General features: G+C 49.4%; 91 protein-coding genes and 1 pseudogene (1 of these 92 cut by a window edge). 41 read left to right on the top strand and 51 right to left on the bottom strand.

The genetic code is table 11. The features are described 5' to 3' along the window. A pseudogene (locus EHS89_RS21160) lies at window positions 1-806 on the top strand (MFS transporter); the annotation flags it as partial. A gap of 68 nt (window positions 807-874) precedes the next feature. On the opposite strand, the gene EHS89_RS16070 reads toward EHS89_RS21160, so the two are convergent. Further along, window positions 875-2,653, bottom strand: coding sequence for an SLC13 family permease (locus EHS89_RS16070; RefSeq protein WP_124927180.1), 1,779 nt, complete (start codon window positions 2,651-2,653; stop codon window positions 875-877). 170 nt (window positions 2,654-2,823) lie between these two features. On the opposite strand from EHS89_RS16070, the gene EHS89_RS16065 reads away from it, so the two are divergent. Then, the gene (locus EHS89_RS16065; RefSeq protein WP_124927179.1) at window positions 2,824-5,940 is read left to right on the top strand and encodes an EAL domain-containing protein; all 3,117 of its coding nucleotides are present in this window, start codon (window positions 2,824-2,826) and stop codon (window positions 5,938-5,940) included. On the opposite strand, the gene EHS89_RS16060 is transcribed toward EHS89_RS16065, so the two are convergent. Continuing rightward, on the bottom strand, window positions 5,933-7,081 hold the full coding sequence (locus EHS89_RS16060; protein ID WP_124927178.1) for an aminotransferase-like domain-containing protein: 1,149 nt from the start codon (window positions 7,079-7,081) through the stop codon (window positions 5,933-5,935). The two genes, EHS89_RS16065 and EHS89_RS16060, sit on opposite strands and share 8 nt — an antisense overlap. 126 nt (window positions 7,082-7,207) lie before the next feature. Here EHS89_RS16060 and EHS89_RS16055 point away from each other — a divergent pair, with 126 nt between their 5' ends. From EHS89_RS16055 to EHS89_RS21615, 5 genes are all read left to right on the top strand, one after another. Then, window positions 7,208-8,077, top strand: a complete 870-nt coding sequence (locus EHS89_RS16055) for an AraC family transcriptional regulator (RefSeq protein ID WP_124927177.1) — start codon at window positions 7,208-7,210, stop codon at window positions 8,075-8,077. A 261-nt stretch (window positions 8,078-8,338) separates the two neighbouring features. Beyond that, the gene (locus tag EHS89_RS16050; protein WP_124927176.1) at window positions 8,339-10,504 is read left to right on the top strand and encodes an adenosylcobalamin-dependent ribonucleoside-diphosphate reductase; all 2,166 of its coding nucleotides are present in this window, start codon (window positions 8,339-8,341) and stop codon (window positions 10,502-10,504) included. A 35-nt stretch (window positions 10,505-10,539) separates the two neighbouring features. Continuing rightward, on the top strand, window positions 10,540-11,283 hold the full coding sequence (locus tag EHS89_RS16045; protein WP_124927175.1) for a TSCPD domain-containing protein: 744 nt from the start codon (window positions 10,540-10,542) through the stop codon (window positions 11,281-11,283). Window positions 11,284-11,363: 80 nt separating this feature from the next. After that, window positions 11,364-11,771: a GNAT family N-acetyltransferase gene (locus EHS89_RS16040; RefSeq protein ID WP_124927174.1), complete on the top strand. Its 408-nt coding sequence runs from the start codon at window positions 11,364-11,366 to the stop codon at window positions 11,769-11,771. Window positions 11,772-11,857: 86 nt separating this feature from the next. Then, complete coding sequence (locus tag EHS89_RS21615) at window positions 11,858-12,022, top strand: hypothetical protein (RefSeq protein ID WP_124927173.1); 165 nt, start codon at window positions 11,858-11,860, stop codon at window positions 12,020-12,022. Between the two features lie 166 nt (window positions 12,023-12,188). Here the strand turns inward: EHS89_RS21615 and EHS89_RS16030 are convergent, their stop codons facing one another. After that, window positions 12,189-12,785 (bottom strand): short chain dehydrogenase, encoded by a 597-nt coding sequence (locus tag EHS89_RS16030; RefSeq protein WP_124927172.1) that lies wholly within the window; start codon window positions 12,783-12,785, stop codon window positions 12,189-12,191. Between the two features lie 158 nt (window positions 12,786-12,943). On the opposite strand from EHS89_RS16030, the gene EHS89_RS16025 reads away from it, so the two are divergent. The 4 genes from EHS89_RS16025 (at window position 12,944) to EHS89_RS16010 (ending at window position 17,766) form a co-directional block, all read left to right on the top strand. Further along, window positions 12,944-13,819, top strand: coding sequence for a LysR family transcriptional regulator (locus EHS89_RS16025; protein WP_124927171.1), 876 nt, complete (start codon window positions 12,944-12,946; stop codon window positions 13,817-13,819). Window positions 13,820-13,939: 120 nt separating this feature from the next. Next, the gene (locus EHS89_RS16020; protein ID WP_124927170.1) at window positions 13,940-14,821 is read left to right on the top strand and encodes a DMT family transporter; all 882 of its coding nucleotides are present in this window, start codon (window positions 13,940-13,942) and stop codon (window positions 14,819-14,821) included. 111 nt (window positions 14,822-14,932) lie between these two features. After that, window positions 14,933-16,771, top strand: coding sequence for an SLC13 family permease (locus EHS89_RS16015; protein WP_229753611.1), 1,839 nt, complete (start codon window positions 14,933-14,935; stop codon window positions 16,769-16,771). Between the two features lie 434 nt (window positions 16,772-17,205). Then, on the top strand, window positions 17,206-17,766 hold the full coding sequence (locus tag EHS89_RS16010) for an acyl-CoA thioesterase (protein WP_124927169.1): 561 nt from the start codon (window positions 17,206-17,208) through the stop codon (window positions 17,764-17,766). Between the two features lie 31 nt (window positions 17,767-17,797). Here EHS89_RS16010 and EHS89_RS16005 read toward each other — a convergent pair whose 3' ends face one another. After that, window positions 17,798-18,736 (bottom strand): LysR family transcriptional regulator, encoded by a 939-nt coding sequence (locus EHS89_RS16005; RefSeq protein WP_124927168.1) that lies wholly within the window; start codon window positions 18,734-18,736, stop codon window positions 17,798-17,800. Between the two features lie 110 nt (window positions 18,737-18,846). On the opposite strand from EHS89_RS16005, the gene ydiJ reads away from it, so the two are divergent. Beyond that, window positions 18,847-21,900, top strand: coding sequence for a D-2-hydroxyglutarate dehydrogenase YdiJ (ydiJ, locus tag EHS89_RS16000; protein WP_124927167.1), 3,054 nt, complete (start codon window positions 18,847-18,849; stop codon window positions 21,898-21,900). Between the two features lie 25 nt (window positions 21,901-21,925). Here ydiJ and EHS89_RS15995 read toward each other — a convergent pair whose 3' ends face one another. Then, window positions 21,926-22,162 carry a hypothetical protein gene (locus EHS89_RS15995; protein WP_124927166.1) on the bottom strand — a complete coding sequence of 79 codons (237 nt, stop codon included), beginning with the start codon at window positions 22,160-22,162 and terminating at the stop codon, window positions 21,926-21,928. A 176-nt stretch (window positions 22,163-22,338) separates the two neighbouring features. Here EHS89_RS15995 and EHS89_RS15990 point away from each other — a divergent pair, with 176 nt between their 5' ends. The 5 genes from EHS89_RS15990 (at window position 22,339) to EHS89_RS15970 (ending at window position 26,394) form a co-directional block, all read left to right on the top strand. Next, a complete protein-coding gene (locus tag EHS89_RS15990) occupies window positions 22,339-22,899 on the top strand; it encodes a class I SAM-dependent methyltransferase (RefSeq protein ID WP_124927165.1) in 561 nt (186 codons plus the stop codon). A gap of 81 nt (window positions 22,900-22,980) precedes the next feature. Next, entirely contained in the window at window positions 22,981-24,075 is a 1,095-nt protein-coding gene (locus EHS89_RS15985; RefSeq protein ID WP_124927164.1) for a GGDEF domain-containing protein, read from the top strand. Between the two features lie 132 nt (window positions 24,076-24,207). Continuing rightward, entirely contained in the window at window positions 24,208-24,693 is a 486-nt protein-coding gene (gene rraA / locus EHS89_RS15980; RefSeq protein ID WP_124927163.1) for a ribonuclease E activity regulator RraA, read from the top strand. A gap of 233 nt (window positions 24,694-24,926) precedes the next feature. After that, window positions 24,927-25,343, top strand: a complete 417-nt coding sequence (locus EHS89_RS15975) for a hemerythrin domain-containing protein (protein WP_124927162.1) — start codon at window positions 24,927-24,929, stop codon at window positions 25,341-25,343. Continuing rightward, a complete protein-coding gene (locus tag EHS89_RS15970; RefSeq protein ID WP_124927161.1) occupies window positions 25,330-26,394 on the top strand; it encodes an NAD(P)/FAD-dependent oxidoreductase in 1,065 nt (354 codons plus the stop codon). Before EHS89_RS15975 ends, EHS89_RS15970 begins: the two co-directional genes overlap by 14 nt. Here EHS89_RS15970 and EHS89_RS15965 read toward each other — a convergent pair. After that, entirely contained in the window at window positions 26,378-26,803 is a 426-nt protein-coding gene (locus EHS89_RS15965; protein ID WP_124927160.1) for an RrF2 family transcriptional regulator, read from the bottom strand. The genes EHS89_RS15970 and EHS89_RS15965 overlap by 17 nt on opposite strands. Before the next feature lie 270 nt (window positions 26,804-27,073). Here EHS89_RS15965 and EHS89_RS15960 point away from each other — a divergent pair, with 270 nt between their 5' ends. Then, the gene (locus EHS89_RS15960; protein WP_124927159.1) at window positions 27,074-28,615 is read left to right on the top strand and encodes a fatty acyl-CoA reductase; all 1,542 of its coding nucleotides are present in this window, start codon (window positions 27,074-27,076) and stop codon (window positions 28,613-28,615) included. 166 nt (window positions 28,616-28,781) lie between these two features. Here the strand turns inward: EHS89_RS15960 and EHS89_RS15955 are convergent, their stop codons facing one another. The 4 genes from EHS89_RS15955 to had form a co-directional block, all read right to left on the bottom strand. Beyond that, on the bottom strand, window positions 28,782-30,059 hold the full coding sequence (locus EHS89_RS15955; RefSeq protein WP_124927158.1) for a hypothetical protein: 1,278 nt from the start codon (window positions 30,057-30,059) through the stop codon (window positions 28,782-28,784). 47 nt (window positions 30,060-30,106) lie between these two features. Beyond that, a complete protein-coding gene (locus tag EHS89_RS15950) occupies window positions 30,107-30,385 on the bottom strand; it encodes a DUF2249 domain-containing protein (protein WP_124927157.1) in 279 nt (92 codons plus the stop codon). A 347-nt stretch (window positions 30,386-30,732) separates the two neighbouring features. Then, complete coding sequence (oah, locus tag EHS89_RS15945) at window positions 30,733-31,893, bottom strand: 6-oxocyclohex-1-ene-1-carbonyl-CoA hydratase (RefSeq protein WP_211340355.1); 1,161 nt, start codon at window positions 31,891-31,893, stop codon at window positions 30,733-30,735. Further along, a complete protein-coding gene (gene had, locus EHS89_RS15940; RefSeq protein WP_124927156.1) occupies window positions 31,874-32,938 on the bottom strand; it encodes a 6-hydroxycyclohex-1-ene-1-carbonyl-CoA dehydrogenase in 1,065 nt (354 codons plus the stop codon). Before had ends, oah begins: the two co-directional genes overlap by 20 nt. 436 nt (window positions 32,939-33,374) lie before the next feature. Here had and EHS89_RS15935 point away from each other — a divergent pair, with 436 nt between their 5' ends. The 4 genes from EHS89_RS15935 to EHS89_RS15920 all read left to right on the top strand — a co-directional run bounded on the left by EHS89_RS15935 (window position 33,375) and on the right by EHS89_RS15920 (window position 37,715). Continuing rightward, window positions 33,375-34,574: an acyl-CoA dehydrogenase gene (locus EHS89_RS15935; RefSeq protein ID WP_124927155.1), complete on the top strand. Its 1,200-nt coding sequence runs from the start codon at window positions 33,375-33,377 to the stop codon at window positions 34,572-34,574. Window positions 34,575-34,583: 9 nt separating this feature from the next. Then, window positions 34,584-35,402 (top strand): alpha/beta fold hydrolase, encoded by an 819-nt coding sequence (locus EHS89_RS15930; protein WP_124927154.1) that lies wholly within the window; start codon window positions 34,584-34,586, stop codon window positions 35,400-35,402. 38 nt (window positions 35,403-35,440) lie between these two features. After that, the gene (gene pcaF, locus EHS89_RS15925) at window positions 35,441-36,646 is read left to right on the top strand and encodes a 3-oxoadipyl-CoA thiolase (protein ID WP_124927153.1); all 1,206 of its coding nucleotides are present in this window, start codon (window positions 35,441-35,443) and stop codon (window positions 36,644-36,646) included. A gap of 136 nt (window positions 36,647-36,782) precedes the next feature. After that, window positions 36,783-37,715, top strand: a complete 933-nt coding sequence (locus tag EHS89_RS15920) for a helix-turn-helix transcriptional regulator (RefSeq protein WP_170167523.1) — start codon at window positions 36,783-36,785, stop codon at window positions 37,713-37,715. Window positions 37,716-38,222: 507 nt separating this feature from the next. On the opposite strand, the gene EHS89_RS15915 is transcribed toward EHS89_RS15920, so the two are convergent. Continuing rightward, a complete protein-coding gene (locus tag EHS89_RS15915; protein WP_124927151.1) occupies window positions 38,223-38,660 on the bottom strand; it encodes a hemerythrin domain-containing protein in 438 nt (145 codons plus the stop codon). 88 nt (window positions 38,661-38,748) lie between these two features. Continuing rightward, complete coding sequence (locus EHS89_RS15910) at window positions 38,749-41,073, bottom strand: aldehyde ferredoxin oxidoreductase C-terminal domain-containing protein (protein WP_124927150.1); 2,325 nt, start codon at window positions 41,071-41,073, stop codon at window positions 38,749-38,751. A 410-nt stretch (window positions 41,074-41,483) separates the two neighbouring features. On the opposite strand from EHS89_RS15910, the gene EHS89_RS15905 reads away from it, so the two are divergent. The 7 genes from EHS89_RS15905 (at window position 41,484) to EHS89_RS15875 (ending at window position 48,668) form a co-directional block, all read left to right on the top strand. Continuing rightward, window positions 41,484-43,577 carry a CoA-binding protein gene (locus tag EHS89_RS15905; RefSeq protein WP_124927149.1) on the top strand — a complete coding sequence of 698 codons (2,094 nt, stop codon included), beginning with the start codon at window positions 41,484-41,486 and terminating at the stop codon, window positions 43,575-43,577. A 136-nt stretch (window positions 43,578-43,713) separates the two neighbouring features. Next, entirely contained in the window at window positions 43,714-44,565 is an 852-nt protein-coding gene (locus EHS89_RS15900; protein ID WP_124927148.1) for a 3-hydroxybutyryl-CoA dehydrogenase, read from the top strand. A gap of 39 nt (window positions 44,566-44,604) precedes the next feature. Next, the gene (locus EHS89_RS15895; protein WP_229753610.1) at window positions 44,605-45,402 is read left to right on the top strand and encodes an enoyl-CoA hydratase-related protein; all 798 of its coding nucleotides are present in this window, start codon (window positions 44,605-44,607) and stop codon (window positions 45,400-45,402) included. A 255-nt stretch (window positions 45,403-45,657) separates the two neighbouring features. Further along, on the top strand, window positions 45,658-46,473 hold the full coding sequence (locus EHS89_RS15890) for a hypothetical protein (RefSeq protein WP_124927147.1): 816 nt from the start codon (window positions 45,658-45,660) through the stop codon (window positions 46,471-46,473). A gap of 103 nt (window positions 46,474-46,576) precedes the next feature. Beyond that, window positions 46,577-47,200, top strand: a complete 624-nt coding sequence (locus EHS89_RS15885; RefSeq protein ID WP_124927146.1) for a tyrosine-type recombinase/integrase — start codon at window positions 46,577-46,579, stop codon at window positions 47,198-47,200. Between the two features lie 165 nt (window positions 47,201-47,365). Then, window positions 47,366-47,623 (top strand): hypothetical protein, encoded by a 258-nt coding sequence (locus tag EHS89_RS15880; RefSeq protein ID WP_124927145.1) that lies wholly within the window; start codon window positions 47,366-47,368, stop codon window positions 47,621-47,623. 508 nt (window positions 47,624-48,131) lie between these two features. Next, window positions 48,132-48,668, top strand: a complete 537-nt coding sequence (locus tag EHS89_RS15875) for an ankyrin repeat domain-containing protein (protein WP_124927144.1) — start codon at window positions 48,132-48,134, stop codon at window positions 48,666-48,668. 439 nt (window positions 48,669-49,107) lie between these two features. Here the strand turns inward: EHS89_RS15875 and EHS89_RS15870 are convergent, their stop codons facing one another. The 7 genes from EHS89_RS15870 to EHS89_RS15840 form a co-directional block, all read right to left on the bottom strand. After that, entirely contained in the window at window positions 49,108-50,454 is a 1,347-nt protein-coding gene (locus EHS89_RS15870) for a phenylacetate--CoA ligase family protein (protein WP_124927143.1), read from the bottom strand. Between the two features lie 118 nt (window positions 50,455-50,572). Then, window positions 50,573-51,925 carry an NADH-dependent phenylglyoxylate dehydrogenase subunit beta gene (gene padI / locus EHS89_RS15865; RefSeq protein ID WP_124927142.1) on the bottom strand — a complete coding sequence of 451 codons (1,353 nt, stop codon included), beginning with the start codon at window positions 51,923-51,925 and terminating at the stop codon, window positions 50,573-50,575. A gap of 32 nt (window positions 51,926-51,957) precedes the next feature. Beyond that, complete coding sequence (gene padH, locus EHS89_RS15860; RefSeq protein ID WP_124927141.1) at window positions 51,958-53,226, bottom strand: NADH-dependent phenylglyoxylate dehydrogenase subunit epsilon; 1,269 nt, start codon at window positions 53,224-53,226, stop codon at window positions 51,958-51,960. Window positions 53,227-53,240: 14 nt separating this feature from the next. Further along, window positions 53,241-54,494, bottom strand: coding sequence for an NADH-dependent phenylglyoxylate dehydrogenase subunit alpha (padG, locus tag EHS89_RS15855; protein ID WP_124927140.1), 1,254 nt, complete (start codon window positions 54,492-54,494; stop codon window positions 53,241-53,243). 3 nt (window positions 54,495-54,497) lie between these two features. Further along, window positions 54,498-54,818 carry an NADH-dependent phenylglyoxylate dehydrogenase subunit delta gene (padF, locus tag EHS89_RS15850; protein ID WP_124927139.1) on the bottom strand — a complete coding sequence of 107 codons (321 nt, stop codon included), beginning with the start codon at window positions 54,816-54,818 and terminating at the stop codon, window positions 54,498-54,500. Further along, entirely contained in the window at window positions 54,818-55,396 is a 579-nt protein-coding gene (padE, locus tag EHS89_RS15845; RefSeq protein ID WP_124927138.1) for an NADH-dependent phenylglyoxylate dehydrogenase subunit gamma, read from the bottom strand. Before padE ends, padF begins: the two co-directional genes overlap by 1 nt. A gap of 130 nt (window positions 55,397-55,526) precedes the next feature. Next, window positions 55,527-55,940 carry a thioesterase family protein gene (locus tag EHS89_RS15840; protein WP_124927137.1) on the bottom strand — a complete coding sequence of 138 codons (414 nt, stop codon included), beginning with the start codon at window positions 55,938-55,940 and terminating at the stop codon, window positions 55,527-55,529. A 343-nt stretch (window positions 55,941-56,283) separates the two neighbouring features. Here EHS89_RS15840 and EHS89_RS15835 point away from each other — a divergent pair, with 343 nt between their 5' ends. The 8 genes from EHS89_RS15835 (at window position 56,284) to EHS89_RS15800 (ending at window position 63,548) form a co-directional block, all read left to right on the top strand. Continuing rightward, entirely contained in the window at window positions 56,284-57,072 is a 789-nt protein-coding gene (locus tag EHS89_RS15835; protein ID WP_170167522.1) for a helix-turn-helix domain-containing protein, read from the top strand. A 15-nt stretch (window positions 57,073-57,087) separates the two neighbouring features. Next, a complete protein-coding gene (locus EHS89_RS15830) occupies window positions 57,088-57,873 on the top strand; it encodes a helix-turn-helix domain-containing protein (RefSeq protein WP_124927135.1) in 786 nt (261 codons plus the stop codon). A gap of 311 nt (window positions 57,874-58,184) precedes the next feature. After that, window positions 58,185-59,339: an ABC transporter substrate-binding protein gene (locus EHS89_RS15825; protein ID WP_124927134.1), complete on the top strand. Its 1,155-nt coding sequence runs from the start codon at window positions 58,185-58,187 to the stop codon at window positions 59,337-59,339. A 104-nt stretch (window positions 59,340-59,443) separates the two neighbouring features. Continuing rightward, entirely contained in the window at window positions 59,444-60,319 is an 876-nt protein-coding gene (locus EHS89_RS15820) for a branched-chain amino acid ABC transporter permease (protein ID WP_124927133.1), read from the top strand. Beyond that, window positions 60,316-61,311, top strand: a complete 996-nt coding sequence (locus tag EHS89_RS15815) for a branched-chain amino acid ABC transporter permease (protein WP_124927132.1) — start codon at window positions 60,316-60,318, stop codon at window positions 61,309-61,311. Before EHS89_RS15820 ends, EHS89_RS15815 begins: the two co-directional genes overlap by 4 nt. Beyond that, the gene (locus EHS89_RS15810; RefSeq protein ID WP_124927131.1) at window positions 61,308-62,069 is read left to right on the top strand and encodes an ABC transporter ATP-binding protein; all 762 of its coding nucleotides are present in this window, start codon (window positions 61,308-61,310) and stop codon (window positions 62,067-62,069) included. Before EHS89_RS15815 ends, EHS89_RS15810 begins: the two co-directional genes overlap by 4 nt. A 1-nt stretch (window position 62,070) precedes the next feature. Then, the gene (locus EHS89_RS15805; RefSeq protein ID WP_124927130.1) at window positions 62,071-62,838 is read left to right on the top strand and encodes an ABC transporter ATP-binding protein; all 768 of its coding nucleotides are present in this window, start codon (window positions 62,071-62,073) and stop codon (window positions 62,836-62,838) included. Between the two features lie 47 nt (window positions 62,839-62,885). After that, a complete protein-coding gene (locus tag EHS89_RS15800; RefSeq protein ID WP_124927129.1) occupies window positions 62,886-63,548 on the top strand; it encodes a CBS and ACT domain-containing protein in 663 nt (220 codons plus the stop codon). 13 nt (window positions 63,549-63,561) lie between these two features. Here EHS89_RS15800 and EHS89_RS15795 read toward each other — a convergent pair whose 3' ends face one another. The 3 genes from EHS89_RS15795 to EHS89_RS15785 all read right to left on the bottom strand — a co-directional run bounded on the left by EHS89_RS15795 (window position 63,562) and on the right by EHS89_RS15785 (window position 65,165). Then, the gene (locus tag EHS89_RS15795; RefSeq protein WP_124927128.1) at window positions 63,562-64,053 is read right to left on the bottom strand and encodes an acyl-CoA thioesterase; all 492 of its coding nucleotides are present in this window, start codon (window positions 64,051-64,053) and stop codon (window positions 63,562-63,564) included. A gap of 35 nt (window positions 64,054-64,088) precedes the next feature. Next, window positions 64,089-64,616, bottom strand: a complete 528-nt coding sequence (tpx, locus tag EHS89_RS15790; protein WP_124927127.1) for a thiol peroxidase — start codon at window positions 64,614-64,616, stop codon at window positions 64,089-64,091. A 96-nt stretch (window positions 64,617-64,712) separates the two neighbouring features. Then, window positions 64,713-65,165, bottom strand: a complete 453-nt coding sequence (locus EHS89_RS15785; protein WP_124927126.1) for a MarR family winged helix-turn-helix transcriptional regulator — start codon at window positions 65,163-65,165, stop codon at window positions 64,713-64,715. 249 nt (window positions 65,166-65,414) lie between these two features. Between EHS89_RS15785 and EHS89_RS15780 the strand changes: the two genes are divergently transcribed. Beyond that, the gene (locus tag EHS89_RS15780) at window positions 65,415-66,824 is read left to right on the top strand and encodes an FAD-dependent oxidoreductase (RefSeq protein ID WP_124927125.1); all 1,410 of its coding nucleotides are present in this window, start codon (window positions 65,415-65,417) and stop codon (window positions 66,822-66,824) included. 30 nt (window positions 66,825-66,854) lie between these two features. Here the strand turns inward: EHS89_RS15780 and EHS89_RS15775 are convergent, their stop codons facing one another. The 14 genes from EHS89_RS15775 to EHS89_RS15710 all read right to left on the bottom strand — a co-directional run bounded on the left by EHS89_RS15775 (window position 66,855) and on the right by EHS89_RS15710 (window position 79,392). Continuing rightward, the gene (locus EHS89_RS15775; protein WP_124927124.1) at window positions 66,855-67,376 is read right to left on the bottom strand and encodes a ferritin-like domain-containing protein; all 522 of its coding nucleotides are present in this window, start codon (window positions 67,374-67,376) and stop codon (window positions 66,855-66,857) included. Window positions 67,377-67,529: 153 nt separating this feature from the next. Next, window positions 67,530-68,390, bottom strand: a complete 861-nt coding sequence (locus EHS89_RS15770; protein WP_124927123.1) for a DmsC/YnfH family molybdoenzyme membrane anchor subunit — start codon at window positions 68,388-68,390, stop codon at window positions 67,530-67,532. Next, entirely contained in the window at window positions 68,377-69,036 is a 660-nt protein-coding gene (locus tag EHS89_RS15765; RefSeq protein WP_124927122.1) for a 4Fe-4S dicluster domain-containing protein, read from the bottom strand. Before EHS89_RS15765 ends, EHS89_RS15770 begins: the two co-directional genes overlap by 14 nt. A gap of 133 nt (window positions 69,037-69,169) precedes the next feature. Continuing rightward, window positions 69,170-71,911 (bottom strand): molybdopterin-dependent oxidoreductase, encoded by a 2,742-nt coding sequence (locus tag EHS89_RS15760; protein WP_124927121.1) that lies wholly within the window; start codon window positions 71,909-71,911, stop codon window positions 69,170-69,172. A gap of 28 nt (window positions 71,912-71,939) precedes the next feature. Continuing rightward, window positions 71,940-72,800, bottom strand: coding sequence for a formate dehydrogenase accessory sulfurtransferase FdhD (fdhD, locus tag EHS89_RS15755; RefSeq protein WP_211340354.1), 861 nt, complete (start codon window positions 72,798-72,800; stop codon window positions 71,940-71,942). Between the two features lie 184 nt (window positions 72,801-72,984). Continuing rightward, window positions 72,985-73,248: an RnfH family protein gene (locus tag EHS89_RS15750; RefSeq protein WP_124927120.1), complete on the bottom strand. Its 264-nt coding sequence runs from the start codon at window positions 73,246-73,248 to the stop codon at window positions 72,985-72,987. Next, window positions 73,245-73,958, bottom strand: a complete 714-nt coding sequence (locus EHS89_RS15745; protein ID WP_124927119.1) for an electron transport complex subunit E — start codon at window positions 73,956-73,958, stop codon at window positions 73,245-73,247. The genes EHS89_RS15750 and EHS89_RS15745 overlap by 4 nt, the downstream gene beginning before the upstream one ends. Next, complete coding sequence (locus tag EHS89_RS15740) at window positions 73,955-74,173, bottom strand: Rnf-Nqr domain containing protein (RefSeq protein WP_124927118.1); 219 nt, start codon at window positions 74,171-74,173, stop codon at window positions 73,955-73,957. The genes EHS89_RS15745 and EHS89_RS15740 overlap by 4 nt, the downstream gene beginning before the upstream one ends. After that, window positions 74,170-74,964 (bottom strand): electron transport complex subunit RsxG, encoded by a 795-nt coding sequence (rsxG, locus tag EHS89_RS15735; RefSeq protein WP_229753609.1) that lies wholly within the window; start codon window positions 74,962-74,964, stop codon window positions 74,170-74,172. The genes EHS89_RS15740 and rsxG overlap by 4 nt, the downstream gene beginning before the upstream one ends. After that, window positions 74,961-76,055 (bottom strand): RnfABCDGE type electron transport complex subunit D, encoded by a 1,095-nt coding sequence (locus EHS89_RS15730; RefSeq protein WP_124927117.1) that lies wholly within the window; start codon window positions 76,053-76,055, stop codon window positions 74,961-74,963. Before EHS89_RS15730 ends, rsxG begins: the two co-directional genes overlap by 4 nt. After that, window positions 76,052-77,554: an electron transport complex subunit RsxC gene (gene rsxC, locus EHS89_RS15725; RefSeq protein WP_124927116.1), complete on the bottom strand. Its 1,503-nt coding sequence runs from the start codon at window positions 77,552-77,554 to the stop codon at window positions 76,052-76,054. Before rsxC ends, EHS89_RS15730 begins: the two co-directional genes overlap by 4 nt. After that, complete coding sequence (locus tag EHS89_RS15720; RefSeq protein ID WP_124927115.1) at window positions 77,551-78,123, bottom strand: RnfABCDGE type electron transport complex subunit B; 573 nt, start codon at window positions 78,121-78,123, stop codon at window positions 77,551-77,553. The genes rsxC and EHS89_RS15720 overlap by 4 nt, the downstream gene beginning before the upstream one ends. A gap of 74 nt (window positions 78,124-78,197) precedes the next feature. After that, window positions 78,198-78,779 (bottom strand): electron transport complex subunit RsxA, encoded by a 582-nt coding sequence (rsxA, locus tag EHS89_RS15715; RefSeq protein WP_124927114.1) that lies wholly within the window; start codon window positions 78,777-78,779, stop codon window positions 78,198-78,200. Window positions 78,780-78,804: 25 nt separating this feature from the next. Next, window positions 78,805-79,392 carry a hypothetical protein gene (locus tag EHS89_RS15710; protein ID WP_124927113.1) on the bottom strand — a complete coding sequence of 196 codons (588 nt, stop codon included), beginning with the start codon at window positions 79,390-79,392 and terminating at the stop codon, window positions 78,805-78,807. Between the two features lie 258 nt (window positions 79,393-79,650). Between EHS89_RS15710 and EHS89_RS15705 the strand changes: the two genes are divergently transcribed. Continuing rightward, window positions 79,651-81,375: a 2-oxoacid:acceptor oxidoreductase subunit alpha gene (locus tag EHS89_RS15705; RefSeq protein WP_124927112.1), complete on the top strand. Its 1,725-nt coding sequence runs from the start codon at window positions 79,651-79,653 to the stop codon at window positions 81,373-81,375. Window positions 81,376-81,377: 2 nt separating this feature from the next. Next, window positions 81,378-82,238 carry a 2-oxoacid:ferredoxin oxidoreductase subunit beta gene (locus tag EHS89_RS15700; RefSeq protein ID WP_211340353.1) on the top strand — a complete coding sequence of 287 codons (861 nt, stop codon included), beginning with the start codon at window positions 81,378-81,380 and terminating at the stop codon, window positions 82,236-82,238. A 670-nt stretch (window positions 82,239-82,908) separates the two neighbouring features. Here EHS89_RS15700 and EHS89_RS15695 read toward each other — a convergent pair. The 5 genes from EHS89_RS15695 to EHS89_RS15675 all read right to left on the bottom strand — a co-directional run bounded on the left by EHS89_RS15695 (window position 82,909) and on the right by EHS89_RS15675 (window position 86,467). Then, window positions 82,909-83,283: an SMI1/KNR4 family protein gene (locus EHS89_RS15695; protein WP_124927111.1), complete on the bottom strand. Its 375-nt coding sequence runs from the start codon at window positions 83,281-83,283 to the stop codon at window positions 82,909-82,911. Between the two features lie 82 nt (window positions 83,284-83,365). After that, window positions 83,366-83,938 (bottom strand): ankyrin repeat domain-containing protein, encoded by a 573-nt coding sequence (locus EHS89_RS15690; protein WP_124927110.1) that lies wholly within the window; start codon window positions 83,936-83,938, stop codon window positions 83,366-83,368. A gap of 456 nt (window positions 83,939-84,394) precedes the next feature. After that, window positions 84,395-84,679, bottom strand: a complete 285-nt coding sequence (locus tag EHS89_RS15685; RefSeq protein WP_124927109.1) for a hypothetical protein — start codon at window positions 84,677-84,679, stop codon at window positions 84,395-84,397. 84 nt (window positions 84,680-84,763) lie between these two features. After that, complete coding sequence (locus tag EHS89_RS15680; protein WP_124927108.1) at window positions 84,764-85,879, bottom strand: hypothetical protein; 1,116 nt, start codon at window positions 85,877-85,879, stop codon at window positions 84,764-84,766. 99 nt (window positions 85,880-85,978) lie between these two features. After that, window positions 85,979-86,467 (bottom strand): DUF695 domain-containing protein, encoded by a 489-nt coding sequence (locus tag EHS89_RS15675; protein WP_124927107.1) that lies wholly within the window; start codon window positions 86,465-86,467, stop codon window positions 85,979-85,981. 112 nt (window positions 86,468-86,579) lie between these two features. Here EHS89_RS15675 and EHS89_RS15670 point away from each other — a divergent pair, with 112 nt between their 5' ends. Then, entirely contained in the window at window positions 86,580-86,891 is a 312-nt protein-coding gene (locus EHS89_RS15670) for a hypothetical protein (RefSeq protein ID WP_124927106.1), read from the top strand. Between the two features lie 409 nt (window positions 86,892-87,300). On the opposite strand, the gene EHS89_RS15665 is transcribed toward EHS89_RS15670, so the two are convergent. From EHS89_RS15665 to EHS89_RS15620, 10 genes are all read right to left on the bottom strand, one after another. After that, window positions 87,301-87,807, bottom strand: coding sequence for a ferritin family protein (locus EHS89_RS15665; RefSeq protein ID WP_124927105.1), 507 nt, complete (start codon window positions 87,805-87,807; stop codon window positions 87,301-87,303). A 65-nt stretch (window positions 87,808-87,872) separates the two neighbouring features. Then, the gene (locus EHS89_RS15660) at window positions 87,873-88,373 is read right to left on the bottom strand and encodes a MerR family transcriptional regulator (RefSeq protein ID WP_124927104.1); all 501 of its coding nucleotides are present in this window, start codon (window positions 88,371-88,373) and stop codon (window positions 87,873-87,875) included. Between the two features lie 98 nt (window positions 88,374-88,471). Then, window positions 88,472-89,197, bottom strand: a complete 726-nt coding sequence (gene fabG / locus EHS89_RS15655; protein ID WP_124927103.1) for a 3-oxoacyl-ACP reductase FabG — start codon at window positions 89,195-89,197, stop codon at window positions 88,472-88,474. Window positions 89,198-89,310: 113 nt separating this feature from the next. Further along, a complete protein-coding gene (locus tag EHS89_RS15650) occupies window positions 89,311-90,261 on the bottom strand; it encodes a GNAT family N-acetyltransferase (protein WP_124927102.1) in 951 nt (316 codons plus the stop codon). 26 nt (window positions 90,262-90,287) lie between these two features. Beyond that, window positions 90,288-90,536, bottom strand: a complete 249-nt coding sequence (locus EHS89_RS15645; RefSeq protein WP_124927101.1) for a YfhL family 4Fe-4S dicluster ferredoxin — start codon at window positions 90,534-90,536, stop codon at window positions 90,288-90,290. Window positions 90,537-90,594: 58 nt separating this feature from the next. Continuing rightward, on the bottom strand, window positions 90,595-91,434 hold the full coding sequence (gene bcrD / locus EHS89_RS15640) for a benzoyl-CoA reductase subunit D (RefSeq protein WP_124927100.1): 840 nt from the start codon (window positions 91,432-91,434) through the stop codon (window positions 90,595-90,597). A 3-nt stretch (window positions 91,435-91,437) separates the two neighbouring features. Next, entirely contained in the window at window positions 91,438-92,751 is a 1,314-nt protein-coding gene (bcrA, locus tag EHS89_RS15635; RefSeq protein WP_124927099.1) for a benzoyl-CoA reductase subunit A, read from the bottom strand. Window positions 92,752-92,763: 12 nt separating this feature from the next. Further along, window positions 92,764-94,074, bottom strand: a complete 1,311-nt coding sequence (bcrB, locus tag EHS89_RS15630; RefSeq protein WP_124927098.1) for a benzoyl-CoA reductase subunit B — start codon at window positions 94,072-94,074, stop codon at window positions 92,764-92,766. 2 nt (window positions 94,075-94,076) lie between these two features. Continuing rightward, window positions 94,077-95,237 (bottom strand): benzoyl-CoA reductase subunit C, encoded by a 1,161-nt coding sequence (gene bcrC / locus EHS89_RS15625; RefSeq protein WP_124927097.1) that lies wholly within the window; start codon window positions 95,235-95,237, stop codon window positions 94,077-94,079. Between the two features lie 2 nt (window positions 95,238-95,239). Then, on the bottom strand, window positions 95,240-95,700 hold the 3' portion of the coding sequence (locus EHS89_RS15620; protein WP_211340352.1) for a cyclohexa-1,5-dienecarbonyl-CoA hydratase. 313 nt of this gene lie beyond the right edge of the window; only the last 461 of its 774 coding nucleotides appear in the window; its start codon lies beyond the right edge, outside the window; its stop codon occupies window positions 95,240-95,242.

The following is a 95,700-nucleotide window of genomic DNA, read 5'->3' as shown; positions in this document are numbered from 1 at the left end:
ATGAGGATGGAACTGAGAGCAGCGTCTGGGCAGGTGACAGTAGTGACAACGAAGCGGCGGTCGAACTGACGCAGCGGTTAAGTGAAGCGGCCCCGGATAATGTGCTGGATGTTGCTGCTGCCGTAGCCGAAGTGCTACCTGAAAGTGCGGGTGATATTGCGGCTGAAGTCGCTGGCAACATTTCTGACAATGAAGATGGTAGCGAAAGCAGCGTCTGGGCAGGTGACAGTAGTGATAATGAAGCAGCGGTCGAACTGACACAGCGGTTAAGTGAAGCGGCCCCTGATAATGTGTTGGATGTTGCTGCTGCCGTAGCTGAAGCATTACCTGAAAGCGCGGGTGAAATCGCAGCTGAAGTCGCTGGCAATATTACTGACAATGAAGATGGTAGCGAAAGCAGCGTCTGGGCAGGTGATAGTAGTGATAACGAAGCCGCAGTTGAACTGACGCAGCGGTTAAGTGAAGCGGCCCCGGATAATGTGCTGGATGTTGCTGCTGCCATCGCAGAAGCTCTGCCAGAAAGTGCCGGAGATGTTGCTGCGGAAGTCGCTGGCAATATTACTGAGAATGAGGATGGAACTGAGAGCAGTGTCTGGGCGGGTGATAGTAGTGATAGCGAAGCTGCAGTCGAGCTGACGCAGCGTTTAAGTGAAGCGGCCCCGGATAATGTAATGGATGTTGCTGTTGCTATTGTTGAAGCTGTACCTGAGGCCGCCTCAGATGTATTGGACGAGATCAGCTCTGGAAATCAGGCTTGTGACGGGGAATGGATGGACTCCGTTGACGATAAGCCAGAGACGAAATAGTCAAATTGTTTATTAAATAGATTGTGTCTTATACAGATCTGCCGGTACTGTTTTGACTAAAGTTTGAGTTAAAGCGGCCAGATAAATAGTATTAGGGGGACGCCTAGCAAGGTGATGATAACTTCCAGCGGCAACCCCATGCGCCAGTAATCACCAAACTCATAGCCGCCGGGACCCAGCACCAATGTATTTGACTGATGGCCTATCGGGGTCAGAAAGGCACAAGATGCACCAACGGCGACGGCCATGAAAAAAGGATCTGGGTTTACTCCCAAACCAGTAGCGATACCATAGGCGAGGGGGGCCATGACAACCGCTGTTGCTGCATTATTTATGATATCCGACAGAAACATAGTGACCACTAAGACCAGACCCAGAATAAGATAGATCGGCAGCCCTTCGGTCAGACCCAGTACCTGGGTTGCTATTACCTCGGTGAGTCCTGTGCTTTGCAATGTACTTCCGACGGGGATCATTGCTGCAAGCAGAATTATGATAGGCCAGTCGATAGCATCGTACAGGTTCCTGATGGGCAATATATCTAACAGCAGATAAACCATCACCGCCAGCAAAAACGCGATTGCCAGGGGTAATATCTTGGCGACACCAAGACCAATTGCCAGCGTAAATACCGCTAGCGCTATGGCGACTTTCTTGGGCTGTCCCAGTTTCAGATCGCGGGTGGCCAGAGGAATCATACCCAGATCACTCAGCTGTTCTTCAACATTATCGGCGCCTCCTTGTAGTAGCAGAATATCACCGGCTTGAAAGGTTTGGCGGCGCAGCCTGCGTCTTATCCGATGTCCCTGTCGGGCCAGACCGACCAGAGCAAGAGAGCTACCACTTTGTCGCCTGAGATAAGGCACATCACGCCCTTCAAGGGTTGAGCCCTTTTTTATTACCCCTTCAACCAGGACTAGATCATCCTTGGTTAGTTCTGCAAACTTCTTATCGGCACTGGTAACCAGTTCAAAGTCATTTTTATCCAGTAATAGCTCAATCTCTGAAGGGTCAGCCTGTAATAAAAGAATGTCTCCCGCTTGAAGAAAGCGGTTATTACTCAGGGATATTGTACGGCCGTGACGGTGAGCAAGGCCCACAACTTCGATATTACTGTCTTCCAGTCCTTCTACAGCATCGATGGTTTGTCCTGCCAGTTCCGAGCCTTCGGTAATGATAACCTCGGTCAGATAATCATCGATGGCGAATAGCTGCTCAGGTGCACTGCGTTTGAGCCGGTCGGCTGGAATAAGTCGCCAGCCTATCAGAGTTACAAACAGCAAGCCGGTTATCGCAATAGCAACACCAACCGGAGAGAAATCGAACATGCTAAAGGGTTCACCGCTGACTTCGGCTCGCATCATCGCAATGATTATATTGGGTGGCGTACCTATCGCTGTGGTCATACCTCCGAGGATACTACCAAACGCCAGCGGCATTAATATCATAGCTGGTGAGCGGTTATGCTTTGCGCAAGTTGCCAGAGCGACAGGAAGCATCAGCGCTAATGCGCCCACGTTATTCATAAATGCCGATGCCACTGTCACGACCAGTGTCAGTATCATGATGTGATTGAACGGGTGTTCGGTGTAGGGCATAAGTTTCTGGGCAACGATATCAACGACGCCTGAACGTCGGAGTGCGTCAGAAATGACTAATACAGCTGCAACGGTTATTACCGCAGGATGGGAAAAACCTGAAAAAGCTGACTCAGCTGTAACCAGGCCTGTTAGTACACAAAGACCCAGCGCAATTGACGCAACCAGGTCATGCCGGTAGCGGCCCCAGATAAATAGCACCAGAGTAAAAAACAGAATACCTGCAATAAGCCACTGTTCAAAAGACATAAAAAATCCCTTTTAACTGATGCTTCCGACTATAGCAGGTTCTTGAAAGGGGTACAGAACTGGGCTTTGGAAATATTTAATACCCATTTAGGGGAGGCAGGGCTGGTATAATTGCGCTTTGTTACTGAGTATAGAGTTATCTGATTAGTTGTCGTTTATAGGTAGCTCTATTGAAGTATGAGCAAAATAAACTGTTAATCAGGGACGATTCTGCAGTTAAGGAAAAAGCAGCATATCTCTACTCTATGCTGGCTATCGTACTGGCTTACTTTTTAGTGGCCAGAGTATCTCTGTTGCTTGCCGTTGATGGTTATGCCAGTCCTGTATGGCCGCCTACTGGTATCTCTCTGGCAATACTTTTTTTAGTTGGAAAAAAATTCTGGCCAGGTATTACGTTGGGTGCTTTTGCGACCAATATGCAGGTAGATGGTTCAGTTCAGTTAGCCGCACAGATCGCTATAGGTAATACCCTGGAAGCAGTGATCGGTGTCTGGTTGATTGACCGGATCATTCGCAGGCGCTATTTCCTCAACCATAGCCGTGCCGTGTTCATTTTTCTTTTTATTGTTCTCCTGGCCTGTTCGATCAGTGCATTAATAGGGGCTCTCACTATTCTACACTGGCCGATGGAATCAATTTCGTTTAAAGATTTCTTCCGGTTATATTCAACCTGGTGGATAGGTGATGTTGTTGGGGCAATTGTATTAATGCCGCTAGCACTGGCTTTTATCAATCGCACTAAAATATCCAGACAACCCTATACTGAGATTACTTTATTCAGTCTGTTAAGCCTGATTATTTTAGTCGGGATTTTTTCCGATTTGACAGGCTATGAGCTTCATTCGATGGCATATGCCTTCATCCCGGTACCACTGATGATAGCCGCAGGCTACCGCTATGGCCTGCGGGGGTTGATGCTGTTTATTGTTAGCTTATCGATGACGGCAATATTTGGTACCTATCAGGGCTGTGGCCCGTTTGCCGGGCAAGAGATGAGCGCATCGTTGGTCATGCTTCAGGCCTACATAGGTTTGGTTACCGGTTGTGGTTTATTAATCAATTCAATTATTGCTGAAAAAGAATTTGCCCGTAGCGCACTTGAAAGGTTGGGTGGGCAGCTTGAACGGAGGGTACAGTTAGCGACGGATCAAATCAGACAAAGTAATTTATTACTGGCGGAAGAAAAACGGCATCAGCAAGGCTTAATTGAGCAGTTAAGTAATAGTGAAAAACGTTACAGAGCGTTGTTTGATAATGCTCCAGAGGCCGTTGTTCTATTCGATATGGAACAAGCGGCACTGATTGACGTTAATGAGAATGCAGAAGCCTTATTCGGCTATTCAAGAACTGAATTACTGAGCATCGGTTTTGCAGATCTATCACCTGAAAAACAGCCCGATGGTAAGTTGTCCCTTGACGCTGCGTTCAGTTATCTGCAGCTCGCCGAACAAGGTGTTGAACAGGTGTTTCAATGGACACACCTTAATTCCAAAGGCCAGTTTTTGCCTTGTGAAGTTAGGTTAGTGAGGTTTCCTGATCCTGATAAAGTCATTATTCGCGGAAGTTTGACGGATATATCCGCGAGATTACAGGCATTTTCTAAGAAGTTATTGATCGCAAAGTTATTTGATAACACCTCTGAAGCGGTTGTTATTACCTCTGTAGCTGGTGATGTTCTTGAGGTTAACAATGCTTGCTGTGAAATGACAGGTTACTGTCAATCCGATCTGACCGGCCAGTATCCAGCCTGGTTATTTTATGGTTGCAGTCCATCACAAACAGAACTGATATGGCAGAGAGTTGTAACGATGGGTCATTGGCAGGGAGAGTTAACCGGTCAACACCATTCTGGTAGCCTGTTTATTCATAAAGCATCAATAAGCAGTGTTATTGATGATCAAAGCAAGGTGACTAATTATCTGATTCAGTTCAGCGATATAACGGAAACAAAAGTAAAAGAGGAGAGGTTGGCTTATCTTGCGAATTACGATCATCTAACCGGCATATATAACCGGGCTTGTTTTATAACCCAGATGGAACGAATGCTGATTGAAGCTAAACGTGAACATCACATTCTGTCACTTTATTTTATCGATATGGATGGCTTTAAAAGGGTTAATGATTCGCTGGGTCATGACGTTGGAGATCAGTTGCTGACTCAGGTTGCCGGACGTATTAAAGGGTTGTTACGAGACAGTGACCTGGTTGCCCGTCTGGGCGGCGATGAATTTACACTGCTGGCAAAACATAATGCTATTGGCGCACCCCAAAAGTTATTAGCCAGTAAACTGATTAACAGTCTCAGTGCACCTTTTATAGTGACAGGAAATGAGCTTTACCTAACGGTTAGCATCGGTATTACTAATGCTCCTCAGGATGGGACCGACAGCAAAACACTGTTTAAGAATGCCGATCTGGCGATGTATCAGGTCAAAGAGGATGGCCGGAATAATTATCAGTTTTTTACCCGACAGATGAATCATCTGGCTCAGCAAAAAATGGAAATTGAGACACAACTACGTAAGGCACTGGAACGAAACGAGTTTGAACTACATTATCAGCCTCAATATGCCTTAGATGATCATCGTTTAGTTGGGTATGAAGCGCTTATAAGATGGCAACATCCGGAAAAAGGCCTGTTAATGCCGGGCGCGTTTATCGAGGTTGCAGAGCAGAGTGGCCTGATTACCAGAATTGGACACTGGGTACTGGCAGAATCTTGTCGTCAAAGTAAGCAATGGCAGGATGGTGGATACCCTGCTGTCCCTGTTGCGGTCAATATTTCAGCAATACAGTTCCGGTTTCCTGAAGAATTGCTGTTGCAGGTTGGCGAAGTGCTGACAAATACCGGAATCGATCCAGCCATGCTGGAGCTTGAGTTGACCGAAAGTATGTTGGTTGAAAATGTTGCGGTGACAATTCAAACCCTTAAATCACTTAAAGACATGGGTATTAAGCTGGCAATTGATGATTTTGGAACCGGCTATTCATCGTTAGCTTATCTGAAGCGTTTTGCCGCAGATAAGCTTAAAATTGATCGTTCGTTCGTTAATGACATCGGTTTTGACGCTGAAGACTGCGCTATCGTTTCAGCGACGATTGCCCTGGGGCGTAGCCTTGGCCTTCAGGTGATAGCAGAAGGCGTCGAAACGGATGTTCAGCTCAACTTCCTTAAAGCGCAAGGCTGTGATGAAGCACAGGGCTATTATTTTAGTAAGCCTTTAGCTGTCGATGCGATGATCGATCTGCTTGAACAGCAGGCTGAACAGGTAGCAGATGCTAATTAACAGACTCAAAGCAGTGTTCCAATATGTTAACGGCCTGGATTAGCTGTTTATCAGTGCTATGACTGAAATTTAATCTGAGATATCGATCATCTTTGGCGGTTAACATAAAGTGTTGTCCTGGGACTACCGCCAGCCCATGACTCAAGGCGTGTTTGGTTAGCGGGGTTGCGATCTCAGATTTAAGTTTAAGCCAGAGAAACATTCCCCCGCACGCAGCTTGATACTGAACCCTGTTGCCCAGTTTATTGCTTATTTCAGTGCTCAACAGATTGTAGTTTGAGGCATACCTTTGCCGGAGTTTGCTCAGGTGGTGTTTATAAGCCTCAGAATCAAGTAACTCGGGCAATATCGCCTGAAACGGCAGCGCACTGTGAAGATCTGCCGCCTGTTTAAGTCTGCAGATTTGATCGATCCATAGTGCAGGACCATATAAACAAGCAAGACGGATTCCAGGGCTCAGTGTTTTTGAAAAGGACCGTAAGGTCAGTGTTAATTCAGGGCATAGCTCCGCCATCATAGGTAACTGCTTGCCAGCAAAGCGGAGCTCCCGATAAGGCGCATCTTCTATCAGCGTTACGCCATACTGGCGGCAAAGTTTCGCAATCTGATATCGACTCTCAGCAGACCAGCATAATCCCGTCGGGTTATGAAAATCGGGTACCGCATAAAAAAGTTTTATTCTACCGCCTCTGAACAGCCTCTCTAATTGCTCGATATCCGGTCCTTCAGCTAACTGTCGGATACCATGTATTTTGCAGCCGGTTAACTGAAATACTTGTAAAGCGCCCAGATAACAGGGGCTTTCCATCGCTATTTCACTGTTATGGTCGAGAAAAGTTCTGGCTATCAGGTCAAGGCCTTGTTGTGAGCCACTGGTTATCAGAATCTTTGCTTGTAGTGCCAGATTATATTGCTGATGCAGGTGCTGGCGTAGCAGGCTATAACCTTCACTCTCACCATATTGAAACAGTTCCGGTTGACCACATAGCCTGTTGAGATAGGGGGCAAACAACTCGGTTGGCAGCAGATCGGTAGCTGGCAGACCGCCGGCGAGGGAGATCAGCTGGTCAGCCTGTGTGCTACTGAGTATTTCCCTGATATAGGAGGGCTGAAGGTTATTCCAGCCATCTGAGGTATCCATTATTTTGCTCCTTCAACGTTGTTTTGTTTTTTAGCTTGAAGGAGTATTTTAATAACTGTGTTTTCTTAATAGTGTTCCTTTTATAATGCTTATTAGGTTCATTTATAAGATTATTTAGGTCTGAAAATGTCAAAGCAGCAGATGTTGCGCATTAATGATGTGCTATATGCGATACACCGGGATATCAGAGCTGACCTGAGTGGGGCAAAATTAGCTAAAATTGCGGCTTATACTGAACCCCACTTACATCGGGTATTTCGCCAGCAGATGGGTGAAACCCTGCATAACTATATTCGCCGCATCCGGCTTGAGCAGGCGGCAAACCTGTTAACGTTTGAAAAGTCCCGGCCGGTGGCTGATATCGCTGAACAGTGTGGCTATGATTCTTTGTCTTCTTTCAGTCGGGTTTTCAGGGGGCGATTTGGTTGTACCCCAGGACAGTGGCGAGCGACTGATATTCATAGTGGTATCCCGTTTTACATGTCTGACCCAGAGATAGCAGCAGGATATGAAGCGATAGATAATTTACCTTTACCAGAGGTTGAACTGACCGAAATTGAAGATCGTCATGTCGCTTATATTCGCCATAACGGCTATGGCAAAAATATCCGCCAGGCATGGCAGCTTCTACAAGCCTGGGCGGCACAAGAGCAACGTTCGTTTGAGCAACAGACCGGCCTGCATCACTCTAACCCTGCCTGGGTACCTTTAGATAAGTGTCGCTATGTGGCCTGCCTGGGTATCGATCGTCCTCTAAAACGACGGGGTGTTATCAACAGCATGACGATTCCAGGCGGCTTACATGCCGCTTTTCAATTCGAAGGTCGTTACGGTGAGTTATTACCCTGGATCAGTAAGGTGCAGGACCACTGGCTGCCAGCATCAGGCTTGAAAATGAAAACCAGCCCGGCTTTTGTCGATTATCATAAGAATCATTTTCTTAGTCAGGATCAGCGCTTTGAGCTGACTTTTTATCTGCCTGTTTCCTTCTATTAAGCTGATACCAAATCTGCTTCTGTGTTTTTTAATTGAAAAAGTTTGCTAAGTCCGGATAGCTTGTTTGATCCTGAAGGACAGCCCCTAATTCCTTAATTTCTTAAGCACCAAATTATTTTTATATAAAGTTGATAGCTATCAAGGATCAATATCTAGTGCTATATCTATTATAGACGCACTACATATGGTGTTGGTGTTGTTTTGCTAAAGCGAAGCGATAGTGATGCGTAAAAACTGGCTTTACAATACAGGTGCAGGAACATGGTTGCCACTGCGGTTAAGAAAACTCAGGCAGAATCATCAGTTGAAGCAATTGAAACGATCGCTCTCCAGGATGCTTCAGTAGATATTTGGGACAGTAAATATCGTCTGAAAAGTAAACAGGGCGAAAGTATTGATCAATCGGTTGAAGATTCTTTTATCCGGGTTGCCCGCGCGTTGTCCGATATTGAATCAAGTAAAAAACGTGAGTTCTGGTATGAACGTTTTCTTTGGGCATTAAACAACGGTGCTGTCCCTGCAGGACGCGTCATTTCAAATGCGGGGGCACTACAGCATAAGCCTGCAACTTCGACGATTAACTGTACCGTCTCTGGCACTATCCATGATTCGATGGATGATATTCTTAGCACCAATCATTCAGCAGGTTTAACACTGAAAGCCGGCTGTGGCATCGGCTATGAATTCTCGACACTACGCCCTAAAGACGGATTTGTTTCCGGAGCCGGTGCTTACACATCGGGTCCACTGTCATTCATGGATATATTCGATCGCATGTGCTTCACCGTTTCTTCGGCCGGTGGTCGCCGGGGAGCACAGATGGCTACCTTCGATATTGGCCATCCCGATGTACTGGATTTTATCCGGGCTAAGCGTGAGGATGGGCGCTTACGCCAGTTTAACCTTTCACTGCTTATTACTGATCAGTTTATGAAGGCCGTCAATAATGATGAAGACTGGCCTCTGGCATTTCCTCTGACTGAAAAAGAGGTGCAGCGAGATGCGATTGATATTGGTGATACGGAGTTAGTTCTGTGGCGTGAATGGCCTGTTCATGATGATTACATTGTCAATGATGAAGGACTGGTTGCCTGTCGAATCAGCAAACGAATAAGGGCGCAAAAGCTGTGGAACGCGATCATGAGTTCAACTTATGATTTTGCTGAACCGGGCTTCATTCTTATCGATAAAGTCAATGAACAGAACAATAACTGGTTTTGTGAAACGATCAGGGCGACAAATCCTTGCGGTGAGCAGCCTCTGCCGCCATACGGTAGCTGCCTGTTAGGCTCCATTAATCTGACTCGATTTGTCGATCACCCATTTACTAATCGGGCAAAGTTCGACTGGACAAAGTTCCGTGAAACAGTCAGCGTCTTCACACGGATGCTGGACAATGTAGTGGAAATCAATGGCCTGCCATTAGAGCAACAACGTCATGAGATCAATCATAAGCGTCGCCATGGTATGGGTTATCTGGGGCTGGGCTCTGCGATCACTATGTTAACTATGAAATACGGTGATGCAGAATCCACCGCATTTACTGAGCAGGTTACCCGTGAACTGGCACTGGAAGGCTGGCGTACAGGCCTGGCGCTGGCCAAAGAGAAAGGTGCCGCGCCGGTTATGGATGAGATATTTACAGTTACCGGTGAAATGCTGCGCAAACGGCCTGAAATGCTCGATGATGGCTACAAGTCAGGTGATAAAGTGCCTGGACGGGTGTTACATGCTAAGTACAGCCGTTACATGCAGAAGATTGCGGCAGCTGAACCGGAACTGATCGAACAGCTGGCGGAAACCGGCTGTCGTTTCACCCACCACAGCTCCATTGCGCCTACCGGTACCATCGCGTTGTCCGTGGGGAATAATGCCAGCAATGGTATAGAACCCAGTTTTGCCCACCATTACTCGCGCAATATCATCAGAGAAGGGCGCAAGACAAAGGAAAAAGTCGATGTTTTCTCTTATGAACTACTGGCATACCGCAGTCTGATCAATTCAGCTGCAATGCCGTACTCTGATGACCCACAACAACAGCTGCCTGACTATTTCATCAGTGCCGATGATATTCATCCGCAACAACATGTGGATATTCAGGCGGCAGCACAACGCTGGATTGATTCCTCAATTTCTAAAACTGCCAATGTACCTACTGATTACCCTTACGAGAAATTTAAAGATATTTATCAGTATGCCTACGAACAGGGCCTGAAAGGCTGTACTACCTTCCGTTACAACCCAGAAGCATTCCAGGGTGTGTTGGTTAAAGAACAGGACCTGGCCGCAACAACCTATCAGTTTACGCTGGCTGATGGTTCGGTAGTTGAGGCCCAGGGCAATGAAGAGATTGAGTATGATGGAGAGATGCATACAGCAGCCAACCTGTTTGATGCCTTGAAAGAAGGCTATTACGGAAAATTCTAACCGGTTGGTTGTTTAAATTTGCAGGAGATTAAGTGATGAACTCAGAACAACAAGATTCAGTAAAACGACTCTGTATTAGTCAGCCAATCATTGGTTACAAAGTGCTAACAGAGGAGGATAAGGCCGCAGAAAAGGTCGAAGTAGACACTACACCAGCCATTGAGCAGGTGCATGAAAACCTGACCCGTCCGGACTTTCTGATGGGATCAACTTACAAAATCAAAACACCGATGTCAGAGCACGCGCTGTACATCACCATTAACGATATTTTGCTTAACCAGGGTACAGAGCACGAGCAGCGTCACCCTTATGAGATTTTCATCAACTCGAAAAATATGGACCACTTTATGTGGGTTGTTGCCCTGACCCGGGTTATCTCAGCGGTATTTCGTAAAGGAGGGGACGTCACCTTTATGGCTGAGGAGCTTAAGGCGGTGTTTGATCCAAAGGGTGGCTACTTTAAAAAAGGTGGTAAATTTATGCCATCACTTGTTGCAGAGATTGGCGAGGCGATTGAAGGGCATCTGAAAATGATTGGCTTGCTTGAAGAACCGGGGCTGGATCAGCATCAACAGCAGATTCTGGATGAAAAGCGGGCTGAGTATGAAAAAAGGAGCAGTGCGGGTTCCGCTGGAACAGATTCCGCCGCTGCGGTGAATGATGATAATGGCGGCTTTCCCGCTGATGCCATCGTTTGCAATAAATGTAGTACTAAGGCAGCAATATTGATGGATGGCTGTTATACCTGTCTGAACTGTGGCGACAGTAAATGTGGTTAACCTGTTAAATAGGAGCTTGCTTTAATTATTCACTGTTTAACGTATCATCCGACAATTACTTAACTGCAATGGATAACCGGATGCAGACAGATATTAGCCTGACTGATGCGATTGACCAGGATGAGGTGATAGAAATTTATCGCCTCAATCAATGGTCTTCGGCTGAAAAGCCCGAGCAGTTGATGGCCGCTTTACGTAATTCTCATACATTGGTCACTGCCAGACAAAATGGAAAACTGGTCGGGCTGGGGAATGCCTTATCGGACGGTCATCTGGTGGTGTATTACCCCCATATGCTGGTTCATCCTGATTATCAGGGCCAGGGTATTGGACGACAACTGATGAGCGCGATGCTAGAGCGTTATACCGGGCTTCATCAACAGATGTTAACCGCCGATGGTGAAGCAATTCAGTTTTACCAGAAGCTGGGATTTGAGCGGGCGGGTAAAACCGAACCTATGTGGGTCTACAGTGGTAACGATCATTGAAAGTAAATATCTGCGTTTTGTTATCACTGTCTCTTGTGTTGACGGGTTGTTTAACTACTAAGCCTGACAGGACAGGTGATCAGGAAATGGTTGCCTGTCCAGATCTGAGTTCGCGGCCACAAATCTGTACCCGTGACTATCGTCCGGTATGTTCGCAAGGACAGCAACCAGCAATGACTTATGGTAACGCTTGTAGTGCTTGTGCTGATCCATCGGTAACAGGCTATACCCCAGGTGCTTGCTCCAGGTGATGAGTCAAAGCGGGTAGGTAAGAATTGAGTCAGGTGTTAATTGAGTTTGGTCTGCCATAATTTGTTAGATAACAATGGTATACACTGATTAATTAATCTTATTTATTGCACGGAGGTGGCTTGGCAGGTTTACTATTAAACCTGCACGGTAGCCATTATTAAGGCATCAGATAAAGTCAGTGGCATCTAGTGTTTCACCATGCATCTTGCCATTAATCGCTGCCAGATACGCTTTACTGGTGTCGGCCGCACTAATGCCGAAGCTGCTATCCATACCCATCATTTCCATTGTTTCTTTAACGAAAGCGGGCGCCACAATATTAAACCTGAATGTCGTTATTTCCAGAGCAGCAGTTTTAACAAAGCTTTCCAGTGCGCCATTCGCCATACTGATTACCGCAGAACCAGGCATAGGGTGGCGGGATAAAATGCCAGACGTTAGGGTTATTGAACCGCCGGCATTGATATGATCTTGTCCAAAGCGCATGAGGTTAACCTGACCCATCAGTTTATTTTGTAGCGCCAGCTGGAAATTAGCATCACTTAGTTCGGCTAAAGGTGCAAAATCAGCCACCCCTGCAGCGCTAATAACAGCATCAAGTTTGCCTGTTTTTTCAAACATTTGGCGAATTGAGTCGGGGTTTTGTAAATCAACCTGTATATCACCACTGTTGAAGTTTGCCGTGATGATTTCATGCTCTGACGTTGCCGCAACAATTGCTTTACCAATAGTACCCGATGCACCAATAATTAGAATTTTCATAGTTGTTCTCCTGTAGTTTCAGTAACAGATAAAAGTAATAGTCTGGCGTTTAAGGCCTGAATTTGAGATCTGTGTTTAAGTGATGTGTACAGGTTACATTTGTGCTTAAATATGAAAAAGATGCATTTATAGAAAACACTATTCATAAAATATGAAATATGGATCTACTCAAATCGATACGAATCTTCCAAACAGTTGTTAAGCGGAATAGCTTTAGTGCAGCTGCGCGGGATCTTAATATGGTTAATTCTGCTGTCAGTCGTTACATAAACGAACTGGAGCAGTATCTTGGCTGCAAGTTACTGCACCGTACCACCAGGACAATGAGTCTAACGCCTGAGGGAGAACATTATCTGCAGCGGTTAAGCAACATTACCGCCAGTATCGATGAACTGGATTCTGACATTACACAACGACGCTCCCATATATCCGGAAACCTGAAGATTACGGCACCGGAGCATGTGACCCGTTTATTTGATCTGCAGTCCAGATTAAGTCATTTTCTGCGGGATTATCCTGATGTTTGTTTGTCATGGCTAAGTGTTAATCGCTATGTAGATCTGATTGAAGAGGGGGTCGATCTGGCCATCAGAGTCGGTGAGCTACCTGATTCAGGTATGATCGCCCGGCCATTAGGTAGCATGCATGTTTACAGGGTTGCCAGTCCTGAATATCTGAACTTATACGGCATGCCTGATTCTATTGAAGACCTGCAACAGCACCGCTGTATTCTCGACAGTAGCAACCGTCAACCCGCTCGCTGGGCTTACCGAAGTGTAAACGGAACCAGGCATATTACTGTTCCTAATACCGTTGCCGCTAATAACGGCGATCTTGTTGCGGGTTTTGCTGCTGAGGGCTTAGGTATTGCCTATCTGCCTGATTTTTTAGTCAGGGACTATCTCGATGAGGGGCGGTTGGTCACAATTCTTCGCCAATATGAAATAGATCCTGTGCCGGTATCGCTATATTATCCTGCCAACAGAATGATGAGTCAGACCCTAAGAACGCTGATCGATCACCTGCTGGCGTAAGCGCCAAGCTAGTAAACCGATTGATTGCTTAATCTTTTGTTTTCTATTGAATTTAAAAGGTAAGACAGCTTTGTCAGTTCCCTGTAGGCTAGTTATTTTAGATATCTCCCAGAGTATTTTATGAACCATTCCCGACTAATCAGTCTTGTTCCGCTTATGTTTGTTTTGCTCTGGAGTACCGGCTTTATCGGGGCAAAATATGCGTTACCTTATATTGAGCCTTTTTATCTGCTGTTCATAAGGATGCTGCTGACACTTGCAGTTTTTACACTGTTGGCGCTGATATTTAAATCCCGTTGGCCAACACTGAGACAGGGAGGGCATCAGGCAGTAACGGGTTTTCTGGTACATGCCTGCTACCTTGGTGGCGTATTTGCCGCTATTAAATGGCAGATGCCTGCCGGTATTGCCGCTATTGTTGTTGGTCTTCAGCCTTTATTGACTGCCCTCATCGGCTGGCAGTGGATGGGTGAAAAACTGCGCAGCATACAATGGATCGGTTTGTTGCTTGGGCTGGTTGGGGTGATGTTGATTCTATTGAACGGTAACTCAGCCGGCAGTTTTGAATTGCAGCCTGCAGCACTTATAGCAATTGTTTTGGCGCTTCTGGGCATTTCGATAGGTACCTTGTATCAGAAGCGTTATGGTGCAGGAACCGATCTATTAACAGGCTCTATCTGGCAATATCTGGCGACTGCATTAGCCATGGCTGTGCTCGCTTTTGTGTTTGAAGAGCGTCAGGTTGAATGGAGCTTTCAGTTAATACTCGCGTTAGGCTGGCTGGTATTCGGACTTTCCATTTCTGCCATTCTGCTATTGATGTTTATGATCCGGGAAGGTGAGTCTGCCAGGGTTGCCAGCTATTTTTATCTGGTTCCACCGGTAACCAGTTTAGAAGCTTGGATCTTATTTGGTGAAGCACTTAGCCTGGTTCAGGTTTTTGCTATAGCTATCACCGTTTTGGGGGTTTATCTCGTACTGAAACGTCGTCCAACTAGTTAAATTCGTTATAAAATAACCGCTTAGTAACCATTTTGGGCCTAAGCTGCTAAAGCGGAGTTTATTGCGGCAGATAGCTTATATATCAATTATTTAACTCCGCCGGTACTTTCTGTGAATATTGCAGCTCCACTCTCCGTGAACATTGACGTTCTGTTTGTATTTGGCCTCCTGTTTGTCACTATCGGATTGTTTATTTGGGATCGTATCCGTATGGATATTGTTGCCATGATGGTAGTAGTGACGCTTGCGGTTTCTGGCATTATCTCCCCTGCAGAAACCGTATCCGGTTTTGGACAGTCCCTGATTGTTATGATTGCAGGTCTGTTTATTGTTGGTGAGGGATTGTTTCGAACCGGTGTTGCTGCGGCTGTCGGCAGCTGGATTTTACGAATGGGGGGCACTAACGAGAAGCGTCTGTTGTTAGTGTTGATTCCTGTTGTCGCAGGAATGTCGGCGTTTATGAGTTCTACCGGTGCTGTGGCTCTGTTTATACCGGTGGTACTGAGTATCTGTCGAACTGCAAAATTACAGCCTTCACGCATGTTGATGCCCCTGGCATTTGCTTCTTTGATCGGGGGGATGATGACGCTGATTGGTACGCCACCAAATATGGTTGCCAGTACTCAGCTTCAGGCCTCAGGCCTTACCCCTTTTGCATTTTTTGATTTCACTATGATAGGCGGTGTTATCCTACTGGTAGGTACTGTGTATCTGGTATTTATTGCCCCGGGATTACTGCCAAATACCGGCGTTCGCGAATCACAACACCCGACACTAAAAGAATTTGCTGAGCGCTATAGCATTGAAGACAACCTGTATAAATTGCGGGTTCGTAAAGATTCTTCGTTAATTGGTAAAACCGTTTCTTCAGCCCTGCTGCGCTCACGTTTTGAAGTCACAGTCTTCGCAATACGCAGGGGAGGGAAATTGCTCTCCTCACTGATGCCTGTTCTTAGTGAAACCCGTATTCAGGGAGGGGATGTACTGTTAGCTTATGGTGATGCGGACGGGATAGAGCGTTTGTGTGTTGAGACCGGAGCGATGTTTTTTGGCTTTCCTGACGATGAGCGTAACCGGATGACTAAAGAGTTCGGTGTAGCAGAAGTCATGCTACATAATCGCTCCTCTATGATTGGCAAAACCATTAAAGAGGGGCGTTTCAGGGAACGTCATAACCTCAGCGTGATTGGTATCTTGCGTGACGGTAAACCACTTGATGTGGGCTTTAACCGTGATGCTCTGCAGTTTGGCGATGCCTTGTTACTCGCCGGAGGCTGGCGTTATATCGAAGCACTTGAAGACCGGCAAAGCTTTGTCCTGCTTGAAACCCCTTCAGAGTTGGTAGAAAGTTCTGCCCGATGGAGCCATGCGCCTTCCGCATTGATCATTATGATTGTGATGTTAGGTTTAATGATCAGTGGTGCAATGTCCAGCTTAACTGCGATTTTGTTGGCGGCAATGGCGATGGTACTGACCGGTTGTATCAATATGAACGAGGCATACAGATCACTCAATGCCAGTAGTTTAGTGTTGATAGCAGGCATGCTGCCTTTAGCTCTGGCAATGAAAAAAACCGGGGCATTGGATCTGGTGGTTGATCTGCTAATGAATCTGTTAGGCCAAAGCACGCCAGTCATTGTGTGCGGTGGTTTGTTTATTCTTACGTCTGTACTGAGCCAGTTCATCTCGAATACGGCTACAACGGTTTTAATCGCACCTATTGCTATAGCCATTGCCCAGGGCCTGGGTATGAATCCAGAGCCTTTTATGATGACGGTTGCGATAGCAGCATCTACCGCGTTTTCGACCCCTATTGCATCGCCGGTGAATACATTAGTTATGGTGCCGGGTAATTACCGATTCATCGACTTTGTAAAAGTAGGCTTGCCCTTACAGTTAATGGCTTTGTTTATTACTTTAACGATTACACCGATGGTATTTCCGTTCTAGTGGTGGCTTATTGGTAAACCCTGAAGAACGATACGGGCCATGAGTCCGGTTTAAGATGCTTTCTCAGCTTTCAGGATTACACTAAGTAGATTCGCACTCTATTAGTGCGATGGGTAGCGTATAGTATTCATTAGCAGGGCGGAGCGTTGCCATACCTCAGTTAGTTTCTATTTCAACCTATTAAAGCTTATTGCTGTATATGACTAATTAATAACAAGTTATTAACGAGCACGGTTATACTTAATGAACCTGCTGCAGGTTGATCAGTTGTGAATTTGTCCAGAAGCTGTTCAACGGCACAATGGTTGCTAGCAATACCAGACTAAGATTAAATAAGATTTACAGCATGACAAGTGAAAATGATACAAATAACATAGATTGATGTGTTATTGTGTATCATTAAATGTCTTTTATACCCATTCCCAGGCTGAGCGATGAGTAAAACTGAATTCCGAACCGTTAAATCTTCCCAAACAGTTCTTAAAGAGCTGATGGTGCCTTCTTATGCTAACTTTGGCGGCAAGGTGCATGGTGGCGTCATTCTTTCGTTGATGGATAAGATCGCATATACCTGTGCCGCCTCCCACGTAAAAGGCTACTGCGTGACTGCATCAGTTGATTCGGTCGACTTTATGAACCCTGTCGAAGTGGGTGATTTGTTAACACTCTCAGCATCGGTCAACTATGTTGGCAACTCTTCACTTGAAATCGGTATTAAAGTGGTTTCTGAAGATTTCCGTGAAGGGGTGGTAAAGCATACTAACACCTCTTATTTCACCATGGTGGCGCTGGATGAAGAAACGCGAAAGCCGGTACAAGTACCTGGTCTGATTCTTGAGGAAGAACCGGAAATTAAGCGGTTTATCGAAGGTAAAATTCGAAAACAGCTTAAACGCGGACACCGAACAGAAATGTCTAAAATCAAAGCTGAAATTGATCTGATAAAAGAGATCAAAGAGCTGGAAGATGAAAACTGTCGTCTCTATAAACTCTAGATTGTCCAATATCACCTGATGGTTGGCCTGCTTATCTGACCGCTTTTAAGTAAGCAGGCAATGGCATCGATAACAGATGCTGTTGTGACATCTGCATCATACTGAGTCCTGCGGGGCTCAGTGAACGGCCTTTACGGGTTATCAGACAGATATTTCGTTCAATAACCGGTTCACGCAGGGGGATGAATTTAAGCCCTTTAAATGATTCGGTACTGGCCGCCAGGGCTGGCAGAACAGAAATACCTAATTGCTGCTTGATGAGTGCGGCTATACCTGAAGGGGTTGATACCTCGATTAACGCCTGAGGGTTTTCGATACTGATACCACTCTGTTTTCGAAGTTGATCAAGCTGCACGCGAATACCGGTATCGGCTGACAGATACAACAGGGGACTCTGCTCCAGTTGCTGCCAGTTGAGTTCTGTTGCATTGAACAGTTCAGACTCATTAGACACCACTACCCCGTAGCGGTCTTTGATCAACGCTTCATAGTGAAGATCATTATTACTTGAGTGGTTCGCGCCAATGCCAAAATCTACTTCGTTGCTCAGTACCAGTTGTTCAATCTGAGCGGCATTCTCGTCCCGTAATGAGATAGATATATTCGGATATTCGCGGTGATACTGTTGAATGACCGGGGGTAAAAGGTGGCTGATGGTCGAAGGGGATGCTGCCACACTGACCTGACCTTTCTGTTGTTCTGATGTCGCCCGCAGATCGGTCAGCGCCGTATCAAAGTCTGAGATTAGTCTTTCGGCTACCGGCTGAAATTGTTCACCTTCATTGGTCAGAATAACCCGACGTGTGGTTCGGTCAAAGAGTGTCAGCCCGACATCCTGCTCCAGCTGTTTAATGGTCGCTGTCAGTGTTGACTGGGTCAGATGAAGATTGCCAGCGGCGCGGGTGAAACTACCGCACAGAGCAACCTCACAAAATGCCCGTAGGTGTCTGATAGAAAGTGAACTGTTCATTTATTGGTTGTTTCCATTAATCTATCGTATTTTATCGTTTGAATGATAAATGATGCTGCTGCATTATAGCCAGACTATTTTTTTGCTTTCGACACTAAACAGGTCAGTAGATGATTCCACGTATTTCCGAAATTGACAGTACTCAGGCGCTGTATCTTGATTTTATTGAGAACCTGAAACAAAGCCACTTTCAGGGGGAACTGAATCCCGATTACGCCAATCGAGTAGTACTTGCGACGGATAATAGTATCTATCAGATTTTGCCTCAGGGAGTGCTATACCCGAAGTCGGTTGAGGATCTGGTATTAATTGCCAATCTGGCCGATAAAGCGAAGTATAAAGAAGTTGTATTAAGTGCCCGGGGTGGCGGTACTGGCACTAACGGCCAGTCACTGACCGATGGACTGATTGTTGATGTGTCGAAGCATATGAATCAGGTACTTGAAATCAACGCTGAACAACGTTGGGTGCGGGTGCAGGCCGGAGTAGTAAAGGACCAGCTGAATGCCGCCTTGAAACCCTATGGCCTGTTCTTTGCGCCGGAATTGTCGACCAGTAACCGGGCGACTGTCGGCGGTATGATCAATACCGATGCCAGTGGCCAGGGTTCATGTCTTTACGGCAAAACCCGTGATCATGTACTGGAACTCAACTCTGTGTTGTTGGATGGCACACAATGGCGTTCCGCGCCAATCTCCGATAGCGAACTGGAACAGTTAAAACAGCGGGATGACAAAGTAGGTGAGATACATCGTGTTGTAGATCAGGTTTTTAATGAAAACCGGTCACTTATCGCTGAAAAGTTTCCCAAGTTAAATCGTTGTCTGACAGGTTATGATTTAGCCCATATCCGGGATGAACAGGGGCGCTTCAATCTCAATTCTATCCTCTGTGGCGGAGAAGGCTCACTGGGATTTATTGCAGAGGCAAAATTGAATGTGCTGCCTATTCCTAAGTACTCTGCTCTGGTTAATATTAAGTATGCGGGGTTCCAGGATTCACTTGAAGATGCTGCATCACTCATGGAGTGGGGGCCTACCTCGATAGAAACTATCGACTCTAAGGTTCTTAACCTGGCCATGAACGATATTATATGGGATACGGTTAAAGACTATTTTCCACAAAGCGATGATGAGCCTGCTATCCAGGGTATTAATCTGATTGAGTACACCTCGGATGATGAGAACGCTCTGCAACAAAAAGTGACGCAGCTGACATCTCATCTGGATATTGTGTCAGGACAGCAGGGCAAAAGTTTTGGTTATTCCATCGTCTTCGGCAATGACGAGATCAAAAAGATCTGGGCTATGCGTAAAAAAGCAGTCGGGTTGCTGGGCAATGCTAAAGGTCAGCAGCGCCCCATTCCTTTTGTTGAAGACACCGCAGTACCACCGGAAAACCTGGCCGCATTTATTAAAGAGTTTCGTCAGTTATTAGACAGCCATAACCTGGCTTACGGTATGTTCGGCCATGTTGATGCTGGGGTGCTTCACGTTCGTCCCGCTATCGATATGAAGAATGAGGCCGAAGAAGGGCTTATTCGTACTATCACCGACGGTGTGGTGGCGTTAACCCGTAAATATAAAGGCCTGCTCTGGGGAGAGCATGGTAAAGGTGTTCGATCTGAATATGCACCGGAGTTCTTTGGTGAACTCTATCCTGAGTTACAACGTATAAAAGCGGTGTTTGATACAAATAATCAGCTCAACCCCGGAAAAATTTGTACACCGTTAATTGGCGGCGCTGAACTGCTGAAAATTGATGAAGTGCCGACGCGAGGCCAGTTTGATCGTCAGATACCAGAACCGGTACGTGAAGAGTATAGCCAGGCGATGTTTTGTAACGGCAATGGTGCTTGTTACAACTATGATCCTAACGATGCGATGTGTCCGTCCTGGAAAGCTACCCGCGAGCGTAAACACTCGCCGAAAGGTCGTTCTTCACTTATTCGTGAATGGTTACGTCTGATGTCGTTGCAGGGTGTCGATCTGGTTAGTGAGGGTAGAAAAGCCCGTTATGGCTCATTTATGGCAACCCTGCCTGCACGGATTCGTAATAGCCTGAGTAAACGTCGTGGTGAGTATGACTTCAACCATGAAGTGCATGAGGCGATGATGGGCTGTCTTGCCTGTAAGTCCTGTGTTGCACAGTGTCCTATCAAGGTTAATGTACCAGACTTCAGGGCGCGTTTTCTGGAGGCTTACTACAGCCGCTATCTGCGTCCGCTTAAGGACTACATGATTGGTGGCCTGGAGTTTATGATCCCCTACCTGGCACGTTTTCCCGCACCTTATAACTGGATGATGAATAATTCACTGATGAAGCGGGTCTTTAAGTCAGGTGTGGGTATGGTTGATAGCCCGGCTATCTGTACCAATTCACTAAAGAAAGGCATGGATGCGAGGGGTATTCCTTTTGCTACCCAGGATGAGCTGAACGCGATACCTGCACCACTAAAAGCACGCAGTGTGATTTTGGTTCAGGATGCATTTACCAGTTACTTTGAAACACAGTTAGTGCTGGATGTCATCGATCTGCTTGGCCGGTTGGGCTTTAATGTGCTGGTTGCGCCGTTTAAACCTAATGGTAAGCCCCTGCATGTCCATGGTTTTAAAGCTGCCTTTGCGAAAGCTGCCGATGCGAATACGCAAATGCTGCAAAATTTTATTAGCAGTGGTGTACCGATGGTCGGTATAGACCCGTCTATGACCCTGACATACCGTCAGGAGTATGTTGATGATGGCACTCGTCAGATGGTTAATGTACAGCTGTTACAGGAGTGGCTGGCAGATCATTGTGATTACCTGAGTCAGCAGGCTACAGGGTTAGATAACAATCACTTTAAGTTGATGGCGCACTGTTCTGAAAAAACTTCAGCTGCATCTTCTATAGCTGACTGGGTCAATATTTTCGCAGCGCTGGGACAAACGCTGGAGCTTCAGGTAACAGGTTGCTGCGGTATGGCTGGTACCTATGGCCATGAAACAGAAAATTACGCTACATCACGCAAAATATATGATCTTAGCTGGTCAGAGGTGGTTAACGATCCGAAAAATGAGGGTAAGCTGGTTGCCACCGGTTATTCATGTCGCAGCCAGGTTAAGCGACTAGATGAAAAGCAGTTAAATCATCCAGTGCAGGCGCTTCTGGCCCTGTATAATTAGCTTTGTATTAGATTAAACAGCCGGATTACTGATCAGTTTTCCGGCTTTTCTTTTGCTGTGCTTCGGCGTATTGACGATCCATCTCACCGTATTGTCGTTCATAAGCTTTCGGGTCTGAGCGCCAGAGTCTAAAGAGCTTGCGGTCACTGCTGGCCATCGGCGGAGGATTAAGCTTGCGACGCTGAATTGCTTGCCAGGTAACTGGCGCAAAAACAATAATTATAAATAGCACTACCAGAATCAGTTTATAGTCTTCGATCATCGGGGCTCACTACAGCAGTTATGTTTCATAAAAAGTGATAAGTGATAAGCCTAAAAATGGGGCTTAGTCTCGCAATTAACATGCACTAGTATTGTAACCTCTTTATTTCTGATAGCCTGATATTTTTACAACTTAACATATGCAGTTTAACAGAGATCGCTACAGGCCAATTAACGATGTCACGAACAGATAAGTGGAACCAGCGCTATGCTGGAAAAGGCGATAAGCTGCCTGAACTACCTGCAGTCATTTCAGATCAGTTAGCTACATTGCCTAAAGGCCGAACACTGGATCTGGCCTGCGGTGATGGTGCCGCGGCTTTACAACTTGCCGGGCTTGGACATGATGTTGTGGCCGTTGATTTTGCCGAGCAGGGGATTTTGCGCATGCGACAGTTTGCAGAATCACAGGGGCTGAATATCGATGGCCGGGTAGCAGATCTTCAAAATATACAAAGTCTTGATGGGTTAGGGCAGTTCGATAATATCGTTATATGCCGTTATAAGCCTGAACCCGATCTGATTGAAGCGCTGTCAGAGCTTATGTGTATAGGTGGATCTCTGTTTATCTCTACATTTAATAAATTGCATCATCAGAGGTCTGGCTTCAGATCAGAGCTTTGTCTCGCTTCTGGCCAATACCTCGAAACATTTTCAGATTTTCAGCTCGAATTTTATCAAGATGGGGTACCTAATAACTCTAATCTCGACATATACTTATTCAAACGCTTGTTTTAATTGTGTTGTGATAACGGCTGTCATTGCTAAGTGATAGCAGTTTCTGAATTTAGTTGTATCAGAAATCAAGGAAGACAAAGAATGAAGTACGGATTAGCAGAACTGGATCAGCTGGAACATCCCGATAGCTTTGAGTTTCATAAACGACAAATCCTCCCGGTTTTTCAACCTCTGTTGCTGTTCGGGGCAGCAATCAACATAATTTTTGGTATCAGCTTTCTTTATACTCATCCGGAAACGGGCCAGTTAGCTTTAGTACTTATGGCGTTGGCTGCTTTTCTGATTCTTTGTATTAGTTATTACATTACCCGCTGTAGCAGTGATAAGCACTTTACGCTGATTGTATGCGGATTTGGCGTTGTCAGCATATTACTGACTATCTTTTTCTTTATTATCACGCCAAAAATGATCGTTTTCACACCCTTTACTCTGTTTTATTTTCTCTTTGCTGCACTCATTATCGCGCCGCTTTTGAATTTAAAGCAGCTTGTACCAATTCTGGTAATACTGACGCTTTCGGTTTGTTTTTTATTAATAGCTTATAGTGACGAAGGGCTAAACCTGATCATTACCTATGTAATCTATCTGTCAGGCTTGCTTATCTTTGTGTATGTCTCTATTTATAAAGTGCATCAGAATGGCCAAATGAGCTTTGAGCTTTCATCGAATCTTCACAAGCGTTCGATGACCGATGAATTAACCACAGTATTCAATCGAAGGGCCTGGTATATGGCTACCCGGGATGTCCTGGGCAAGAATGATCCCAGGGCATTGCCTCTGACTGTCATGTTACTTGATATCGATTTTTTTAAGGATATTAACGGTAGTTACGGACAAATAGCCGGTGATAGGGTGTTGGTTCGGTTTGTTGAATTAATATCGGCTCATTTGCGCGAAAAGGACCTGATTGGCCGTCTATCCAGCGATCAGTTTATTCTTTTAATGCCATCTCTATCTCTTGCTGTAGCCGAAACGAAAGCGGAGCAGATCAGAAGTCAGATCCAGTTAAATTCAGTCACGCATATGGGTAAACCTGTCAACATTACCTGCAGTATTGGTTTGGTCAGCTTTAGAAGTTATGTAAATGACATATCATCGCTTATCCAGGCGGCTGACTATGAGTTGATAGAAGCTAAACGTAAAGGGCGTAACTGCATCTGTGCAGTAGAGTACTGAATCTACTGGGATAAACTTTGCCTGGATTATGGTCAACAAAATACTGGTCCCTTAGTGGTAGTGCAATCTGTCGTGATATAGGCGATTATCTTGTTCGAAAAAAGTCTAAAAAAATAACCAAGGAGTTTAAAGATGGAAGATCTTTTACCAGAATTATGCGATCAGTTTCCAGAGCTTGTTAAGGTTGTAGAACCTATGTTTGGTAATTTTGGTGGCCGTGAGCGATTTGGTGGTGAGATTGTTACTCTGAAGGCGTTTGAAGACAATTCTCTGGTTCGCGAACAAGTGGCTTTGCCTGGTGAAGGGCGAGTTCTTGTAGTTGATGGTGGTGGTTCAATGCGCCGCGCAATGCTGGGCGATATGCTGGCTGAAAAAGCGGCAAAGAATGGCTGGTCAGGCATTATTATCTATGGCTGTATTCGTGATGTGAATGCAATTTCTGAGCTGGAACTTGGTGTTCAGTCACTCGGTGTGCATCCAATGAAAACCGATAAAAAAGGGCTGGGCGAACTGAATATTGATGTGACGTTTGGTGGTGTTACCTTTAAGCCTGGTCACTATATCTATGCCGATAACAACGGTGTCCTTGTTTCTCCTCAGAAGTTAGAGCTTAAGTAACTCTCTTATTATACTCTGGTAGCGAATGTGTTACGAAAGCTCCTGCAGGTGCGGGAGCTGTTCTGAGTAAGATTCCTTTCATTATCAATTCCTTTCTTTATGAAATCCCTTGCCTGACTCTCTAATAATATATTATTAACCGATCTGTTTTTATTGATGTATTTCAAATACCTGATAATATGATTTCTAAAATGTATTTGAATTACATGTTATATGATGTTTGGAGAGTAGCAGTGAAACGATCAGAGGCGTTAAAACAACTTAGCCGCGAACATCACAGGGCGCTGGTGCTGAGCAAGAAATTACTCCGGATATCAAGCTGCGATCCTGCAGAGGGTAACCGGGAGTGGTCACTGTTAAGAGTAAGCCTGGTCAAAGAGTTACTACCGCATTTTGAAGAAGAGGAGACGTTGCTTAAAGAGTTGGGTTTAAGCCATACCGATCATCATTTGTTAAACCGATTCAGATCTGATCACCAGCAGATAAGGGCGCTTCTTAACACCTCTGATTATATGAGTGCTGCAACGCTTAGTGAGCGACTAAAGCTGCATATACGCTTTGAGGAGAGAGAGCTGTTTAACTGGTTAGAGTCTGAATTTGGTGATGAATATCTAAGTAGAATGATAAGGGGGGAACATGCTCAGATCTGATGTGGTTGTGATTGGTGCCGGACCTTGCGGTTTGTTTCAGGTGTTTGAGCTAGGATTGCAAGGGCTGAGTGTCACCGTTATCGATGCACTGGGTGAATCGGGGGGTCAATGTATCAACCTTTATCCGGATAAACCTATTTATGATATTCCGGCGATTCCTGAAATCAGTGCGGCAGATTTGACCGGGCAGTTAATGCAACAGATAGAGCCTTTTAATGCTGAGTTTCTGTTTCATCAGCGGGTTATTGGTATACAAGGCGAAGCAGGAGACTTTAAGGTTATCTGTGCGTCAGGCCTGAGCATTGCCTGTAGTGCGGTCATTATTGCCGGAGGAGCAGGCGCTTTCCGGCCGGTAAAACTCAAAATAGAGGGATTAGAGCAGCTGGAGGGGCGTTCAGTTTTTTATAAGGTACAAGATAAAGAGATACACCGGGATAAACACCTGGTCATCGTTGGCGGAGGGGATTCTGCACTGGACTGGTCGCTGGCTCTACGTGGGGTCGCCGCATCGGTGACGTTAATACATCGCTCAGATCGCTTTAGAGCCCATCCCGTAACCATCAAAGCGATGCAGGAAAGTTGTGCTCAGCAAGAGATGTTATTTTTTCAGGGACGGATCATTGATTATGTTGCTGAACAAACCACGCTGAAATCGGTGCGGGTTAAAGGTCGTGATCAGGTGGTTAGGACAGCACAGCTTGATCATCTGCTGGTATTTTTCGGCCTGACACCCGATAGCACGGGTTATGAAAGCTGGGGGCTGGAGCTGTATCAAAAGCAGATAAAGGTACGCACTGATTCCTTTGCTACGAACCGTAAAGGGATCTACGCCGTTGGTGATATCAATTACTACCCGGGCAAACGAAAATTGATTTTAAGTGGTTTTCACGAAGCGGCATTAGCGGCGTTTGCCATTAAAGAGCAGTTAGAGCCCACACGAAAGGCAACACTGCAATACACAACAACCAGTCCCCTTATGCATCAGCGCCTTGGGAAACACCCGGATCTGCCCGATATGGCTAATCAATACCCCGCTACTCAACCGCAATAAGTGTGGATCGCAAAGAGGGGCTTTCAAGGAGGTCTGCCAGGCTGTATTTACTTAATGTACTTATAAATGCCTGTTGGGCTTCAGCGAGAATGCCCTGGAAGCTACAAACATTTCTGATACGACAGTCCTGACTTGTACAGTCGATTAAGGGAGAGTTGCCCTCAGACTGTTGAATCAGCTGGCCAATATTAATCTCTTCCGGAGGCAGAGCCAGGCGTATACCACCATTTTTGCCGCGAAAGGTCTGCAAGTAGCCTGATTTGGATAGCGCATGAACAACTTTGCGTAGATGTTCTATCGAGATGTCATAGTAGTTTGAAATTTCGGCAAGTGTCGAAAGTTGATCTGAATGAGTTGCGACATAGAAGAGAGTTCTTAATGTGTAATCTGAAAATCGGCTGATCTGCATAGTACGCTTCATTTAAAATGTAATATTTATATATCTTATATTACACAACCATTGATTCGTTTGTCTTTATAAAAATAACCCTATGTCACTGTTCTTTGGCCAAAAAACATTCAATTGTTTTTGATTTTTTCTTGGTGTAGATTTCAAACGCCTGTTTAATATAGTTTGCAGGATAGTGGTTAAATGGAAGCAGCCACACGTTTAGTTGCTAATAACGATCAGACTCCTGATCAATCTTTGTGGTTATATTAGTATCCTGAGGTCAATGGAATGAACCATACACATTCATTTTCTGTATTTAATTCTCTGCGCGGTAAGCACCTGTTCGTGACCGGTGCGACTGGTTTTCTGGGAAAAGTGACTATAGAAAAACTTCTCCGGGAAGTTCCTGAAGTAGGCTCTATTCGTGTTCTGATTCGAGGTACGAAATCAGCTGATGTTACAACACGTTTTTATAAGGATATGTTGGAAACAGAGCTGTTTGATACCTTAAAATCTCAATTAGGCAATCAATTTGAATCATTTATCAGCGAGAAACTAATCCCTGTCGACGGTTCTCTGTGTGATGATTATTTTGGTTTGTGTGATGAGACGTTTTCTGATCTGGCAAGTTCAATAGATCTGATCATAAACTCAGCGGCCAGTGTCAATTTTCGTGAACCTCTAGATCAGGCCTTAAGCATTAATACGCTGAGTTTGCATAACATTTCTGCGCTGGCCAGAGAGGGGGGTAAAAAGGGCTCCTCTCTGCCAGTGGTACATATATCTACCTGCTATGTTAATGGCTACCAAGAGGGTGTCATTCGTGAGGAAATTCATAGCCCTGTATCAGGCCTGTTAACGCCTTTATCTGAAAATACTTATCAAATCTCGGGCCTGCTCGATGAGATGGCCGATAAAATTAAGCAGATCAAAGGTATGGGTCTGGATAAACGTGACGAGCGCAACCGTCTCACGGATCTTGGCATCGGGATTGCCCGGCAATATGGCTGGAACGATACCTACACCTTTACTAAATGGCTGGGTGAACAGGTCCTGTTACAAGACCTGCAACAGCAAAACATAACAATAATGCGGCCTTCCATTATTGAGAGTGCAGTTCATTTTCCCAGACCCGGCTGGATCGAAGGTATTAAGGTCGCAGACGCCATGATTTATGCCTACGGTAAGAGCCGTTTATCTGTATTCCCGGGGAAAAAGGATGGGATTCTGGATATTATTCCGGTCGATCTGGTTGCTAACGCGACAGTGCTGGCATTAGCGGAGTCCGCTTCAATAGCCAAAGGCGTACGTGTGTATCAGTGTTGTAGTGGTAAAACAAATCCACTGAAACTGTCTGGTTTTGTTCAGTTAATGCATGAAGAAGCTAAAGAAAACTATCATCAGTATCCTAAGTTGTTCCCTAAACGACCAGCAAAATTTCATATTGTCTCAGTCCAGAATCTGCGGTTTTATATGGACCTGCTGACAAAGATGTCGAATTTAAAAATGTCGGTAGCAAACTTGTTGGGTATTAAGGTGAGAAACTCTGTGCTGCGTAAACTGGCTACCACCACAGAAATGGCAATAATTTACGGATTTTATGCTGCGCCCAAATATCGCTTTGACAGCAGCAAGCTGGAACAGTTGTGCACTTATCTATCGCCCCAGGAGCGAGAGCTGTTTACCGTGAGAGCTGATAGCTATCAGTGGCATCATTATATTAAAAAGGTTCATCTGCCAGGGCTGCATCGCTATGGTTTGAAGAAAAAAATATCTAAAAGCTCGGTGGTTTCAGTTCAGGAACCCCAGGCAACCTATAAAGTAGCGTAACAAAAAGGCCGCAATAGCGGCCTTATTTAAATTGCAGCTAATACACTGAGTTTACTCAGGAATTACGCTGCCTTTAATCTGATATGTTTTACCCTGAAATAGGTTTAGCGCGTTAGTAACGTTTAATGTCCTAAACGCCAGCCCGCCCTTTGAGAAAGCTTGGAGCTTATTCGCAGGTTTCTTTGCCTGCAAGCGGCTGATCAGGCGTCAATGGCAGACTTTCAGAGTAACGACGATTAGCCTGCCAAAGCGTTTTTAACAGCCATGTAAAGCTGAGTAAGAAGAGTACCGCCGCTACAAACAGCAATGGATGTTGTAACTCTCCACCAAAGAAAGATAAATAGAGAGTTACCAGTGCGGAACTATACAATTGAAACTGCCATTTCGAATCCGAAACCGGCAGCAACTGCTTCATATTAGGTAGTTTCATAAAAGCACCGGGATCGTGAATGCAGGCTCTTTGCAGATGCAGAAACATCAGGAAAGGGGTGATCTTTTGCAGCATCCCTAACATAACTGATATGACAAACCCCAAACCAAATCCGAAGCCTAGCAACAGGTGGAACTGGCCTACCTCATTTAATATTTGAAAACCCATTTGATGCAAAAAAAATAAAAGACACAATAAAATGAGATTTGTAAAAGCAAGCTGCCAAAAGCGAATCGTATAGTCCACCAGCTTACGTTTTCGCCGATAAATTAAGTAAAGAGAATAAGCGCCATAAATGCTAAGGGTCAGTGTCAAAACAAGTAACGCACTATCTGCTATTGAGCCACTGGCAATTACACTAGTCATTAATGCCAGCGCCAGAAAAGTAGAGTTCCCCCGGCTAAGCCAGTGGGGAAATGCCGGAGCGACATGAAACATAGGGATGACCTGAAAGCTGACACCCATGATTAGTAGCATGCCCCAACCGAGTAGACCCAGTAATACATGGTTGTTGGTACGTTCAAAAGAGTAGCCGACCCAACTCAGTTCCAGATAGGTAGAAAGTTGCAGGCACCCGAATACCACTGTGATCAACAGGCACAGGGCTGCCAGGCGTAAACAGAATACCGAGTCACTGCCTTTTTGAACGCGCACCAGCGCCACTCCCACTGCACTCAGAAACAACAGGAAGGCTCCAACCAGTAGAGGCAACGCTATATAGTAGGAAATTTTCTGCATAAACAGGAAACCTAGGGCGAGACACAGGGTTCCTGAAATAAGCCCTGCTCTTATCCAGGGAGATAAAGCTGCTGCTGCAGGAACAGGTTGGCTGCTGACGACAGGAAGGATCTGTATCATTGCACCAACCATTATCATGGCACCGAAACCAAGGGTCAGCAGGTGTACCATAGCCAGCATTGCCGGATGCCACCGAGAGTTCATTATCTCTGGATTGAACAGCAAGAGCAGGGCTGCCAATATACCGAACCAGGGGGCGGTGAGAAAGAAACCCATAGGAATTTTTAGCTCAGGTATGCTTTCCAGTGACAGTCCTGAAGTATTCATGATGCCTGCTCCTGCTTAGCCGATTGATGGCAAAATTCACCCAGCAAGTGATCATTTTTGGGCCAGATATAGATGGCAAACTCACAGAGATCAAATTCCACGCAATGATATGTAAAGCCCATTTCCTGCAATAAACTGTATAGAGGTAGTGGGCGTTTGCGGTGACGGATCCTTAATGCAGTATCTGATTTAAGTTGATGTAATTCTCTCAGGATCACTGACATCGGTTCGGGTGCTTCAAGTTCACTAACATCCAAATGTATCAACTGCGGCATAGACTGAATTCCTTACAAGTGGTTCATAATGCTGATGACAGCAGCAGTATCAGGCAACATCTGTTGCGTCATAGGATAGAGCCCACCGGCATTACTATTCATTTGCTCGAATGCAGGAAAAAGGCTTTTACTCTTCGTTAGGGAAGGAGCGAACAAGGCCTGACACCTCAGACCACTCTGAGCCCGTAGAGAAAACAATAGTGTTAAAAACTTGAAAATAACGGATACAAAGGTTCATTAATTAAATGCTTGTCTTCAAATTATTAGCTGGCAGAAAATAGTAATTAGTGAATCTGTGATTTAAATGTCGGCCCTCATGCTAAGGGCCGACGGTTTGAGTTTTGATTTTAGGCTTTAGGGATAAGATCTTCGATCAGTTCGGGCGTCCATGGTGCGCCCTGAGCCAGCGCCTGGCGAAGCGCAACAAAATCGATCTCACGGCCAACTTCACGGTTACCTTCGTTGAAGGCACGGAAACCGGTGCGGGCTTCATTCATCATGTTAAGCGCCAACCAGGCGCGGCTATTCTCTTTGTTGGCGTTCCAGGCATTTAACTTGGGCTTGCGCAGCTCTTCCAACGACTTAGTCATGCACTCAGGGAAGGTTTCTAATAGTTTGCTGGCTAATGCTTCAACACGCTCATCGAGCAGTGATAGATCGATCTCTCCCTGCTTGATCAGATCTTTACCGGTTTTGAAAGCGTCGCCGGTTTTAAATTCACCATGTACTACGCGGCCGAACTCATCCAGATATGTATCTGTCACGACGGTAGGATTGGGGATAAACTTGCCGTCGACTTTCAATGCCGGAACGATTTCGCAGCAGATGCCCAGGCGGTTGGCTTTGTGGGCCGAGAACGGTTCGCACAGGGTGCCGGATACCATCGCTTGTTCGCAGCCGATCATCACCGGTAGGAAGTCAGTAGCACCGCCAATCGCGGCTGAACCATGTTTGGGACCGGCTTGACCGAAGTTGGCCAGATCCTGGGCCACGGTAAAGTCTGCCGCCATGCCGATCTCCTGGCCACCACCGATGCGCATGCCGTTGACGCGGCAGATGACAGGCTTATCACAACCAAGAATGGCCGATACCATGTCGTTAAACAGGCGCATATATTGGCGGTACTCTTGTGGGTTGCCGGCGTAGTACTCGGCGTATTCCTTGGTGTTGCCACCGGTACAGAAGGCTTTGTCGCCTACTGCGGTAAAGATAACCGCGTTGACATCGCGCGAGTTAGACGCGGCACGGAAGGCCAGTATCAGCCCCTTAGTCATATCGGTGGTGTAGGAGTTGAACTGCTTCGGGTTGTCCAGCGTGATCCAGGCGTTGTAGACCCCTTCGGCGATGCTGCCATCGAGTCGCTTGGCTGGGCGTTTTTCATACAGTACGCCGGGTACGATCTGCTCGGGTACCAGATTGTGATCGTTGAGCTGCTTAGGTGCGGTTTCCTGGACGATATCGTTGGTGCTAGCTTTCATTGTTCTTCCCTCAAGGTACAAGAATGGCACGAGCGGTCAGCTTATGAGCGTGCGCGTCGGCGAAAATTTGGTTGATGTCGTTCATCGGGTATTGCTGGGTAAAGGGTTTCATGGCGATCTTGCCATCGAGCACCATCTGCAACGTGGCAGGGTAGTAAGTCGGTGCGCAGCCCCAGTTGCCTTGAGCCTTGGCGTGGAACGCCATCAGGTTAGACAGGCGGAACTCCTGTTTGGCCATGGTGAAACCAACCACGGCGATAGTGGCGCCGAATGTCAGCAGGCTAAACGCGGTGGCTTGGCCGGGGGCGGAACCGGAGCACTCGAAGATCTTCCATTCGGTGGAGCGCAGGTTGTTTTCTTTTACGAAAGCTTGCACCGCTTTTTTCAGCGAGCGGGTATCGTATTCAGTCGCATTGAGGGTCAGTGCGGCACCGAAATCTCGATAGCTTTCCAGCTTGGCGCTGTCCACGTCGATGGCGATAACCGTAGCGCCCATCGCGTTAGCAATCTGCACCGCGTAACCACCGACACCACCAACACCGATGACGATCGCCAGATCGCCCGGTTGAACATCAGCCTGGGCAGCGGCCTGGAACGGCGTCGTGACTGCGTCTGCAACGACCGATACATCGGCCAGCTCCAGTCCTGCGGTGTCTAATTTGGCTTCATCAACTTCGCATAGGCAGTGGCCGGGTACGGTAATGTGGCTGGCGAAGCCGCCTTGAATATCGTTACCGGGCATCTTCTGGCTGCGACAGATATTGTGTAGGCCGCGTTTGCATAGATCACACTCGTAGCAGGGTAGTACGGCGGGAATAATGACTGCTTTGCCGAGTGAGGCTTCACAGCCGGCACCAGCGGCGATAACCCGACCGCTGATCTCATGGCCGAGTGTCAATGGTAGCTCGCTATTGGTTTTAACACCGTCGTAAAGAAATCCCAGATCGGTGTGACAGACACCACACCCGGCGACTTCCACGCAGACTTCGCCAGAAGGGGGTGGTTCGAGTTCAAAGTGAACTTTTTCAAAAGGCTTTCCGACCTCGGTCATCATCCATCGGTAGGCTGTGCTCATCTTTATATGCCCCTTGTTGATACTGTATTGAAGTTATTAATCACTGAGCCAGACAGGGCTGTTAGTGAAGTTAAGTAATGTGAACTTTAGTGCATGCTATTCTAATGTTAACGCAGACGTCAACATTTTTTTGATGCGGTTATAGTTGTTGATAGCTGCTCATTCCGTCTGGTGGAATGGTTTGTATGATTACGATTAATCGCTGTGATATGAGTTTAACTTGTTGAATATATTGATATGTTGGGTTTTTTTGAGACATGCTAATGAAACAGGCTGGGGCTTTGTTTGATAGCGCAGTTTTTGAGTTACTATGAACTATAGTTCTTATTTTGTTGAGCTGTTTTTGTTCCTGCTCTATGATTCTAACCCTCTACTTTTTATCGATGCTCACCAGAGCGAGTGTTGAATTGGATCAAGTCGCAGGAGAAAAATAACAATGACCACCACACCTACGCTAAACAAAAAAGCAGCTTTCAACTGGCAAGATCCCTTTCTGCTTGATGATCAGCTTACTGAAGAGGAGCGAATGATTCGTGATGCTTCCTATGAGTATTGTCAATCAAGATTGATGCCCAGGGTTCTTGAGGCCAATCGTCATGAGCGTTTTGATCGAGAGATTCTTGAGGAGATGGGTGAGCTGGGGCTTCTTGGTCCCACCCTGCCGGAAGAGTACGGTTGCTCCAATGTGAACCATGTCAGTTACGGTCTGGTTGCGCGTGAGGTTGAGCGGGTAGATAGCGGTTATCGTTCGGCGATGAGCGTACAGTCGTCGCTGGTGATGCACCCTATCTACGCCTACGGTTCTGAGGAACAGCGACAGCGTTATCTGCCGAAGCTGGCAACCGGTGAATGGGTCGGCTGTTTTGGCTTGACTGAGCCCGATGCGGGGTCGGATCCAGCCAGCATGAAAACCCGTGCTATCAAGACTGACGATGGTTATCTGCTTAAAGGTACCAAGATGTGGATCACCAATTCGCCGATTGCCGATATTTTTGTGGTCTGGGCCAAGCTTGATGGCGTGATTCGCGGCTTTATTCTAGAGAAGGGGATGAAGGGGCTGAGTGCTCCTAAGATCGAGGGTAAATTTTCTCTGCGGGCGTCGATTACCGGCGAGATTGTGATGGAGGACGTGGCTGTACCTGAAGAAAATCTGCTACCGAATGCTTCGGGTCTGTCGGGACCCTTTGGTTGTCTCAATAAAGCACGCTTCGGTATTGCCTGGGGTGCGTTGGGAGCGGCTGAGTTCTGCTGGCAAGCCGCACGTCAATATACCTTGGATCGTCAGCAGTTTGGCCGGCCTTTAGCGGCCACTCAGCTGATCCAGAAGAAGCTGGCTGATATGCAAACCGAAATCAGCTTAGGTTTACAGGGGTGTTTGCAGGCTGGCCGGTTGATGGATCAGGGTCAGTGTGCGCCCGAATTGATCTCGCTTATCAAGCGTAATTCTTGTGGCAAGTCGTTGGATATCGCCCGTGTCGCGCGTGATATGCATGGCGGCAACGGTATCGCTGACGAGTTTCATGTGATCCGTCATGTGATGAATCTCGAGGCGGTCAATACTTATGAAGGTGCTCACGATGTCCATGCGTTGATCTTAGGGCGTGCCCAGACAGGTTTGCAGGCGTTTTCTGTATAATGCCGTAGCATGACTAAGATTTTCGACGCTGAATCCATACCGCTGAATAGCTCGACCGGGTTTTACCCGGTCGGCGGAAAGCGGTTGGAATACGTATGGCTGGGGCCCAAGCCTGAAGCTGCCCTGACGCTGGTATTTCTGCATGAAGGGTTGGGCTGTGTAGCGCTATGGCAGGATTTTCCTGAGCAGGTGGCCAGAGCGACTGGGTGTGGGGTGCTGGTCTATAGCCGTGCAGGCTATGGTGCGTCCGATCCGGTGGATCTACCCAGACCTCTGAGCTACATGCACGATGAGGGGCTGAAGGTGTTGCCTGCCCTGTTGGATGCCGCGGGGGTACGTAATGCCGTGTTAGTCGGGCACAGCGACGGTAGTTCGATTGCGCTGATCCATGCGGGCGGTGTCACCGATCCGCGGATAAAGGGCTTGGTTTTAATGGCTCCGCATGTGTTTGTCGAACCGTTGTCGCTGGAGAGTATCGCTAACAGCAAGGTGCTCTATACCGAAACAGATCTGCGCCAGCGCTTGAAACGCTACCACGATGAAAATGTCGACTGCGCCTTTTGGGGCTGGAATGATGCCTGGCTGGCGCCGGCGTTCGTCGATTGGAATATCGAAAAATATCTATCACAGATCTCCGTCCCCACGCTGTTGATACAGGGGCAGGACGATCAATACGGTACTGAGCTGCAACTACAGGCGATTGCGTCTCAAATAGCAGGACCAGTCAGTACTGTCCTACTTGAGCGATGCGGTCATTCGCCGTTTCGAGATCAACCGAAACTCAGCCAGCAAGCGCTGGTTGATTTTATCCCAACCTGTCGTCAATAAATCGATGATAAAGATGTTTAAGGAAGCAGGAGCAAGTCATGCAAGATGCTTATATCTGTGATGCGATACGCACTCCGATTGGCCGTTATGGTGGTAGCTTGGCGTCGGTGCGTACAGATGACCTGGGAGCGATACCGATCAAGGCACTAATGCAGCGAAATCATCAGGTTGATTGGCAGATGGTGGATGATCTGGTGTACGGCTGCGCTAATCAGGCTGGCGAGGATAATCGTAACGTTGGGCGGATGGTGGGGTTGCTTGCTGGTTTGCCTACAACGGTTGCTGGGGTGACACTTAATCGGCTCTGCGGCTCGGGGATGGATGCGGTGTCGATGGCATCACGTTCGATCAAAGCCGGTGAAGCGCAGCTGATGATTGCGGGCGGGGTTGAGTCGATGTCGCGTGCTCCGTTCGTGATGCCTAAGGCTCAAGGAGCTTTTTCCCGTCAAGCAGAGATCTACGACACCACTATTGGTTGGCGTTTTATTAATCCGTCGATAAAGTCGCTCTACGGGGTCGATTCAATGCCTGAGACGGCGGAAAATCTGGCTAACGAGTTTTCAATCGCTCGGCATGACCAGGATGTGTTTGCTTTACGCAGCCAGCATAGCGCAGCCAAAGCACAGGCGGCGGGGTTATATGCTGACGAGATCGTGCCGGTTAACATCCCCCAGCGTAAAGGTGATCCTGTGGTGGTCGGGCATGACGAACATTTGCGCCCGCAGGTTACGCTGGAATCGCTGGCCAAACTTAAGGGAGTGGTGTCAGCCTCCGGCTCGGTTACGGCGGGTAATGCCTCAGGCGTGAATGACGGTGCCTGCGCACTGTTGTTGTCCTCCGAGGCGGGTCTTAAGCAGCATCAATTGACGCCTCGTGCGCGTGTAGTGGCCAGTGCCAGTGCCGGTGTCGACCCCCGGGTGATGGGATTTGGTCCGGTACCGGCGGTGCACAAAGTGCTGGCGATGAGTGGACTGGAGTTGGATCAGATGGATTTGATTGAGCTCAACGAAGCCTTTGCTGCCCAGGCACTATCGGTCATACGTAATCTTGGCCTGGCTGATGATGATGCCAGGGTTAACCCGTTGGGCGGCGCTATCGCTTTAGGTCACCCATTGGGAATGAGTGGCGCCCGGTTAATCACAACTGCGATGTATCAATTGCAAAGAAGTGGCGGGCGTTATGCACTATGTACCATGTGTGTTGGCGTTGGCCAGGGGGTCGCAATGATCATAGAACGGCTGTAACGACAGGGCTGGCGTTCCCTTTGTAGCCTCTCGTCGATAGATCTTGTCCAAAAAGTAATAGATTTAAAATCGGAACTATAGATCATTCTCAAGACAATGAGTAAACTATATAGAGCTACGCATTATGGAGGGGAACATGGACCAGCGTGAATCAACATTGCCGTTAGAGAGTAATCAAAATAGCCAGGAAGCTCTGGCGGCTTATGTGCAACAGATTGCCAAGCTTGTCAGGGGGCAGCGAGCACAACGAGGGATGACCCGAAAGGTGTTGTCGCAACACTCTGGCATATCTGAGCGTTATCTTGCTCAGGTGGAAACCGGTAAAGCCAATATGTCGGTGTCGTTGTTGTGGCGGATCGCTGAGGCGATGAATGTCGGCCTTAGCGATATCTTGCCCTACAGTAGTCTTACCTATAACAGACCAGACCCGGTGTTAAAATTACTCGACGGTCTGTCGCCGGAGCAGCACCAACAAGCCTACGATCTGTTGCAGCAGACCTTTTCGGTGGATAAAGAGATTGATAGCCAAATACAGGATAGGGGGATCGCTCTTATTGGTTTGCGTGGTGCAGGCAAAAGCACCTTGGGCCAGTTGTTGGCAAGTGGTCTCGGTATTCCTTTCATTCGACTCAGTGATGTGATCGAGCAATTGGGTGGGTTTGATCTGCAAGAGCTGTTGACACTGTTTGGCCAGAAAGCTTACCGCAAGCTGGAAAGGCAGGCCATCGATTATGTTCGCGAGCACTACGACCGGGTCGTGCTAGAAATTGGTGGCAGTTTAGTATCTGAAAAAGACACCTACGGCTACGTATTAAATCATTTTTATACCGTTTGGGTGAAGGCGCAGCCCGAAGAGCATATGAGCCGGGTGATGGCTCAGGGCGATTTACGTCCCATGGCTGCCAGCCAGAAGGCGATGGATGATCTGAAATTGATACTTACCGAACGTGAGCCTTATTATCGTGAGGCGAATACCTTATTGGACACCTCCGGTCGCAGTGTTGATGAGTGTGCGGCGGAGATAATTAACAAGTGCACCCCGGCTCAGCCAATACAGGCCAGCTCTTGATATTGCTTACCAGAATATTTCCCACCATTCTTCACGAAAAATCGATTTAGTCATTTTATAACCTCGGAGTAGGTGTTCGCGCTACGTGCTAATACCTCTCCACCGGTTTCTCATCTGTGTAGCACTGACGATAGTGATCTCGTAATAATATAATAGGCTGTGTCATTACGCCGAGCAGTTCGAATGTTCCGTTCTAAGAACAGTAGCGATCAGCCAGAATAGACTTTGTAATTCAGTTTAAGCATCGGCTTGATAGGGCTTGCGCCTAAGATTTTCGTTTTCACTCAGACAGCCGGCTAGCTACTTCAAAGGCCATCGGTATCAGCATTGGAACGACGATCAATAACCAGCCGATAATAATCACTGGCCTGGTGAACAGCAGCCGCCAACCAACCATTGATCCACTATGGATAACAGTAGTTATCGAAGTAGGCAGATATTACCGTTGGCCCCCGGGCCATCTGTTGAAAGCTCCAGCCAACGACCTGATATCGACAGTCGGTTTCACTATGCCTGTATCTGTTGCATCGAATCGATAATGGTATTACCCGACTCGATCGCCTGGTCCGCCATCGGGTAGAGCATCTGCTCCTCTTTCATATTGTGTTGCTGCATTAGTACCATCATCGTTTCTGATAATCCCAGAAACTCCTCATCCTCTTGCGCTGCTAAAGCCGAAGCCATTTGATGAACCAGCGCACGCATCTGCTGGTGCTCCATCCGCATCATGCTGGTAGGGCCGTTCTGGTCGCCGGTAACCTGTTCGTACTCAGGAAACAGTACCAGTTCCTCCATCTGTAAGTGCTGCTCTAATGCCTGGTTAAACTGTTGCCAGTGTGGTTCGGCTGTCTGCCACTCGGATAGGGATACCGCCTCTTCGGCGGCGGCAAAGGCATCGTCGCAGTCACGATGCTTCTGTGTCATAAAATCTAAAATGCTATTCATAGGATCTCCTCATAAAGAAATAGAAAACCAATACTGAATAGTGCTTGAACCGGCCTGTTACAGCTCGGTTCGAGCACCGTTATGACTATCAACCGCCGGCGATGATCGGTACTAGGGTCACTTCACTACCGTTGGGAACCGGTGTTGTTTGTTCGCCCGACAATACCATGTCGCCGTTGATGGCGATGTTGATGGTGTCGTTACTCAACTGCTCAGACGCCTCGGGTAGTTTGCGCAGTAGCGCCTGGCGCAGTTGACTGATGCTGTTGATCGGCTCGTCGATGATCAGCGCCTGCTCAGGTGCACCGGGCATCGCCTCGGACAGGTCGACCTTGATCGCATAACCGGTGGCCAGGCTGGAGAGTTTGTGGTGCCAGTCCAGCGCAGGGGTGCCCTCGGCGTTGAGCCCGGTGATGCTGTAGAAGCGAGACTTCATGGCTTCGAACTCGTCGCGGTCGATCTTCTCACCCTTGAACGGACCGACGTTGATCGGCTCATCGAACCAACGCGGTGGCAGGGTGTCATCTTTACCGCGCAGGCCGAGGCGGAAATTGAGCATCCGCTCCAATCCGGTGATGCTGCGACCGCTCTCGTACAGTGATTCTACGTTGAGACCGAGTCCGGTCATCTCGTTCAGGTGATCGGAGAAATCGGTCAGATCGGGTAGCGATGGCGAGTTGAACAGCTTGGTGTTGAAGCGGCACATACCGATCGAGTCGCCGACCGCGTAGGTATCCTCGCAGCGCCGTACCGCATATTCCTTGCCCTGGTAGCCGTTGGGCTCAGGAGCTACCACGCCGCCGTAAAGCTCGGTCTTGAACTTTGCGTCATCGTTGATGCGGGCGTTGATCTCCAGGGTGACGCGGTTACGCAGGTGATCCATTCCGCGAGTGGCGACGGCCAGTCCTAGCGCAAACGCTTTGAGTATCCGTGAATCGTGTGGGTCGGATTGGAACAAGCCTTTAACAGCCATTCGATATTGCAGGGCTTCTTCGGGGTAATGACCGTTTTCGACCGCTCTGGCCGAGTCGGCAATAACGTTACCGAAACCTTCACGCTTAACGGTCATAAACAGTAGCTGTTCCACCACCGGGTAGTTACCCCAGGTTAGATCCAGGCCGCCGGTGTCGCTCTGATCGATAATGCCGCGTTGGTAAAGCTCCATCGCCCAGGCGATTGACGCACCTGCGCTGGAGGCATCGAGTGCCAGGTCGTTAAGAATATTGTTCAGGCGCAGTACCTGTTCGGGGCTTTTGATACCGATATTGGGGCCGAATTTGCCGACGATGATGTACTCGGGGCCTTCGCCCTTATCGTACTTATCGAAAACACCGTCCTCGTTGATACCGTTGTAGGTTCGCAGCTTGTGATGGTCGAGCTCGCTCTGCTGTTTGTCGTAACTGGCATTGCCGGCGATTCCGGTTAGTGCGCTGGCACCCCAGCCGCCTTTGCCACCGGGCAGCATGTCATTGTCGGCACGACAGCGAACCGGGCATTGATAGCAGCGGCTCATGCCAGGGCGGTAGGGGTCGAAATTGTCGGCGTCGAGGGTGTCATGCCAGGTTGTTTCCTGGTTGTTCTTGGTTCCCATCGCGCCGAGTACCCGGCTGGGCTTGTAGAGGAAGGGCGTCCCCACTGTTTTCAGCGCGTTCTGGATCACGCTGGTGCTGAGGATCTTCTTACCGATATCTTTGTTTTGAATTTTAAACTCTTTGGACAGTTCAAAGGTCGGTAGCTTGCCCTGGATCATCACCGCTTTGAGGTTGAGCGATCCCATCTTGGCGCCGGCACCACCGCGAGCCCAGATCGCCTTGATCCCCCCCATGATACCGCTACACAGAACCTGGTTTTCACCTGCAGAGGTGATCCGTGCCATCGCCATATCTTTTTGCTCGGTACAGTCGAAATCACGCTGTATGGTTTCCGTCAGCTCCAAATTGTCCATACCCAGGTAGGGGGTCGCGTCAATGAACTCGAGCTTATCTTGCCGGATGTTTAACAATGTCCATTGTGGGTTGCGGCCAAACAGCACCAGGTGATCGTAACCGTTGCGTTTGAGGAAAGTGGGGAAGTAGTCACCTGCGTTGCTGTCGAGGATCGCGTGGCTCTCGGGTGAACGGCTGGTGACATTGCCGCGGGTACCTGCTGGCATGTTGCTGGTGAGAATGCCGGTACCGAAAATCAATGGCACTTCTGGATCCAGTGCATCTTTGTCTTCTTGTAGCAGGTTATACAGCAGGAACATATTGCCGCCACGCCCCGCTAGAAAAGTGGATACCACGTCCTTGGGTAGGTAGCCGCTTTGCGAGCTACGGTTTTCTAAGTCGACAAACAGCACTTTGCCCTGGGTAGGGTATTGGGGAGTGTCGTGCATGCGGCTTAGTAGTCGCTCAACCCGTTGTTTGATATCCATGCTGGTTCTGAACCTCGCTCTTTAATTCAACCCTGCGTTGTTATGTAATTTGACTATATCAACAAACAATTTGATATCAAACTATTCTAATTCCAACTAATTCCTTGGCTTTTGTTGCTCCAGGGTTACGACTCACCTTGTATATCACCGGATTTAGTGCTCTGAATGGCGGTTTGGCTGGTTGCGCATAATGGCCGTTTCGTTCCGCCTACCGGAATAATGAGGTGAAAGCCGTTTGCTCTGATGAATCACGATGATGCACTATATATCATATAACGTACTGTTTTTGGATATGTGTGGTAATTTTCTAAAGCTTTTTTATGTGCTTGATGAACAATACTGCGCTTTACATGCTCTTGATAGGAGGGAAGGACTTTCTCCTTATTCGGACCAATTAACGGAAATAAATAATGATAAAAACAACATCGGCAGTAGCGAAAACGAATACCGCTATCGACCTGCAAAAGACCGTATTACTGCTTCAAAAAGCGGCCTCTGAACAGCGATATACACTTAGTCAAAATGAGCTTTCTGAGCTGGTTTCGGCGTTGGGGTTTGGTTTGCTGGCAGCGGTCGGACCGTCATCGGGGGTGACGTTGAATCACAACCTGTCGATGAATATCGCTTATACACGCGAATTTGGCATGGTACTGAGTGTCGGACTGGAGGGGGCCGCACAAGCCGAGTTTGCCCAGCGCTTTGCTAAGGGGGAGGCTATCGTCCATGCCTCTACCGCGCTGACATCGGTGGACGATTTCTTTGCGCTGTTTAAACGGAGCCTGGCTTACACTCAGCTAGCAGGTGCGGTATCAGATCAGCTATTGATGGATCAGTTTGCCGTGATGATCGAGGTCGCCAATCATTTCTCCCCCGATAATGCGCTAGCGCCTTTTGTCCTCGAACGGCTGGAGGTGAGCCCAATGGCTCCGATGGATGGCCAGTTAACACCGATGGGTGGTCATTGCAGCTTTACCCAGCCGATCAAGGTACTGGCTCCCCGACCGATTAAAAAGATCGATAAACTGCTGCATCCCGAGTCCATCGGCATTATCGGTGTTTCGGCCAGCAAAATGAACTTTGGCCGTATCATCCTTAAAAACCTACTCGGTAGCGGTTATAGCGCCGACAAGATGACCATTATCCGCCCCGGTGAGTCACAGATAGACGGGGTTCGCTGTGTCGAAAGTTTAGCTTCATTGGAGTCCAGGCTTGATTTGTTTGTCGTGGCGATCGCTGCCGATGGGGTGTTTGAGTTGGTCGATCAAATTATCGATCTGGATATCGCCGAGTCTGTGATGCTTGTACCGGGCGGCCTGGGCGAGACCGAAACAAGCCGAGCAGCCGCCGCGGCGATGAATCAGCGTATCAATGCCGCGCACCTGAAAGAGAATGGTGGCCCGGTTTTCCTGGGGGGAAACTGTCTGGGGGTAGTGTCGCATCCTGGCCAGTACGATTCTTGGTTTATTCCCCGAGAGCGGTTGCCTAAGCCGCAGAAGAAAGCGCAGCGTCATTCGGCGCTGATCAGCCAGAGTGGTGCCTTTATGGTGACCCTGCTGAGCAAAAATCCTTGGCTTGATCCGGCCTATATGACCGCGTTGGGTAACCAGTCCGATATCAGCCACGGTGATATGCTCAACTACTATGTCGATCAAGATGCTATCGATACCATCGGTGTGTATATCGAAGGCTTTAAAGATCTGGATGGATTGGCCTTTGCCGATGCGGTTCGACGAGCCGTCCGCAAGGGTAAACAGGTAGTGGTTTATAAAGCGGGGCGCACCGCGTCAGGGCAGGCCTCCGCGTTGGGGCATACGGCATCGATTGCGGGTGATTATTCGCTCTGTGAGACAATTTTAGCGCAGGCGGGGGCGATGGTTGCGGCTGATTTTACCGAGTTTGACGACCTGTTTTACATCGCCAGTTGTCTGCACGATAAAACCCTTGCAGGGGTGCGGGTTGCCGGAGTCAGCGGTGCCGGGTTTGAAACGGTCGGAATGGCTGACAGTATTGTTGCCGGGCGTTTCGCGCTTGAGATGGCAGCGATTAAACCCGAAACACAGCAGCGGCTTGAGGATATTCTGATCGCCAAGCGGTTGGATGCGTTGATGGAGGTACGTAACCCTATCGATATCAACCCCGGAGCCGATGACGAAGCCCACGTACAGTGCACCCAGGCTTTTGCCGAGGCTGACAATGTCGATGCGGTTGTGGTGGGGTTGGACCCATTGTCACCGATGATGAGGACATTGGTTCGCAGTAGCCGTGCCGGCTTTGATCTAAAGGATGAAGCTAGCGTTGTGCAGTTGTTACCCAAACTGGTAGCCGAACAGGATAAGCCGATCATCGGTATTGTTGATGGCGGTACGCTATACGATCCGATGGTGGAAAAATTGATGGATCAAGGGGTTTGCGTGTTCCGCTCGTGCGGGCGTGGGATGCAAGCGCTGGCTCGTTATACCCAGGCACGGCTGTATTCTGTGCGGATTCAGGGCCTGGATAGTTAGTTTCAGACCTGTGAACAGGACCTGATTTTCCCGGGACTCGTTCGCAGTGCTACGCCGTGTATTCATTTTTTTGTGCAGGGCATAACAGTATGGAATTTATAAGTTTCAAAGTACTCTGAAAACAGTGGAGACGGCAATGATTATTGAGCATGTAGGTGTGGTAGGTGCAGGTCAAATGGGCAATGGTATAGCCCAGATTTGTGCAGTAGCGGGACTCAAAGTGTCTTTGTGCGACCAGAGCCAAGAGGCGATCGATCAAGGGTTGGCGACTATCAGAGCTAGCCTTGAGCGTATGCAGGCAAAGGAAAAAATCACAGCTGAGCAAGTGACCAGTGCGCTGGGGCGTATTGAAACCAGCACCTCGACAGAATCGTTGGCGCAGGTGGATATGGCTATCGAAGCTGCCACCGAAGTCGAAGCGATCAAACAGGCTATATTTAAAGAACTCGACCGGGTCTGTCAGCCGCAGGCGATTCTGGCGACCAATACCTCCTCTATCTCCATCACTCGTATTGCGGCCGTCACCGGCCGGCCGGGTAAGGTGATCGGTATGCACTTTATGAATCCGGTGCCGATGATGAAATTGGTCGAAGTGATTCGAGCATTGCAGACCGATGATGAAGTATTTGACCGGGTCACCGAGCTGGCCAGACAGTTGGGTAAGGTGCCGGTCGATGTCAAGGATGCACCGGGCTTTGTGGCTAACCGTGTGTTACTGCCGATGATCAACGAAGCGGTGTTCACCCTGTATGAAGGCCTGGCCAGTGCCGAGGAGATCGATACTGTGATGAAGCTGGGCATGGGGCACCCGATGGGGCCGCTGGCGCTGGCCGACCTGATCGGTCTGGATACCTGCCTGAGTATCATGGAAGTGCTGCATGATGGCTTCAGTGATTCAAAATACCGTCCCTGTCCGTTGCTAAAACAGATGGTCGATGCGGGATACTTAGGACGTAAGTCCGGGCGTGGATTTTTTCAATACAGCTAATTCAATACAGCTAGTTCAATACAGTTAAAGGGGTAAACAATGACTATGTTAGATCCTGAAACCTTCAACAATATTTTATTAGAACAGGTCCGTGATGGTGTTTACCTGTTGACGATCAATCGGCCCAAAGTGCTTAACGCACTCAATGCCCAGACGCTTGAAGAGATGAACAATGCTGTATCGACGGTTACCGCTGATAAGGGGGCGCGGGTATTACTGATCACCGGCAGTGGTGAAAAAGCCTTTGTCGCCGGTGCGGATATCGCCCACATGAGCAACCTTAGCCCGCTCGAGGGTAAGGCGTTTGCCGAGCACGGTATGCATTTGTTCCGCCGTCTGGAGACATTGGGTATCCCCGTGGTGGCACTGGTCAACGGCTATGCGTTGGGCGGCGGTTGTGAGCTGGCGATGAGTTGTGACTTTATACTGGCGTCCGATAATGCCAAGTTTGGTCAGCCCGAGGTCAATCTGGGGGTCACCCCTGGCTTTGGTGGTACCCAGCGTTTGACGCGCCTGGTCGGCACTTCGATGGCGATGGAACTGCTGGTCACCGGTCGTAATATGTCCGCAGAAGAAGCGATGCAGCGCGGCCTAGTTAACCATGTTTACCCGCAGCCGCAGCTGTTGGAAGAGGGCTTGAAGCTGGCGTCGATGATTGCGGGTAAGAGCGGTACCGCGATTCAGTTGACTAAAGAACTGGTGCAACGAGGCCAGGATCTGGATCTGGACAACGCCTGCATCATGGAGAGTGATCTGTTCGGGCTGAGCTTTTCGACGCCTGATCGTGCCGAAGGGATGGCCGCGTTCCTGGAGAGCCGCAAGCCAAACTTTGGTTAATCCAGGCTATGGCTTGGCGATCAGATAAGCGCGAAGTATTTAAAATAGGCGGTTATAAAAAAGGGGCAACGGTTGTTGCTGGCTATTAACCCAAACTGGGGTTAGGAGTTAGCATTTGACACATATCAGGTGCTATAAGCCATGTCCGCTTTGTGCCAAAAGCGGACATTAGTTTGCTTCTGTTAAAAGACTACTTACTGCTAAAATGTTCATCGAACTATGCAACCAAACGACTCTACATGGAATGTAATACAAATGCGCACGACAGCTTTCCCGAGTATCACATCACTTTTTGCTTTATTATTTTTTGCTGTTAGCTGGGCTCACGCAGACGGCACCATCAAAGGTGCCGATTTCTATGGTACATGGGCAACAACATCTTCCATAGCCACTCCTAAGAGGCAGGTCTTTAATATTTCCCCTAAGGGTGGGAGTTGGATTCGTATAGATGATCAAGGAAACGAAGATACTGTCACCCTCAATGAATCAGATATTTCGATTGATGATGACCTTCTTATAGTCGATTACACAGATCAGAAAGCAGGATGGAGAGCTAAGTATGTTCTAGGTGGATGGAGTAGAGGTCAATACAAGGCGATATTTGGCACTGTATTTATGTATGGAGGCAACGAACTTGATCTTTTTAACGGATTGCCTATTTCGTTCAGAAACGGCACTGAACATTTACCACCCCAAGAAGTATGGGCTTTCTTTTCTAACCCTGGAATTATAAAAAGTGAACCTGGGTCAATAGCATCGTTGACACAAGCCTTAGAGGCACTTGCAGGAGTAGAAATCTCAGAAACGGAAACAACCAAAGATTTTCTATTTAGGAAATTCCGAGCCGTAATTAGTATTTCCAAAGAAGGACATCAAGCACACCCTTCGGCAATAGGGTTTTGGCCCTCAAGAGGAAATCCAACTGAAATTGATTTTGCTGGTAAGTTTGAAAATGATCAGGCAGCTTTCTCAAATTATTACACTGAATTTCAAGAAGAGGCGAACCGTATAAAGGATGAATCAGCGCAACAGCTTATTGAGCAAGTTGAGCGCCTATCATCTGATAAATGATAAGAGCCTGTATAGAATTTATGTCCGCTTTGGGTCGAAAGGCGACTTTTTTGATTTAAACCTACTCTAAGACCTCCGATACAACATTCTCAGGAGGTATATCATGGACTCAGTGACAACTACATCCATGAACAAGCCCTGGAACAAAGGTAAGCTTGTTGGGCAAAAGAAGCCCCTAAAGCTGAAAGATATTTGGGCAATACGTATCAGGCTAGAGATTGCTAATCATTGCCGTGATTTAGCAATGTTCAATTTGGCTATTGATAGCAAGCTCCGAGCCTGCGATCTGGTAAATCTGCGTGTGCGTGATATTGCTCATGGCTCAGAAATTCAATCACGTGCCATGATCCTTCAGCAAAAAACACAAACCCCTGTTCGTTTTGAGCTGATGAAACATACTAGGGAATCACTGGCAAACTGGATTCTGGTCGCAGGATGCGGCACGGGAGATTTTCTTTTTCCAAACCGAATGAACAAGAACCAACACATAACAACACGGCAATATGCACGGATTGTTAAACGTTGGATAAATAGCATTGGCTTAGATGCATCTTCATACGCCACACACTCACTCCGAAGATCCAAACCTGCTTTGATTTACAAACGAACTAAGAACCTTCGAGCGATTCAATTGTTACTTGGGCATACCAAACTGGAAAGCACAGTACGCTATCTGGGTATTGATGTTGATGACGCGCTGGAACTGGCGGAACAAACGGAAATTTGAAGAAAAAGACAAGGAATGTCGCCTTCCGACCCAAAGCGGACATTAGCTTTGATTGAGTTTTCTCCAGAATGTATAGATACTTGTTTTGGACTATTTTTTGACGGTATTTAGGTTAATCCGTTAACAATGATAGAAATTTTCTAAGTCATTCATGGATGAATCGTCATGCCCCAGTTTGAAAAAAATCCTCATGAATATATAAGTACAATCCCCTTAGCATGGTTATTCGTCGGAGGAGCTACTGTCTCAATTGGCTGCTTACTGGTTGCTAAATGGGAAGGTGTTATTGCCATGCTTGGCCCACTGATAACTGGTGGGGTCTTAAATCTGGTTTTCAACAGTGTGATGCAAAAAGCTAACTATCTATGCTTTACGTTAGGTGTAGGCTCTGTTTCTCTATTTTTTATGATGAGAGTTTCTTAGTTGTCTATATTTTGACCATGATTTCTTGGTTTATATACTTCTTTTCCAAGTTTCATGAAATATATTAAGTCATTTTAATTTTATACAGAAAAAAACTGTTTAGATGAAGGTGTTCCTCAAGCTATAAGCTATGTCCGATTTTGGCACGTAGCTGACCCAAATGCTTGATCTGGCTCGGCTCAGAAGTAATGAAGTCATCTTTCGGCCCAAAGCTGACATTCTCTATGGCTTTAGCTGCCTACCGCCAAATATCTAAAGTAGGTATACGACTAGCGCTGTAGAATTCATGGAGTTCTATTGATGTACCTTCGTTGATACCTTGAACCATTGAATTGTGATGGTTAAGCAGCATGGCGTTTTTTGAAAGACGAAACCGCCAATAGGTAAAAAGCTTATTATTGTCAACAAGTTACTCGTTGCCTATTTGTCCTTAGATGTTTAATGTGTATCTGATAGGTTATGTCTCGTTAAATTAATTTATATTTAATTGATAGATTGTTTAGGTCGTATGAATAAAATATTATTTTTTGTAACTTTCCTTTTTCTTAGCTCTTGTGCATCTGAGGTTAATGTTGAAAGCATTGCAAAGAAGATTATTGATGGAGAAATTGGTAACGCTGATGAGTTTGTTAAAGAAGGTGGTCGAGTCGGGTTAAGAACATCTTTCGGTGTATCAATGCTTTTCGTATCCAGTGTCGCAGGTAATGAAGAATTGGTGGAATATTTACTCTCTCAAAACGCAGATGTAAATGGAGTAAATAATGATGGTGCATCCCCTTTATATGCAGCGGTACAGCTTGGTCGACTGAAGATAGTACAGCTGTTACTTAGCGCAAATGCGAGAGTCAATATTAATATTAAAGGGCATGCCCATCCTACACCACTTCATTTAGCCGTAATTAATCATTTTTATGAAATTGCTGAGCTGCTGGTTATCGCTGGAGCTGATGTAAATATTGTAAATCGCGATGGCTATACTGCCTTGGATTTAGCTATTAAAGAAAAGGCCCCTGATTACTTGGTTTCACTAATGAGAGATCGATAAATATTTTTAGTAAGGCAAGAAATATTTCCCCTTCTGGCATGACTGCTAATGCTTCGTTTAGGCCAACGTCAAAATTATATAGATCTATGTAGATTAACGAGTATCCGCTAAGTTGATTAGAGACCAGTCATACTGACTTCATTCATGTCCGCTTTTGGCACAAAGCGGACATCCAAAACGTCCCGACAAAGCTTCTGCTCTGTATCGAAAGTAGACTTTTTTTGATCTATCGCTAGATTTCCGCTTATTCAGACAGCTTTTCAGTATCATCGACATCAATGCCAAGATATCCAACTGAGTGTGACTCAGCAAGAGACCCACCGCTCGCAGTTTTTTAGTCTGTTTGTAGCTCAAGACGGGGGAGCCTCAACGAGTGGCAGCCCCAACTTGGGTTAATAGCCCGCTGTTGTTGCCCCTTTTTTATTAGGGCCAGGCTAGTCTAGCGCAGATCTTTCACCCGAACCGCTTTCCCCTCAGACCGAGGGATCTCGCCAGGTTTTTTGATGAAGATGCTACAGGTAATACCGACAAAGGATTTGATGTGATGCCGGACCTCGGCGGCGAGCATAGGATATTGATCAGGGTCTACACTGGAATCGGCCTCGACATCGATATCGAGGGTATCCATATTGCCATTGCGACGGATTAGTAGCAGATAATGCGGAGCAATGTTCGGGAAGCCCACCAGGACCGACTCGATTTGTGACGGGTAGACGTTTACTCCGCGGATGATCATCATATCGTCGTTGCGCCCGGTGACACGAAGAATCCGCACATGGGTGCGTCCGCAGGAGCATGGATCGTGGCTGAGTCGGGTGATGTCGTGGGTCCGATAACGGATCATCGGCAACGCTTCTTTGGTCAGGGTAGTAATGACCAGTTCACCCACTTCGCCTATGGGTAGCGGCTGCAGGGTGTCTGGATCAATAATCTCAAACAGGAAGTGATCTTCCCAGCCGTGCAGTCCACTCTGCTCTTCGCAGCACTCAATGGCGACGCCAGGCCCCATAATCTCGGATAGACCGTAGATGTCGACCGCCTTGATGTTAAGGCGTTGCTGCAGCTCCGCCCGCATCGCATCACTCCAGGGTTCGGCGCCAAAGATACCGGTCCGTAACGGTCCAGACTTCAGGTCGATACCTTGTTTCTCGGCACTGTCGGCCAGGTTGAGCGCGAATGAAGGAGTAGCGCAGAGAATTTCGGCGCCAAAATCATTCATTACGATGTTCTGTTTTTCGGTATTGCCGCCCGACATTGGTGTTACTGTACAGCCGAGCTTCTCAGCTCCGTAGTGGGCGCCCAAACCTCCGGTAAACAGCCCATAGCCATAGGCGTTATGCAGCATGTCACCGGGACGACCTCCTGCGCAGGCGATTGAACGGGCGACCAGTTGCGCCCAGCGATCCAAATCGCCTTTGGTGTATCCAACAACCGTCGGCTTTCCTGTTGTGCCGGAGGAGGCGTGTATGCGGGAAATCTGATTCTTAGGAACCGCAAACATTCCAAATGGGTAATTATCCCGCAGGTCAGTCTTTACCGTGAAAGGGAACTTAGCCAGGTCGGCTAAGGTTTCAAGATTGTCGGGAGAGACCCCAGCCTTGTCAAAACTTTGTTTGAAATGGGGGACATTGTTATAGGCATGATGCAAAGTTTTCTTCAAGCGATCCAACTGTAGTTCCGCCAGTTGTTCCCGTGGAAGGGTTTCTATCTCCGGTTGATACATATAACGCTCGCGACTACTTTCGCTGGCGATATCTAGTGCCGCTGTACTGTTGCCGACGCTCATTTGGGTCATCTCCTTGTTATTTTTATTGCGGAGTTCATGGACCGCGATCGCCCTCATTTTTTAAGAATATCGGGCGATGCTAGTAATCCGTGTTCTTATTGTCATTATCGTTGCGCAGTCAGGATACTGCGCTGGTTTGCTCGAACGCTTTCAGGCTTTTGACCTGATTATCGACTCGGCGCTGAAGGTGATCGATCTGATCCTGGTTCAGGTGACGGTATTTACCGATCTGCTTCAAGTAGTCGGCTAAGGGTGCGGGTTTGTCGACGCTGCGGGTGAATTGTAGCCCCTGATCAGGGGTGAACTCCCACAGCGTGACGAAGTTACTTTCGACCTGTTTACGACAAACTTCGATGGTTTCTGCTGCCGGAAAACGCCAGCCAGTGGGGCAGGGAGCGTAAACATGCAGATAGGCGAAACCGCGTTTCGAGGCGGCCAGTGCCTTATCGAGTTTGTCGTAATAATCGTCCATAAAGGACAGTGATGCAGTAGCGACGTATTCGCAGTTATGCATCATCATGATCCTGGCCATGTTCTTGGCATCGGTACGCTTGCCTTGCATCTCCTTGCCTACCGGGGTGGTCGAGGTCCAGGAGCCGGCCGGGGTGCTGCCAGAGCTCTGCATACCGGTGTTCATATAGCCTTCGTTATCGACACACATAAATAGTTGTTGTTCGTTACGCTCCGCCGCTCCCGAGAGGGACTGGAAGCCCACATCGCCAACGCCGCCGTCACCAGCCAACGCTAACATGGTGACGTCCCGGCCGACGCGGTTGTACTGCTTTTTAATCCCCGCCAACATCGACGCCGTATTGGTTAGCAGCGGATGGAAAACCGGAACTTTGGTGCCGGTCTTGCCGTTGTAGCCGACCGTGCCCATCCCAGGAATACAACCGGGAGGGGTGGCGACCACGACATTGGAGCCAACGTTGCGCAGGGTATGGCGAATCAGCAGTTCCGAGTTACAGCCCTGGCAGGCTGACAGACCCGGTACAAAGAGGTCCTCTTTGTCGCCAATGCGGGTGTAGACACTACCGGAGGTGTTGTATTCCAAAGCCCCGTGGGGGCAGACCTTGACGCAAGCAGGATTGCCATCGCAGGTGTCGCACTTGGTGACATGACCGACTTCGACGTTATAGGTAATACCACCGAACGCGCAACCGACGGTACAGAGTAAGCAGTTGACGCATTTGGACGAGTCCCAATCGATGGTACCGCTGCTTAAGTCTTTGCTCAGTGCAGCGGCGGGGCAGTTTGATACGCACTTAGGATCACCGCATTGGCGGCACATCGCCATCTCAATTGGGCTCTGTTGCTCGCCAGTGGATGGTGTCTCGTTGGCGAGAATTTGAATCCGTGAATGAACCGGGTCGTCAGTACCGGCTTTTGCTTGTGAGCAGGCACGCATGCAGTCGCCGCAGCCGTCGCACTTATCCGGATTGAATGTGATCGTGTTATAACCTAAAGCCACTTTGATATCTCCTTCAGGGGTGGTCGACAGCGTTAGCGCCAGGTTCTGGACATGAGTCGGCGGCCGGTTTCCAGTGGCTTAGCCACGAAATCCGCTTTGTCATCGGCAAGGTCGATGCGGCGCAGAATCAGTTGCCACATGATGCCGGGGTCCAGAGCCGCATTTATGCCGGAGATCCCCTGTAGTTGATTGTCTTTAAAGATGATTTTCTGGAAAAAGCCATTGTCAGTATCGACACTCAATTCGACCTCGCTACAGTCTGCAAGGGTACCGGTGGAGAGATCACTGACGCCGACGGAGATCGCTTGTTGACCGTAAAAGGTGTAGGTGTTGATCGGTATGCCGCCATTGTAGGATTTGAGGCAAGGGTCTTCGCTCATCGCCATACCTGCGATCCGGCCCTGTTCGACCGCATCGGGCAAGATACCGGTGACAACCTGGGCGTTACTGTAAAAATCGCCTGCCTGGGTGACATCACCAGCGGCCCAGATATCGGTTTGATTGGTGGCCATATGGTCGTCTACCAAAATCCCCTGATCGGTCTCGATGCCACTGCCAGCACAGTAATCGGTGACCGGTTTGACGCCGGTGCTAACCAGCAGCAGATCAGCCTCCAGCGTCTCACCGTTTTCGAGTTCAACCTGGCAACCGTTATCCTGTTGCTCAATTCGGACTGCCCGGTGACCCATCTTCATCGTTACGCCGTGCTGACTGAATGCCGACTCGATCAAACCGGCTGCCTGCGGGTCGAAGTAACCCGGCAACACCTGGGTTTGCATCTCGACTACGGTAACATCCAGACCGGCTTCGGCCAGATTCTCAGCACCGTGCATACCAACAAGACCGGCGCCCAGTACGATCGCTTTTTTAGCCTGGCTAGAGGCTTGGCGTAGGGCGATGGCATCTTCTAGCGTGCGCAGTACTAAAAACTCGGTTTGATCGAGGCCTGATATTGGTGGAATCAGCGGGCTAGCGCCTGTTGCGAGCAGTAATTTATCGTATTGCCATTGCTGACCGTTATCGAGTATCACGCAGTGATTTTCGGGTTCTATTTTTTCAACCTTACGACCGGGAATAAATTCGATAGCGTGCAGGTCGAAGTAGGCTTGATCCTTGAGGTTAATATTGTCTGGCTGGGATCGACCGGACACGACATAAGGCAGCACCGTTGGTGAATAGGGCAGGTGCTTATCACGGGTGATCAGTGTCAGGCTACCATCAGGGTCCTGCATTCGGATCGCGGCAACTGCTTCGAGCGCTGCGTGAGAGCTGCCGATAATCAAGTATTTACTGTGTTGCATGGTCTTTCCTCGAATTAATCGTTGCGGTTGATCCAGATGGGTTCGTCATAATGATGACCTTTAAGTAGCTGGGCGGTATCTTCGATCACCTGAGAGAAGTGCTCGACGGTGATATCCGACCCTGCGAGTCCGCCGATAAAACTAGCCGAAGGCAGAAAGCGTTGCAGTCGTTGAGCGGCGGCGAGAGTTTCTTGATAGACCGGTCCGCAGTTCCAACCAAAGTTAACTGAGCGATCGACCACGCCGATCGCCTTTACTTTGCTCAGGGCTCGGTTTATCGCTTCCACTGGGAATGGGCGGAAGGTTTTGATCTTGATGATGCCTACCGCTTCACCTTGATCACGGGCCAGGTCGACCGCATCTTTGGCAGCTCCGGTCATGCTGCCGATAGTGACCAGAGCATAATCGGCATCGTCGAGTCGATATTCTTCCACCAGAGGTGAGTAGTAGCGACCGATGCGGTCGCCCCAATCCTTGTGTGTCTCTTCGATGACTCGCAGAGCGTTCTGCATACCGTCGCACTGGCTCTTGCGGTAGTTGGCAAACATCGATGGTCCCGGGCCACCGGCACCGCCGGTAAGGGGATCGATCGCCATCGGTCGCTCAGGATCGAGGGCGGCATGCCAGTTAACATTTTTTTCGCCCATGAACGCATCGACCAGCGGTGCCGCGGGCAGTTGAATACCGGTGGCGCCGTAGGAAAGATAGTTACCGTCGCTGTTGACGTTGACCGGTAGCATCACGTCGGGATGTTCGCCGATCCGAAAGGCCATGGTAGTGGTGTCCAGAACTTCCTGTACGGTCTCGCAATACATCTGGATCCAGCCGGCTTCTTTAACCAGCATCGCGTCCTGATGGCCACCCCAGACACATTGCGGGGTTAGGGTATCGCGGGTCACCAGACTGGCGACCATCGGTAATCGCAGGCCGGGGGTCCTGATGTAGGGTTCAAACATAAAAGCCAGGCCAGGGCCGCAGGTGGCGGTATAGGTGCGAGCACCTGCCAGGGCTGCACCCTGGAGTGCGGACATCACACTGTGTTCGCCCTCGACGTTCATCAACTCGGCATCGATAATGCCTTCGGCGACAAACTGGGATAGGTACTCGACCAGTGACGACTGCGGGGTGATGGGGTAGATCGCCATCACGTCCGGACGCGCCAGGGCCACTCCCCAGGCCGCCGCTTCGTTACCATCGCAGACCAGTGTTTTGGACTGATAGTGGCTATCGTCAATATCGGGAGTGATTGCCTTTTCTATTGTGGTCATGAATTATCTCCCAACCTCTTCGATCATGGTGATGGCACGATGTGGGCATTCGTGAGCACAGATGCCGCAACCTTTGCAGATGTCCAGGTCGATATCGAACCAGGCCGGTTTTTCGACGATGCATTGCACCGGGCAGTAGATCCAGCAGGTGGCGCATTTGACGCACTTGTCCCTATCAACCACTGGGCGTTCTGCGCGCCAATCACCGGGCAGCATCGCGTTGCACTCGCTGGCGACCGGACAGAGGTTGTCGGGTACCTTCTCCGGATAAACAACCTTATGAGGAATAAGGTTGGGAGCCGGGGTTTTGGTGGTCGTTGTCATCAGATAGCCTCCACAAGATGTGGCTGTATATGGAACACCTGGGTTTCGTGGTAACCGCGCTCCATTGCCAACAAGTTCTGTTGCAACCCGGCATCTCTGAAATTGGCGGTCTCTAAGCCTTTTTTTAGTGATTCAAGTGATACAGCGCCAGTGGTTTTGGCGAAGGCGCCGAGCATAATGGTATTAGTGATCGGACGTCTGAAGATCTCCATCGCAATGGAGACGGCATCGCAGAGCCCAAGTGTACTGAGGTCTTCGGGTAGGGTTAGCTGCTCTTTGGTTTCCTTAGTACTATGGACCCAGGTTCCACCGGGTTGTAATCCTTCAAAGACATTGATCGCACGGATCACCGAAGAATCAATGCTCAACACCGAGTTTGGCGCGTAGATATTATTGACCCGGCGAATCTCTTGATCATCAAAACGAATGAATGCTGCGACCGGAGCGCCTCGTCGCTCAAAACCAAAGGCGGGGATCGCAGTGACAAACTTACCCTCCTCAACCAGAGCCTTGGCCAGGATCTTGGAAGCCAAAACAGCGCCCTGTCCGCCGCGGCCGTGAATTCGAAGTTCATGCATAGCATACGTACCTTTATTATGGCTTTGTTCTCGTGGCACCGTATTAATCGATGTGGGAGCGGGGCGGGTAGCTTATTGCTAGGCTGCCTTTAGCTGGCGCTCCCATCATAACGACTGATCGTTAGCTGCTTCATTTGGGCAGCGAAGCGACCTTGGCCGATTTAGCTTTGAGGCGGCCGGCGGTCTGTTTGAGATCCACGACGAAGCGACTGTGTTTGCCCATCGCTACTTTCTCTAACGGGTCGGTGACCAGAATATCGAAGCTGACAGCTCGACCTTTGGCTTCGGTGATGGTGACCTGGATATCGACCCACATGCCTTGCAGAGTCGCACCAATGTGATCCAGTTCTATGCGCGTTCCAACCGAATCTTCACCAGCATCGGAATACTCCAGTAGCAGATTGCGGCAAGTCATCTCAATATCATAAAGCAGGTTCGGGGTGGAGTAGACGCGGCACTCGTCACCCATAAATTCAATGGTACGGTCGCGGTCGATGTCGATTCGGCAGGTTGAAGTGGCGCCGACGTTAAGGCTGTTTTTCACAGTGCTTCCCTCATTATTATTGTTGGGTTTGCCGTGTTGCTTAGAGAAGGTAAATAAAACTTGCTATGCATTATAGTGCATGTCTTAATGTTAGATATATCTTCTCTGTGTTTTATAATGCATCAAGTGTTTGCGGGGTTGCAATGTATTGAATAGGTTGCTATTCCACTAGGTGGAACTGATAGTAGGGTTGTGACAGGGGCTTAGAGTGAGGCAAGCGCTGCCCAGGATTATAGAAATCGAGCGTTGGTTGTACTGCTGGGATGCAGAGAAAGGGTGAAAGGTTTTTGCGGAGTTAAGGGTTCCTTAGCTGTTATTTGAATTAAATATGAGTACGGGGATTATGGAAAATCTGATTAGAGCACTTTCTCGAGGTCTGCATGTAATCGAATACTTGCAGTCGCATCCACCTGTTTCACTTGCTGAACTGCATAAAGGCACCGATCTGCCTAAGGTGACTTTGCTGCGTATGCTTCATACATTGCAGGAAGAGGGTTGGGTCTACCGTGGCATTGGTGATGACCGTTATCGTTTGTCGTACCACCTGCATCATATCGGCGATAACCTGATGGCGGTTGATGCGTTAGCTGAGGCTGCAGGGCCTATTCTGGATGGTTTACAGGCGGATGTCTTGTGGCCATCGGATATGGCTATCCGTAAAGGTCTTGTGATGGCCATTGTTGAAACAACCCGTAAGAAACAGGTTGTGGTAGTAAACCGGGATTCAATGGGGGTCGAACCGGAAATCTTGCGCTCGGCCGTGGGGCATGCTTATTTCAGCTTCTGTTCTGACACCGAGCGAGAGGAAATATTAGAACGGCTTATGCTGCAGAAAGGTGAGCAAGGACGCCTGGCGCAAGATAAGGAGTGGATCGAGCAGATGGTTGGGATAGTGCGTAAGCGCGGCTATGGGTTGCGTGATGCGGCCGCCTGGCCCGCCCCCGCTGGTGCGCTTGGCGGACTAGCGGTCCCTGTGTTTGTCGAAGAGCGGGTCAAAGCTTGTATCAACATTGTTTGGCCTGAAGGGGCGGTGACGACAGAGCAGGTAGAAGAGATCTATTTCCCTCGTTTACGGGCTGCAGCAGATGAGCTGACGGCTGTACTTCAAGAGCATTTCTTTTTGCTTTATTGATGGGTAGATCCGGGCATGGAAAAGCAAATCAGAGTGTTATCACGTGGCTTGCAGGTGGTGGAATGTATTCGCCAGGAAGCACCGGTGTCGTTGTCGAAGTTGAGTCAAACCACAGCACTGCCTAAGAGTACTTTACTTAGAATACTCAATACCTTGCAGCATCATGGTTGGGTATATCGCGGACTTAGCGATGAGTTCTACCGGCTCTCTTTTCGGCTTAGATGTTTGACTGATAATTTACTCGCAGCAGATGCGCTGGCTGAAGCGGCAGGACCCATCCTAGATGAACTGAAGAGTGATCTGTTCTGGCCTTCGTACGTTGCGGTTCGTAGAGGGTTGTTTATGGAGGTGGTAGAGCGAACCCGAAAGAAACAGGTGGTGGCCGTTCGGCCTGAAGTGGTAGGGGTTAAAGCCGGTATCTTAAGGTCTGCACTGGGGCATGCATATCTGGCTTTTTGTTCGGAGACCGAGCGTAGCGAGATTATCGAGCGGGTTATTGCCGCCGGTGGTGAACCAGGGACCTTAGCCGCAGATAAGGCTTGGTTGGATACGATGCTGCAGCGGGTCCGCCAGCATGGATATGGGTTACGAAAGCCTCATGAGTGGCCTGCACCGGCCCATGCTCAGGGAGCCATAGCGGTACCGGTTTTTTTACACGGTCGGATCAAGGCCTGTATCAACATTGCATGGCCAGGGGATGCGGTTGAGCAGGCTTTGATCGAGTCACAATATTATCCAAGGTTAAGAGAAGCTGCTGATCGTTTGTCGGCAGTGTTGGAAAATGATAATCCTGCAGTGTAAGTGTTGCCTTAACCGTCTCTTCATAAGCCAATATCCAATTCCCAAAAGCCATGCTAAAGCGTAAGGGCTAGTTCGAACCAGTCATATTTTTTTACTTAGTTTCTTGATGCTTGTTAAGAGTATGGTCTTCAAAGCGTTGAGCGTTCCACACAGTGGAATGTTTGAAAGAGCGCTGTCTTCTTTTCCCAAAAGTCTTGATGCACTATAAGTTATGTATGAAGTGTAAGAGGATGCTATGGGTCTGAATTATATTTCCTGTACCGAGAGTTGTAATACAAAAATAAATAAGTACTCAAGTAAGGATATGAATCATGAAAAAGCGGAATAAGTGTTTGGCAGGTATGGCAGCAGTGGCTTTAGGGATGCTGTCTGCTAGTAGTGTTGTGTTAGCTGCAGGCGATACCATTAAAGTAGGAACGTTCCTTTCAGTTACGGGACCTGCTTCCTTTCTCGGGGATCCTGAGTTAAAGACGCTGCAGATGTATATTGAAGATATCAATGCCAAAGGCGGCATTGACGGCAAACAAGTTGAGCTGGTGCATTACGATACCGGCGGTAACGCCAAAAAAGCGGTTAACTTTGCCAAGCGCCTGATCAAGCGTGACAAAGTCGATGTCATCGTAGGTGGCTCTACTTCGGGCAGCACTCTGGCTTCAATGCCTGAAATCGAAAAATCAGGTGTGCCTTTCATCTCTTTGGCTGGATCGGTGAAAATCGTTGATCCGGTTAGTCCCTGGACCTTTAAAACACCTCACACCGACCGGATGGCAGCATCCAAGGTCTATCTAGATATGCAGGCGCGTGGCATTACCAAGGTCGCGCTGATAAGCGGTGATGGCGGTTTCGGTAAATCGGGCCGCGCCCAGAGCCTGGCGCTGGCACCTGACTTTGGTATCACTATCGTGGCGGACGAATCATACGGCCGTAAAGATACCGATATGACCGCTCAGGTGACTAATATTCGTTCCTCTGATGCCCAGGCGATTCTGAATTTTGGTTTTGGATCTGGTCCCGCGATAGTGACCAAGAACATCCGTCAGCTTGGAATCGAACTACCTCTATATCAATCCCATGGTGTCGCATCTAAAAAGTTTATTGATCTGGCTGGTGATGCAGCCGAAGGTGTGCGCTTGCCTGCTGCAGCATTGTTAGTTGCCGATAAACTGGATGATAGTGACCAGCAAAAGGCGGTATTGGTAGCCTATAAAAATGCCTATGAAGCTAAATATGGCCCGGTTTCGACCTTTGGTGGGCATGCCTACGACGGCTTGTATATCGCTCTGGAAGCGATTGACCGCGCTAACTCGACCGATAAAACGGCGGTTCGTGATCAGATTGAAGCCACCAAGGGATTTGTTGGAACAAGCGGTATCTTTACCATGAGTAAAGACGACCATCTGGGTCTTGGCCTGGATGCATTCCGTATGCTTGAAATCCGTAATGGAGACTGGGCGCTGGTCGAATAAGGCTGGTTTTCATTTTTTACTAGGATAGCTCAGCGGCTGCCTGCCATAACCTTGCCGATAATATTCTGTCGGAGGTAAGGGGGTTGCTGAGTGAGGTAAAGCTTATGTTTGATCAGATTATTCAGTTTCTGGCTACAGGCCTGTCCATCGGTTCGACCTACGCCCTGGTAGGCTTGGGTTTTGCCATTATCTATAACGCTTCTGGCGTGGTGAATTTCGCTCAGGGTGAGTTTGTCATGTTGGGCGCCATGTCTGTGGTGGGGCTGCTTGGAGCAGGGGTGCCTTATCCTCTCGCGCTGCTGGTAGCGATAGCCATCGTGACGCTGGTTGGGTTTAGTCTAAATAAATTTGCCATCGAGCCCGCCCGTGGTGCATCGGTTGTTGCCACTATCATTATCACTATCGGGGCTTCTATCTTATTGCGCGGAGCTGCGTTGCTGATTTGGGGGAAAGATATTTTCAGTATGCCCGCGTTTACCGGCGATGAACCGATTCAGATTGGCGCGGCAACTTTGGTACCACAGAATCTTTGGATTATGGGGATCACTGTTATTTTGGTCCTTGGGGTACGATATTTCTTTGATAAAACCCTGATCGGTAAAGCCATCCTGGCCTGTTCTTGTAATAAGACCGCCGCCGGTTTGGTCGGTATTAATGTCAAATTGATGCTGCTGACCTCTTATGGTCTCTCTGCCGCTATTGGTGCGGTGGCCGGGTTGTTGATAGCTCCGATCGCGTTTACCTCTTTTGATGCGGGTACGATGTTGGGGTTGAAGGGCTTTGCTGCAGCGATTCTCGGTGGTATGGGAAGCTCGATGGGCGCCGTTGCAGGTGGTTTGGTATTGGGAGTGCTGGAGTCACTGGGAGCCGGATTGATCTCTTCCGGTTATAAAGATGCGATTGCTTTCGTCATTATCTTAGCGGTGCTGTTCTTCAAGCCTAGCGGGCTATTCGGTTTCAAATCGGTGGATCGTGTATGAATCGTCTAAAAGGTTTTTATGTTTATGCGGCGGTAGTGGCGCTGTTGCCGATACTGTTTCCCGATAACTATTTTGTTACCGTCGTCGGGGCGACCATTCTGTTAAACGTGATTTTGGCCGTTGGTTTGAATCTGTTTATCGGTTATGCCGGCCAGATATCGCTAGGGCATGCGGCATTCTTTGGTATTGGGGCTTACAGCTCGGCGGTGCTAACGACACGCTTTGAGCTTAATGCCTGGCTAGCGATGTTGGTGGGCTTAGGGTTGGTCTATGTGATTGCCAACCTGGTGGCTCGGCCAATACTCAAACTTAAAGGTCATTATCTGGCCATGGCGACGCTCGGCTTCGGCATTATCGTTAATATCATTCTGGTGCAAGAATCGTCCTGGAGTGGAGGGCCCGATGGTTTGGGCGATATTCCTACGTTGTCACTGTTTGGCTTCGATATCGATACCGATCTGCGTTGGTACGGTATGATCGCGTTCTTCTCATTGGCGGCGATACTAGTGTCGCTGAATATTATCGACTCCCGTGCCGGACGTGAGTTGCGAGCAGTACACGGTTCTGAATTCGCGGCCCAGATGATGGGGGTTGATACGGTTAGAACCCGGACTAATGTGTTCGTTCTTTCGGCCATGTTTGCATCACTAGCGGGAAGTCTGTTTGCCCACCAACAGGCGTTTGTTAGTCCCGAGTCGTTCGGTTTTGGTTTTTCGATTGAGATTGTCACCATGGTTGTGTTGGGTGGAATGGCTTCCACCTATGGTGCTGTGTTCGGTGCAATCGTGCTGACATTATTGCCTGAAACATTGGTGGTGTTTGAAGATTATGAAATGCTCATCTTCGGCGGCATCCTGATGGGGGGCATGATCTTTATGCCACAGGGTTTGTTTGTGTTCCTGACGCAAAAGATACGCACAGTGTTGAATCATCGCTCAGGCCCTTCACCGAAGCCTCAAGATGCTCAAAAAACGCTGGAGTGTGACTCATGACAATTTTACAAGCCGTAAACTTGGATAAACACTTTGGTGGCGTGGCGGCGGTGACCGACCTGAGTTTTTCGGTTACCGAAGGCGAAATCTATTCGGTTATCGGGCCGAACGGGGCAGGCAAGACCACCCTGTTTAATATGCTCTGTGGTTATTATGTCCCCAGTGGTGGTTCCATCACCTTTGCGGGTAAGGATTTAGCCGGTATGGAAACCCATCAAATAGCCGCTCAGGGCATCTCGCGAACTTTTCAGAATCTGCAGGTGTTTTACAACATGACGGTGTTGGAAAATGTCATGGTGGGTTGTCATATGCGTACCCGTACCGGCTTGATCAAGGCCGCCCTGCGGTTGCCTTCGGTGATACGCGAAGAGCGCCAGGTACGTGAGTGGTCGCTGGAAGCTTTAACGTTGTGCGGACTCGAGCATCTGGCGGACCGGGAAGCGGGGTCGTTGCCTTACGGTGAATTGAAACGGCTGGAAATTGCCCGGGCGCTGGCGTCGGATCCCAAGTTTTTAGCCATGGATGAACCGGCCGCCGGGCTTAATGATACCGAAACGGTTGAGATGCGACAGTTGATACAACGGCTTAAGGAGCGTGGCATTACGATCCTGTTGGTTGAGCATAATATGGGGCTGGTGATGCAGATCTCTGACCGGGTGTTAGTGCTGGGGTTTGGTTGCCTGTTGGCCGAAGGGACGCCGCAAGAGGTGCAGAATAATCCAGCTGTTATCAAGGCTTATCTGGGCGAGGATGTGTGATATGTCGATCCAACTACAACAAACAGCCCCATCATCTCAATCGAAAGCTACAACGGATCCTACCCTCAAGGTAGAGGGTCTGGCGAGTCATTATGGACCGGTTCAAGCAATCGTCGATATCAGTCTTGAGGTATATCCTGGCGAGTTGGTAACCATTGTCGGGGCCAACGGTGCTGGTAAAACCACCCTGCTGCATACTCTCTCGGGTGTACAGCGTGCCAGTACTGGCAGTGTCATGTTTGAAGGGGAGGATATTACCAATCGACCCGCTCATCGAATTACCGCCGGTGGAATCTGCCATTCGCCTGAAGGGCGACAGGTCTTTGCGCCGTTGAGTATCGAAGATAATCTGCAGTTGGGGGCCTTTGCCCGTAAAGATGATAAAACGGTGATTGAAGCTGAGATTGAAAATATCTATTCCCTGTTTCCCGTCTTGAAAGAGAAGCGACTGCAAGCAGCCGGCAACCTTTCCGGCGGACAGCAGCAGATGCTGGCCATCGGTCGTGCAATGATGGGCAAACCCAGACTGTTACTGCTTGATGAACCCTCTATGGGCTTATCACCACTGCTGGTTGGGGAGATTTTTGATGTGATACAGGATCTCAATAACCAAGGTGTAACCATCTTATTGGTTGAGCAGAATGCCCGTGCGGCGTTGAAAATTGCCGATCGGGGCTATGTGCTAGAGTCGGGCCGGGTGGCGTTCTCCGCCTCCGCCGAAGCGCTGCTCAATGATGAATCGGTGCAGAAAGCCTATTTAGGCCATTAGAAATCGTTTTCCAGGCGGCGGGAGCCCCTGTTATGAGGAATTTACTGATGTATATAGAAACGATCATGACCTCTGATGTGCTGATGGTCGAAGAAAATACCAAAATGACACACCTGGCGGGGCTGATGCAGGCTAAGCGGATTCGTCACATACCTGTGACCGATGCGGATGGCCGTTTACGGGGGGTGTTGTCACATCGCGATGTGCAGAAAGCCTCGCCTTCGGATATCACCACCTTGTCAGCCGGTGAAGTGAATTATCTGCTGTCAAAGCTGACGGCCAAGGATATTATGCACCGCAATGTAGTGTCGTGTTCGCCCAAGACATTGGTAGAGGATGCCGCATGTCTGATTCGCGAGCATACCATCGGCTGTTTACCCGTAGTAGAGAATGACAAACTGGTAGGCATTATTACCAGTGTCGACTTGTTGGACTTTTTCCTCAATATCACCGGTTGTAATGAGCCCGACGCCACCAGACTCTCGATTCAACTAAAGGATCAAAAAGGCGCACTATCAAGGCTACTGGCCTGTATGGACGAACTGGGTGGTTATATTGTCAGTGTGATGACGCCTCAGCAGCATCAAGACGACGGCGAGGGTATGCGTGATTTGATTCTGCGTTTCACAGCTGACGATCCGCAGAGAGTGAGGCAGCAATTGGGTGAACGCGGGTACACCGTTGTGACCGAGACTTACCCAAAAGACTAAATTGCTTTGTGAATTAAGTCGAGGAGGGGTAATCCTGATCGCTATCCAGCGGTGCCATGATCCGTTGGAAGTAACTACGATAGGCGGCCGGTATCTCGATACTCTTGAAACTGTCGGCGTTGATGCAGACAGTAGTAGTGCGTGCATCGACGCAGACTTTGCCATTGACCTCGAAGATATAGCGTAGTCCCAGCGAAGATCGTCCTAGTTTAAAGCAGGTTACCTTGACCAGCGGTCGGTCGCCAAATTGCAAAGGATGTTTGAAATCAACATCCGAATGGGCCATCGGAAATGCCACTCGTTCATTCTGGATCACATGGTAGTAGCGGGCGCCGATATATTCTTCCCACAGGTTCTCGAAAGACTCGTGGATATAGTTGTGGATACGTGGGAAGTAGGCGATTCCAGCCGGATCAACATCGCCAAATCGAACCAGGTGACGGGTAATGAAAACCTCGTTTCCCTGTTCAGAGGTCATACTAAGCATGTCGGACGGTGTGTTCATTGTATGTTCTCTACCGGTTTGGTGATAGCTGATGCTTATGACAAAACGGGCTGATAGGTCTGGCCCTGCAGCACAGCAAGCGCTGCATCGTAGTCGGGTTCGGTGGTGATCTCTGGGACGAGCTGGGTGTAAATGACACGGTCCTGCTCATCGACAATCACCACCGCCCTGGTGGTTAATCCGGCTAGCGGGCCATCGCCGATCAATACTCCGTAATCGCGGCCAAAGTTGCTATTACGCATCATCGATAGGGTCGATGACTGGTCCACCCCTTCGGTGGTACAAAAACGCTGTTGGGCAAAGGGAAGGTCTGCCGAAATAACCAATACGGCGACATCTTCAAGCAGCCCTGCCCGGTAATTAAACATCCGGGCTGACTCTGCGCATAAAGGGGTGTCGAGGCTGGGAACGATGTTGAGTAGTTTCTTTTTACCGCGGAATTGTTTCAAGCCAACATCGTTGAGACTGTTATCAACTAAAACAAAATCAGCAGCCAGATCGCCGACGTTGGGAAATCTGCCGCTAATGTTAACGGGTTCGCCTTTTAAGGTTACTGTAGCCATCGTTGCTGGGTCGTCCTGTTGGGGTTAAAACGGTCTATTTGATAACGTACCTTGTAGCCTGTTCAGGAGCTTAACATAGAATTTTTCAATGCGCTCTTAGCGGCTTTCAGGAGAAACCTTGCTGAGTAGCTGGATCAAGGTTTCACGCTCTGTTTGTGTGAGTTGTGCGGCTATTTGCCGTTCATGTTCGGACACTTCCAGGGTCAGTTGAGCTAAAAGGGTGCTGCCGGCATTGGTTAACTGCAGGGCGTTGGTACGGCGATCACCCGCTACCCGTTTGCGTTGGACCAAGTTGCGCCGTTCTAGCTTATCGATGGCCGATACCACGGTGGAGCGGTCTAAGTGTACGGCCTTGGCTAGCTCAGTTTGTTTCAGGCCAGGATTGGCGTCGATCACGACGAGCACGGCAAAAAGGCTCGGCGTTATATCTGCATCGCTGACACTGTCTGAAAAATCTTTAAACACGGCCAATTGAGTCAGACGCAATTGGTAACCGAGCAGTTGTGGTAAGTGACCGTGAATGATTGTGTTACCGGTGGTTCTCTTCATGATGGCAATGATAATTTTGATTGAGATCCAATCATTGTAACGGAAAGTATTGGATAGTGACTATTGGGAGAACAGAAATATTATCCAGGTCCGGATTTAGGCTTTATGTGGGCTTTGATACAGGCTCTGGCAGCGTTGTTAGGCGCCGGGCCGATATACTGAATGAGTAATTATAGTCGTTGGATGAAGAGTTAAAATTGAAACGGCATATGTTAGTCAACTGACATAGAATCAGGGAGGTTCACAAGCATGACAGACTTTTGCATAGGCACTGAAACGCGCCCCTTAAAGGCGGCGATTATAGGCTCGGGTCCCTCGGGATTTTACGCCGCCGAAGGCTTGCTCAAACGGCAGGGGCTGAGTGTTGAGGTAGATATGTTTGAATACCTGCCTACGCCCTATGGTCTAGTCAGAGCAGGCGTTGCGCCGGACCATCAGTCGATCAAATCTATTACCAATATCTACGACCGGATCGCCAATCTGAACAATTTCAACTTTTGGGGCAACGTCGAGTTTGGCCGCGATATCACTATTGAAGAGCTCGAACAGCGATATGATTTGGTGATATTTGCTATTGGTGCCCAGAGTGATCGGTCGATCTGCATTCCCGGGGAAACACTGCAGGGCTGCCATTCAGCGACCGCCTTTGTCGGCTGGTATAACGGCCACCCTGATTACCGTGATTATTCGGTCGATCTTAGCTGCAAGCGCGCAGTGATTATCGGTATGGGCAATGTAGCCACCGATATCGCCCGAATTTTGTCCTTAAGCCCGGCGGAAATGGAGCAAACAGATCTGGCCGATTATGCGGTCGAGGCATTGCTGAGTAGTCAGATTGAGGAGATCGAGATCGTGGCTAGGCGGGGGCCATTGCAGGCAGCTTTTACCCCGGTGGGGGTGCGAAAGTTTCCCGATCTCGACCAGGCGATACCTTGTGTTGATCCGGCCGAGCTACAACTAGAAGCGATCAGCCGTAGGTTATTAGAGCAGACTCAGGACAAGGGTATTCTGCGTAATATGGAATTTCTTAACAAGATCGTGGATAACCGCCCAGGCACCAAAGAAAAAACCATTCGATTTTTATTTCGTCGCTCACCGGTCGAAATAGTTGGCCATAATGATCGGGTACAGGGGATCAAACTGGTCAAGAATGAACTGTTCGAAGATCAGCAGGGTAACCTTAAACTAAGCCTCAGCGATGCGGTAGAAATTCATCCAACAGGCCTGGTGTTTAACTCCATCGGCTACCAGGTTAAACCGACACCCGGGGTGCAACTTGATCAACAGCGAGGAGTGATTGCCAATCGAGACGGACGGTTGATCGATCTGGACACCGCTCAGGTACTTCGTGGTCGCTATGTGGTGGGTTGGGCAAAACGCGGTGCCAATGGCGTAATAGGGACCAACAAACAAGACTCCCTGGCTAGCCTGGACTGCGTGTTCGAGGACGTTGCCAAGCAACGGATAGGGCTAATGAAGCCGCCATCGTTGGTTGCCACCGAGCAATGGCTAACTGAAAAAGGTATCCGTTTTGTTCGTTTTGAAGAGTGGAAGCAGATTGATAAGGCTGAACTCAGCCATGGTGATAGCAAGGGTAAACCACGGGAAAAAATCACCACTGTTCAGCAGATGATCGAGTTGCTTAACACCACTGACTAACAGTTAGTCGGAAGTCCGGTTTTTGAGTTTTCAGCCCGACAGGGTGCCCTTTTCGTATTGTGCGAAAAAGCCCTGTGGATCTTCTAGCATTTGAATGCTGTCTTCTATGGCGCGTAGGTGGTGGTCTTCTTCGTCGGCCAGTTGCTGATAAAACGCCTGTTCAAACGGGTCTTCAGCCGCGTTAACGCGTTCAGAATAAAACTGCCCGCCGTTACGTTCAAACTCGACAGCCTGTTTTAAGGCTTCCAGGTCATCGGTATCCAGTTGTTGATGCTGGTGAATCTGTTCTATCGCATCGGTAAAAATACTGTGTCGCTGCGGATCGGTCATTGCAGGCGGGAGGGGGGGCTCTGGCCAGTCGGTAGACTGCTCTAATTGGTGATAGATCTCGTTGATGCGTTTGATATGACCCTTTTCTGCGTCGTGCAGATACTCAAACATTTTGCGGCCAAATTCGCTGGTCGACTTGTCCATTGATGCGGCATAAAACACCATGCCGTCGTGCTCGAGTTGTAGGGCTTTTTTTAGGGCGTTAAGACGGCTATTGAGCATTCTGATTCTCCATTGATCGATGGGTTGAGAGTAATGATAGAGCCGTTGAACCGATCGCGGCTGGGGTAATAATAGAAAGGTTGTAGGGAAAAAGGCGACGGCCTAGTGGACCGTCGCAAGAGGAAAGCCCCGGGGAAGTCCCCGGGCGGTGGATTAGTGTGCTGATACCGATCGCTGAGGCGCGCGTTGTCCTCGTACAGGAATGTGCTGCATGCTGTAACCCTGAATGAAAGAGGCTTTGCAGATGAGGGTGTATTTCATCCAGGCACCGCTACCGATAGCCAGAATTCCCGCGAGCATTGCCGCTTCAGCCTGAACAAAAGCGAAGCCAAGTAATACCGCTGGTGCGATATGACCCAACCAGAGAAATTGGGGGTTGATCGCTGTAAATTTTTTCTGGCAGGCAGGCGGCGCACTGGCTTGCTCCAAGCCGGCCCGGTAATGTTGCCACGCCAGTACCCGCAGGCCGAGAAGAATCAGCATCAGCGCCCAGCTCCAGGGTTGGTGGGTATCGATCAGAGGTAGCGCGAGGATCAGCAATCCACAGCCCTCAGTCAGGCCGGTGGTGATAACCAGCTGTGGGCAACGTGGGTGACGCCATGCCGGAATGCCTTTATCGGCCAGCAAAATGCGTGATTGGCTGTATAGGAACAGTAACGCCAGTAACGCGGTAGGCCAGGCTAGCAGCGGTTCAAATAACCAGCAGGCGGCTCCGGCTGCAAACAGCGGCGGTGCCACGATCGCTTCACGGGACATCCAGGAAGTGGAAACATGCTTAAAGACGTTCAGTGCTCGCCAGGGCCGTCCAATTTCAAGCCAGACGCAGAACAGGCCTGTACCAACCAATGCCAGTCCTGCGAGCATTAGCCACAGGCTGTCGTAGCCCAGCGGGCTTAACAGTATCGACCAGAAAATCAGACCACTGCCAACACCGCCGCCGATAAAGTTACCGGCAGCACGCCAGTCCCAGTTGCGCTGTACCTTCGAATAGATGGAGGAGTTAGAGTTCTTCATCGTTTTTATCCCATATGTAATAAACGCCTGGGCCGGTGCCCAGCTCTTCGTGTTGGCGGAAGCTCTGTGTCTCTTTTAATAGCTTAGATACGTTGCTGTTGGGGTCTTCTATATCGCCAAACAGCATCGCTCCGGAAGCGCAGGAATTGACGCAGGCAGGGGTCACTTCTGGGTGGACGCCGGGAGTCAGCCCTTGTTCATGAGCCTGGTCGATCCGCTCGATGCAGAAGGTACACTTGCTCGCGACCTCGATCCGGGCCGGATCAAACATCTTAGCTTCGTTCGCCATCGGCTTGTCACCATAGGCGAACTTAACGTCGTGGGCGATCGAACGTGCTTCGTAAGGGCAGGCCATGACGCAGTTGGAGCAGCCGATACACATGTCATAGTCGATGCTGACTAAACCATCATCGCGTTTTTGGGTGGCGGTAGTAGGGCAGACCTCTTCACAGGGTGGTTCATCGCAGTGCATGCAGGCAACAGGCATAAAGGTGCGACGTACATCCGGGAATTCGCCGGTTTCGATATCCAATACCTTGCGCCACTGAACGCCTGGTGCAGTACCGTTTTTCTGTTTACAGGCTGCGGTACAGGTTTGACAACCGACGCAGCGACGCAGGTCGACCGTCATAGCATAACGAGTCATGAGAATTCTCCTTTTACCTTGCTGATGGCTACACGGACGGTCATGTTGACAATCGGAGCGCCTGAGCCGGTGGCGTCGGTTAGTTCAAGAGCCTCCCAAGGAGTAGAGATCACTATAGTCTTGGCATTGAAGCTCATGAGGTTTCTCCTTTTACCTTGCTGATGGCAACACGGACAATATCTGCTCCTGAACCGGTGGCGTCGGTTAGTTCAAGAGACATCGGCGCGATGGTATTAAGGCTTGGCATCTCAAGATCCTTAGCGTAAGGGGTGGCCCAATGATCGAACTGACCGACAATCACCAATGTGTCAGGGCGTACGCCCTGGATCAGTTCAGCACGACCGATGGTGACGCCAATGTTAGAACGGATCTCCACCCGGTCTCCGTTAGCAATCCCCAGTTTGGCGGCACTGTTGCTGTTCATAATAACGCCGGTATGGCCACGGACGTTTTGCGATACCTCGCGCATCAGTTGGATGCTGACGTTGGCGCCGGTGTGGTACTGCATGCTCTTGGTGGCCAATAGCCAGAACGGATAATCGTCGGGATCAGCGCCTTCATTCTTTAACGCGGTTTCCCAGCGGCCGGGGATATCGTGCCATTCAGGCAGCGCGGAGTACTCGGAGAGTTGCTCGTCCCACCAGGCGATATCTTTTTCGTGCAGGCGATTACCCAGCTCTTTACCGATCCGCAATAAACGCTCCTGATAAGGCATTTCAAAGCGGATCCCAAGTTCTTTCATGGTGGGATAGAGGTACCAGGATTTTTGTGGGATCGGCTTTAGATAAAGCCCGTTCTCTTTGTACCAGTCGAGGTCTTTTGTTTCCTCATTATTACTTAGTTCAGTACTGGTCGCTTTGCAGACCGCATCCCAGATTTCGTCGGGTTGATGGGCTTTATTTATATCCAGACTGAAATCGTAACCCTCTCCTCGTAACGGGGCGACGCCGCCGGCACCACGGTTGATAGCGGTGTTGTATTTGTCCAGCAGGTCCATACGTTTGGCCAGCTCGGTAGAGATCCAGGTGAAATCTTTGGCTTCGCCCTGGGGTTCGACCACTTTCTGACGCAAGATCGCTCCCTTGTGCTTCCAAAACTGTTCGACAAACTTGGTGCCGCCAATCGGTATCAATTGGGTCGACTCCAGATCGGTGGCCTCGGGTAACAGCAGATCGGCCATCCAGTTGGTTTCGTCAAGGGTGTATGCAAAACTCACGGTATAGGGGAAGTCAGCAATCGATTTATTCAGACTACGGGTGTCCCAGAATGAGATGGCCGGGTTGGAGCGGAATATAAACCAGATATCGGGTTTGGTCGGCTCGGGAAGGTTGAACCCTTCGGGGCGATCTTTCTGAAACATCCAGGCTAACTGAGTGGGGCCCAATGCCTGACTCCAGGCCGAACTTCCGACGATCGGCACCAGGGTAGTGTGGGCATTACGTCCGGTTGGTTTGGCCACCCAGTTCTCTTTATCGGTGGGGTTAAGTTTTTGTTCCATAAAACCATCGATGCCTGGCTTAACGGAGCGCAAGCGATCTTCGTGGGGCCGGTTAAGGCGCACGGTGGTCCCCAGGGTGCCGCCAGGAACTTCCAGGGCGCCGACTAAGGTGGCCATTACCGTCCGGGCCCAGCAACATTCGTATGCGCCCCAGCCGTTGTTGACCGACTTGCCGAGTGTTACCGCAACCGGCCGGAATGGCAGGGTGGCACCGTCAATTTCGATGGTTTCTCCGATACAGGCGTTGTCGAGATATTCGGAGGCGATCCGACGGATGGTATCAGCCGGGATATCGCAGATCCTGGCCGCCCAATCGGGACTGTACTGGGCGACGTGATCGAGTAGTTTGTTAAAGCCGGTAGTGGCTTCGATATCGTTCAGTTGATGGCGTTCATCATCGGCATCAACACTGATCGCATGCCCGACCTTAAAGGTACCCTCGAGTGCCGGTATCACATTAACGCGATCAAAGGGGACTGCCTGTTGCTGTTCGCTATCCCAAATGAGCGGTTTGGCGCTGTCTGGATCGCGCAGGTATAAGCCGTCTGGACCGACCAGGTACGGAGATGCAGTTTGGTCACGCAGGAAGTCGATGTCGAGCTCATTACGTGGATGGTCGTGCAGCATGCTATGGATCAGAGCGAACATGAACGCGGCATCGGTCTTCGGACGAATCGGTACCCATTCGGCGGCGGTAGCTCCGGTGACCGACTGATGCGGCTCGACCTGGACCCGTTTGTAGCCCCGCACCCGCGCATCGGCATGCCGAGCTATTGCGCAAGGCCCTCCGGTGGCATCGACATTGGTGCCGAGCGAGAGCACGTATCGGGTATAGGGCGTGTCGGCGGCAACGGTAAAAGCGCGGTGCCAAAACTCACCGTATAGGTGCTCGGAGTGAACACATTTAACCCCTTGACCCGAACCGAAGCTAAAGTCGATCGGTCCCCATGATGCGAGGAAAGCAGGGAAGGTACCCATGTAGTACATCGGTGTGCCGCCGTGGCCGAAAGTCGCCGCTGTCCGGGGCGTTCCCTGCTCATCGATAAGCCCTTTGGCGCGAATACTATTGAGCTTGTCGGTAAGCAGCGTTAACGCTTCATCCCAACTAATCGGCACGAATCCTGGGTCTTCATCCATGCCCTTGTTAGGGTTGGTGCGTTTCATCGGTTGCAACACGCGGTGCGGATTGTAGGTTTTTTGTACTAACCCATAAGCCTTAACGCAGGGACGGCCTTTGCCGGGGTGTGAATCGCAGGCATCAAAATTGGGCATAACCTGCGTAGCCACACCGTCGACAACTTCCACTTTCATCGGGTCTGGCCCTGCGACACAGTTGTAGCAATAAGATGGGACCGTTTTGGTATTAGAACTGTTCATCGGTGCTTCCTTGGGCTGTGTTAGGGGGTTAAACAATCCGCTCGGGATGGGCATAGACCGACAGTCGGCTGTCACGAGCGAAGCCGACTAGTGTTACACCCAGATCCTGGGCCAGCCGTACTGCCAGCCCGGTAGGGCCGGACACGGCTGCGATCACTGATATGCTGCAAGCGGCTGCTTTCTGAACGATTTCGTAGCTGGCGCGGCTGGTCATAATAAGCATGCCCTGATTCAGGTTCAGGCCGCTGTTGAGGTTGTTACCTATCAGCTTGTCGAGGGCGTTATGACGTCCGACATCTTCACGAATGGCGACGATATTACCGTCGGTGTCGCTCCAGGCTGCAGCATGTACCGAGCCGGTATGACTAAACAGGTGTTGTTGGCTTTTCAACTGGTTGCAAGCGTTCTCTATTGCGCTGGCTGCAATGGGCTGACCACCGGTAGGAAATGGATCCAGAGAGTGGGCTAGTTGAGCCAGGCTTTCTTTACCGCAGAGGCCACAACCGGTACGACCAGCCAGGGATCGGCGGTGAGATTTGAGCGCCCAAAAGCGGGATTGTGGGATGGTGATGGCGAGCTGTATTCCGTCTTCCTGGCTAGAGATCTGTATATCGTAGATCTCATCGGCATCTTCGACGATGCATTCACTAAGCGAAAACCCTCTGGCGAAGTCTTCCAGATCTTGCGGACTGCACATCATTACGGCATAGGATAAGCCGTTATACTCCAGTGCGACAGGCACCTCTTCAGCGACCCAGTCTTCGATATCTTCAACCTGGCCGGCCAGCCAACGACTGACAGGATACTCAGTCATCGCCTGGGTGTTCCGATGGTCTGCAACCCGGTGATCGACACCAGTGTTGCTCATCGTCAAAGCATTATTTGACATAAGGACATCCGCTTACTTATTTATTTTTGTTTAAAGCCTGCAATATTCACAGACCTAGTTGCGGTATGGATATATATTATGTTACGCCGGAATTAGCTTATAACAATCTTTTTGTATCACTGCCGTTCCACTAGAAGGAATTTTAACAAAAGCCAGTTGTGGTAAGGGCTGTAGCCTGTATGGCTTAATCACGATCACGCCTTTTGACAGTTTTTGGGTCAACGAAGACCGGGTTGTAGATCTCAATACGATCACCTGGTTGTAATTCTTGTGTCAGTTTTGCCAGCTTTCCGAAGATGCCGGTTTTGAGAGTATCCAGGTCAATGTCAGGAAGACGTTGAAGAATCCCCGAGTTTTCGATCGCTTCACCGAGCGTGCTATTTTCGGAGACATCAAGCTCCAACCACAGCGGTTTGTTAGGGTCGGCGTAAACCAGGCTGACATTCATGCGGTTTCACCTCCAGGGGAAGATTCATCGAGATCCGTTACGGTGATCTGGTTGGCTTGCGTATTGGTTGGGCGCTGTTCAAAGCGCCGATCAAGGAGACGTTTGGCAACGATTAAAAAACCCAGCGCCAGAAAGCCACCGGGGGGGAGCAGCATCAGAACAATGCCTTGGTAGTCCTCGAATAGCACTAGTTCCAAACCGGTAAACCCCGATCCGAGTAACAAGCTGGCGTTGGCAAACAGGGTGCCGCTGCCGAGAATTTCACGGGTGGCACCCAGCAGTACCAATGCCAGGGTGAAACCGATACCCATCATCAAACCGTCAACAATTGATGGCAGCACTGGTTGGCGCGATGCAAAGGCTTCGGCGCGGCCGAGAATGGCGCAGTTGGTGACGATCAGCGGGATAAATAGCCCCAGCATCTTGTGCAGATCATGCAGCCAGGCGTTCATGGTCATATCGACCAGGCTAACCAGCGTGGCGATCAGCAGTACAAAGATAGGAATTCGTACTTTAGGGCTGATCAACGAGCGGGTCATCGACACCAGTAGGTTGGAGCCCACCAGTACTGCGGTAGATGCCAGGCCCATTCCCAGACCGTTGGTCGCGGTCGAAGTAACGGCCAACAATGGACATAACGCCAGCAACTGCCCGAACACGACATTGTTATGCCACAGACCATCGCGAATGATTTGGCTATAGGTACTCATGACGATGCTCCATTGACCGGGACATTAGCAGGGGCATTAGCGATGGATGAACTGACGGGTATAACTACTGCGGTCGATGACAGTTCCATGCCCATTCCCAGGCCGTTGGTCGCGGTCGAAGTAACGGCCAACAATGGACATAACGCCAGCAACTGCCCGAACACGACATTGTTATGCCACAGACCATCGCGAATGATTTGGCTATAGGTACTCATGACGAAGCTCCTTTGGCAGAAACATTAGCAGTGGGCTGGCTGGCGGGTATTGGCTTTGTCAGCAACGTTGCCTGCTGCTGGCGGTAAAACTGCAGACCTGCTTTAACGGCTTTGATGACGGCGCGGGGGGTGACGGTCGCTCCAGTGAACTGGTCGAACTGACCGCCGTCTTTTTTTACCGCCCAGCCTTTGTCGTTAAGGTTGAGCAGCGAGTGGCCATCGAGGCTGCGTATCCAATTCGATTTAGCAATTTCTATCTTATCGCCCAACCCAGGCGTTTCGGCGTGCGATAACACCCGAACACCCAATACCTGACCTAAGTGATCGACCCCCATGATCATCTTGATCGGGCCGCTATAGCCATCGGGAGCGGTGATACTGAATGCCACAGCTGTAATCGTTTGTTGCTGCTCCGCGCGATAGATACGCAGGGTTTTTCCTGCCGTATCGAGTAGGTCGAGTGGCGCTTCCAGCAGGTCGTTATCGTGCAGTGCGGCGGGCAAAACCTGGCCGAGTGATGCCTTCAGGTCTTCAGCCTGGCGCTCGGCAATGGCATCTTTAGTGGCCAGATGACCGAAGGCTAGCAGCGAAGTGGACAGCAGCACGGCAACGCCCAGCAGTACCCCGGGATAACCCAGCGAGAACAGTTTGCTGTTCTTTGGTGGTTCGCCTTGAGGCTTTGTCTTAAGTTCGGTCTTAAGTTCGGTCTTAAGTTCGGTCTTAAGTTCGGTCTTAAGTTCGGTCTTAAGTTCTGCCTGAGGTACATCGGCTGGGTTAGTCATCTTACTCATGACTGCTCTCCTGGCGGTGTCATCGCGGGCATAGGTAACGGTTGGCCGCGTCGATTACGGCCGTATTGTCGGGGCTTGAGGTAGTGATCGATCAGTGGCGTCATACCGTTCATCAATAGCACTGCGAAAGCCACGCCTTCGGGGTATCCACCCCAGGTACGAATGATGAACACCAGTAAACCGCAACCACTACCAAACAGAATTTGCCCGCGCAGGGTGGTCGGTGAAGTGACAGGATCGGTTAGGATAAAGAACGCCCCGAGCATCAGTGCTCCGGAACTCAGGTGATATAGCGGGCTGGCGTATAGCTCGGGATCGATAATATGAAACAGACCGGCTAGTAGCGCCACGCTGGCCAACATACTTACCGGAAGTTGCCAGTTGATGACCCCTTGCCAGATCAGGTAGATACCGCCGGCTGCGATCAACAGCGCCGAGGTTTCACCTAGGCTCCCGGCGGTATAGCCGAGGCTGTGAAACAGCAGATTGTATTGGCCTTCAAAGATCAGGCTCAGTGTTTGCCCCTGGCCGAGGTCGGTTTTGACCTGCCCCAGCAGGGTTGCGCTACTGAAACCATCTAGGGGCATAGCACTGTTAAAGGTGATAGCCAACGCATCGATAAATCCGGGCGTAGATGCGGAAAATAGTGGCGCTGGGCTGACCCAGCTGGTCATCTGCAGCGGGAATGACAACAGCAATGCGACCCGCGCCAACATCGCCGGGTTGAAAGGGTTTTGCCCCAGTCCACCATAAACATGTTTACCGACAATGATCGCAAAGCCACTGCCACCGACCGCGATCCACCAGGGCGCCCAGGGGGGAAGCGTTAAAGCTAGCAGCAGTCCGGTGAGCAGGGCGGAGCCGTCAAACAGCACCAGCGTGATTCGCTTTTTAACCAGCCAGACGCACAGCGCTTCGAAGAAGGCTGCGCTGAGTAAGCACAGTACTACAGTGTTGAGGGCCGGTAGCCCGAAAAGGTAGATGCCAAATAGGGTCGCGGGAAGCAGGGCTATGATCACCATGGCCATCAACGACGGGACTTTGCCGGGATTACGGACATGAGGTCCCGCTTGTGGATTCAATCTGATCATTGTAAGTCCTCAGGTTGGGGCTCTGATTGGGGCTCTGATTGGAGAGACTTGTTGGCGAGTTTTTCGGCTTTAGCCGCTGCTCGTTGCGCCTTCAGGATCGCTTTTTCTTCAGCTTCACGTTGCAATCGCTCGGTTCGGTTTTGTGCCCACTGGCGGGTTTTGCTGGTTTTGATTTTGGTATTGCGTCGATCCTGCAGCTCACCCTTGGCGTAATTGAAATACTGCACCAATGGAATTTTGGAGGGGCAGACGTAAGAGCAGCAGCCGCAGCCGATGCAGTCCATCACGCCCAGTGCTTCGGTGCCGGTGACATCGTCGGCGCGCATCCTCGCACCCATCTCCAGCGGCATCAGGCCGACCGGGCAGGCTATCACGCAGCGCCCGCAACGGATGCAGGGGCGTTCGGGCCCATCGTCGATTTCGTGCTCAGTCAGGGCCAAAATGCCACTGCTGCCTTTGACGATGGGCACCTGCTGGTGCGGCATCACCTGGCCCATCATCGGCCCACCCATCACCAGGCGGGCGGGTGTTTCAGTTAATCCACCGCAGAATTTGATCAGATCCTCCACCCGGGTGCCGATCGGGACCAGTACATTCTGCGGATTTCTGACTGCGCCGCCGGAGACGGTTACCACCCGCGAGATCAGCGGTTCATCTATCCGTAGGGTGCGGTAGATGGCGAACGCGGTGCCGACATTGTGAACGCAGACGCCGATGCCGCCGGGTAGCTGACCCTGGGGCAGCTCGTGGCCGGTGATGATCTGCACCAGTTGTTTTTCCCAACCCATCGGATAGCGTGACGGAATCTGGATCACTTCGACGCCGTCGCTCCGTGCAGCCGCGGCTTGCATCGCATTAAATGCGGCCTGCTTATTATCTTCGATGGCCAGCACAGCGCGCTTGGCCTGCAGTGCATGACGAATCAGTCGGATACCGTCGAGCACGTCATCGGGGCGTTCCTGCATCAAGCGGTCGTCGCAGGTCAGGTAGGGTTCGCACTCGCTGCCATTGATAATCAGGGTGTGAATCGGATTATCCGGGTTGGGCATCAATTTGACTGCAGACGGGAAGGTCGCTCCGCCCATACCTACAATGCCAGCCTGGCCGACCCGATCGGCAATCTGTTGCGTGCTCAGGTCGAACGGGTCACCAGCGTCGGTCAGGTTTTTGAATATGCGTTCCTGCACATCGGTTTCTATCACGATGGTGCGTACCGGCAAACCGGAGGGGTGAGCCGCAGGGTGCTCCTCGATCTCGACAATGGTGCCCGAGCCAGGAGCGTGAATGGGGGCGGAGATCATCCCCTGGCTACGCGCCAGAAGTTGTCCTTTTTCGACCTTCTCGCCGACCTCTACCTCGGCCTTGGCCGGGGCGCCGATGTGTTGTTGCAACGGGATGTATAGCCGCCTGGGCATCGGCATCCGTTGGATTTCCTGACGCTCAGTGTGATGCTTCAGTGCTTCGGGGTGGACACCACCGCGTAATCCAAACAGCTTCATTGGGCACCGCCCATTTCAGTCATCGGTACACGAAACGGATTGGGGCCTGGTGGTTTGCTCCAGCGCCAGTTGCTCAGGTTAAGTTGCATCTCGGCCAGTAGAATACCTTCGGTTGGGCAAGCGTCAACACAAGCGCCGCAGCCGTTGCAGGCTTCGTTAAGTACTACGTGGAGCTGCTTAGGTGCACCGACAATGGCATCGGTGGGGCATTCCTGAATACACTTAGTACAGCCGATGCATAGCTCAGAAACCACCTTGGCCAGGCTAGGCAAAACCGGTGTAGCAGGCTGCTGCTGTTCCAGCGGGCGCCCCAGGGTTTCGGACAACTGTCGGGCCATGGAGGGGCCGCCAGGGGGGCAGAGTGTCAGCGGTGCATTGCCGTTGATCAGTGCGGCGGCAGCCTGGCTACAGCCTGCATAGCCGCATTGGCCGCATTGGGTTCCAGGAAGTAGCTCGGTGATCTGGGCAATCTGCGGGTCCTCTTTGTAGGGCAGAAAATAGTCCACGGCGCTTAGCATCAGGCCTAGAACCGTGCCGATCAGGGTCAGGATTAGTATGGAGCTGATCATAGTGTCGCTCTCCCGTTGTTATTTTTATTGTGCCTGGATTGAGTTTGAATGATGGTGGCGCCAGATCGTCAGTGTCACTGCAGTGGCAAACCGGAAAAACCTAAAAACGACATCGACAGTAACCCTGCGGTGATAAAGGCGATGGGGGGGCCGTCAAATAGTTTGGCGGTGCTGGCAAGTGCCTGACGCTCACGTAATCCGGCAAACATGACCAGTACCAACAAAAAGCCCAGCGAGGCGCCGATGCCATACATCACGCTCTGTAGAAAGCTGTTGTTCTGCTGTGTGTTGAGTAACGCGACACCGAGTACGGCGCAGTTGGTGGTGATCAGCGGCAGGAAAATTCCCAGATTCTGATACAACGTAGGACTCAGGCTACGGATATACATCTCAATAAACTGAACCACACCCGCAATGACCAGGATATAGCTCAAAATACGCAGAAACTCGACCTCCAGCGGCAACAAAATATAGTGCTCAATCAGCCAGCTAGCGGCGGTCGCCAAGGTCAGTACGAACATGGTGGCTAGCCCCATACCAATGGCTGAATCGATCTTGCTGGAGACTCCCATAAAGGGGCATAGCCCCAGAAACTGCACCAGCACTACATTGTTCACCAGCGCTGTTCCGAGTAGCAGAATAAAGAATTCGTTCATCTATCCTCTCCGATCCGGGGTGCGTCTAGTGGTAGTAATTTGATGGAATAATGGCCTGGCCTAACTCCATAGCCGTTATCGATAAATCACTGCTGAACTCCAGATCGTCAGACGGATCGAGTAAATAGTCGATCTCTGGCAGGTAGCTTGACTCTGCGGCTTGCAGATAACGAATTAGCCGGTTGTTCAGTGACGGAGCGAGTCTTAACGCATCATCCCAGTAGTCTTCGCCATGGCTCTGCGGGCTGTCAATTACAGATTTCGTAGCAGGTGACTGCAACGATAAACGCAACGCTTTGATGCTGTTGAGTAGCTGATAAATCAGCGTTGAAATCACACGTCTGCGTGGTTTGAGGTTGGCAATGATCGAGCGCTTGGATGACTGTTTTAGTAGTTCAAAAAGCTGCTCCTCTTCGAGCATAAAGCTATACGCCATCTGTTCCAGGGACGTCTCTAAACCGGCCAGTATGGCACTCATCCGTACCGGAGTAGGTTGTACTTTAAGATGCTGGTAGCAGCTGACTTGCTGCTCCTCCTCCAGTAGCTCTAGCCATCCGATGAGGGTGAATAGGTCATTGTGCAGGCGTTGGATAGTTTTATTGTTATATGCCATAGAGTTTTCCAACCTGTTGAAATATGACTGTTTTTGTTTCGCCTTTAAAGCCTGATGTCGAGTGGCTAAGAAACATTCTGCTTAATGAAAAGTAAATGTTTACGTTGGCGTTAAGTTGTGATTATACTAGATTAATGTTCTCGTTAGCGTCAAGTTTAAAATGGAACGCCACGAAGACCTTCACTCAAGTTCATTTGCGGTCATGCCTTTAACACAGAAGAGCGTCATCGCTTAACCAATACACGGGGAGTAACCCATATGACGGTACCTTCTATATCCATCACCATGACTGGTAGTGGCGGTTCAGGTGTAATGACTGCGGGTAACTTGCTGTTAGAGGCGGCAGGTCGTGCAGGTTGGTTCGGGATGATGACCCGATCTGCTGGTCCACAAATACGAGGCGGAGAGGCGGCAGCAATGTTGCGCTTGTCGTCGGAGCCGGTGTTAGCTCATCAGGATCGTTATGATATTTTGCTGGGGATTGATTGGAAAAACGCCGATCGTTTTGCCGCTGAGATCCCGCTCGACGCTGATAGTTTAATTGTTGGCCCAGGCGAGGCACCTGCGATTTTCGCCGAAGCGGCTGGACAGCAGTTTCAACTGGATCTACCCAAAATAGCCAAGAGCGTCAGCGGTGGCCGTCCCAACATGGTGGCGCTGGGCGTTGCGGCAGCTATCGTGGGATTACCCGAAGAGGCCGTCGCCCAGGTGATCGATAAGGCTTTAGGCCGTAAAGGAGCAGATGCGGTCAGCGCGGGTATGGAGTCGGTACGTGCGGGTATGGAGGCTGCCAAGGCGCTGCCTAGCTTTAATAGCCTGGCGGTCAATACCGAGGCCGAGACTACCAGTCAGGAAGCACGCTGGAATATCTCCGGCAACGAAGCCTGTGGTTTAGGTGCGGTTCGTGGCGGGGTGCGTTTTGTTGCCGCCTACCCGATTACCCCGGCCACCGAAGTGCTTGAGTGGTTGGCACCGGCGTTACCTAAGCTGGGTGGCGCGCTGGTACAGGCTGAAGACGAATTAGCATCGGTGACCCAGATTATCGGTGGATCCTTTGGCGGCACACCCTCTTTAACGGCCACTTCTGGCCCTGGTTTGGCGTTGATGATGGAATCGATTGGACTGGCGGTCGCATCAGAAACCCCGATTGTGGTTATCGATGTGATGCGCGGAGGCCCCTCTACCGGTATTCCAACCAAGTCTGAACAATCGGATCTGAATATCGCCCTCTACGGGCTTCATGGTGATGCCCCGCATCTGGTGTTGGCACCATTAACTATCGGCGACTGTGTATTCACTACTCAATGGTCGGTGGTGTTAGCCGAGAAGCTGCAAACGGCTGCCATCGTGTTATCGGATCAGGCGCTGGGACAGACCCGGGCGATCATTCCAAGACAGCAAGATGTGGGAATGGTAGCCGAACGCGAGGTGCCGGCAACGCTGGATGAAGACTATCAACGCTATGCCAATACCGAATCAGGTATTTCACCTATGTCGATTCCGGGGCAGGCTGGCGGTCAGTACTGTGCCGATGGATTGGCGCATACGCCGACAGGATTACCTTCCAGTAAAGCCGATGATCACCATCTACAGATGGATAAGCGACTGCATAAACTGACCAATTATGAGTTCTCAAGCCATTGGGCCGAAATAGAAGGTAGCGACGATGCTGAGGTGGCGGTACTGACCTGGGGATCGAGTTACGGTGCTGCCAGTGAAGCGGTAGCCGCTATGCAGGCTGAGGGTAAGAAGGTACGTTTGATCGCCATGCGTTTACTGTCACCGGCTCAGCCAGAGAAATTGGCCGATTCGTTACAGGGAATCAGTAAAGTATTGGTAGTTGAACAGAGTCATAGCGGACAGTTTTATCGCTATTTACGTGCTCAATATGATATCGATGCGCAAGTCCGTTCGATGGCAGTGCCGGGACCTCTGGCTATCCGTCCATCCGATGTTCTTAAAACCCTTAGCGAGTGGAGCTGATCATGATTGCGACTACAGGAACACATTTATCCGAAGGGGGTTGCCAGATCATGGCGGCCAAGGACTATAAGTCAGGGGTCAAGCCAGTATGGTGTCCGGGTTGCGGCGACTACGGGGTGCTGCTATCGCTGACCAAGACACTGGCCGAGCTACAACTGTCACCTGAGCAGGTGTCGGTGATCTCCGGCATCGGCTGTTCGTCACGGATTCCCGCTTACCTGAAAACCTTCGGTTTTCATGGTGTGCATGGCCGGGCTTTGCCACTGGCGACCGGACTTAAAGTCTCGCGTCCGGATCAGACTGTTATCGTAGCCAGCGGCGATGGCGACGGTTTCTCGATCGGGGGTAACCATTTTCTCCATGCCTGTCGGCGTAACGTTAACCTGACCTATATTGTGATGGATAACCAACTCTACGGCATGACCAAAGGTCAGGCCTCGCCCACCAGCGCACCCGACTGGGAGAAGGGCAAACTGACGCCTGGCGGAACCGGTATCAATCCGTTCCATCCATTGGTGGTGGGGCTGGCCTCGGGTGCTAACTTTATCGCCCGTGTATCGGGTACCGACGCTAATGGCGCCGTGCCGATCCTGAAACAGGCGATCGAGCATCCTGGCTTCTCGCTGGTACATATCCTTAGTCCTTGTATCACCTACAATCGTGATCAGTTGGAATGGAAAAAGCAGGTCAGACAAGCACCGGTGGAGGCTACCAGTGATCCGGCCCAAGCTGCCAGACGACTGATGACCGACGACAATCTAAACCTGGGTGTGCTGTATAAGGGCAATAGGAAACCCTATCAGCCAGACCTTAAGGCACAGGTTGATAGCTTAGAAGTGCTTGAAGAGCAGTTCGCCGTGTAAGCTTGTTATTGAAGAGCCTGCCTGGTCATTGATAAAGAACCGCCTTACCAGGCGGTTTTTATGGCTTATCGCCGGTTGGGGGAATGAGTTATATGAGCGGTTTACCGCAGTAGCCCAGAGTCATGTTAAGAGCTTGTTTCACCACAGAGGGCGCAGAGGACACAGAGAAGAGCGTAAGCTAACTCAGACTGCTCTTAACTGACTGTCCGTGGAAACGAGGTAAAACCAAGCTTAAAACCCAATGGAGTCATTAACGCCTCAAGCAGGGGCACGCATTTGCGTGTCCCGGCGCGAAGCGCCCTCGCTGCCTTGACTGGTTAATTGGCATTTCTACGAATCCAAGTTGTTATTGCATAAAAGAAATATATGCCGCTTACAAAAAACACAGCCACCAACAAAGCAGAAAATTTATCAGTTACTGATTGCACATCATAAAAATAAATCATGCATGATGTAGCTGTTAGAAGAACACAACTCACAAAAAATCTGTTCTTTTCATTAGCCAAGTCTGTCGCATATTCAAAAAGATAGAGAACGAATAGAAGTCCAACAGTAATAGTCCGTATTACTTCTAACATACTGATCTAATGTCTATTAAAGCCGTGGTTTGGGGCTGACATGGAGCGCCAGCGGAATGGCAGTCCCAGCCGAAGGCGACAACACCGCCTTGTTAGGCATTGGTGACATCAATGCACTTTCCTGTTTCATGGAGCCAGTGGTATACCCTAGTATCTGCAATGCCACCATCCAAGATAAGTAGCACGATATGGTCGCCAGTTCCGTTTTCTCCTATGGCAATAGCATTGCTCGGAAAGCCAGGCCAGTCCTGAGCTGACTTCTGGTTCAAAACTAAGTTGTCGCCGGTTTTCCGAATACTCTTTTTATTTGTCAAATCCAGAATTGGGTATAACTCCCAAGCCTCACCTCCGAAGCTTACGCTACCCCCATTTAAGGACTGCATAGAAACTCTATACCAATTGGGCAAGGAGACGCCGAGTTCTGCCTCTGCTTTTTCAATAAATTTTATATCTACTGACTGTGCCATTGCGTATGCCTAACGCCTTACACAGCGGCGAGTAGAGCGAGTCCGACAGCCGTAGGCTGTAAACTGCTGTAACTTGTTAGGGTTAATCATTGCGCGAAAGCTCCAGTATTTCGAGAAAGCCTTTTTCCTTAGCTAGTGAAGATACTGATATTCCCTTGGTATTGACGTAACTTATGTCGCCACCGTGTGATACTAAAATTTTGACGCTCTCTACGTTGTTATTTACAGTAGCTATTAATAAAGGAGTATTGTAGATGGAAGTGTCGTTTTTAACGACAATGTTGGGGTCACCCCCTGATTCCAATAACTTTAAAAGAATACCATTCTCTGACCAATTTGCAGCCATGAATACAGGTGTTTGGCCTTGCCAGTTTACAATATTTGGGTTGGCTGAACGTTGTAGAAGGTTGTCAGCTAACGCTTGTTGCCCACCTATGGCAGCCATGTGAAGAAGGCTGGCACCACAAGCATTTTGGTAATTGACATTAAGGCCATCTTTCAGAAGTACGAACACTTCAGAATCATCTTTGTCGTCAATCAGTGCTGCGATGGCTTTATTAAAAGGAGTGCTAGGATCCAAGTTATCTTGGCACGAACGCTCGATGCACCCTGACACGAGAAAAAGGACTATGACTGTAATAAGTAATTTATGCATAATTCGGTACTAGAACCCTAACGCCGCGAGCACGGGCGAGGAGCGCAGCGACGAGTCCAACCCGCTTGCGGGTGTTCGTGGCTTGCCTTGTTATAGAAGCGAACTGCTGTATTAACTACTTCCATGTAATGTGCCTATGCTCATTAATATTGGGCCAGAACTGCAATGCTGTCCCGCTAATAAAAGCCTGCTGGATGGCACACCCGAATGACTGAGAAGGCGGTGCCGATACTGCAAACTTACCTATGGCACCAGGAACAAAATCGCTGAAGAGAATACACAGCACATCCTTGATGCTGGACTGCCAACGGGTGGCAGTGATTACCTGATAATAACTGAACTCAGATTAAAAATCTTAGAGCGTTATAACGCCGCAAACAGTGGTCGGAGCAAATTGGCGCAGCTTTTGCGCAAGCAAAAGGTGTGACGATTTAGGACGTCCGCTGCTTTGCCTGGTTAAGCATCTTCTTGCTCCATGGCTTTAATTAAACTTTCAATAGCCGGAATTACACTTGGGTGATTGCTCACCCATTCTTCGCCAAGATATTGGGTAATTGTTGCCCCATCGAGGACTTCCTTCATTTTACTGGAAGTTCTAGCCTGTAAGAGGCTATGAGCCAAACCCATAACGTCTTCACTTTCTTCGGCAATTGGAAAACCTAGTTCTTCTCCCCATTCTTTTTGAATAGCAGAGATTAACTTCCCGGCTGCCTTCTCTGATGCTGATTTAATCCTTGGCATGACTTGTATGCTTAACGCCGCAATGTGCTGTTTTTGTAAGTGGAGGCGAAGCCGGAGCTTACAAAAATCTGAACCATTGCCTTGTTATGCTTTGACATTATCAAGTATACGATCTGCATGTTCACTGCTTTCTTGAAATTCTTTAGGCAGGTAATCATATTTATTTAATGATGAATCCAATTCTTGTAACACTTTGTTTAGCATTTTATATTTTGGATAACGTGGAATCATGAAGCCTATCATGTTGCTACCTGGAGACGTGCCGTTTGCGCCATAGTGAAAAGGGATATTTGTAAAGCACACTAAATTTGGCATTGATTCTTTGTGTGATTTCTCTAGCTTTCTATATTCAGACCTTAATTTTTCAAATTCACGATGTCCTTTTTCTGCCTTCATATTAGGGTGATTAACATCGACAAATATAAGGTAAGGTCCATCGACATTCTTTTGCATTGCGTCTTTAAGCTTGTCGTAAAGCCTTATCTTCTTCGACTTCCCTTGGCTAGAACCAAGCACATTCTTTACATTCCTAGTTTTAGCTTCGATATAAACTTTTTGATTTGTTTCGGTATGAATAGCCAAACATTCTGGCACACGACCGTTTTTGCCAGATTTCTCATCGCTATGCTCTAATGTGAACCCAGCTCTAATTAATGTGGCGAATACAAAAAGCTCGTACCTAGAGCCATTAAAATTCTGTTTATTTCTAAGCCGATTAAGAATAAAGTCTGGTAATTGATCTACACTTTCAAGGACAAAAAGGTCATAAGCTAAGTGAAGCAATGATAAAGCTTTGCCATTTGGCTTTCCCCAACGATCTGAGGCATTCTCTTCTAGATTTGGAACACCTTTTGTATACCACTTAGCAACTTCATGCATTTCCCTATAGTCTTTTGCTAGTTCCTCTTCTAACCAAAGATCTCCAAAACTACTTTTTAAGTACGATACGAGAAAGTCTGCGGGTGTCTCCCAGTCGAAATCAGGATCATTTGACTGATATATATTTCCACGCACTGATACCAACATGCGGCCATATACATGAACGCCATTTACTGATGGAGTATCTCCAAAATATTGCTGATGATATTGCTCCGATATTTTGTGCTTAAGCTGTGCTTTACGCACCAAGTCTTGCGTTTCTTTTGGAAGTTCAGAAAAACTCACAGTAGGCTGAGTCGATGTTTCAGTATCTTTTTCCATATTTACCTGTGATCAACTTCCATAGCTAGGTTGAAGCATAACGCCAAAAGCAGCGGCGGCGGAGCCGTCCAGCCCGTAGGGCGATGCTGCCTTTTCTTGTTATGTTTTTATTTGATCGAAGTACCATTTAGCCTGCTCCCATTCCATGTCTTGCGCCATGTGATAATCGAACTGCCTAGGATAGCGGTGATGCTCTAGTATGTACTTTAAATGTGCATCCGCTATTTCTGGATCATAGACACGCCACACCATTCTGCGTGTACCGTTCCAAGTTTCACGAATAAGAAAAAGCGCATTCCCACCAGCTTTGATTTCTTCATCTAGCTGGTCACAGAAAGGATCTACGATACCTCGCTCTTCCTGAGATGGCATACCTTTTTCAATAAGCTCTTCGTAATCAATGATAACGGATAAGTGCCAACTAAATATCTTCTTTGGTTCGAAATCTTTTAGCGCAGAGTTAAGGACCCCAATACAAGGCAAATCATCTTCTTTCCACTCGAGAATGCCAAACTCCTCTTCGGGGATGACAACACGAACCTCATTCTCTTTTAGGTCTTCCTTTTTACTAAATAATTTCTTTAGCACGGAACTCTCCATGAAACATAACAACTTTATTAGTGAGCCCGTGTAAGGTAGCAAAGCTTGCAAGCTTTGCTACCTTACACGGTACATTCTAAATCCATGGATGGGAAAAGCTATGTATCGTAGAAGCCGAGAGTATCAGGAGTCTGTTACTAAATTCGCGAAGGCGAGAGTTGCCAGAGAGGAAAAAAGGATTAATGGTGTTCATCCTGAATACCCGCCTGAATTACCTGCGCTGCGCAGATTAATTGAAATAACAGACTATGATACGGGTATTCCTGTTACCCATCGATTAGAACTATATCGTAGTAACCGCATTGATTGCTATAACGTGTGGGTAAATGGCAAATTATGGAAAAAACGAATGGGTTGGAGCAAAGTCCTTGAAGGATTAAGAAAAGCTCTACCACGTCGTATCAATCACTGATGAACATGTCCGTTATTGGCTCAGATCAGGCCTCAGAACAAACAAAAAACGCCTCTAAGTTAAAGGCTCATTGGTCATCAAATCGCATGAGCAAACAGTGTGGGCCCTAAAGATGAAACTCTTTTATTGTGGCTTAAAGTTGATGGTTTTTTGTAGCCAGCAGAACGCAAACGAATCGTGGCTCAGGGCGTAGTTTCTTTTGGTTCATCACGCATTAGCGGGAAAGGTATCTTTCTTTTACATATCATTACGCTCTTCTCTGAGCTCTCTGTGTACTCCGTGGTAAAACAAGCTCTTAACATGGCTTTGGGCTACTGGGGTAAATCGTTCATTTCACCTTAACCTGTGCAGCACCTTTCTTATTCGGGTATTAGCCCCTAATAAAATCAGGTGGTGCTTTGAGGTTTTTTTAATCGTCCAGATTGGGCGGGTCTAGGTCTTCATCCCAGTGGTTGTCAGGCTGTGGCAGGGTGCTCAGAAGTTGACGCAGGGTCTGGATGTGTTGTGCATGTTCTTGTTGGTGTGGAGAGTGAAGATCCTTTTCCATATCGATGCGCGAAAGCAGTGCCTTTAAAGTACTTTGCTCGACGTTGAGCGCCAGTTCGACGGCATGGTAGGGCGTCATCAGGTAGTGTGAGTTGGCGTTGATATCGTCGGCGGGGGATTCCTGATCGACGTTAAAGGTCAAAGGGGAGAGCTGAGACAGGTCTAAGTCTGCAGCCAGTATTTCGAGCTCTTGAACATGTTGCTGTTGATGTTGGGCAAGCAGGTGAAAGGTGGTGGCGGCTTCGGAGTTGTTACAGTTTTCCAGTTGTTCGGCCAGCTCAGCATAGCATTCTGCCATCTCTGCTTTGAGACTTATCGAACCGCTAATCAAGGCGGTATGAGAGTGGGGGGCTGTGGCAGTGCTATTCATCGGCAGATTCCTTGTCGGTTGAATGCGCTACCCTTGCCTAAACTGATAGGTCTAAACCGGGAGGTTTATTCGGTAGCGGCCGTTTTTATAAATTCCTGGCAGTGGGATTTGGCGTTTTTAACCTCTACCAGTAGCTCTTCGATATCACGCTTGTTCTGTTCCAGTCGGTCTTCGTGTTTCTGCAGCAGTTTGAACCAGTGCTGTAACTGGGTGGCTTCGTCGGTGCCCGAGTCGTAGATATCGAATAGTTCGCGTGACTCATCGAGTGAGAAGCCGACCCGCTTGCCGCGCAGAATTAGCATCAACCTGACCCTGTCACGTTTGCTGTAGGCGCGGCGGTACTTGCTTCGGTCGGGATTTAATAAGCCCTTGTCTTCATAGAAACGAATCGCTCTCGATGAGATGTTGAACTCTTGCGATAACTGGGTGATCGAGTAGCTTATTTCGTTTGTCTCCGTCGCCGAATTATCGGCCTCGGATTCTGTTTCATGTTTTAGATCGGTCACAGTATGCTGGTCTTCACTCGTTACTATAGGGTTATTGTCCGGCGCGTATTGTCGCAGCATGATAGATCTACTAAATAGCACCGTTAACCACGATTTTACGATAACTTTTGTGTTAGCGAAACTGTTATGACAGGCTGTGTTTGCCAGTACCTGCGTTGTTAAACGTATTGACCGGCATCCACCCGGATCACTTCGCCGGTAATCATACGTGCGGCATCCGAGACTAAAAATAGCACCGCATTGGCGATATCTTCGGGCAGCGCGAGTTCGGGAACCAGCGCTTCGTTCTGGGCTTTGTCGATATATTCGGGTGGTAGTTGTTTGGCCATTTCGGTCATCACCATCCCCGGGGCGATCGCATTGGCTGTTATTCCTTTAGCTCCGAGCTCGCGCGCAGTTGTTTTGGTCAGTCCGATTAACCCCGCTTTGGCGGCGCTGTAGTTAGCCTGACCAAATTTACCGCGGATGCCGTTGATCGATGTGATATTGACGATACGCCCGTGTCCGGCGTTACGCATGATCGGCGCCATGGCACGGATCATATGGAAGGCTCCACCAAGGTTGATATCGATCACTGACTGCCACTCGTCATCGGCCATCCTGGCCAGGCTGCGATCGCGGGTGATACCTGCGTTGTTAACCAATATGGTGCAGTTACCCGGTAGTGCTGTTACAGCCTGATTTACTGCTTCAGAATTACTGATATCCACCTGGTGATAGCTGAATGGATCGTCAGCATTAGGGTTCTGCTCGCTGACGTCAAACAGGTGCACCTGGGCACCGCGGGCATGCAGCGCTAGAGCGATTGCACGGCCGATGCCTCGGCTGCCACCGGTGACAACAGCAGCTTTGCCACTGAGATCGTAAAGTTGTTCGAATGACATAAGGTTTCCGCTGTTGGTTGTGAAAAAGAGGCGCCTGTAATATTAGGGAAGGTGCGAATAAGTCCCTTGATCGCACCTTTCCTAGGCACTACTGATTAGTCGTTAACAGTCTGTCAGTGGATCGGACAGGTAAGCGCCAGGCGCTGCGCTGGCCGGAATCCACACTGCTGCAAGAAACCATTGAGATTGAAATTGTCCCAGGGCACCTCGGTACGGATCGATTCCACATGTAGCGCTTTGAGGTTGGTCACGAGCTGTGATACCAACGCCTGGCCGATATTGTTGTCCCGCGCTGAAGGGTCAACACCGATGGTATCGATCACCGCTTCGGAGCAGGTCAGACCAAAGCCGCCGTTATCCACCCGCGCCATAATAAAGCCGCGAATGTCGGCAAGCTTATCCTTAACCGGATCATCTTTTTCGGCAACTAACGACACCCGGATACCGGACTCATTGAGTGCCTGGCTGACGGTGCGTTGATAGTATGCGGTGCGATCCGAATCGGTGATATGACGGTCGATGCGAATAATCGAATTGAGATCCTGTTCGGTCAGGCTGCGCATCGGTATCCGGTCGCGCGACAGATCGATCTCTTCGGCCTCGGATTCTGTCATGGCGTCAGTAGCGAGTTCGAGCACATTACGGTTGGCCAACTCGAAGCCGGCGTCAGAGAAGAACCGCAACAGGTCAGGTTGATCCCATTTAACCACCGATTGCAACTCGCTACCGCCCAGTTGACGAACTTCATCGATCAGCCGGGTGAAAAGCGTATTACCTACGCCGCGGCGTTGGTATTCCCGGTCGACACCGATTGCATCCAGTACCGCAATCGGAGCGGTGCCGCCGAATTCACCCTCGAGCATCTGACAGGAGACAAAGCCTGCAATATTGCCTTCGAACTCGGCGCTTAACGAGATAAAGGTATTAGGGTTTTGTTGTTGAGCCTTGAGTCGTTTACTGAAAAAGTCTTGTCGCGGCGCGCCGCTGAATTGCTGATCCAGCGCAACGACCGCTTCCAGGTCGTCCGGGCTTAGCGCCCGGACCTTTACGTTATTTTCTGTCATTGGTGACTGTCCTTTGTTGCGGTTATTTAACCGTGCAAACGATCGTATTTGGCCTGCAGCTGCTCTTGGCTTTCCTGGTAATTTGGATCGCTAACGATACACTCAGCCGGGCAAACCAGTTGGCACTGCGGTTCATCGTGAGCGCCGACACACTCGGTACAGTTCTCAGCATCAATGACGTAAAGAATACCGTCACCCTCGCTGATTGCGTCGTTCGGGCACTCCAGTACACAGACATCACAAGCGGTACAATCTTCATGAATGATTAGGGCCATGGTCGTTCTCCTGTGCTATTGAATATTTATGGGCGGCTCATCAATAAGCCGCGCCCGATCAAGACGCTTTAGCCAGCGACTCGAGTTTTTGTAGTTTTTCGTGACGGAACGCACCCCATAAGGCGGCACCGATTGCTCCAGCGTATGCGGAATCCTCGTGGCTGCGGGCTACGCCCTTGAGCTTCAGCTTCTGCATCGACTCGTTCAGGCCATCAATCATGCCGCTGTCCAGCGCCAAACCTCCGGTACAGAGGACAACACCGTCGGTAGCCTTGATCACCCGTAGCAATTTAGCCAGGCGACCCGCCATCGATAGGTGAATTCCCTTAAGGATATTCGGCGCAGAGATGCCGCGCGATACCATGTTGATAACATCGGTCTCGGCTAGTACCGCGCAGATACTGGAGACGATTTCAGGATCGTCGGCCTGGCGTGACAGGGTGCCGATCTCATCCTGAGCGATACCCAGGTAACGCGATATGTTTTCCAGAAACTGTCCCGAACCCGATGCACATTGGCTGGTCATGCGGTAGTTGAGTACCTTGCCCTGGTTGTCGATTTTCATCGCCCGACCATGCAGTGCGCCCATATCCAGTACCCCGGTCGCTTCCGGATCAAGATAGATCGCACCGCGTGAGTGAGTGGTCATCGAGTAGAAATGACCGGTGCGAAACGAGATATTCTCGCCGTCGCCGGTGGTGGCGCAATAGGTTACATCGTCGCGGGTCAGACCGTTGTCCTTGAGCAACTGGTCGTAGGCATACTCCGACAGCTCCAATGGGTCACGGGTCCGAATCCGATCGTTACGTTTGGCCAGCCATTCGACTTTGCCGTTCTCGTGTTTGAACAGTACCGTTTTAACGGCACCCGTACCTAAATCAATACCTGCAGTAATCATGGTTTATGCCTCCACTGCGCGGCGGGCAAATTCTGCTGCCCCTAGTGCGCCGGTGTAAATGGAATCGGGATCGATGTTGATCTTCAGATCGCCGTAGTTTTCCTGAACCAGAATGCGTAGTTCTTTAACCGCCGCTTCGTTCTTGGCAACGCCGCCGGTAAAGGTCAGCTCGTTATCGACGCCGCCGGAGCGGGACAGAATAGACATGGAGCGCAGAATGATGGCACGGTGTAGACCGGCGATGATGTCTTCGCGTTTCTCACCTAATGACAGGCGGTCTCGCAATTCGGCACCGGCGAATACGGTACAGGTCGAGTTGATCGATACTTTCTTGGTCGACTTCATCGCCAGCGGTCCAAGCTCGTGCAGACCGAGTTGCATCTCGTCAGCGATGTAGCCCAGGTAGCGGCCACAACCAGCGGCGCAACGGTCGTTCATCTGGAAGTTGACGACGATCCCGCTCTCATCGATCTGAATACCCTTAGTATCCTGGCCACCGATATCGAGTACAGTACGGGTCTTGGGGTACATCAGATGCGCACCCAGACCATGACATAGGATTTCAGAGCGGATGTGCTCTTTCGGGAACGGCAATCGGGCGCGGCCGTAACCGGTACCGACCACGTAGGTTTCTTCGAGTTCGATATCGAGTACTTTTGTCAGTGCCGACTGAACCTGACCGAAATCGGTAGTCTGGATCTCATCTGCGTTAAGGGTACTGTCGAGTGCCGCCATAAAGGTTCCGCTCATATCCACTTCGGGTGGAATGTTCTCAACTTCGATGATCGACTTATCGTAGATGTTGATCAATGTATCCGAGTTGATCTTGAGCTTGTCCGCCTCTGCCTCAGCGACCTCCATATAGACGGTACCGGCCAGATCACGGAAGAAGTCTGACTTGCGCTCGGCACCGGGCTCGAACAGTTTGGACAGCTCGACTTGTAGTGACGCGAAGGTACCATCAAGCGCTTTGCCTAATGTAGCGGGGTCTTCTTTATAGTTGCCCTCAGCTGCTTTTTCATCACACAGCGTTTGCAGGTTCTTCAACTGGACCAGGAACTGGGCCAGACGGAAGTGCCGCTCCAGCATGTCGATGGTGTCGTCGGTACTCAACGACAGGCCTGATGATTTGTCTAGTTCCTGGCGCAATAGCACCAGACGTGCGCTGATCAGCGCTTCGGTCTTAGCAACCAACGCCGCCGTATCATAGTTGGAGCGGGAGTTGGTGATGCCGTGCCCGAGCGGGGTGCCGGTATCATCCATGACAACCGCTTTGGTTGTCGTCGATCCCAGGTCAATTCCGATAAAACATTTCATAGCTGGCTCCTGTTAGCGCGCGCTGGCGATCATGTTGCTTTGGCCCTGACGGCGTTGCTCAATCATCTGGAAGTAACTTTCCAGACGGTTCTTGACGTTTGCTGCCGAGAAGTAGCGCGGGTCAACCAGATCGGTTTCGACGAAGGCACCCGGTACACCGGTTCGCTTCTCGATCTCTTGCATCATCATCAACTGACCAGCAGAGAAACTGTTACAGCTCTTGATCGAGTTGATGAGCAGGCCATCGGCCTCGTAGTCTTTGACGTATTTCTCCAGCATATCGACACGCTTGGGCAGGTTACGGTTGGTGTAACAGCCCAGGCAGTAATCGGCCAATGACTCGAGAGGATTGTCGGCATCGTGGCGGAAGCCCTGGTCATAAACGCCGCCTACCTTGGTGTAGGTACTGGCGACAACCACCGCGCCTTCGTCGTAAAACATCTTCCAGAACTCACGGAAGTTGGTCCAGTTAGGTGGTCCTTCCATGACGATACGATACTTCTCTTTGCCCATTGAACCACCCGGTGTTATCGGGCCCTGTCCGTTCTTGATGCGCTGTTCGATCTCCTGGCGTAGAACCTTGTAGTAATCGACCGCTTGTTGAGTACCCCGGAAGGCGGTAAACATCGGTCCGAGATAGTAGATCGCACCAAAATAAGCATCAATCGGGCTAGGTTTGTTCTTGGCGCTTTCCAGGACCCAAACAAGATCGTCTTCGGCCTGGGCGGAGCGGCGCATCTGCTCGCGCAATGCATCGATATCAAACTTGTTGCCGCTGACTTGCTCCAGCGCCGGGATCACTTCTTCTTTAAGCTGCTTGACCACAAAGTCACGCATGTTCTGGGTGACTTCGCCGTCGCCCTGATAAGGTACCTGCAACATGACGGTCGGGCACTTGTACTCCTGACGCAGCAGCTCGAACCATTTCATAAAGGTGAAACAGCCGGTATAGGAGAGCAGCAGCAGATCGGGATTGGGCATCGGTTTGCCATTAGGGGCAATATTACCTTTGCTCATCATGCCGATGTCGGCCTTAACGTAGGTACAGACATCTTCTGAATGACCCATCCGCTCAGCGCTCTGGATCATGCCGCCACTCTGTTGCCGCATGGCATTCTGGATGGCGTTGGTCTCTGGCAGGTTGTTGAGCATGCCAAAGCTTTGGATCAACTCGTTCAGGTTGCCGGGCACGAAAGTTGAACAGACTTTTTTGCCATTATTGGCGGTATCTGTCAGGGCATCGTAGTTGGAATTGATCATCTCCTTTTGCATCAGCATCGAGGAGTCTTTTTGGGGATCTAAGGTTTCAATGTTTGCACTCATGACTAGCTCCAAAGCTTGATGGAATCGGCGAAGGTACCGGCTTGCTCACGGATCGGTTGCATCTGTCCGGAGTTCTCGGCGTACTTGAACGAGATATGTGGGATATCGTGTTCCTTCATACGGTCGGTTAGCATCGGTCGTTCTAACAGTGCCGGGTCACAGAAACTTGGCGCGGCGAAGATAACGCCTTCAGCCTGGCGCTCCTTGACTGTACCTAGCAGGTACATGCCGACATCTTCATGGCGGTCACAGTACTTGGCTGCTGAGTCGGCTGATTCGTGTATGAAGGCATCGGCAAGATTCTGTAACGGATTGCCTTCGCTCGGCACTTCGTTCAGCAACCAGCGGTTTACCAGCATGTAGTCATCGTCGACGATGTAGCAACCGGCCAACTCGATCGAGCGGATCAGGTTCAGCGGAGGCTGCTCGCAGAATGAACCGTTGATGATGATGCGGCAGTTATCGCGTTTCGGATTATCCAGGCGCATCGCTGCATCCATATAATCGCGCAGCATTTCGTTGTGCTCTTCAACCGGTATTACCATACCAGCCCGGTTAAGCAGGTAGACATCGTTACTGGATACGTTGTGCGGCATCTCAGAACGCAGGTCATAAAGCTCACGGATCAGGTTGCGGTTTATGTTGTAGATCTGGATTGAATTACGGATCGCCTCGTCAGTGATCTTGTTGCCAGAAAGTTTCTCTAAGCCTTCGCGCAGTTCCTGCAGTTCAGCAACGTAGTAGTTGCCACCGATGTCGTCTTGGTAGTTCTGCGGAACATCGAAATAACGAACATAGGTCTCAGGGAACATCAGTTTCCACATCCCCGACAGATTACGAATAACGTCACAGATGCTCGGGAACAGCATGCCGTCGACGAAATCCAAACGGCCGGTCTTGCCCAGTTCGATGGTGGAGCGGGGGATACGGCAGATGTAACTCTGGTAATAAGCATCGCCGTGGATGACTTCGAGGTTGTCGCCGCCACCCAGAATACCCAATGACATCATGTTACCGGCGTGCATGATCTCACGCGGTACGTAGACCGGCATGTAACCGATCACCTTGCGAGAAGGGTCAGCGGCTTTCCATTCGCGGGCTGCGGTGAAGTATGTATCTTCGTACAACTCTTCGCAGCGTTTAATAATATCTACTGTACTCATAACTATCGGTGCTCCCAATTTGCAGTGCGTTTCTCGACGAATGCCTGTAAACCTTCTACAGCGTCGTGGGTCGCCATCAGTTCCTGGAGGTAAAGGTTTTCAACTGTTGCCAGTTTTTGTTTGATTCGTTCAATGCTGTCAGCACTGGCGGCTTGCACAGCAAAGCGCAATGAGCTGGCACTGACCGATGCCAAATGGGTATCAAAATAGGCTTCGGCAGCGGCGGATGGATCCTCGCTGATCTCGTTAATCAAGCCGATACGCAGGGCTTCGTTGCCATCGATGCTGCGGCCCGAGAAGAGTAAGTCTTCGGCTTGGCTTTGACCGATGCGCTCAGGCAGTAGGCAGGAAGCGGCGGGGGCAAATACCGCCAGTTTAATCTCAGGTTGACCCATATTGGCATTGGCTTGGGCGAACAACAGGTTGCCAGCCAGAGCGACTTCCAACCCTCCGCCCAGGCACT

This window comes from Amphritea balenae (genome assembly GCF_003858655.1).
Classification (GTDB): domain Bacteria; phylum Pseudomonadota; class Gammaproteobacteria; order Pseudomonadales; family Balneatricaceae; genus Amphritea; species Amphritea balenae.
Note: the sequence above shows the minus strand (reverse complement) of the source record. Positions and strands in the feature narration are given on the sequence as shown.

What these genes read in the sequence shown, in the direction of transcription:
- EHS89_RS16070 (WP_124927180.1), bottom strand. Translation starts at nt 2,653, where the DNA reads ATGTCTTTTGAACAGTGGCTTATTGCAGGTATTCTGTTTTTTACTCTG.
- EHS89_RS16060 (WP_124927178.1), bottom strand. Translation starts at nt 7,081, where the DNA reads ATGGATACCTCAGATGGCTGGAATAACCTTCAGCCCTCCTATATCAGG.
- EHS89_RS16055 (WP_124927177.1), top strand. Translation starts at nt 7,208, where the DNA reads ATGTCAAAGCAGCAGATGTTGCGCATTAATGATGTGCTATATGCGATA.
- EHS89_RS16050 (WP_124927176.1), top strand. Translation starts at nt 8,339, where the DNA reads ATGGTTGCCACTGCGGTTAAGAAAACTCAGGCAGAATCATCAGTTGAA.
- EHS89_RS16045 (WP_124927175.1), top strand. Translation starts at nt 10,540, where the DNA reads ATGAACTCAGAACAACAAGATTCAGTAAAACGACTCTGTATTAGTCAG.
- EHS89_RS16040 (WP_124927174.1), top strand. Translation starts at nt 11,364, where the DNA reads ATGCAGACAGATATTAGCCTGACTGATGCGATTGACCAGGATGAGGTG.
- EHS89_RS21615 (WP_124927173.1), top strand. Translation starts at nt 11,858, where the DNA reads ATGGTTGCCTGTCCAGATCTGAGTTCGCGGCCACAAATCTGTACCCGT.
- EHS89_RS16030 (WP_124927172.1), bottom strand. Translation starts at nt 12,785, where the DNA reads ATGAAAATTCTAATTATTGGTGCATCGGGTACTATTGGTAAAGCAATT.
- EHS89_RS16025 (WP_124927171.1), top strand. Translation starts at nt 12,944, where the DNA reads ATGGATCTACTCAAATCGATACGAATCTTCCAAACAGTTGTTAAGCGG.
- EHS89_RS16020 (WP_124927170.1), top strand. Translation starts at nt 13,940, where the DNA reads ATGAACCATTCCCGACTAATCAGTCTTGTTCCGCTTATGTTTGTTTTG.
- EHS89_RS16010 (WP_124927169.1), top strand. Translation starts at nt 17,206, where the DNA reads ATGAGTAAAACTGAATTCCGAACCGTTAAATCTTCCCAAACAGTTCTT.
- EHS89_RS16005 (WP_124927168.1), bottom strand. Translation starts at nt 18,736, where the DNA reads ATGAACAGTTCACTTTCTATCAGACACCTACGGGCATTTTGTGAGGTT.
- ydiJ (WP_124927167.1), top strand. Translation starts at nt 18,847, where the DNA reads ATGATTCCACGTATTTCCGAAATTGACAGTACTCAGGCGCTGTATCTT.
- EHS89_RS15995 (WP_124927166.1), bottom strand. Translation starts at nt 22,162, where the DNA reads ATGATCGAAGACTATAAACTGATTCTGGTAGTGCTATTTATAATTATT.
- EHS89_RS15990 (WP_124927165.1), top strand. Translation starts at nt 22,339, where the DNA reads ATGTCACGAACAGATAAGTGGAACCAGCGCTATGCTGGAAAAGGCGAT.
- EHS89_RS15985 (WP_124927164.1), top strand. Translation starts at nt 22,981, where the DNA reads ATGAAGTACGGATTAGCAGAACTGGATCAGCTGGAACATCCCGATAGC.
- rraA (WP_124927163.1), top strand. Translation starts at nt 24,208, where the DNA reads ATGGAAGATCTTTTACCAGAATTATGCGATCAGTTTCCAGAGCTTGTT.
- EHS89_RS15970 (WP_124927161.1), top strand. Translation starts at nt 25,330, where the DNA reads ATGCTCAGATCTGATGTGGTTGTGATTGGTGCCGGACCTTGCGGTTTG.
- EHS89_RS15965 (WP_124927160.1), bottom strand. Translation starts at nt 26,803, where the DNA reads ATGCAGATCAGCCGATTTTCAGATTACACATTAAGAACTCTCTTCTAT.
- EHS89_RS15960 (WP_124927159.1), top strand. Translation starts at nt 27,074, where the DNA reads ATGAACCATACACATTCATTTTCTGTATTTAATTCTCTGCGCGGTAAG.
- EHS89_RS15955 (WP_124927158.1), bottom strand. Translation starts at nt 30,059, where the DNA reads ATGGGTTTCTTTCTCACCGCCCCCTGGTTCGGTATATTGGCAGCCCTG.
- EHS89_RS15950 (WP_124927157.1), bottom strand. Translation starts at nt 30,385, where the DNA reads ATGCCGCAGTTGATACATTTGGATGTTAGTGAACTTGAAGCACCCGAA.
- had (WP_124927156.1), bottom strand. Translation starts at nt 32,938, where the DNA reads ATGAGCACAGCCTACCGATGGATGATGACCGAGGTCGGAAAGCCTTTT.
- EHS89_RS15935 (WP_124927155.1), top strand. Translation starts at nt 33,375, where the DNA reads ATGACCACCACACCTACGCTAAACAAAAAAGCAGCTTTCAACTGGCAA.
- EHS89_RS15930 (WP_124927154.1), top strand. Translation starts at nt 34,584, where the DNA reads ATGACTAAGATTTTCGACGCTGAATCCATACCGCTGAATAGCTCGACC.
- pcaF (WP_124927153.1), top strand. Translation starts at nt 35,441, where the DNA reads ATGCAAGATGCTTATATCTGTGATGCGATACGCACTCCGATTGGCCGT.
- EHS89_RS15920 (WP_170167523.1), top strand. Translation starts at nt 36,783, where the DNA reads ATGGACCAGCGTGAATCAACATTGCCGTTAGAGAGTAATCAAAATAGC.
- EHS89_RS15915 (WP_124927151.1), bottom strand. Translation starts at nt 38,660, where the DNA reads ATGAATAGCATTTTAGATTTTATGACACAGAAGCATCGTGACTGCGAC.
- EHS89_RS15910 (WP_124927150.1), bottom strand. Translation starts at nt 41,073, where the DNA reads ATGGATATCAAACAACGGGTTGAGCGACTACTAAGCCGCATGCACGAC.
- EHS89_RS15905 (WP_124927149.1), top strand. Translation starts at nt 41,484, where the DNA reads ATGATAAAAACAACATCGGCAGTAGCGAAAACGAATACCGCTATCGAC.
- EHS89_RS15900 (WP_124927148.1), top strand. Translation starts at nt 43,714, where the DNA reads ATGATTATTGAGCATGTAGGTGTGGTAGGTGCAGGTCAAATGGGCAAT.
- EHS89_RS15895 (WP_229753610.1), top strand. Translation starts at nt 44,605, where the DNA reads ATGACTATGTTAGATCCTGAAACCTTCAACAATATTTTATTAGAACAG.
- EHS89_RS15890 (WP_124927147.1), top strand. Translation starts at nt 45,658, where the DNA reads ATGCGCACGACAGCTTTCCCGAGTATCACATCACTTTTTGCTTTATTA.
- EHS89_RS15885 (WP_124927146.1), top strand. Translation starts at nt 46,577, where the DNA reads ATGGACTCAGTGACAACTACATCCATGAACAAGCCCTGGAACAAAGGT.
- EHS89_RS15880 (WP_124927145.1), top strand. Translation starts at nt 47,366, where the DNA reads ATGCCCCAGTTTGAAAAAAATCCTCATGAATATATAAGTACAATCCCC.
- EHS89_RS15875 (WP_124927144.1), top strand. Translation starts at nt 48,132, where the DNA reads ATGAATAAAATATTATTTTTTGTAACTTTCCTTTTTCTTAGCTCTTGT.
- EHS89_RS15870 (WP_124927143.1), bottom strand. Translation starts at nt 50,454, where the DNA reads ATGAGCGTCGGCAACAGTACAGCGGCACTAGATATCGCCAGCGAAAGT.
- padH (WP_124927141.1), bottom strand. Translation starts at nt 53,226, where the DNA reads ATGCAACACAGTAAATACTTGATTATCGGCAGCTCTCACGCAGCGCTC.
- padG (WP_124927140.1), bottom strand. Translation starts at nt 54,494, where the DNA reads ATGACCACAATAGAAAAGGCAATCACTCCCGATATTGACGATAGCCAC.
- padF (WP_124927139.1), bottom strand. Translation starts at nt 54,818, where the DNA reads ATGACAACGACCACCAAAACCCCGGCTCCCAACCTTATTCCTCATAAG.
- padE (WP_124927138.1), bottom strand. Translation starts at nt 55,396, where the DNA reads ATGCATGAACTTCGAATTCACGGCCGCGGCGGACAGGGCGCTGTTTTG.
- EHS89_RS15835 (WP_170167522.1), top strand. Translation starts at nt 56,284, where the DNA reads ATGGAAAATCTGATTAGAGCACTTTCTCGAGGTCTGCATGTAATCGAA.
- EHS89_RS15830 (WP_124927135.1), top strand. Translation starts at nt 57,088, where the DNA reads ATGGAAAAGCAAATCAGAGTGTTATCACGTGGCTTGCAGGTGGTGGAA.
- EHS89_RS15825 (WP_124927134.1), top strand. Translation starts at nt 58,185, where the DNA reads ATGAAAAAGCGGAATAAGTGTTTGGCAGGTATGGCAGCAGTGGCTTTA.
- EHS89_RS15820 (WP_124927133.1), top strand. Translation starts at nt 59,444, where the DNA reads ATGTTTGATCAGATTATTCAGTTTCTGGCTACAGGCCTGTCCATCGGT.
- EHS89_RS15815 (WP_124927132.1), top strand. Translation starts at nt 60,316, where the DNA reads ATGAATCGTCTAAAAGGTTTTTATGTTTATGCGGCGGTAGTGGCGCTG.
- EHS89_RS15810 (WP_124927131.1), top strand. Translation starts at nt 61,308, where the DNA reads ATGACAATTTTACAAGCCGTAAACTTGGATAAACACTTTGGTGGCGTG.
- EHS89_RS15805 (WP_124927130.1), top strand. Translation starts at nt 62,071, where the DNA reads ATGTCGATCCAACTACAACAAACAGCCCCATCATCTCAATCGAAAGCT.
- EHS89_RS15800 (WP_124927129.1), top strand. Translation starts at nt 62,886, where the DNA reads ATGTATATAGAAACGATCATGACCTCTGATGTGCTGATGGTCGAAGAA.
- EHS89_RS15795 (WP_124927128.1), bottom strand. Translation starts at nt 64,053, where the DNA reads ATGAACACACCGTCCGACATGCTTAGTATGACCTCTGAACAGGGAAAC.
- tpx (WP_124927127.1), bottom strand. Translation starts at nt 64,616, where the DNA reads ATGGCTACAGTAACCTTAAAAGGCGAACCCGTTAACATTAGCGGCAGA.
- EHS89_RS15785 (WP_124927126.1), bottom strand. Translation starts at nt 65,165, where the DNA reads ATGAAGAGAACCACCGGTAACACAATCATTCACGGTCACTTACCACAA.
- EHS89_RS15780 (WP_124927125.1), top strand. Translation starts at nt 65,415, where the DNA reads ATGACAGACTTTTGCATAGGCACTGAAACGCGCCCCTTAAAGGCGGCG.
- EHS89_RS15775 (WP_124927124.1), bottom strand. Translation starts at nt 67,376, where the DNA reads ATGCTCAATAGCCGTCTTAACGCCCTAAAAAAAGCCCTACAACTCGAG.
- EHS89_RS15770 (WP_124927123.1), bottom strand. Translation starts at nt 68,390, where the DNA reads ATGAAGAACTCTAACTCCTCCATCTATTCGAAGGTACAGCGCAACTGG.
- EHS89_RS15765 (WP_124927122.1), bottom strand. Translation starts at nt 69,036, where the DNA reads ATGACTCGTTATGCTATGACGGTCGACCTGCGTCGCTGCGTCGGTTGT.
- EHS89_RS15760 (WP_124927121.1), bottom strand. Translation starts at nt 71,911, where the DNA reads ATGAACAGTTCTAATACCAAAACGGTCCCATCTTATTGCTACAACTGT.
- fdhD (WP_211340354.1), bottom strand. Translation starts at nt 72,800, where the DNA reads ATGTCAAATAATGCTTTGACGATGAGCAACACTGGTGTCGATCACCGG.
- EHS89_RS15750 (WP_124927120.1), bottom strand. Translation starts at nt 73,248, where the DNA reads ATGAATGTCAGCCTGGTTTACGCCGACCCTAACAAACCGCTGTGGTTG.
- EHS89_RS15745 (WP_124927119.1), bottom strand. Translation starts at nt 73,958, where the DNA reads ATGAGTACCTATAGCCAAATCATTCGCGATGGTCTGTGGCATAACAAT.
- EHS89_RS15740 (WP_124927118.1), bottom strand. Translation starts at nt 74,173, where the DNA reads ATGAGTACCTATAGCCAAATCATTCGCGATGGTCTGTGGCATAACAAT.
- rsxG (WP_229753609.1), bottom strand. Translation starts at nt 74,964, where the DNA reads ATGAGTAAGATGACTAACCCAGCCGATGTACCTCAGGCAGAACTTAAG.
- EHS89_RS15730 (WP_124927117.1), bottom strand. Translation starts at nt 76,055, where the DNA reads ATGATCAGATTGAATCCACAAGCGGGACCTCATGTCCGTAATCCCGGC.
- rsxC (WP_124927116.1), bottom strand. Translation starts at nt 77,554, where the DNA reads ATGAAGCTGTTTGGATTACGCGGTGGTGTCCACCCCGAAGCACTGAAG.
- EHS89_RS15720 (WP_124927115.1), bottom strand. Translation starts at nt 78,123, where the DNA reads ATGATCAGCTCCATACTAATCCTGACCCTGATCGGCACGGTTCTAGGC.
- rsxA (WP_124927114.1), bottom strand. Translation starts at nt 78,779, where the DNA reads ATGAACGAATTCTTTATTCTGCTACTCGGAACAGCGCTGGTGAACAAT.
- EHS89_RS15710 (WP_124927113.1), bottom strand. Translation starts at nt 79,392, where the DNA reads ATGGCATATAACAATAAAACTATCCAACGCCTGCACAATGACCTATTC.
- EHS89_RS15705 (WP_124927112.1), top strand. Translation starts at nt 79,651, where the DNA reads ATGACGGTACCTTCTATATCCATCACCATGACTGGTAGTGGCGGTTCA.
- EHS89_RS15700 (WP_211340353.1), top strand. Translation starts at nt 81,378, where the DNA reads ATGATTGCGACTACAGGAACACATTTATCCGAAGGGGGTTGCCAGATC.
- EHS89_RS15695 (WP_124927111.1), bottom strand. Translation starts at nt 83,283, where the DNA reads ATGGCACAGTCAGTAGATATAAAATTTATTGAAAAAGCAGAGGCAGAA.
- EHS89_RS15690 (WP_124927110.1), bottom strand. Translation starts at nt 83,938, where the DNA reads ATGCATAAATTACTTATTACAGTCATAGTCCTTTTTCTCGTGTCAGGG.
- EHS89_RS15685 (WP_124927109.1), bottom strand. Translation starts at nt 84,679, where the DNA reads ATGCCAAGGATTAAATCAGCATCAGAGAAGGCAGCCGGGAAGTTAATC.
- EHS89_RS15680 (WP_124927108.1), bottom strand. Translation starts at nt 85,879, where the DNA reads ATGGAAAAAGATACTGAAACATCGACTCAGCCTACTGTGAGTTTTTCT.
- EHS89_RS15670 (WP_124927106.1), top strand. Translation starts at nt 86,580, where the DNA reads ATGTATCGTAGAAGCCGAGAGTATCAGGAGTCTGTTACTAAATTCGCG.
- EHS89_RS15665 (WP_124927105.1), bottom strand. Translation starts at nt 87,807, where the DNA reads ATGAATAGCACTGCCACAGCCCCCCACTCTCATACCGCCTTGATTAGC.
- EHS89_RS15660 (WP_124927104.1), bottom strand. Translation starts at nt 88,373, where the DNA reads ATGCTGCGACAATACGCGCCGGACAATAACCCTATAGTAACGAGTGAA.
- fabG (WP_124927103.1), bottom strand. Translation starts at nt 89,197, where the DNA reads ATGTCATTCGAACAACTTTACGATCTCAGTGGCAAAGCTGCTGTTGTC.
- EHS89_RS15650 (WP_124927102.1), bottom strand. Translation starts at nt 90,261, where the DNA reads ATGACAGAAAATAACGTAAAGGTCCGGGCGCTAAGCCCGGACGACCTG.
- EHS89_RS15645 (WP_124927101.1), bottom strand. Translation starts at nt 90,536, where the DNA reads ATGGCCCTAATCATTCATGAAGATTGTACCGCTTGTGATGTCTGTGTA.
- bcrD (WP_124927100.1), bottom strand. Translation starts at nt 91,434, where the DNA reads ATGATTACTGCAGGTATTGATTTAGGTACGGGTGCCGTTAAAACGGTA.
- bcrA (WP_124927099.1), bottom strand. Translation starts at nt 92,751, where the DNA reads ATGAAATGTTTTATCGGAATTGACCTGGGATCGACGACAACCAAAGCG.
- bcrB (WP_124927098.1), bottom strand. Translation starts at nt 94,074, where the DNA reads ATGAGTGCAAACATTGAAACCTTAGATCCCCAAAAAGACTCCTCGATG.
- bcrC (WP_124927097.1), bottom strand. Translation starts at nt 95,237, where the DNA reads ATGAGTACAGTAGATATTATTAAACGCTGCGAAGAGTTGTACGAAGAT.